Annotated in this window: 85 protein-coding genes, 1 tRNA gene and 1 other RNA gene (1 of these 87 running past the window's edge); 44 read left to right on the top strand and 43 right to left on the bottom strand. The window is 64.6% G+C overall.

Features of this window, described 5'->3' with window-relative positions; genetic code table 11:
- Positions 1–150 carry the 3' end of a hypothetical protein gene (locus H6718_33100; GenBank protein ID MCB9590296.1) on the top strand. The gene continues 633 nt to the left of window position 1, outside the view, so 150 of the gene's 783 nt are visible here — the last part of the coding sequence; its start codon lies off the left edge, out of view; the stop codon is at positions 148–150.
- On the opposite strand, the gene ysxC is transcribed toward H6718_33100, so the two are convergent.
- The 7 genes from ysxC to tsaB all read right to left on the bottom strand — a co-directional run bounded on the left by ysxC (position 116) and on the right by tsaB (position 6532).
- Positions 116–793 (bottom strand): ribosome biogenesis GTP-binding protein YsxC, encoded by a 678-nt coding sequence (gene ysxC, locus H6718_33095; protein MCB9590295.1) that lies wholly within the window; start codon positions 791–793, stop codon positions 116–118. The two genes, H6718_33100 and ysxC, sit on opposite strands and share 35 nt — an antisense overlap.
- A 120-nt stretch (positions 794–913) precedes the next feature.
- A complete protein-coding gene (gene murJ / locus H6718_33090) occupies positions 914–2626 on the bottom strand; it encodes a murein biosynthesis integral membrane protein MurJ (protein MCB9590294.1) in 1713 nt (570 codons plus the stop codon).
- A gap of 69 nt (positions 2627–2695) precedes the next feature.
- Positions 2696–3418 carry a DNA repair protein RecO gene (recO, locus tag H6718_33085; protein ID MCB9590293.1) on the bottom strand — a complete coding sequence of 241 codons (723 nt, stop codon included), beginning with the start codon at positions 3416–3418 and terminating at the stop codon, positions 2696–2698.
- A 263-nt stretch (positions 3419–3681) separates the two neighbouring features.
- On the bottom strand, positions 3682–4173 hold the full coding sequence (locus tag H6718_33080) for a helix-turn-helix domain-containing protein (protein ID MCB9590292.1): 492 nt from the start codon (positions 4171–4173) through the stop codon (positions 3682–3684).
- A gap of 16 nt (positions 4174–4189) precedes the next feature.
- Entirely contained in the window at positions 4190–5074 is an 885-nt protein-coding gene (locus tag H6718_33075) for a hypothetical protein (protein ID MCB9590291.1), read from the bottom strand.
- A gap of 57 nt (positions 5075–5131) precedes the next feature.
- Complete coding sequence (locus H6718_33070) at positions 5132–5827, bottom strand: Crp/Fnr family transcriptional regulator (protein ID MCB9590290.1); 696 nt, start codon at positions 5825–5827, stop codon at positions 5132–5134.
- A 63-nt stretch (positions 5828–5890) separates the two neighbouring features.
- Positions 5891–6532 carry a tRNA (adenosine(37)-N6)-threonylcarbamoyltransferase complex dimerization subunit type 1 TsaB gene (gene tsaB / locus H6718_33065; protein ID MCB9590289.1) on the bottom strand — a complete coding sequence of 214 codons (642 nt, stop codon included), beginning with the start codon at positions 6530–6532 and terminating at the stop codon, positions 5891–5893.
- A 48-nt stretch (positions 6533–6580) separates the two neighbouring features.
- Here tsaB and H6718_33060 point away from each other — a divergent pair, with 48 nt between their 5' ends.
- The 4 genes from H6718_33060 to H6718_33045 all read left to right on the top strand — a co-directional run bounded on the left by H6718_33060 (position 6581) and on the right by H6718_33045 (position 11314).
- A complete protein-coding gene (locus tag H6718_33060) occupies positions 6581–7909 on the top strand; it encodes a protein phosphatase 2C domain-containing protein (GenBank protein ID MCB9590288.1) in 1329 nt (442 codons plus the stop codon).
- Between the two features lie 160 nt (positions 7910–8069).
- Positions 8070–8144 (top strand) — tRNA-Pro (locus H6718_33055).
- A 129-nt stretch (positions 8145–8273) separates the two neighbouring features.
- Entirely contained in the window at positions 8274–9302 is a 1029-nt protein-coding gene (locus tag H6718_33050; protein MCB9590287.1) for a YkgJ family cysteine cluster protein, read from the top strand.
- Between the two features lie 287 nt (positions 9303–9589).
- Entirely contained in the window at positions 9590–11314 is a 1725-nt protein-coding gene (locus H6718_33045; GenBank protein ID MCB9590286.1) for a hypothetical protein, read from the top strand.
- A 100-nt stretch (positions 11315–11414) separates the two neighbouring features.
- On the opposite strand, the gene H6718_33040 is transcribed toward H6718_33045, so the two are convergent.
- Together H6718_33040 and H6718_33035 are read right to left on the bottom strand one after the other, a co-directional pair.
- Entirely contained in the window at positions 11415–12416 is a 1002-nt protein-coding gene (locus tag H6718_33040) for an endo alpha-1,4 polygalactosaminidase (GenBank protein MCB9590285.1), read from the bottom strand.
- A gap of 292 nt (positions 12417–12708) precedes the next feature.
- The gene (locus H6718_33035; protein MCB9590284.1) at positions 12709–17250 is read right to left on the bottom strand and encodes a hypothetical protein; all 4542 of its coding nucleotides are present in this window, start codon (positions 17248–17250) and stop codon (positions 12709–12711) included.
- A 1066-nt stretch (positions 17251–18316) separates the two neighbouring features.
- On the opposite strand from H6718_33035, the gene H6718_33030 reads away from it, so the two are divergent.
- Both H6718_33030 and H6718_33025 read left to right on the top strand, forming a co-directional pair.
- The gene (locus tag H6718_33030; protein ID MCB9590283.1) at positions 18317–21577 is read left to right on the top strand and encodes a hypothetical protein; all 3261 of its coding nucleotides are present in this window, start codon (positions 18317–18319) and stop codon (positions 21575–21577) included.
- Entirely contained in the window at positions 21574–22053 is a 480-nt protein-coding gene (locus H6718_33025; GenBank protein ID MCB9590282.1) for a hypothetical protein, read from the top strand. Before H6718_33030 ends, H6718_33025 begins: the two co-directional genes overlap by 4 nt.
- Here H6718_33025 and amrA read toward each other — a convergent pair.
- A complete protein-coding gene (gene amrA / locus H6718_33020; GenBank protein MCB9590281.1) occupies positions 22050–22556 on the bottom strand; it encodes an AmmeMemoRadiSam system protein A in 507 nt (168 codons plus the stop codon). The two genes, H6718_33025 and amrA, sit on opposite strands and share 4 nt — an antisense overlap.
- 268 nt (positions 22557–22824) lie before the next feature.
- On the opposite strand from amrA, the gene H6718_33015 reads away from it, so the two are divergent.
- Genes H6718_33015 through H6718_33000 form a run of 4 tightly spaced genes read left to right on the top strand, consistent with a single transcriptional unit; the run spans position 22825 to position 24895 of the window.
- Positions 22825–23175, top strand: a complete 351-nt coding sequence (locus tag H6718_33015) for a hypothetical protein (GenBank protein MCB9590280.1) — start codon at positions 22825–22827, stop codon at positions 23173–23175.
- Positions 23172–23516 carry a hypothetical protein gene (locus H6718_33010; protein ID MCB9590279.1) on the top strand — a complete coding sequence of 115 codons (345 nt, stop codon included), beginning with the start codon at positions 23172–23174 and terminating at the stop codon, positions 23514–23516. The genes H6718_33015 and H6718_33010 overlap by 4 nt, the downstream gene beginning before the upstream one ends.
- 40 nt (positions 23517–23556) lie before the next feature.
- The gene (locus H6718_33005) at positions 23557–24333 is read left to right on the top strand and encodes an enoyl-CoA hydratase/isomerase family protein (protein MCB9590278.1); all 777 of its coding nucleotides are present in this window, start codon (positions 23557–23559) and stop codon (positions 24331–24333) included.
- Positions 24334–24349: 16 nt separating this feature from the next.
- Entirely contained in the window at positions 24350–24895 is a 546-nt protein-coding gene (locus H6718_33000; GenBank protein ID MCB9590277.1) for a hypothetical protein, read from the top strand.
- A 3-nt stretch (positions 24896–24898) separates the two neighbouring features.
- Here H6718_33000 and ybaK read toward each other — a convergent pair whose 3' ends face one another.
- On the bottom strand, positions 24899–25402 hold the full coding sequence (ybaK, locus tag H6718_32995) for a Cys-tRNA(Pro) deacylase (protein MCB9590276.1): 504 nt from the start codon (positions 25400–25402) through the stop codon (positions 24899–24901).
- Between the two features lies 1 nt (position 25403).
- Positions 25404–26930 (bottom strand): histidine ammonia-lyase, encoded by a 1527-nt coding sequence (hutH, locus tag H6718_32990; GenBank protein MCB9590275.1) that lies wholly within the window; start codon positions 26928–26930, stop codon positions 25404–25406.
- A gap of 240 nt (positions 26931–27170) precedes the next feature.
- Between hutH and H6718_32985 the strand changes: the two genes are divergently transcribed.
- The 5 genes from H6718_32985 (at position 27171) to H6718_32965 (ending at position 36216) form a co-directional block, all read left to right on the top strand.
- Positions 27171–29024, top strand: a complete 1854-nt coding sequence (locus H6718_32985) for a hypothetical protein (protein ID MCB9590274.1) — start codon at positions 27171–27173, stop codon at positions 29022–29024.
- 20 nt (positions 29025–29044) lie between these two features.
- Positions 29045–32782, top strand: coding sequence for a hypothetical protein (locus H6718_32980; GenBank protein ID MCB9590273.1), 3738 nt, complete (start codon positions 29045–29047; stop codon positions 32780–32782).
- Between the two features lie 109 nt (positions 32783–32891).
- The gene (locus H6718_32975; protein MCB9590272.1) at positions 32892–33425 is read left to right on the top strand and encodes a biotin attachment protein; all 534 of its coding nucleotides are present in this window, start codon (positions 32892–32894) and stop codon (positions 33423–33425) included.
- An 83-nt stretch (positions 33426–33508) separates the two neighbouring features.
- Positions 33509–34585, top strand: coding sequence for a D-cysteine desulfhydrase family protein (locus H6718_32970; GenBank protein MCB9590271.1), 1077 nt, complete (start codon positions 33509–33511; stop codon positions 34583–34585).
- 80 nt (positions 34586–34665) lie between these two features.
- Positions 34666–36216 (top strand): hypothetical protein, encoded by a 1551-nt coding sequence (locus tag H6718_32965; protein ID MCB9590270.1) that lies wholly within the window; start codon positions 34666–34668, stop codon positions 36214–36216.
- A 31-nt stretch (positions 36217–36247) separates the two neighbouring features.
- Here the strand turns inward: H6718_32965 and H6718_32960 are convergent, their stop codons facing one another.
- Complete coding sequence (locus H6718_32960) at positions 36248–38446, bottom strand: sulfatase-like hydrolase/transferase (protein ID MCB9590269.1); 2199 nt, start codon at positions 38444–38446, stop codon at positions 36248–36250.
- A gap of 210 nt (positions 38447–38656) precedes the next feature.
- Here H6718_32960 and H6718_32955 point away from each other — a divergent pair, with 210 nt between their 5' ends.
- Complete coding sequence (locus H6718_32955; protein ID MCB9590268.1) at positions 38657–39091, top strand: DUF4190 domain-containing protein; 435 nt, start codon at positions 38657–38659, stop codon at positions 39089–39091.
- Between the two features lie 88 nt (positions 39092–39179).
- Here H6718_32955 and H6718_32950 read toward each other — a convergent pair whose 3' ends face one another.
- The 5 genes from H6718_32950 to H6718_32930 form a co-directional block, all read right to left on the bottom strand.
- Positions 39180–40130: a tyrosine recombinase XerC gene (locus tag H6718_32950; protein MCB9590267.1), complete on the bottom strand. Its 951-nt coding sequence runs from the start codon at positions 40128–40130 to the stop codon at positions 39180–39182.
- Complete coding sequence (locus tag H6718_32945; GenBank protein MCB9590266.1) at positions 40127–40753, bottom strand: hypothetical protein; 627 nt, start codon at positions 40751–40753, stop codon at positions 40127–40129. Before H6718_32945 ends, H6718_32950 begins: the two co-directional genes overlap by 4 nt.
- A gap of 94 nt (positions 40754–40847) precedes the next feature.
- The gene (locus H6718_32940) at positions 40848–41777 is read right to left on the bottom strand and encodes an ABC transporter permease subunit (GenBank protein ID MCB9590265.1); all 930 of its coding nucleotides are present in this window, start codon (positions 41775–41777) and stop codon (positions 40848–40850) included.
- Between the two features lie 96 nt (positions 41778–41873).
- Entirely contained in the window at positions 41874–42479 is a 606-nt protein-coding gene (locus H6718_32935) for a hypothetical protein (protein MCB9590264.1), read from the bottom strand.
- Positions 42476–44608 (bottom strand): putative metal-binding motif-containing protein, encoded by a 2133-nt coding sequence (locus tag H6718_32930; protein MCB9590263.1) that lies wholly within the window; start codon positions 44606–44608, stop codon positions 42476–42478. Before H6718_32930 ends, H6718_32935 begins: the two co-directional genes overlap by 4 nt.
- A 189-nt stretch (positions 44609–44797) precedes the next feature.
- On the opposite strand from H6718_32930, the gene H6718_32925 reads away from it, so the two are divergent.
- Positions 44798–46141 carry a sensor histidine kinase gene (locus H6718_32925; protein ID MCB9590262.1) on the top strand — a complete coding sequence of 448 codons (1344 nt, stop codon included), beginning with the start codon at positions 44798–44800 and terminating at the stop codon, positions 46139–46141.
- Between the two features lie 68 nt (positions 46142–46209).
- Positions 46210–46587 (top strand): response regulator, encoded by a 378-nt coding sequence (locus H6718_32920; GenBank protein ID MCB9590261.1) that lies wholly within the window; start codon positions 46210–46212, stop codon positions 46585–46587.
- 218 nt (positions 46588–46805) lie between these two features.
- Here H6718_32920 and H6718_32915 read toward each other — a convergent pair whose 3' ends face one another.
- From H6718_32915 to hisF, 4 genes are read right to left on the bottom strand one after another with little or no spacing between them, the layout of a single operon-like run.
- Positions 46806–47192: a TerB family tellurite resistance protein gene (locus H6718_32915; GenBank protein ID MCB9590260.1), complete on the bottom strand. Its 387-nt coding sequence runs from the start codon at positions 47190–47192 to the stop codon at positions 46806–46808.
- A 30-nt stretch (positions 47193–47222) separates the two neighbouring features.
- Positions 47223–47606, bottom strand: coding sequence for a hypothetical protein (locus tag H6718_32910; protein MCB9590259.1), 384 nt, complete (start codon positions 47604–47606; stop codon positions 47223–47225).
- 20 nt (positions 47607–47626) lie between these two features.
- A complete protein-coding gene (locus H6718_32905) occupies positions 47627–48760 on the bottom strand; it encodes a hypothetical protein (GenBank protein ID MCB9590258.1) in 1134 nt (377 codons plus the stop codon).
- Complete coding sequence (gene hisF / locus H6718_32900; protein ID MCB9590257.1) at positions 48757–49530, bottom strand: imidazole glycerol phosphate synthase subunit HisF; 774 nt, start codon at positions 49528–49530, stop codon at positions 48757–48759. Before hisF ends, H6718_32905 begins: the two co-directional genes overlap by 4 nt.
- Positions 49531–49700: 170 nt before the next feature.
- Between hisF and H6718_32895 the strand changes: the two genes are divergently transcribed.
- From H6718_32895 to H6718_32885, 3 genes are all read left to right on the top strand, one after another.
- Positions 49701–51980: a hypothetical protein gene (locus tag H6718_32895; protein MCB9590256.1), complete on the top strand. Its 2280-nt coding sequence runs from the start codon at positions 49701–49703 to the stop codon at positions 51978–51980.
- On the top strand, positions 51977–54175 hold the full coding sequence (locus H6718_32890) for a protein kinase (protein ID MCB9590255.1): 2199 nt from the start codon (positions 51977–51979) through the stop codon (positions 54173–54175). The genes H6718_32895 and H6718_32890 overlap by 4 nt, the downstream gene beginning before the upstream one ends.
- Before the next feature lie 131 nt (positions 54176–54306).
- Positions 54307–55347, top strand: coding sequence for a PQQ-binding-like beta-propeller repeat protein (locus H6718_32885; protein MCB9590254.1), 1041 nt, complete (start codon positions 54307–54309; stop codon positions 55345–55347).
- Between the two features lie 57 nt (positions 55348–55404).
- Here the strand turns inward: H6718_32885 and H6718_32880 are convergent, their stop codons facing one another.
- Genes H6718_32880 through H6718_32865 form a run of 4 tightly spaced genes read right to left on the bottom strand, consistent with a single transcriptional unit; the run spans position 55405 to position 61239 of the window.
- The gene (locus H6718_32880) at positions 55405–56178 is read right to left on the bottom strand and encodes a hypothetical protein (protein ID MCB9590253.1); all 774 of its coding nucleotides are present in this window, start codon (positions 56176–56178) and stop codon (positions 55405–55407) included.
- Positions 56175–58196, bottom strand: coding sequence for a hypothetical protein (locus H6718_32875; protein MCB9590252.1), 2022 nt, complete (start codon positions 58194–58196; stop codon positions 56175–56177). Before H6718_32875 ends, H6718_32880 begins: the two co-directional genes overlap by 4 nt.
- Positions 58193–59092: a hypothetical protein gene (locus tag H6718_32870; protein ID MCB9590251.1), complete on the bottom strand. Its 900-nt coding sequence runs from the start codon at positions 59090–59092 to the stop codon at positions 58193–58195. The genes H6718_32875 and H6718_32870 overlap by 4 nt, the downstream gene beginning before the upstream one ends.
- Positions 59089–61239 carry a hypothetical protein gene (locus H6718_32865; GenBank protein ID MCB9590250.1) on the bottom strand — a complete coding sequence of 717 codons (2151 nt, stop codon included), beginning with the start codon at positions 61237–61239 and terminating at the stop codon, positions 59089–59091. Before H6718_32865 ends, H6718_32870 begins: the two co-directional genes overlap by 4 nt.
- A gap of 284 nt (positions 61240–61523) precedes the next feature.
- Between H6718_32865 and H6718_32860 the strand changes: the two genes are divergently transcribed.
- Genes H6718_32860 through H6718_32850 form a run of 3 tightly spaced genes read left to right on the top strand, consistent with a single transcriptional unit; the run spans position 61524 to position 65310 of the window.
- Positions 61524–62690 carry a radical SAM protein gene (locus tag H6718_32860; GenBank protein ID MCB9590249.1) on the top strand — a complete coding sequence of 389 codons (1167 nt, stop codon included), beginning with the start codon at positions 61524–61526 and terminating at the stop codon, positions 62688–62690.
- Positions 62687–63118, top strand: a complete 432-nt coding sequence (locus H6718_32855; protein MCB9590248.1) for a hypothetical protein — start codon at positions 62687–62689, stop codon at positions 63116–63118. The genes H6718_32860 and H6718_32855 overlap by 4 nt, the downstream gene beginning before the upstream one ends.
- Complete coding sequence (locus tag H6718_32850) at positions 63118–65310, top strand: cobalamin B12-binding domain-containing protein (GenBank protein ID MCB9590247.1); 2193 nt, start codon at positions 63118–63120, stop codon at positions 65308–65310. The genes H6718_32855 and H6718_32850 overlap by 1 nt, the downstream gene beginning before the upstream one ends.
- On the opposite strand, the gene H6718_32845 is transcribed toward H6718_32850, so the two are convergent.
- Positions 65296–66141 (bottom strand): hypothetical protein, encoded by an 846-nt coding sequence (locus tag H6718_32845; protein ID MCB9590246.1) that lies wholly within the window; start codon positions 66139–66141, stop codon positions 65296–65298. The two genes, H6718_32850 and H6718_32845, sit on opposite strands and share 15 nt — an antisense overlap.
- Positions 66142–66267: 126 nt before the next feature.
- Between H6718_32845 and erpA the strand changes: the two genes are divergently transcribed.
- Positions 66268–66591, top strand: coding sequence for an iron-sulfur cluster insertion protein ErpA (gene erpA / locus H6718_32840; GenBank protein MCB9590245.1), 324 nt, complete (start codon positions 66268–66270; stop codon positions 66589–66591).
- A 56-nt stretch (positions 66592–66647) separates the two neighbouring features.
- On the opposite strand, the gene H6718_32835 is transcribed toward erpA, so the two are convergent.
- On the bottom strand, positions 66648–67589 hold the full coding sequence (locus tag H6718_32835) for a LysR family transcriptional regulator (protein MCB9590244.1): 942 nt from the start codon (positions 67587–67589) through the stop codon (positions 66648–66650).
- Between the two features lie 81 nt (positions 67590–67670).
- On the opposite strand from H6718_32835, the gene H6718_32830 reads away from it, so the two are divergent.
- From H6718_32830 to rnpB, 3 genes are all read left to right on the top strand, one after another.
- The gene (locus tag H6718_32830) at positions 67671–68315 is read left to right on the top strand and encodes a class I SAM-dependent methyltransferase (GenBank protein MCB9590243.1); all 645 of its coding nucleotides are present in this window, start codon (positions 67671–67673) and stop codon (positions 68313–68315) included.
- A gap of 473 nt (positions 68316–68788) precedes the next feature.
- A complete protein-coding gene (locus H6718_32825) occupies positions 68789–69673 on the top strand; it encodes an RNA polymerase factor sigma-32 (GenBank protein ID MCB9590242.1) in 885 nt (294 codons plus the stop codon).
- Positions 69674–69693: 20 nt separating this feature from the next.
- An RNA gene (gene rnpB, locus H6718_32820) (RNase P RNA component class A) lies at positions 69694–70072 on the top strand.
- Between the two features lie 97 nt (positions 70073–70169).
- Here rnpB and H6718_32815 read toward each other — a convergent pair.
- From H6718_32815 to H6718_32790, 6 genes are all read right to left on the bottom strand, one after another.
- Positions 70170–72086, bottom strand: coding sequence for a zinc-ribbon domain-containing protein (locus tag H6718_32815; protein MCB9590241.1), 1917 nt, complete (start codon positions 72084–72086; stop codon positions 70170–70172).
- Between the two features lie 208 nt (positions 72087–72294).
- Positions 72295–73782, bottom strand: a complete 1488-nt coding sequence (locus H6718_32810; GenBank protein ID MCB9590240.1) for a response regulator — start codon at positions 73780–73782, stop codon at positions 72295–72297.
- 196 nt (positions 73783–73978) lie between these two features.
- Entirely contained in the window at positions 73979–75100 is a 1122-nt protein-coding gene (tgt, locus tag H6718_32805; GenBank protein MCB9590239.1) for a tRNA guanosine(34) transglycosylase Tgt, read from the bottom strand.
- Positions 75100–76140, bottom strand: a complete 1041-nt coding sequence (gene queA / locus H6718_32800) for a tRNA preQ1(34) S-adenosylmethionine ribosyltransferase-isomerase QueA (GenBank protein ID MCB9590238.1) — start codon at positions 76138–76140, stop codon at positions 75100–75102. The genes tgt and queA overlap by 1 nt, the downstream gene beginning before the upstream one ends.
- 111 nt (positions 76141–76251) lie before the next feature.
- Entirely contained in the window at positions 76252–77604 is a 1353-nt protein-coding gene (locus tag H6718_32795) for a sigma-54-dependent Fis family transcriptional regulator (GenBank protein MCB9590237.1), read from the bottom strand.
- Positions 77605–77715: 111 nt separating this feature from the next.
- A complete protein-coding gene (locus tag H6718_32790) occupies positions 77716–78741 on the bottom strand; it encodes a hypothetical protein (protein MCB9590236.1) in 1026 nt (341 codons plus the stop codon).
- 45 nt (positions 78742–78786) lie between these two features.
- On the opposite strand from H6718_32790, the gene H6718_32785 reads away from it, so the two are divergent.
- Entirely contained in the window at positions 78787–80046 is a 1260-nt protein-coding gene (locus H6718_32785) for a hypothetical protein (protein ID MCB9590235.1), read from the top strand.
- Positions 80047–80085: 39 nt separating this feature from the next.
- Here H6718_32785 and H6718_32780 read toward each other — a convergent pair whose 3' ends face one another.
- Positions 80086–81651 (bottom strand): protein kinase, encoded by a 1566-nt coding sequence (locus H6718_32780; protein MCB9590234.1) that lies wholly within the window; start codon positions 81649–81651, stop codon positions 80086–80088.
- A 349-nt stretch (positions 81652–82000) separates the two neighbouring features.
- Positions 82001–82441: a hypothetical protein gene (locus tag H6718_32775; GenBank protein ID MCB9590233.1), complete on the bottom strand. Its 441-nt coding sequence runs from the start codon at positions 82439–82441 to the stop codon at positions 82001–82003.
- A 575-nt stretch (positions 82442–83016) separates the two neighbouring features.
- On the opposite strand from H6718_32775, the gene H6718_32770 reads away from it, so the two are divergent.
- Together H6718_32770 and H6718_32765 are read left to right on the top strand one after the other, a co-directional pair.
- Positions 83017–84891, top strand: coding sequence for a 2-oxoacid:acceptor oxidoreductase subunit alpha (locus tag H6718_32770; GenBank protein MCB9590232.1), 1875 nt, complete (start codon positions 83017–83019; stop codon positions 84889–84891).
- 3 nt (positions 84892–84894) lie between these two features.
- Positions 84895–85914 carry a 2-oxoacid:ferredoxin oxidoreductase subunit beta gene (locus H6718_32765; protein MCB9590231.1) on the top strand — a complete coding sequence of 340 codons (1020 nt, stop codon included), beginning with the start codon at positions 84895–84897 and terminating at the stop codon, positions 85912–85914.
- 18 nt (positions 85915–85932) lie between these two features.
- On the opposite strand, the gene H6718_32760 is transcribed toward H6718_32765, so the two are convergent.
- Positions 85933–87516: a DUF2083 domain-containing protein gene (locus H6718_32760; protein MCB9590230.1), complete on the bottom strand. Its 1584-nt coding sequence runs from the start codon at positions 87514–87516 to the stop codon at positions 85933–85935.
- A gap of 235 nt (positions 87517–87751) precedes the next feature.
- On the opposite strand from H6718_32760, the gene H6718_32755 reads away from it, so the two are divergent.
- From H6718_32755 to clpA, 3 genes are all read left to right on the top strand, one after another.
- Positions 87752–87892 carry a hypothetical protein gene (locus H6718_32755; GenBank protein MCB9590229.1) on the top strand — a complete coding sequence of 47 codons (141 nt, stop codon included), beginning with the start codon at positions 87752–87754 and terminating at the stop codon, positions 87890–87892.
- Positions 87893–88522: 630 nt separating this feature from the next.
- Positions 88523–88864 (top strand): ATP-dependent Clp protease adapter ClpS, encoded by a 342-nt coding sequence (gene clpS, locus H6718_32750; protein ID MCB9590228.1) that lies wholly within the window; start codon positions 88523–88525, stop codon positions 88862–88864.
- A complete protein-coding gene (gene clpA / locus H6718_32745) occupies positions 88861–91116 on the top strand; it encodes an ATP-dependent Clp protease ATP-binding subunit ClpA (protein ID MCB9590227.1) in 2256 nt (751 codons plus the stop codon). The genes clpS and clpA overlap by 4 nt, the downstream gene beginning before the upstream one ends.
- A 158-nt stretch (positions 91117–91274) precedes the next feature.
- On the opposite strand, the gene ccrA is transcribed toward clpA, so the two are convergent.
- Positions 91275–92525: a crotonyl-CoA carboxylase/reductase gene (gene ccrA / locus H6718_32740; GenBank protein MCB9590226.1), complete on the bottom strand. Its 1251-nt coding sequence runs from the start codon at positions 92523–92525 to the stop codon at positions 91275–91277.
- Positions 92526–92847: 322 nt separating this feature from the next.
- Between ccrA and H6718_32735 the strand changes: the two genes are divergently transcribed.
- The 3 genes from H6718_32735 (at position 92848) to H6718_32725 (ending at position 99108) form a co-directional block, all read left to right on the top strand.
- Entirely contained in the window at positions 92848–94524 is a 1677-nt protein-coding gene (locus H6718_32735) for an acyl-CoA/acyl-ACP dehydrogenase (protein MCB9590225.1), read from the top strand.
- Between the two features lie 158 nt (positions 94525–94682).
- Positions 94683–95417 carry a hypothetical protein gene (locus tag H6718_32730; GenBank protein MCB9590224.1) on the top strand — a complete coding sequence of 245 codons (735 nt, stop codon included), beginning with the start codon at positions 94683–94685 and terminating at the stop codon, positions 95415–95417.
- Between the two features lie 46 nt (positions 95418–95463).
- The gene (locus H6718_32725; protein ID MCB9590223.1) at positions 95464–99108 is read left to right on the top strand and encodes a hydantoinase B/oxoprolinase family protein; all 3645 of its coding nucleotides are present in this window, start codon (positions 95464–95466) and stop codon (positions 99106–99108) included.
- On the opposite strand, the gene H6718_32720 is transcribed toward H6718_32725, so the two are convergent.
- The 4 genes from H6718_32720 to H6718_32705 all read right to left on the bottom strand — a co-directional run bounded on the left by H6718_32720 (position 99012) and on the right by H6718_32705 (position 102319).
- Positions 99012–100103: a hypothetical protein gene (locus H6718_32720; protein ID MCB9590222.1), complete on the bottom strand. Its 1092-nt coding sequence runs from the start codon at positions 100101–100103 to the stop codon at positions 99012–99014. The genes H6718_32725 and H6718_32720 overlap by 97 nt on opposite strands.
- A gap of 257 nt (positions 100104–100360) precedes the next feature.
- Positions 100361–100882, bottom strand: a complete 522-nt coding sequence (locus tag H6718_32715; GenBank protein MCB9590221.1) for a biopolymer transporter ExbD — start codon at positions 100880–100882, stop codon at positions 100361–100363.
- Positions 100883–100954: 72 nt separating this feature from the next.
- The gene (locus H6718_32710) at positions 100955–101515 is read right to left on the bottom strand and encodes a biopolymer transporter ExbD (protein ID MCB9590220.1); all 561 of its coding nucleotides are present in this window, start codon (positions 101513–101515) and stop codon (positions 100955–100957) included.
- A 141-nt stretch (positions 101516–101656) separates the two neighbouring features.
- Positions 101657–102319, bottom strand: a complete 663-nt coding sequence (locus H6718_32705) for a MotA/TolQ/ExbB proton channel family protein (GenBank protein ID MCB9590219.1) — start codon at positions 102317–102319, stop codon at positions 101657–101659.
- A 1385-nt stretch (positions 102320–103704) separates the two neighbouring features.
- Here H6718_32705 and H6718_32700 point away from each other — a divergent pair.
- The 5 genes from H6718_32700 to H6718_32680 all read left to right on the top strand — a co-directional run bounded on the left by H6718_32700 (position 103705) and on the right by H6718_32680 (position 111713).
- Complete coding sequence (locus H6718_32700; GenBank protein ID MCB9590218.1) at positions 103705–104373, top strand: MotA/TolQ/ExbB proton channel family protein; 669 nt, start codon at positions 103705–103707, stop codon at positions 104371–104373.
- A 34-nt stretch (positions 104374–104407) separates the two neighbouring features.
- The gene (locus H6718_32695; protein ID MCB9590217.1) at positions 104408–104980 is read left to right on the top strand and encodes a biopolymer transporter ExbD; all 573 of its coding nucleotides are present in this window, start codon (positions 104408–104410) and stop codon (positions 104978–104980) included.
- The gene (locus H6718_32690) at positions 104977–105591 is read left to right on the top strand and encodes a biopolymer transporter ExbD (protein ID MCB9590216.1); all 615 of its coding nucleotides are present in this window, start codon (positions 104977–104979) and stop codon (positions 105589–105591) included. The genes H6718_32695 and H6718_32690 overlap by 4 nt, the downstream gene beginning before the upstream one ends.
- Before the next feature lie 592 nt (positions 105592–106183).
- Positions 106184–108325, top strand: a complete 2142-nt coding sequence (locus H6718_32685; GenBank protein MCB9590215.1) for a sodium/proton-translocating pyrophosphatase — start codon at positions 106184–106186, stop codon at positions 108323–108325.
- Positions 108326–108407: 82 nt separating this feature from the next.
- Positions 108408–111713: an SNF2 helicase associated domain-containing protein gene (locus H6718_32680; protein MCB9590214.1), complete on the top strand. Its 3306-nt coding sequence runs from the start codon at positions 108408–108410 to the stop codon at positions 111711–111713.
- Positions 111714–111954: 241 nt separating this feature from the next.
- Here the strand turns inward: H6718_32680 and H6718_32675 are convergent, their stop codons facing one another.
- Positions 111955–112455: a hypothetical protein gene (locus tag H6718_32675; protein MCB9590213.1), complete on the bottom strand. Its 501-nt coding sequence runs from the start codon at positions 112453–112455 to the stop codon at positions 111955–111957.
- A gap of 644 nt (positions 112456–113099) precedes the next feature.
- Here H6718_32675 and H6718_32670 point away from each other — a divergent pair.
- Positions 113100–115121 carry a hypothetical protein gene (locus H6718_32670; GenBank protein ID MCB9590212.1) on the top strand — a complete coding sequence of 674 codons (2022 nt, stop codon included), beginning with the start codon at positions 113100–113102 and terminating at the stop codon, positions 115119–115121.
- Positions 115122–115343 lie beyond the last annotated feature (222 nt).

Genomic DNA, 115343 nt, shown 5'->3' with positions numbered 1-115343 from the left:
AAGGATAAGTCAGCGCAGCTCGAGTACTACCGCGCAAAGGCCGGCCCTGCCTGGCGCTTCCGCATTCCAGGCACCCGCCACCGCTTCAGTCTGTATGGCGACTGCGAGCGCGAGATCAAGGGGTTGGATGAGGTAGGCTCGGTTCCGTAGGGATACCAAGGCCGGTGCGGCGCCTCAGCTCCGCCCACAGCCCGTCTGCCATCTCCTGATCTTTCACGGAGAACGGCAGCACCTTGCGCCCAGCGGCCTTGCCCACCTTGAGCATGGCGGGCTTGCGCTGCGCCTGCGCCACCTTGTCCAGCTTGGTGGCGACCACCAGCGTCTGGAGCTTCGGTCGAGCGACGCGCGGTTCTTCAGCGAGCATCTTCAGTAGATCCTCGTCGTCCGGCTCGAGGCCGCGACGGAAATCGATCAGCAGGCAGACCACCGCGAGCGTCGGGCGCGCAAGCAAGTAACCTTCGATCAGCTCCGCCCAAAGCTTGCGCTCGGTCTTGGAGCGCCGCGCGTAGCCGTACCCAGGCAAGTCCACCAGCGTCACCAGCGACTGATCGGTGAATCCCACCTCGAAGAACGAAAGCTGACGCGTGCAACCCGGGGTGGAGCTCGTGCGCACCAGGTTCCTGCGCCCCATCAGGTGATTCATCAGGCTGCTCTTGCCGACGTTCGAGCGCCCGGCGAACGCGATCTCGATGCCCGTCGGAGGCGGCAGTTGGCTCTCATGGGTCGCACCGGCGACGAACTTCGCGTCGGTGATGCGCGGCAACGCGCGCGCCTTGGCAGGAGACTGAGTCACCCCGCGGCTCTAGCTCACATCGCCGTGAAACGCATGATCCGGCGCGAGTTTTGTTGCGGAAAGGCGATGGTCTAACGCCTTACGCTTTGTTTTGCTTGGGGGGAGAGGTCAACCAGGTGCCTAGGCTCGGCGCCGACGCAAGCGCCGCAGCAACGGGCGCCCAATGGCTGTTAGCTCTTCACTGCCGAGCAAGCGCGCCGCCGAGAGGAACACCGCACAGAACACAGTGGTCCCGGCCAAGCCAGGCAAGAGCCGCGAGAACCAGTCGCTGCCAACTCCCGACTTCACCACGTTCGCGAGCCAGTAGGCGGCACCCGCGGCGAGCAACGCCGCAAGCGCCGAACGCGCGGCGCTCTTCAAGATGTCGAAATTTCCGAGGTGTCCAAGGCGCTTCCCTAGCCAATACCACAGCAAGATCATCTGCACCGCGGAGGAGCCGGCCACCGCCAAGCTCACCCCAACGTGACCCAGCGGCCCACGCAGGAGCAACGCCAGGATGATGAATGCCGCGAGGTCCACCGCTGCCACGACCACGGGCGTTCGCGTGTCGCCCATTGCGTAGAACACCGCCACGAGTTGCCGCACGGCAGCGACCATCCAGATGTGCAACCCGAGGGCCATCAGCGAACGCGCCGTCTCGTGGGCGCTCTGGGCATCGAACTCGCCGCGCTGGAAGATCAACACCACCAGCGGTTCGGCCAGCCCCACAACGCCAGCTGTCGCGGCGAAGCCCACGAACAACGCCAACCGCATGCCGTACGCGAAAGTCTTCGCGACCTCTTCCCGCTCGCCCCTGGCAAACAGCAACGCCAAGCTCGGCAGCGTCGCGGTTTGCAACGCCATCACGAAAATCCCCTGAGGAAAGTCGCAGAGCCGTAGCGCGTAGGCGAAATACGACTGGGATCCCAGGTCCAGTTCCGAAAGGAATCGCCGCGCGAGGATGACGTCGACGTAGTACACGCCAACGCCGATCAGCACCGGTCCCATGCGTTTCAAGGCCTGACGCACACCCGGGTGACGGAAATCGAAGCTCGGCCGCTCGAAGTAGCCTATCGCCCGCAGGCTGGGCCACTGGGCGATCACCTGGAGCACCCCACCGATGAGCGCACCAAACGCCATCGCGAGGATGCGCTCGTAGCCACTTGCCCCGAGCCAGCCCGGCAGCGCCAGCGCGAAGAAGATGAACGCAACGTTCAGCAGCGCCGGAGCGAAGCTCGTGGCGACGAAGCGTCGGTAGGTGTTGAGCGCTGCAACTCCAAGGGCCGCAGTGCCCATGAAGAAGATGTAGGGAAACACCCAGCGCGCGAGGGTGACGGTGCGCTCGAACTGACCAGGATATTGGTGGTAGCCCCCAGCGAAGAGCTCGACCAGGTACGGTGCGCCGAGGACTCCTGCGACGCTCACTACGACCAGGATCGTGAGGGACAGACCGCGCATCGCCCGGAAGAATCGTCTAGCCTCCGCCTCGCCTTGCTTCTCGCGAGTCTCTGCCAAGACAGGCAGCACAGCCGTCTGGACCGCGCCCTCCGCGAGCAACTGCCTCAGCACATTGGGCAACAAAAACGCGACGAAGAAGGCGTCCGTTTCCGCACGGGTGAAGATGCCAGCCAGCACCTGATCGCGCACCAACCCGAGGCCGCGACTCGCGAGGGTGCCCGCGGCGACCACGCCGGCACGCCCAGTGATCTGGCGACGCTCTTCATCACCTGACGTCTTTGCCTCTGCATCGTCCGCCGTCGCCGTCTCGGCAACGGCGGCCAAAACGTCCTTGTCGGCGGCCTCGGAGGGCGCGCCGCCCGCCTCGGGGCTCGGATCGGACGTGGGTGTTGGCACGCCTTGCCATAGCGCGCCCGTCCCCGGCTGGTCGACTTCTTGGATAAGTTCCGAGGCGCGGCGCGCCGCTCAATCCAAGCCGGCGTGCGCGCGTAAAATGTCCTCGACCAGGGCGATCACGGACTCAGCGTCTTCCGTCTCCAGGTGTTCCCCTCGCCCCAGGCCGATCAACCGCATACGCGTCGGCCCGCGCAGCACTCGCTGCGCCCCGCCACACTCACGACAGACCACGCCACCTCGAGCTGGGCTGATCCCCGCAGACTGGCCTTCTGGACAGGGTCGGCGGCAGACGACGCAAGCATCCAACTCGAGTGCCCAGCCCAGGCACTCGCAAAGGTCAAAACCAAACTCCGCCAGGACTCGGGGCGCGACGTCAGGCGGGCTGCTGTTCAGCGCATCGAGCAGTGTGCCACACGCCCGCCACGCCGCGGGCTCGGGTGTGCGAGGCGGCAGGGCGTGGCGCACCCAAGCCAGCCCGCGACCCGCTAGCTCCAAGTTCTCGAGGTGCTTCACGATCCCCACTCGCGGGAGCTGCACCGTCGCGTCCCGCAGCACACCCAGCTCCGCGTCGGGCCCTCGGTCGTCAAACTCGACGCTCAGCTGGTGAAACGGCTCCAGCGCCCCACCGAAGCGCTTTCTACTCTTGCGAGCGGAGCGACCGATCACACTGATACGACCATAGTCCCGCGTAAAAAACTGCAAGATCAGATCGGCCTCCCCCAGCACCCGAGAGTGCAAGAGCAGCGCGGCGGAGCGATGCGCAGTGCGCCCGCGGGCGCTCCGCATCGCCATCACGCGCCTCCCTCTGGCGATCGCGACCAACCAGCGTTTCCGCACGCAAACGAGCAATCAAAGCCACGCGAACCAGCCACTGCGTGATCTCTGGAGCTACGCAAGGCCGAACGAAAGCCCCCCGAGCCTCCCACCGTTGCTCGGCCGAGCTCAGTACTGACCGCATGGGCCCGCCGCGCACCGAATCCTTGCGGATCCAAGGAACAGAGGACCAGCGAGGGAAACTCCATCGGCCTGCTCACGACCGCGGCCGTCAGCCGCCCTCAGCCAGGAAACAGCGGCAGAATTGCCGAATTTTCGTCGGGGAGCGAGCGCAGCTGGCCCATGGGAGCCGCTGCAGCCGGGCAGCTGAGCCGTGAAAGCTCCTGCGGCACATCGTGCTCTCGCGGCTTCAACACGATGCTGAGCGCCAAGGTGAAGAGGATGAGGAGCAGCACGAACGCGATGGCTACACCGAAGCGTCGACTCCTCCCGGAACCGCCGGGGCTCGTCAACGGGAGTGGGGTCACCCACGCGACCTTGCGACTCGCAGTGTAACGAGCCAACACCTCGTCCGGTTCGAGATCGAGGGCGCGAGCGTAGGACTTCAGGAAGCCGCGAACGAAGACCTCTCCAGGCAGCTCATCGAACTGATCAGCCTCGATTCGCTCGACGCTGAGCACAGGAACGCGCGTGGCTCTCGAAATCTCTTCGAGGCTAATATTCCGCGCTTCGCGTGCCTTGCGCAGAAACTGACCGACGCTCTCCGACTCCATCTAGCGGTGGGCGAGCCTAATCCATGTTTCCGAGGAGCGCGCTGCAATCTTTCCCGGCTCGGGTGCGCTTCGAGAGCTTCATGCACCGCTCGAGATCCGTGCGCGCGTCCGACTCTCGCTTGAGCCGAATGCGTGATCGAGCACGGCCGAGCCACGCCTCTTGCAAGCCGCTGCACGCCTCATGTTCGGTCTCGAGCGCGGCGGTGTACTCACCGTTCGCCGCTGTGAAGTCGCGCTTCTTTTCGAACGCCAACCCCAGGCGGTAGTGGCCGACGCAAAAGTCGGGTTGCGCGGCGATGCTGCGTTGCAGAGCGTCGATCGCGGGATCCAGTTTTCCCCACTCCAAGTACGCCCAACCCAGGTTTCCCCAGGCTTTTTCGGGGCTCTGATACAGGATGTCTTCCGTCAGAGGCTTCAACACGGCTACCGCTTTGGCGTACTGCTTGCGATGCACCAGGACGACACCGAGTGTGTTCTTGGCGTCGCGGTAGTCCTTGTCGTGAGCAATGGCTAGGCGCGCGAACTTCTCCGCCTCTGCTAAACGACACTCATTGGGATCTGCTTCCCCACTTTCTGCGGCGGCGCAGAACTGCAGGTAGATCAGACTCACCAGGTGCGCCGCTTCCGAGTTCTCCGAGTCGAGCTCCACCGCACCGAGCGCATGCTCCAATGCTGCGCGTGGCTGCCCACGGCTGAGCCAGAGATCGCGAGCCACGTCGTACTCAGACTGAGAGCGTTTCGCGTCGTCCGCCGTCGCCGGTCCGTTGGACCCGGGGCAACCGGTCAGTGCGATGGCAGCAACCAGGCAGACCACGAGCGCTCTCAGCGAGCGAACGCCGCGCCTCACCCCCCGATCCAAAACCGGCGACGTCGACGGGAGCTGACGTGAAGGGGTGAACATGCGACGCCTTGGCGATTAGCGCACGCCCCGGAACCCGTCAACGCATGTCCAGTAGTTCTAGCGCCGGGGCTCGGGCGCCATGCCCCGGATCTGATCTTTCACGCCCAGCAGGTTGTACAGCTCCCTGAGCGCCTCGGCGTCCGGGATCTCGATGCTCTCGTCGACGATGCTCACATAGCCGGCCTCGCGCAGCTGCTGCACGGTGCGCTTCACCGTGTCCACGTCGAGACCAACCCGCACCGACAAATCCAGTGGGGAAACGCTGAGATTCACGCTGCCATCCGGGCTCCCGCGGCTGCCGAGGGCGTGCTGCGCTTGCTTGAGCAGCGCGACCACTACCTTGGACTGCGAGTCCCGCAGCATGAGGATTTCGATTTGATCCTCGGCGTCTCGCAGGCGGCGGATCAGCTGGTGCAACACGCGGGTGCCAACTGCAGGGTTCGAGCTGAGCACGTGTTGGAAGGTGTCATGGTCCAGAGCGAGCACCGCGCCATCGCTGAGCGCGACGGCCGTCGAGTTGCGCGGCGCACCTTGGAGCAGAGCCGACTCCCCGAACAGATCGCCTGGACGCACGACGCGCAGGCTGCGCTCGACCGCACCCACGCGCTTGATCAAGCGGACCCGGCCCTCTTGCAGCAAAAAGGCGTGGGTCGCCGCATCCCCTTCGCTGAAGATCACCTCGCCAGCGCCGAAGCGGCGGCCAAACCGCGAGAGCAGCCGTTCCTGATCCAAGACGTCGGGTGAGCCATCCATGGTTGGCGGGATGCTACGAGCAAACTCGCTTCAGAACCAAAGCATTACTGCTTCGAACGCCGCTCAACCGAGGGGACTGGGAGGCAAATCAGGCTTGATTGCGTCGGCTGCGCGCACGTAGAGCGGCTCGAAAGCTTGCGCCTCGCGCCCAACCGCCAGCGCGGCCACCCGGACGGCTTCGGGCAGCGCAGTGGACACGCCGAGCCCAAGCTCCGACGCGGGCTCACCTAGCCACTGCGGCGTTTCCGTGAGCTGCTTGAGCACCCAATCGGAGACCTCAGCGCGGGGCTTCGCGACGGGTTCGTGCAGCGGCTGACCACCTGGGTCAAACGCCTGAACGAACAGCTCGCCCCGGCGCGCGTCGATCAACGCCACCCGCAGCACCCCCGGCGCCTCAGCGGCGAGCGCCTCGAGGGACCCGATGCCGACGAGGGGCCGGCCGAGCCCCAGCGCGATCCCCTGCGCCAGTGCGATGCCTACACGCAGCCCAGTGAAAGATCCGGGGCCGATCCCAACCGCAATGCGATCGAGGCTCCCGCGGCTCCAGCCTGTTTCCGCCATGCACTGTTCCAGCAGCTTCGGCAGCTCTTCACCATGTGCGTTGAGGCGCTCGTGGCTCCCGCCCCAGGCCAAGCGGTCGCCTTCCCACAGGGCGCAAGACCCGCGCCGGGTGGACGTCTCGAAAGCCAGGACTCGCTGAGGCACGGCGGGCGTCTAGCACACTCGCGCTCACCAGGTGTATCGTGTGTGGTCGTGACGATCATCGTGCCCCACTTCGACTTCCGAATCGATTTCGGGGTGGCAGAAGATCAGGGGCGTCGTCGGGAGACGCTCGAGGACGCGCACCTCGTGCTGCCGGAAATCTCGCTGTTCGCGGTGGCGGACGGGATGGGAGGGCATGCGGGAGGCGAAGTCGCCGCGCAGCTCGCCCTCGAGGAAGTGGAGAGCGCGATCCGTGGTGGACGCGCTCAACGCATCATCCAAGCCTACGTGTCGAAGCCAGGCCTGGACGCACGGCGACGGGTGTTCGCGTGCTTGAAGCAAGCGGTCGAGCGCGCGAACCGTCGCGTGCGCGAAGAAGCCACCAAGCGCCCTGAACTCACTGGCATGGGCACCACGCTGGACATCGCATGGCTCGCGCGCGATCGCGCCTTCCTGGCGCACGCCGGAGACGGTCGCATGTACTTGGCGCGCGCCAACGCGATGCTGCAGATCACGCAAGATCACGCCCAGCTCGAGTCACTCAAGGCGAGCGGCGCGGTGCACGCGGGCGCCAAGCCCACGGCCCAGAATCGGCTGCTCAACGCGGTTGGACTGCAGGACACGGTGACCGTCGACACGTTGTTCGTTGAGCTCGACCGGGGGGATCGGCTGCTGCTGTGCAGCGATGGCGTGCACGGCCAGATCGAGAGCGAAGCGCGACTCGCGGAGCTCGTTCGGCGAGGCGCGCCGCGCAAGGCTGCGAAGGCGCTGGTGGAGACCGCCGGCGTGCTGGGTAAAGACAACTCCACGGCGGTGATTGTCGCTGTGGGTGAGCGCTTCGTGCGGCGTCCTGGCAGCGACCGCGGCCTCGCTGCGAGAGACCTCGAAGGCGCGCGCTCGAGTCCGCTGCTTTCAGGATTACCCCTGCCGCTGGTGCTGGCAACGCTCTCGGCTGGAGTGGAGATCGAACTCGAGCAGGGAGAGATCGTGCCGCGTGCCGTGACCAACGACTTGGTCGCGTACATCGTGCTCGAGGGCATCGTGCGCTTCGCCGAGGGCCGTGAAGTGGGCGCCGGCGCGTTGCTCTTCCCTGAGTCGCTGGTGGAAGTGAACAGTCGCGACCCGCTGCCCCAGGTGCGCTCCGATGCGCGGCTCTTGCGACTTCGTGCCGACGATTTCCAAGAAGTGTGCGCTGCGGACCCTGAGCTCTCGAGCCAACTCTACCGGCGCTTGGCGCGACATCTGGCCCGGCTTGGCCCTCAGCGTGCAGCTCCCAAGGCTACCAAGACACCGCTCCCCACGGCGCCGCCCGCGTCCGAGCGCATGGAGGTCAACATCCCTCCCCTCAGTCCTCCGGGGCTTGGCCCGCGCAAAGCGTGACCCAGTACCGCGGGCCGCGGTCAGAGGAAAACGTCACCTGGCGGGCGATCGCTCTTGCAAAGGCAGAACATTCGACTACCTTCCGCTCACCCTCGCTGGGACCTTCGAAATCGCAGCAAATCCTAGGTTTTTCTTGGGGTTGGTGCGATCCGAAGGAGTCCGGGGCGTAGCGCAGTCTGGTTAGCGCACTTGACTGGGGGTCAAGGGGTCGATGGTTCGAATCCATTCGCCCCGACCGGCTCCGCGGCTTCTGCCGCGGAGCCGCCAGCGAGGCCCTCCGCACCCCTGACCAGTCGCCAGCTGCAGTGGCGCAAGCTGGTTTGGCCCAGCGCCGCAGCGTGCGGTGCCCTCGCGAGCGAAAGCAGTGTCCCAGCGCACGATTCAGTACGCCTATCGCGATCCGCTGGAGGTCGTGTGGGTCGGTCTGCTGAATGAGCTCGGCTACCGCCTGGAACGCAGCGCCGAGGTATTCGCCGCATTCGACGGCCAGGGCACCCTGACGCTCTGCCACGGTGAGCACTTCGACCCAGACGACAGCTTGGCGCAGATGATCTTCCACGAGCTCTGTCACGCCTTGGTGGCGGGGAGCGCTGGCCTGCGCGCGAAAGACTGGGGCATGCAGAACGACGACGAGCGCGATCTGCTGCTCGAACAGGCGTGTCACCGACTGCAAGCGACCCTGGCTGCGGAGTACGGTCTGCGTGGGTTCTTCGGGGTCACCACCGATCATCGGCCCTACTGGGACTCCCTCGGCAGCGATCCGTTGCGCTCCACGCACCCAGAGGACGAACCAAGCATCGAACGAGCGAGGCTCGGCTACCAGCGTGCGACCCAGGGCCCCTGGAGCGAACCCCTGCGCCGAGCCTTGACTGCGACCAAGCAAATCGCCGATGCCGCGCGTGCGTTCGCAGACAACAATTCCCTATGGAAACAGACCAAGGCGCTCCATGCGTTGGGTGTAGCCGTGCATGGGGACCCGACGCTGACCTGCGGCGCGTGCACCTGGCTGTGGGAGGCTCAGTGCACCCGCAGCGCGGTGCGCGGCGATCAGCCGGTGCTCTCGCCACAAGCCGCTGATGCGGCCTGCGAACGGTTTGAGCCCCGCTTCGCCGACGAAGAGTGTGCGGCGTGTGGTGCGTGTTGTCGGGAAGGCTTTCATCGCGTGGAGCTCAGCGCTGCCGACAGCTTTGCCAAGCGGCACCTGGAGCTGGTGGAGCAGGAAGGCGATGTCTTGTTCGTACCTCGTCCTGGCGGTCGCTGCGTGGCGCTAGAAGTGACGGACGTCGGCTACCGTTGTCGCCACTACGCAGAGCGCCCCACCGCGTGCGCCGACTTCGAGTTGCGCGGCCCCGCATGCCTGGAAGCGCGCCGACGCGTCGGGTTGAGCGACTAGTCCGGTCGAACCGCAGCGCCAGTCGATCGCAGCGCGCATCCGCGCGGGTACGCGCAGCGCCGTGTGGATTTGTTGGGCGAATCTCGGAACTGCTCGTTAGACGCACCGCGAAATCTAGTGTGGCGTCGCTGAATGGTTTTTTTGGGGGGAGGTCCGCCGCTCGGTTGGCTCGCGGATCTTGCTTGACCAAACGTCCGCTTGCCCCCCACATGTACCCTATGCGGACCCTCTCCCCTCGCACCTCCCGCCGCCTAACCTCCCTTGGAATCCTGTCGCTCGCTGCAGCGATGTGGTGGCCAGTAGCCTGCAGTGCAGGCGAGTCGGGAGGCGTCGCTGAAGGGGGTGGCAGCCACATCGGCAACGGCGGCAACGGGGGAACGCAGGACGCCGGCGGCGACAGCAGCAGCGGCGGCAGCTCGCTGTTCGACAGCGACCTCGATCCGTACGCCAAGGAAGACAGCGACGGAGACGGCATCAACGACAGCATCGAGGGGCGCGCTGACAACCGGGACACCGACGGAGACGGAACGCCAGACTATCTGGACACCGACAGCGACAACGACGGGCTACTGGACAAGGACGAGGCGGGAGACCCCACCAAGCCGGTCGACACCGACGGCGATGACACGCCGGACTATCTCGACCCGGACAGCGACAACGACGGGCTCGGAGACAAGGAAGAGACCTTCTACGGCACCGACCCCAAGAAGTCCGACACCGACGGCGATGGCACGACGGACCTGGTCGAAGTCGAAGCCTGCGGGGGCGATCCGAGCTGCCAGGGCGACCCGACGGACCCGAACTCGAATCCCCAGAGCCACGGAAACTTCGTCTTCCTCGAACCCTATCAAGAGCTGCCCACGCCGCCCCGCGACACCCTCGACTTCGCCACGGCAATCCGCAAGGCAGACGTCTATCTGATGATGGACACGACCTACTCCATGAACGCGGCCATCACCAGCCTCAAGGCTGGCGTGTCGACGCCCACCTCGGGGCTCATCGATCGCGTGCGGGGTGTGATCAGCGACGTGTGGTTCGGCGCGGGAGACAACCGCGACTACCCCGCTGGAGGCTACGGAAACAAGAGTTGGGGTGACTACGCCTACCGCAACGTCGCCGACCTGACCGTCGACTCAGGCGCGGTCCAAAGCGCAGTCAACACCTTCAGCCTGGGTAACGGTGAAGACGTGCCGGAGAGCCACGTACCTGCGCTGTACTCCGCGGTCAGCGGCGCGGGGCTCCCGGGCGTCAGTCTACCCAGCGGCGGTTCGCTCCCGGCGCGCACCGATTGCCCGGCGGGGCACTGGGGCTACCCTTGCTTCCGCCCGGATTCGGTACCGATCTTGGTGATGATGACCGATGCTCAGTCCCACAATGGGCCAAGCGTGGCCCCGAACAACTACAACGACGGAGCGATCGGCGGCCACGCGCCGACGTACGCCGAGTTCATCAGCGCTGCCACCGACCGCAAGGCGAAGGTGATCGGAATCCACGTCAACGGAGGGAACGGCCTCAGCACCCTCCAGGCAATCGCTCGTGATACGGGCGCGGTGGACGGCGCGGGCAATCCGCTCGTAACGGGCTGGAACCCCGGCACCGCCATCAGCGACGCGGTGGTCAATCAAATCCAGATCCTCGCGGATCAGACTCCGATCGAGGTCACGGTGCGTTTCGTTGACGATCCTGCGGACGGCGTGGAGACCTTCTCGTCCTTCGTGGATCATCTCGAGGCGAACCCCAATGGCGATCCGGCGCGCGGCTGTGTGGCGCTGCCTGCGGTGGACACCAACAGCGATAGCTACCTCGACACGTTCTCAGCGGTGACACCGGGAACCCGCGTCTGCTTCGACATCGTCGTGAAGCAGAACGCGACGGTTCCTCCGACCGGAGAACCTCAGCTGTTCAAGGCAACGCTGGAGGTCGTCGGTGATGGCATCACCGTGCTCGACTCACGGGACGTGTACTTCCTGGTGCCCCCAGTGGTCGAAATCGATCCGAACCCACCGGCTTGAGCCACCTCAGGCGCCCGCGCCAACCGCCGCGGGCGCTGCAAGAATCGGAGCGAAGAAACGCGCGGCTGAAGGAGACGCGCGGCCAAAGAGCATGCGTGGCTCAGGGACAGGCGAGCCGCCAGGCGTCCAGATCCCACTGTTTGACCAGCGTGGAGAACCCGCTGGTCGTCGCGTCACCGCACACGCTGCCGAGCTTGGCGCTGCCCTCGCTCGGGTTGTCAACGTACTCGACGTGGAAGACGGCCTTGTTTGCGCTGATGAACGGCGCGAGCGCCGAGCACTCGTTGTAACTCAGGCACTCCTCGTTCAACGCCCAGTCGAAATTGCCGACCAGCTGCGGGACCAAGTCGAGGGCGTTCTTCAAGCCAACGCTCAAGCCGCGCGCGTGCGCCTCACTGGCGAGGAAGCGGTTGTAGTCCAGTTGATCAGCCTCGGTGAGCGGGAAGCCGCTCGAGTTCGAGTAGCCATCGACGTTGTCGGGCTCGACCCCGTCGCAGCCTTTGGTCACCGCCAAGTCGAGTCGCGCCTGCATGATCGAGCGCACGTTGCTCGAGCGCACGTCGAGCCACGTCTCCCCCGGCCAGTTGTCTAGAGGGTTCTTGTAGTCCGCAGCCTGGAACTGATTCGCGTCAGATCTCCAGTCCTCGCGGCTCCCCGCGGAGAAGTAGCAAATCACGACGCGTCCGGCCGCGTGGAGCGACTGCACCGCAGAGGCGTCGGTATCGAAGAGATCGACGTCATACATCGCGACGTCCACGCTGGTGTCCAAGGTGCCGGTCAACTGCCACTGCCAGCTGGTGCCGGGCGTCGGCGACCAGATCCCCCCGCCGCTTCCGGCAGTGCCAGCGCTGCCGGCAGTGCCTGCGCTTCCAGCAGTGCCTGCGCTTCCCGCGGCGCCTGCGCTGCCTCCCACGCCGCCGCTCGCGCCTACCCCACCGCTCCCCGCGGCGCCTGCGCTACCCCCAGCGGCGCCGCTGCCACCGCTGCCGCCACTTTCATTCCCCGCGGAACCTCCACTGGAGTCATCGTCAGGATTGTTGGATACCGAGGAGCATCCAACCGTTGTAAGCAACACAGCCAAGGCACTCGCGAGTCGACGCATGCTGCGAGGCTAGCAGGCGTCGACGCAGGCGGCATGGTGATTCCATGTGGGTAGCCCAGCGTGAGAAGAACCGTCCATGCTTTCCGGGCGTCTGTGCCTGCAGCGCATTTGATGTCGTATTTCCACAGCGATTTCGCGCGCACTTCTCACACCGTGGACGCGCGGACGCGCCAAGCGTGGGCAATTCAGCTGACGGTTCCAAACACCAAACAGCCGTGTGTCCGCCGACGTAAGAGGAGCGGGGCGCCCCAGAGGCCCGCTTCGGCCCCCTGGGGTCGCCCCGGTGCGCTTCTCACTCGAAGTCGTGCGGCACGCCGTCGAGCGGTCCGTATCCCACCAGGTTCGCGATCTGGACCGCCGCGTCCAACAACCCGATGTACCTCCGCAGCTCGAGCAGGGCGTTCTGGCTCTTCACGATGGGGAAGCCGTCTGCGTCCAGCACCAGCTTGGGCATACCGAACGTGGGCTCTTCCGAACCGTCACTCGCGCCCCCTTCGGGCTCTGTTTGGTAGGCGCGCCCCAGCAACGTGTTGGCGGTGCGCAGCATGCGAGAGGCAATCCCGCTGTCGATGTCGCGACCGACGACACGATCGGGCCCGAACAGCCGCGCCACGTAGGTGAGACCGCTCTCCGGATTGTAGAAGCGGATCTGCTGGGAATCGGGGATCTCTGCTTCGCCGAGTTGCCCCTTGATCCACACCCGCAGCTTGTTCGTGAGCGCTAGATCGGTCCCAAGCCGAGCGAAGGAGTACGCCCAGGTGAGCACGCCCAGTTGCTGCTTGTAGCCGAGGTTCGGTGCCACGACCTTCGCCGAGGTGGGCCGAACGGGCTCCTCTGCACTGAGATCAGTGGAGACCGGATCGACGACCCCCGTCTCACCATTCGGCACGTAGAGGCCAACGCTCTCCCAGTCACCTGCAAGCACACCACCGATCAGGCGATCCACCGCCAGCGGCATATCGCTACGGAAATTGACGTTGGTGTTTCGACCGTCGAGGTAGTTCTCACGGGCGATCGTGAACAGCACCGGGCGACTGTCGGTGAGTGCCTTGGCTGCGTCCGCCTTCTCCACGGTGAAGCCGGCGCGGTTCGGCCACTCCTGGTACTGCCAAGAACCGCCACCGTCGGGATCGCTGTTGTAGTCGGGATCGATGTAGCGACCGCTGCTCGCGTCGATATCAAACGCCTTGGGGAAGCTCGAGAAGTCGACCAGGTCGAACACCGCGCCCTGGGAGCCCGCTGGAATGCCGGCCGATCGGTACTCTCCTGGTTGGGGCATGAGCAGCGCCCGCGCGATTGCGTCAAACATCGCTCGCTCCGCCATGATGTACGGCCGCCACCAGTCGTCCGAGCTCGCGATCTGCTGGAAGGTCGCTTCACCAAAGCTCGCGTAGCGCGCGTTCGTGTTGGCGATGGACCAGTGCGTCGCACGCAAACGCTCGAAGAACGAGCTCGCAGTGCGAGATGGCAGGCGCTGATAGTACCAGTTACGATTTCCCGCGCGGAAATAGTTGAAGACATAGGACGACTCGAACTTCCGAATTGTTTCCAGCGTCGCCTCGTAGACGTCCGCTCCAGCGTCCGAAGGATTGGTGTGCACATATGAGTTGCTCGAGACACCCCAGCGGTAGGGCCAGCGCACGTTGCCCGCCGCTGCCCCCACGTTCGCGTCTACCCGCACCTTGGGAGACATATAGTCTCCCTCGACGGCCGGTCCGTCCTGGAAGTCTCGCCATGCCGCGTGGTCCCTCGGTGCAGGCATACAAACCTTACCGTGTACGATCCGCCACTCCGCGTGACGCTTCTCCTCATCTGTTGCCTCACGGCAACGTGAAGGGTCGAACAGCTTGATGCGCCGCGCTTGCTCCGTGTAGTGCATGCTCTGGACGAACAAGCCAAACTCGCTTTCGAAGTACACCAGGTTCTCGTCCGGCAGCTGACTCCAGTGCCGCGACGCGAACGACGCTTGTTCGTCTTGCTTCAACCCATCCGGGGCGTCCGCGTCGAACGTCTCGAGCACGCGCCCGTACAGCGCACCGACCATATGGCGGTCATATTGCCCCAGCCCAACACTCTCGAAGAAGCGCTCGTTCTGGTACTCCATGGTTGATGTATTGGCGAAGTAGTTGATCCCTGGTCGCGACTCCGCTCCTTGCCCAAGCTCATCGTCGGTCTCGGGATCGAGGTAGCGCGGCCCCATGCAGTCGTCGGCTGCTGCGCTGTAGACATCACCCGCGCGAGGCTGACCCGCACAGCTCTTCGCTGCCGCCCCCTCTTGGGTACGCAGCTGCCAGTACTGCGGGTTGTAGTTGACCGAGTCGTAGCTTGAGGCGAACTGGTGCAACATCCCGAGGGAGTGACCGATCTCGTGGAGCGCGATCCCCTTGTAAGTGTCCACCCACAAGTCGTTGTAGATTAGCTCCCCGCGACGCTTCGACAGCGCCTCTGGTGAAGCGTTCGGCCCGAGGTCTTCGAAGCCGTTCATCAGCGCTTCATCGGAGTACTTCTGCTTGAAGTAGCGAGCGACGCCTTGGGTGTCGAGGTTCCCGACGCCGCTGCCGATCGCATCCTCGAAGCATACCCCACGCGCCTGCATCCCCAGGTCGACGCGTTGGAGCAACTGCTCGACGGATCCATAGTCGCTACCGCGCAACGGTGACGCCATCTCCAGAGCCGCGTCGCTCACCTGAGCGTTGGGTGAAATCCCTACGGAATCTACCATCCAGCTTGGGTCGAGCAGTTGCGCCTCGATTTGGCTCCCGCGGAGATTCCCTAGGATCGCGTCCATCTCCAGCGCTGCGGTGGAGCTTGGAGCCAGCCCCGCCTTCGATTGCTTGATCATCTCGTGGCGCTCGCGCACTGATTTCGCCAAGTCTGCCGTGTCCAGCTTGGGCGCGATCTCGCTCGCCGCGTGGGCCGCATCAATGCTGTCGACACGCTCGGCAAGCTCCGCCTCCGAATAGGATGCTGGGAGCCGACCATCCCTGAGTCGCTTCTGAAACAACTCCGCCGGGACTCCGTCGGTGATGTCCGTCACATCAAGCTCTCCGTTTGCGACCATGATGATGTCACGAGCGCGCGCGGCAGCGAATGTAGCCGAACGACCCATTGTGGTCGCCGACGCACCGATGATCTGACCAGTGAGCGGGTCCGCGTTCCAGTTCGCGATGCCGCCCCACGGGGCCTTTGACTCGTAGGGCCAGTAGAAGAGGAAGTTCTTGCGAACGTCTCCGACTCGAGCTGTTTTCCCCACGGCACCGCAAGTCTCGGGATCATAGTTGCGCACCGGGTTGTGGCAGAGCACGAGTACGTCGGGCATCTCCTTGACCTTCGGCACACCCCAGCCCCCGTAGCCGATCATGTCGATCTCGCCTGCAGCGAAGTACTGATCGCCGCAGCTCTGGCGGTCCCCGGCGCCGGTGTTTCGGCACTCCACCTCGCGCGCGTGCGCCACGGCCTGCTCGAACATCTGGTTCCACGAGTAGATCAGGTCTTCGGTAGCGCCTTGTTTGCTGACCTTGCCGTCAGCCCCGACTTCGTCGAGCAAACCGGCTGGTGTCTCTGGGTTCACCCAGTAGGCGACCGGCGCCACTTCGCGGTCCCGATAAGGAATCGTGCAACGGTTACGCGAACTGCACTGGGAGCCACTCGAGCCCGAGTAGCCTGTCGCCGCGTTTTCACATTGGTCGTCGGTGCCATTGTGATCGTTGTCACCCCGCGCGTCGTATGTGCACGGCACGCTGCAGGCACCCGACGCGAGACACTCGCCTCCACCCTGGCAGTCAGCGTTGGACTCACAGCTGCCGCGCGTTTGGTGGCTCTGCTGCCAGATGTTGTGGATGTTCATGTAGCGGTGCATTCCGGCGTCTGTGTATCCGTATTGAGGATCCCACTCGATGCGCGGCGGCGTCACTGTACCGACGCTGAAACTGTCGCCGATGCCACCCGGATTGCTGACGATGTCGAGCGCGGCCTGGTTGTTCTCAAAGGGCTCGAAGTCCTGATCCGGGTCCACCTGGTCCACGCGCCAGTACGACGAGCGGATCACAGCTTCTTGGGGATCGCAGTTGTTGACCGCGTTACCCGTCGTGATGCCGAGAACCAGGCAGCTCGGAACCTTGCCCGAGAGATCCGAAAAGGGTGAGTCCGTCGTGGCGGGAGCCACCCAGAACTTGCTCGTGACGTCGAAGTAGCCCTCATCCGTGTCGAAATGTGGCGCGTCGGGGCTCTCCGGGTCGCTGACGTAGTAGGCGATGCTGGTCAACTCGAGGTCACCGAACACCTTGCCGACGAACATGTCGTTCCACTGTGGCGTCTCGACCTGGTTCATCGACCAATCCACCCGGAAAAACTGGCGCTCGTTCCAGGGCCTGTCGCTTGTGTTCTCCTCGAGTACGTTCAGCTCTTCTCCAGTGGAGGGGTTATAGGCACGCGTGATGTCGAAGTGTTTGTCGATGGGATAGATTGCAACGATGGTGCCGTTGGTGGCTTGCCCCTTGTCGTCCCCACCCTCGCTGATGCCGTAGGCCTTGCGAGCAATCAGCTGGGTCTCGGTGATCTCCCAACGGATGCGGTCGACGCCACTCCAGGACCCGATGCCAATGAGTTCCTGGGACTCCGACGCATCCACGACGAAGTTTCGCCAGTAGAACTCGGGGTCGTCCGCGGGCTTCGCAAGGTCCTCGCCGATGAAGAAGCTCTTCGCTAGCGCGTTTGGCTGCACCTGGTTGATGGGAGCGCGTTCCTCGGCGCAACCAGCGCTGAGCAACGCAAGAGAGGCCAGCAGCGCGGGCCAAAACCGAGCAATGGGCGTTCGTAGTAGACCAAGTTTCACGATTACCTCCGAGATGGTGGCTCGGGCGTGGCCCGCTCACCCTGGCGAGAACTATTGACGCGAGGTGTTTGGAGCGACCGCGGGAGCAATTTTCTTGAATGGAGTCCGTCTCGACCACGCTCCGTTTGACCAACGGTCAGACACGGAGCGGGACGGGATGTCGATGGTGCACGCTAGAGATCGCGTTTCTATGTGTAAATACGTAGTTTTTCTGCCGGGAAACTCTATCCACTCCGTAAGCCTGCGCACGCGTCCGCTTCGCTAACGCTCGCGACGTTAGGATGCGCACGCAGTGTGCCGGGACCCCCAAGGCGTCACAGAATGCACGCACACCCCCAAGGACAGACTCCAGTGTCAGCTTTCGCACACCCCGCTTTTGCCCAGGGAATTGCCCTATTTCTGCAATCGCACCCGCGAGGAAACACTGTGCGCCGATGCTCCTCCACCGCGCACCGGGCGCTGCCAGTTGGCACGCTTGGTGCGTTGGGAGGGCATGCGAGTTTTCTTGCCGCGCGGCTACTTGTGCGGGACAGATGCCCCCGCTAACATGGAGTCTACGTCGACGCTCCACGTCGACTTCCCGCCCGGCCTCGCGGCCTCGAACGCCGCCACGGCTAGTCGAGAAGACCTAGGCATCGTTCAACACAGCCGCACGTTCTCCAACGTGGACATGCGCGCGCGGCACCGCTTTCGGGAGAGCCCTGGCTCCGCATCCACAGCACATTCATTTTCCACCCGGCAATTTATGCGAAACGACCGATCGCAAAAGCTAGGCGAGGCGGAGGCATCCCCCGACTCGGACTCCACGCGACCCTCTCGGGAGTCATCGCCTGTTGCGAGCGCGCACCGAGCAGAATGGCTCGGTCCATTCGGTCGCATCGACGAGGCAGTCAACCGACATGACCTGGGGAACTCGGCGGCACCGCGCCCGGGAAGCGCCTCCGCGCACCTTGGGTCGGCTCAGCGCGACGAAGCTCAGGTCCTCAGGTTCTGGTGCGACAGCTTGCGCGCGCTGCATGCAGTGGACTCGCACATCCGCAGGCGAAGTGCGCTCGGGCGGACCCCCGTGTTGATCAGCTCACGCTTTCCGAGCGGTGGGGTTGCGCACGATCTCGCGGAGCGACTCGCTCTCCTCGGCGCGCACGACGAAGCACGGCCGAGCTTGAATCAGCTCAGCGAACGCCTGGGCACGTGGCTCGCGACGTTCCACGGCGTGTGTATCGTCTACGTCGGAGGTCAACCGGAGGACTCTCTGTTCTTGGAAACGCTCGAGCACGCCGAGCTCGCGTGTGTGGTCATTGCACTCGCGCGGCGACCGCTCGAAGGCTTTCAGCCCCTTCCCCATGAGCTGGCTGGGGACGACCTGAGGCGCTGGTGGGAGGCGCTTGCGGCTCACGCTAGCCAACGTCATCACGGCCTAGGCTGGGACGCATTGCTCGTCGGCGCCCCAAGTGCTCGGCCCAGTCACCGCGGGCTCCAGTTGCTCGGCGCGCTGCAGCTCGTGGGCCGTCCCTGGCCGCGGGCGGCCATCGAAGCACTGGATGCCGGAGACACTTCGCGGGACGCCGCGTCGGTTCTCCGCGCGGAGGCGGCACCCAGGAGACTAGAACCTGGAGCAGTCCCGGACAGCTCCGAGGCGAGTGCAGGCCACGCTACGGCTCGGTCTCACCCCCCGGAGAGCGGGTGCCACGCCGCCCTGGCCGAGTTGTTGGATGCGGAAGCTGTCGAAATCCGGGATGGTCTGGTGGAAGCGCTCGCCTTGGAGGACCACAGCTGCGCAGCGCAGCCAGCACGCGTCGCTGCCGCCCTGATCCGCTTCTATCCCCGGGACCAAACGGCGTTGGCGCGCGCCGCGGAGCTTCGACTGAACGCTGGGGATCAGGTGGGAGCAGCAAAAACCTGGCTTGCCGCCGTGGAAGCCTGCCCGACGCACCGTTGTCGATCCATGCTGTGGTCGCAGATCTGCGGAAGACTCTCACGGCTCGACCTCGACCTCGAAACGGAACTACGCCTCTCGACTGCTGAATCTTGCATGGATCGAGGCGACACCGCGCTCGCCCTGTCATGTAGTGATGGTACTGGGGACACGGCTCGGGCGCTTCTCGTGCGCGGTCGTGCCGCGCTAGGCCAAGGCGACCTGGCCGGAGCCAGCGCTGCGTTCGAACAAGCTGAGCATTTCGCCAAGGGTGTAGGCGACGAGCATCGTGCGGCGGTGGCGGGTAATCTGCTGGCTGAAGTCGAACTCAGTCGCGGACACTATCAGGCCGCGGAGGCACGGGTGAAATGCCTCCTGGCACATCCCAACCCGACAATCCGATTCTCGGCGCGAAACGTCACCGGCAAGGTGCTTCTCGCCCGCTCGGAATGGAACCTCGCGGAAAAACACTTCGCCGCTGACGCCGCTGACGCCGCACTCGCGGGCGAGCTAACTGAGGTGCTCAAGGCGCGGGTCAATCGCTCCGTGGCGCTGCTAGCGCTGGGGCAGCTGGCCTTGGCAGAGGGGGAGCTACGCCGAGTGCTGAGCGAATCGGGGCGCCAGCAGAACCCCCGCGCTGCTGGCTACGCTCTGAGCAATCTAGCGGTGCTGCACATCGACCGGCGTGAGTACGCACACGCGCTCGACTACTTGGAGCGCGCCCTCGAGACGCACCTCCAAGTCGGTCACCGCACCGCATTCGCGCATGATGTCACGAACCTGGTAGAGCTGCGTCTGCGCATGGGGCAAAGCGAAGAAGCCGAGCAGGCTTTGCGCTTCGCGCGCCGCGCGCTCGATGAACCCCCCGTGACCAAGCTCTGCGCACTGGGTCTGGCGGAGGCCCGAGTCGCATTCGACAACGCCGACCTACTCAGCGCCAAGCGCGCTCTGATGAACGCCAAACGCCACGCGGACGTGGCAGCCAACGGCGACAAGGCGGACGAATGCTGTCGCATGGCTGCGCGCATCGCCCTCGCCGAGGGGTACCTGGAGGAAGCGAGCGACGAACTCGACGAGGCTCGTGGTCGGGCCGCCTCGGAGTACGCACACGGCGAGATAGCGGTCTTGGACGTCGTGCTGCAGCAGTGCAAGGGGGAGGCAAACCTGGCCACCGCCGACCGAGCCGTAGGCCTCGCAAGGGGTTCTGGGGACGAAGAGCTGATGCGCGAAGCGCACCAGGTGGCTGCCCGAATCGCCTACACCTGCGACAATCGCGACAGGGCTATTTTCCACGCAGACAAAGCCCTGGAGTGTCAGCGTGCAGTCGCCAGCCGGCTTCCCGATGCGACACGCTTCCTCGCGCGTGGAGACCACCTAGTACTGAACGAACTGGCGGCGCTGCTCAAGGGAGGTGAGTTAGCAGCCACCCTCCGCTTCCCTCGCGGTGAGACCGAAGTCGTCGGCACCAGCGCTGCCGCCCAGGGCCTCCAGGCGTCACTCGCTCAGGCTCGTAGAGTCCCCAGCCTCGTGATTGGTGAGGCTGGCAGCGGAAGAAGCTACAGCGGCTGGCTGCTGCACCAGGCGCTGCATTCGCGGGCTGGGTTTCAGATCCGCGCGGCAAAGACCCTCAGTCTCGAAGACCTTGAGCTACTGTGGAGCGACGGCGCTGGGGGACGCAACACGCTGCTGATCACCGACCTCGAGCAGCTCTCCTTGAGCGTCACCCACCAGCTCACGAAGCGCCTGGGTTCGAACCAACCCGGCCCTTGGGTCCTGGCAACTGCGACACCCGACCTCGATGCGTGCGCCCCGGAGTTGCTCTCGCTCCTATCACGGCAGACCATCCGCGTGCCGTCGCTCCGCCAACGCTTGGCGGATCTCGACGTTCTCGCGCGGCATCTGCTGCAGCGCATCGCGGTGCAACGTCGCGAGGCGGTGGCGGAGCTCGACGAGCGCGCCCTGTGTCTGCTTCGAGGCTACGAATGGCCAGGCAACATCGAAGAACTCGAACTCGTGCTGCGCAAGGCCACGTTACGCAACCCTCGCCGCGTTGACACGCGCAGCCTGCTAGCTGCTTCGGCCGAGCTGAACCAGAACGGCGATCGCTTCGCAGCGCTTCAAGCAACAGACAGCCAACACGCCCACGAGGTCAACGCACCCCGCGCGGCGTTCCGTGAAATCGTTGAGTCGGGGTTCAGCCTGCCGGACGTCAAACGCAACGTAGAGCGTGAGTGCATCGTGCTCGCGCTCCGCCAAACCTCCGGAAACATCACACGGGCGGCTCAGCTCCTGGGCATGAAGCGCCCGCGGCTTAGCCAGCTCGTCAAACAGTACGGTCTCGTCGAACTCTGTTCTCACTTCGCGCCCAGCGCCAAGAAGGCGACATCAACCCAAGGACGCCAATCATCATGACACGCCATCGTCAGCCTCATGCTCCTACGCCGCGGATAGGTGGGCCCCGCCGACTCCTGTTTGTGTTGTTCTGCACCTTCGCTGCCCCTCAGCTTGGAGGCTGCGCGCTGCCGACTGGGCAGGCGGAAGACGATACCGCGCGGCAAGCGGGTGAGGCGCTCTCCAGCGACGAGCTCGGTGAAACCTCTGAGCGGGGTGGTGACGACTACGCCGCTGACGCCGTCGACGAGCAGCCCGATCCGCTACCTTGGCAACCCGAGAGCAATCACATGGGCAGCGAGCCCGACCCCTTACCCTGGCAACCGGATCCGCTACCTTGGGGCCCGGATCCACTACCCTGGCAGCCCACACCAGCTCCCGGCACCCAGTCGTCGCTCGGCGACGGCGAGGATGACCCCGCGGAAATGACCGGCCCCGGAGCTCAGCCCTCGAGCGCGGTAACGCGTCGGGTCGAGGCGGCGATCGACGATCTCTAGCTCAAGTACTTCTCGACGCCGAACCGTTGCACCTCGATCGGCTCATCGGGATCGACGCCCGCCTTCTGCCGAGCGATTTTGACCTGGGTCGCGACGTCCTCGACGCCAGGCACCTCGGGGAGCAGCACACCCCGACGGCCGCTCGCTCCGCGAACCACGACTCCGTAGCGGTGGGGATCGAGTTCCGCAGCGCTGAGGATTGCCTCGGGCGGCCCGAGGACGCTCACTTCGATCGAGAGCTGCAGGAACTCACTCCGGGTCAGTGGTGGGAAGCGCGGGTCGCGGCTCGCGGCCAGCACCGCGGAGCGCTGGGTCTCTGCGGTCACGTCCGGGGTCAAAGGAGAGAGCGAGCCGATACAGCCCCGCAGCTCCCCGCGCGCGTCCCGCAACGTGACGAAGACCGCCGCCTCGAACTGGAGCGGGGCGACCGGAGTCGGTTCGCGGCCATCGAGCCAGGCACCAATCGCCTGGCGCGCGATCTCCGTGAGTTGTGCTCCCCTCACCCCCAAACCCATGAATCTCGGTTTACCACGCTCGCTGCAGGCGCTCTAGCAGGACGCTGAAAAACTCCGTTTTCAGCGTCCTGCGTGCTTATCCGCGCGGATCTTCGAACCTCGCTCTCGCAAAACCCCAGAAAAGTGAGGGTTTTGCGAGAGCGAGATCAGGTCGAGTTGTGCGCGGGCACGGTTGTTGTTGATTGGCAGGGTGTTTTTCAACACCCTGCGAGACGTCCCGCGCCGACCCTGCCGGAGATCAGCTATGCTGCCGCGCGTGCGACCCAGCCTACAGCGTCCGCTGCTCCTGCTCGCCCTCGGCTTCGCGACTACCGGTTGCTTCCGGGTGAGCTACGTCGACCACGCCGCCGAGGCGAAGAAGTCTCCCGGCGTCGAGGCCACCGAGAAGGCCTTTTGGCAGCACAATGCCGTATTCGGCATCATCAAGCTCAGCGACGATCTAGACGCCCGCGACGTGTGTGGCGCTCCACCGGAGCGAGTGCAAACCGCGGGTGACCTACTCACGAGTGGCCTTTCCTTGATCACGGTCGGTGTGTACTCACCTCGCAAGATCTACGTGACCTGTCCGGAGCCGGGGCCCCAACGAGCGACGGCGGAGCAGCGATGAAGCCCGGAGCTAGGACCTGGCTGTGTGCGCTGAGCTGCGCGCTGTGTGTCAGCGGATGTTTTCGCAACACGGTCCACTCTGGATTACCGCCCGGAAAACCCTCACCCCGGGTCGATGAGCGCTGGCATCATTCGCTGTTCTGGGGGTTGGTGGACGTCAGTGGCAGCTACGATTTGGTGCAGGCCTGCCCCAAGGGCTGGGCCGAGGTCCACTCCGAGGTTGCGATCCCGAACGGCGCGCTGAGCCTAATCACGGCGGGGCTCTACTACTCCGAGACGGTCAGCGTGATCTGCGCCAAACCGGACGACAGCCTCCCGCAGATCGCCCGTCCCCGCGAGTGAACGGCGACAGCCGCCGCCCGGGGGTGCTACGACTCGCGCCATGAGTGTGCGCCTCGAGCTGGGTCAAGTCTCGACTTTGACCCTCACCCGTCCAGACAAGTACAACGCGATGAACCTCGAGATGGCCGACGCCATCTTCGACGCCATGCAGACGGTCAAGCGTGATCCCGCGACGCGAGTGCTGGTCGTACGCGGCGAGGGCAAGGCGTTCTCCGCTGGCGGCGACTTCGACATGCTGGGGCGCAACGCGGAGCGACCCCCAGAAGCAAACCGCACGGCAATGGAGACCTTCTACCGCCGCTTCCTCAGCGTGCTGGAGGTTCCGGTGCCCACGCTGGCAGTGCTCCACGGCGCCACCATTGGCGCTGGGCTTTGCCTGGCGATGGCTTGCGATATTCGGCTGGCGGCTCACGAGGCGAAGCTCGGCGCGAACTTCGTGCGGGTAGGGCTCCACCCCGGCATGGGCTGCAGCTTGATGTTGCCCCACCTCGTCGGACGCACCCGCGCCAGTGAGTTGTTGCTGAGTGGTCGCCTGCTCCAAGGCGAAGAAGCCGAGCGGATTGGGCTGGTCACGCGCTCCGCCCCACGAGCGGCCTTGGAGGAAGCGGTCGAGGCCCAAGTGAATGAGCTGCTTCAGGCTGCTCCGATCGCCGCTCGACAGTTGAAGGAGACGCTGCGGCTGCCCATCTTGAGAAATTTGGACCAGGCGTTGGCGCGAGAAGCCGCGTGCCAAGCGGTGGATTTCGCCACCCGAGACCTCAAGGAAGCCGTCCGCGCGTTCTCTGCAGGCGAAAAACCACACTTCACTGGCGAGTAGACGCTAGGATTCGGGCATGCAACCGCTTCGCTTCCGTGGGGTCACACTCCGTTCAATCCTCGCCGCTAGCGCAACGCTGAGCAGCTCTCTCTTGCTCGGCGCTTGTGGAGGCGAAGTCGCAGGGCCGACGCCGGAAGAAGTCGACGCGGATCTCTGCGCAAAGGCGAGCCAGCTCGGGTGTATCTCGCTCAGCGAGTGCGAGCAGTCTTTGTCCAGTCTGCGTGAGGACGCATCGAAGGAGGGCTGCGCGAGCCAAGCGGACGCCGCTCTCAGCTGCTTCGCTCGGGGCTTCACCAACTGCAGCCAAGACCTCTCCGATGTTTGCCCTGCGGAAGCAGATGCCTACGAAACCTGCGGCCACCCGACGGATGATCCTGGGGAGTTCTGCAGTGGCGGCGGCACCGGCTCGGAGTGCTTTTTGGAGTGCTCCAGCTACACTGCCGAGTGCTACACCCTCGCGAACTCCGAGATCGAGTGTCGCTGCACGTCCGGGCCAAACTTGGGGCTCTTCTTCGAGGCTGACTGTACGAACATGAGCTCGGTCGCCGAACTGTGCCGGTGAGCTTCAAACGCCACTGGTGAGCGGTCCCAAGGTGGCGTCGACGGCGCGCTGATAGTCCTGTGGCTTCAGCACTAGCTGAAGTCCGCGCATGCCGGCGCTTACCGCTATTTCTGCGTGCTCGAGCGCCGATTCATCCAGCAGCACGGGGAAGCGCTTCTTCGCGGCGAGGGCCGTGACGCCTCCGCGAATGTAGCCCGTCAGCGGCTGCACTTCCTTCAAAGGCACGAGCTGCGCACGCTTGGCCCCACAGAGCCTCGCGGCAGCCTTGAGGTCTAGCTCTGCATCCCCGGGGATCACCGCCATGATCTCCCCGCTCGCCTGCTTTCCCAAGGGCTCCACCCGAAGCACCAAGGTCTTGAACACCGTGCTCGGTTCCATGCCGACCTTGCGGGCGACGCTCGGCGCGGACAAGTCGCTCTCGTCGACTTCGTAGCTCACGCAGCGAAACGCGACCTTCAGCCGCTCGAGGGCGCGAGCGGCGTTCGTCTTTGGCGGCCCCTTGCTCATCTCACACGAGCTCGAAGTCTTGCACCGCGGCGTCGAGCGCACCGCTTCGAATCAGCTCACTCACGCGTTCGATGTCCGGGTAGAGGACGCGATCTTCGTCGAGCGGCGCCACTTCCGCACGGATCAATTCATGGACTCTCTGCACCCCGCGCCCCGGAGTGAGCGGAGCGCGCTGATCCAGGCCCGCTGCTGCAGTCAGGAGCTCGATCGCGATGCAACGGCGTACGTTCTCCACCACCATGCTGAGCTTGCGGGCCCCGATGCTGCCCATGCTGACGTGGTCCTCCTTTCCCGCGCTGGACGGAATCGAATCGACGCTGGAGGGGTGAGTGAGCACTTTGTTCTCACTCACCAGAGACGCGCTCGCCACTTGGGCGATCATGAAGCCGGAGTGGAGGCCGCTGTTCTTGGCGAGGAAGGGGGTGAGGCCACTCGAAAGGGCGGGATTCACCAGTTGCTCCACACGCCGCTCACTGATGTTTCCGAGCTCAGCCACGGACATCGCCGCAAGATCCAACGCGAAGGCCACGGGCTGGCCGTGGAAGTTGCCGCCGCTCAGGATTTCCGCCGAACCGTCCTCCGCAACGAACACGCTGGGATTATCCGTCGCGCTGTTCATCTCTCGCTCGATGACGCCCTTGGCCCAGTCGAGGGCGTCGCGGCTCGCGCCATGGACTTGAGGCATGCAACGCAGCGAATAGGGGTCCTGCACTTTGCCGCAGTGGGCGTGGCTCACCATGATCTGGCTATCCGCCAACAAGCGGCGCAGGTTGGACGCCACCAAGGCCTGCCCCGGGTGCGGGCGAAGCGCCATCAAGCGCTCCTCGAAAGGCCGCTCGCTGCCTTTCAGCGCCTCCAGGCTCAGGGCGCCGGCGATGTCAGCCGCGCGGGCCAAGCGTTGAGCGTCAACCAGGCTGAGCGCTCCCCACGCGGTCATGTACTGAGTGCCGTTGATCAGCGCGAGCCCCTCCTTCGCCTGCAGCTCGATGGGGCTCAAGCCGGCAGCTCTCAGCGCTGCGGCGCTCGAGATGCGTTCGCCGCGCCAATAGGCCTCTCCTTCGCCAATCAACACCAGCGCCAGGTGGGCCAACGGGGCGAGATCCCCAGAAGCGCCGACGGAGCCCTGGCTCGGCACCCGCGGCGTGACCTGCTTGCGCAGGAGCTCGAGTAGCGCCTCCAAGACCTCCACCCTCACGCCCGAGTGCCCCACCGCCAAGGTCTGCGCGCGGAGCAGGATCATCCCGCGGACCACCTCGAGGGGCAGATCGGCGCCGACCCCTGTTGAGTGGCTGCGAACCAAGTTGCGCTGCAGCTCACGCACCTGAGCGCTAGAAATCCGCGTCTCCGCCAAGAAGCCGAAGCCCGTATTGACCCCGTAGACATGGGGAGCCTCGTCACCGAGCTCGATGATGCGATCCACCGCGGCCCGCGAAGCGAGCATCCGCTCCCGCGCGCCGGGGTCCAACGCGAGCTGCAGGTTGCCGCGAGCGACTTCCGATAGCTGCAGAACATCGAGCGTCGTGCCCAAAGAAACCGCGTTCGGCGACGAAGTAGGCTGAATCTGGCTCACGGCGCGACGCTATACCAGACCGCCGCCGGACAGGCTGCCTGAGTGCGCGCATCGCAACCACAGGCGAGGATCTCCTTGCTCGCGAGTTCTCCACATCACTATCCTCGGCCGCCAGTGGGCTATGGAGTTTTTCAGGCTTCGCGCTCGTGGAGCGCGATTCGCCGAGCGTCGCAGTCGAAGTCACCGCGCTGGTGGCTCATGGGTGCGTTCCTCGGGGTAGTCACCTTCTCTGGTCAAGCGCTGGCTCAGCCGGCCGATCCACCGGCGGCGCCGGCTCCTGGCGAGCCTGACGCGGAGGAGAAACCGGCAGACACGCCCGCAGGCGAAGACGGCGAGTCCCCTCAGGTCGACAAGGACGACCCGCCGGCGGTCGGTCCGCCCGCGGCCGCCGATGACGAGGACACCGACTCGGAGCCAGACGCCGCGCTGGCGTCAAGCGAAGCGTCCAGCGGCAACCCGCCAAAGCCTCCCCCGCCTCCCCCGCCCTCCGATGCGGTCGCTGGCAAAGATTTCCGCAGTCGCTTCGTGCTCGAAAGCGCGCGAGCGCCCTTCCTGCGCCCAGACCCTGAGGTCGCCACGGGACAAATCCGCGGGGAATATCAGTTTCGGGTCACAGGGCTCAGCGATCTACCGCTCAAGGCTCGACCCGGTGGTCCAGACTCATTGGGCCAGACGCTGCGGGTGGAGCACTGGCTACGCCTCACTCCCCGCTTTCTGTTTCGTGACGACCTGGAGCTAGTCGGCCAGATCGATGTTCCGCGCGGATTCATCGCAGGACAAGAGACTCAGGAGGTTGGCAGCGCCGAAGAGCCCTACGACGAGCGCTTCCCCGTCAAGGTAGCGCCGCGCTGGCTCTACCTGACGTGGAACAGCCCGATTGGCGTGTTCCGTGTCGGCCAACAGCCGTCCCACTGGGGCCTGGGTCTGGTGGCCAACGACGGCAATCACCAAAGCCTCTTTGGCGACTATCGGGGCGGCTCGATCGTGGAACGCGTGCTGTTCGCGACCAAGCCTGGAGGGAAGGACTCCAAGGTCGTGGTGGCGGCAGCGGGCGATCTGGTCTTCAAGGACCGCACCGCCGACCTCACCGATGACGAGTATGCGTGGCAAGGCGTGCTCGCGCTCACCTACTCGACCGACAGCCGCCCGCCAGATCCCGAGAAACCGGCCAATCAAATCGGCCTCTATGCCGTGTACCGAAATCAATCGCGGGAGGCTCAGTCGGCCCCAGGGCTTGAGTTCGACGAGCACCTCGAAGTCGTCGCACTCGATACCTCTGGCAGCTTCAACGCCAAGCTCCCCGGAGAAATCGGCCATGTCTTCGGCGGCTTCGAGCTGGCGTACCTGCTCGGCTCCACCGATCAGCTACGCACGCGCCAGGAAGTGCGCGCCAACGAGCGCGAGCAGATCCGCGCCTTTGGTGGCGCGCTCCAGCTGGGCGCGGTGCTCACCGAAGGCACCGGGGAGGATCGCTACGGTCGCTGGGTGATGCAGATGGAGTACGGCTGGGCCAGCGGCGACGCCGATCCCAATGACGGCACGTCCCGCCGCTTCACGTTCGAGAGCAACCACAACGTCGGCTTGATTCTTTTCGACGAAGTTCTCGCGTGGAAAACCGCCAGGGCAGCAGTGATTGCCGAGGATCAAGGGCTGACCCAGCGCCCCGCCCCAGGCAGCGAGTTCTTGCCAAGCGATGGGGGGATCTTCGGCGCGACGTATCTCTACCCCACGATCGTGTTCCGCCCGCTACGGCAGCTCGATCTCAAGGCAGGCTTGGTACTTGCACAAACCACCGCGGACTTCGTAGATCCCGTCGCCGTCACCACCGAGGGTCGCTTCGTCAACTACGACGGCGGTGATGCCCGGAGTCGCGATCTGGGCCTCGAGCTAGACGCGGGCGTCGAGTATCGCTGGGCGCTAAACTACGGCATCAACCTTGAGCTCGGCGCGCAAGGCGGCGTGTTCTTTCCGGGCAAGGCGTTCGACGACGCACAGGGTAACTCGCTGGGTACGCAGTACATCGGCGTCGGACGCATGGGGTTGCAGTTCTGATGCCTGAGCTGGAGAGCACGATGAGGCACGATTCTACTCCCCCCCAACCCGGGCCCAGCCCACGGCGAGTCGCGGCGCTGTCGCCGATTGCCGCGGTGCTTCCGTTGCTGGTCGCGCTCGGCAGCATGGGTTGCACGGTGGACGAAATCCCCGAGGGTCTGAAGCGGACTCCGGACGGAAACGGTCCGACGGTCCGCTTCGACCTGTACCACAAGCCGTTGCCGGAAATTCCGATGCCCAACGACGTGGCGATGTGGCCGGACCCCACGAGCCGCACCGGGCTACGCATCAACGCGAGCATCGTCGCCCCCACGGAGATCGAAGAGACCGCGCGTGAGAAGTTCGACCAGCTCGAGGGCTGGGGTACCTTCGCTGGGGTAACCGTCGCTTTCGACAAGCGCGATCCGAACGACGCTCGTCCGGCAATCGATCTCGGGAACATCCAAAGTCGCCAAGTCGGCGACGACTTCGAGTTCGCAGATGACGCCATCTACCTGGTCAATCTGAAGACTGGCGTGCCCGTCGCCCTCGACATGGGTGAAGGTGACTTCCAGTACGTCATCAAAGAAAAGCAGAAGTACTGGCGCAACGACACGCGTCGCCAGGAAGGCTACTTGCTCTTCGAGTCGGCGGACGAGACGATCGATCCGCGCACTGGCTTGTTCGACCCGACCCGCACAGAAGATGGAACGCCGTTCGGCAAGCCCATCTACAACCCGGCATGGGACACCGATTTCGACGGCGTACTCGACCGGCCAAACGTGGTGGATCCCACCGCTTGCCCCAATCAGGCGCAGGTAGTCTTGGGCCAAGTCAGCGAGGTCGACCGCGATCGGTGCCTCGCGGATAATATCCTCACCTGGTACGAGCGTGAGACCGACACGCTGATCATGCGTCCGCTGATCCCATTGGAGGAGAAGACCGAGTACGCGGTGGTGGTAACGGATCGAGTGAGAGATCCCGACGGAAACGTCGTCAAGTCCCCCTTCGACTTCGTCTATCACCCCTCCCAGGAGGAGGCGACAGAGCGCCTTCAGCATCACCTCGAGGACCCGAGCCTGAACGGCTACTACGGCAGCATCGGGGGCACCGGCCTGGAGCACGTGGCGTTCACCTGGAGCTTCACCACCCAGCCAGTCGTGGAAGACCTTCGCCTGATCCGCGACGGCTTGTACGGCACCGGCCCGTTCGCGTACCTCAACAAGCAGTTCCCTGCGGATATCGATCTCATGCGAATTGCGGGTCCCGTGGACAGCACATTCGTGGCGGACGGAGTGACTGAACCGGAGAAGTGGTACGACGATCCGGAGTACCCGAAATGTCAGGGCCGCTTGAATGAGGCCTACATCCTCGACTTCGACAAGAACGCGGACCTGCTACGGCAGTTAGCGAGTCAGTTCGGCATCGGCGGCGCATCCGCAGATGAGCTAGTCGACAGCTGGAGCCACGTCAGCCATGCCGTGATCGGCAGCTTCAAGTCGCCGTTCTTCATCCACGGTGGCCCCAAGGGGACCGACGCGGCGGCCTCATTCAACCTCGACTATCGCTCCGGCGATGGCGAAGTGCAGAGCGACACCGTCCAGTTCTTCATCACCATTCCCAAGGCCACCGCTGAACACCATCAGCCGTTCCCAGTCGCCTACTACGGTCACGGCTACACCAGCTCGGACATCGAGCACCTGGGCTTCGCTGGCTCCCTCGCCAAGCAAGGCATCGCGAGCGTTGGTGTGAACGCGGTGTTCCATGGACTCGAGTTCGATCAGACCACGCAGAATCTCGCCCGAGGTCTGCTGCGCGGCTCCTGTGCGGGGCCGCTGGCTGACGCGCTGTTAGCTGGCCGCGCCCGCGATCTCGACGGTGATGGGGATCCGCTCAACAACTCGGGCGGCGACTACTGGACGAGCTACATCTTCCACACCCGCGACGTCGTGCGGCAAAGCGCGATCGACCTGCTACAGCTCTTCCGCATCTTCAAGTCGTTCGACGGCGAGCGAATGAGCACCGCCGACTACGACCAAGACGGCAACCCGAACCTCGCAGGCGACTTCGACGGCGATGGGACGCCCGACGTGGGCGGCGATGTGAAGTACCATGCTTGGGGGCAGAGCCTCGGCGGCTTCCTCGCTCCGTTCCTCGCCATCTTGGATCCGGACGTCGTGAGCGCCGCGCCCGTCGCAGGCGCCGCTGGGCTACTGGATGTCGGGGCGCGCACCTTTCAAGGCGGAGTTTTCGAAGGCGTTTACCTGCGCAACTTTGGCCCCATCATCGTGGGCGTCCCTCCAGAGGAAATCCCCACGGATAAAGACGGCAACCCCGTCACTGCGTGTGAGCCAGGCCAGATCTCCCTGCGCTTCGTCGTCGTCGACGTGAACGACGACCGCGAGCTCGAGTTCGGCTGCCTCGATGACGCCGGTCTGATTCAGGGCGGCACGGTCCGCGTGCAGAATATCAGCAACGGCGAGGTGCGCTGCGGTCGCATCGCCGGAGACGATGACCAGGGCCTCGGCAGCGGTCGCTTCCGTGTCGGCATCCCCACCAGCGTCGGAGACCGGCTCTATGTCTCGGTCTACGACGAGGCGGACGCGATCGACACCTACGCGACCGACGGCGGGTGCAACCTCAAACCCGACGCGCACCTGCTGCAGGGCTTCTACGAGTGGGGCAAGGGGTTGGTGCCGAAAGACGCCATGGATCCGACGGACTCCTACGTCGTGTGCACCACCGCCGAAGGCTGCACCAAGTTCCAGAACCGCTACTTCCCCGCTGGCTCGGATCTCCGGGCGCCAGTCGAAGGCTTCGGTTACATCCGCCAGACCCCGGAGATGCGCCGCTTCATGACCCTGGCGGCGGCCGCGGTCGATCCGGGCGACCCCGGAAACTACGTGCCCTATGCCGGCCTGAAGACGATGTTGGATCCGTGGGGAAACCCACAACAACCAACGGGGTTCCTCAACATGGTGACCATCGGCGACATGAACGTGCCGCTGAACGCAGGGATCTCCATGGGCCGCGTCCTGGGAGCCATCCCCTTCATGCGCCCGGACGCTGCGACACGCTATCCCGCTTACGCAGACTACGTGACGCCGGACAGCCTGTACTCGAGCCTCGGAGACCGGACTCCGAATCGCTTCCTCCTCGACAACCACGTGATCGAGGGCATCAATCGCCTGGAGCGCGCGACGCCTGAGAACAAGAACGCCTGCTTCGACAACGAAGTAGCCCCCGAGCACGACTACGCCGGGTGCTTGCCAACGTGCGCCGACGCGAGCGAGTGCGACTCGGGAGTGTGCACCAATGGTCGCTGTGCTGCCGCGCCCCAGAGCGCGGAGCGCTGCGCCCAGTATCTGTTCGATCCCGATGCCGTCGACGAAGGCCAAGCTCACTATGGCGAGCGTGAAGCGCAGGTGCCGTTGCGCCTCGGCCGCATCGCGACCCCCGCGACCCCTGACACGATCGACGCCGTGTGGGCACCGCGCCTGATGGGGCAACCCTTCGCCGCGGATAGCAGCGGCTGGACCGCTGACTCTCGCCTGCTCGCGATGTTGATGGGCTACGTGAATCCGCGCGGAGAACACGGCTTCAACCCAGCGGACCCTTGCCAGGAGTGGGTCGCAGGTCGCTACTTCATCAACCTCGTGGCGCGCTTCTTCGCCACCGAAGGCGCGGACCTCTACTACCTCTCGCACCCGACCACCCACAGTTGCCTCGCGAAGATCGGTAGCGGGAGCTGCAAGTTCATTCCCGAGCAGGCACCCTGAGAACGACCCCGAGCGCGGCGAGGTAGCGATACTCGCCGCGCCAACCGAAAAAAGCCGCTCCAGACCTCGCCTTGGCTGGGCTCAGGTGTTAGCGTCCGCGCCGCTCGCTATGCGCTACTTCGTGACGATTGAAGGCGAAGAACATGTGATGGACGTCGTGAAGCTGCCCACTGGCAGCTTTGAAGTTCGTCCCGTAAAGCTGTCGGCTGATGGGTCCGAACAGGTGCTCGACGCCGTCCCCGCGGAGCTTTCCACCACCGGTGGCCTCTCCACGGTTCACCTCGACGGCAAGGTCTTCGACCTGTCGCTGGATGGCGACGTCCCTGGAGAGGTACAAGCCTACGCCAATGGGCACCGCGCAAAGGCCCGCGTCGAAACCGAGCGCAGCCGCGCAGCCGCGAGCGTGCGCGGCGGAAAGTCCGGCAGCGCGGACGGCACCATCAAGAGCCCGATGCCGGGTAAGGTGGTGAAGGTGCTAGTCACCGAGGGGCAAGAAGTCGCAGCGGGGACACCGGTCATCGTGGTGGAAGCCATGAAGATGGAAAACGAACTGGTCGCCGAGGGCGCTGGTACCGTGAAGAAGGTGTTCGTGGCGCCCGGCGACGCCGTTGAAGGCGGCGCCAAGCTCGTGACCATCGCCTGAGCGCAGCTGAGCCCGAATCGACTTGTGCGGTCGGGGGCGCGAGGTGCTTGGTGCTGGCCCGCACGCCGTGTGAGCATGGGCGCATGTCTGGCGCGCCCGTCGACCTCCAGTTCAAGTCGACCGAACATTCGCCTCGCTCGAGCTGGCGCCCTCACCAAGGGCTGCCGCGACTTGCGCTGGCGCACTTGCCAACTCCGCTGTGGCAGAACTCGAGGCTGAGCCAGCTCTGCGGCGTCGAGCTCTGGGTGAAACGCGATGACATGACGGCAGGCGCCGAAGCGGGAAACAAGATCCGCAAGCTCGAGTATCTCCTCGCGGAAGCACTAGACCAAGGCGCGACCCATGTGATCACCTGCGGTGCCGTGCAGTCGAACCACGCTCGAGCGACAGCTCTCCTGGCCAGGAGCCTGGGCCTCTCCGCCACGCTACTCTTACGGGCCAAGGACCCGGAGAACCCGGGGCCGGAGACTGGCAACCTCGCCCTCGACCGCCTCGTCGGCGCCGACTGCCGCTTCATCACGTACGCACAGTACGGCACCCGCAAACAGCTGCTGGCACAGGTCGCAGAGGAACTCACGGCGCGGGGTGAGCGCCCCTACATCATCCCCGAGGGCGGCAGCAACGGGCTCGGAGCGGTCGGCTACTTCGAAGCCATGCGGGAGGTTCGAGAGCAACTCGAGTGCGGCCTTGGCCCGGGCCTTGGGGACACTCACGGCTTCGACCTGGTGGTCCACGCGTGTGGGTCGGGCGGTACCGCTGCTGGCATCAGCCTCGGCGCGGGAGTCTACGGCGTTGCCCAACACACGGCGGTGATGGCGGTGTGCGACGACGTCGAGTACTTCAGCGGGGTCGTGCGGCAAATCGAGGAAGAGGCCAAGGCCTACGTTCCCGCGCTCTCTCGTTCGAGCGACGTCCACGTGTTCGACCAGTTCAAGGGGCCCGCGTATGGGGTTCCAAGCGCGGAACAACGCGCGTTTATCCGCGAGGTAGCGACCACGTGTGGCCTGATCGTGGATCCGGTGTACTCTGGCAAGGCCCTGTGGGGGCTGAGGGAGCTGCTGCGCGACCCCTCGCGCTACGGCCTCTCGTTCACGCCAAAGAGAGTCCTTTTCATCCATACCGGCGGCCTGCCAGGTCTCCTAGCTTCACCAGCCGACTAGCGCGCTCGTCTTCATCCGAAGCGCCCAGGCAACTTGGCCGCTGGCGCTACAGCTGGCACTGCCGACGAGGAACGACCGATATGAGCCTCGCACTGCAAACCCCCAAGCTCGACCTGCCGAACGCAGAGATTCAGGCTCGCTTCGATCACCTACAGGCGAAGCTTGTTTCCCTGTGGCAATTGATCGAGAGTCTCGAAGACCACGGGGAGCAGACCATCGTCGTCGTGCCATCGCTCACCGTGGACTTCGACGCACTCCAAGGCTCCTTGTTGCAGGCCTATGAAGAGCGCTTTCTGTTCTTGCTGTTTCTCCTGCGCCAGCCGCGCGCGCGGCTGATCTACGTCACCTCACAGCCCATTCAGCCTGCGATCGTCGACTACTACTTGAGTCTGCTTCCCGGTGTCATCCCGAGCCACGCCCGCGAACGCCTGTTCCTGCTCGCGCCCCATGACGGCGCGCCACAGCCGCTAAGCGTGAAGCTCCTGCAGCGGCCGCGGCTCTTGAAGAAGCTGCGCGGGCTGATCGGTGATCCGAACCGAGCTCACCTGGTCCCATTCAACACGACTGATTTCGAGCGAGATCTCGCGCTGCGCCTCGGCATCCCCATGTATGGCGCCGACCCCAGGTTTTTAGATCTCGGGACCAAGAGTGGCTGCCGCGAGCTCTTCGAGAGCTGCGGGGTCAAGCACCCCGTAGGCATCGAAAACATCACGGATACCGAGTCGTTGATCGATGCGGTCATCGAGTTCAAGCAACGGCACCCCGAGGTGCTCGAGGCGATGGTCAAGCACAACGACGGTGTGAGCGGAGAAGGCAACGCGGTGCTGGACCTCCGCAACCTCAGTGACGATCGCGGCTCGGTGCGCGACCGCCTGAGCAAGCTCAAGCTCGAGGCGAAGCACTGGAGCGTCGAGCAATACCTAGAGAAGCTCGCCAAGTACGCTGGGGTGCTCGAGCAGCGGGTCGTGGGGACACCGCTAACCAGCCCGTCGGTACAGCTCCGAGTCACCCCGCTCGGCAAGGTCGAGCTGTTGTCGACCCACGATCAGCTGCTCGGTGGCGCGACGGGTCAGAAGTACGTCGGCTGCTCCTTCCCCGCGGATCCGGCCTACGCCCGCGAGATCTCCGAGGCGGCGCTCAAGGTCGGCGAGGCGCTCGCCCAGCGCGGCGTCCTCGGTCGCTTCGCCATCGATTTCGTGTGCGGTAAGACGGACGCCGGCTGGTCCAGCTACGCCATCGAGCTGAACCTACGCAAGGGCGGCACGACTCACCCCTTCCTCACGCTGCAGTTCCTGACCGACGGGACCTATGACGCCGCGAAGAGCGAGTTTCGCATCGGAGATCGCCCGAAGTGCTACGTGGCGACAGACAGCTTGGAGTCCCCGGGCTTCCGCCAGTTCACACCGAGCGATCTCTTCGACATCTGCGTGCGTCACGGCCTCCACTACGATCACACGCGTCAGAGCGGCGTGGTGCTCCACATGCTGAGCGCGATCGGCGATCACGGCCGCCTCGGCCTCACGGCAATCGGTGACAGCCACGAAGAGGCCCGGACGCTCTATGAGCGCACTGAGCGCGCACTGCTTGAAGAGGCAAAGCTCGCGGCGGAGTACGGTCCGCTGCCAGAGTAGTGGCCCTCACGGAGCTAGCCAATACGGCCCGCTACTGGGGTCGAACCGGGACGACCCGAAGCTTCTTTTTGAACGCCTTGAAGCGGCCGAGTTCCTTCTCCTTGAGCTCGGCGTCATCCAAGAGGTCTTTCTTCTCCGCCGGGTCGTCCTTCAGGTTGTAGAGCCCGAGGGGACGGCCACCGCTCACGATCAACTTCAGGTCACCTTCGATCAGCGCCTGGCGCTCGGCGTTGTTCGGCCCCGCCGGCATATCGACGAAGACGATGCGGCTTTGGGGTGAGTGCCCTGGCGGCTGAATCACGTCAGGCAGCAGACTCTGACCGGAGATGAAATCGTTCCCTTCGCCGCTCGGCGCAGGCAGTCCAAGGACCTGCATGATGGTCGGCACCACGTCGATGCCACCACGCGGCTGCTTGATCCGCACGGCATCGACCCCCGGCACGTGGACGATCAACGGAACCCGCACGAGCTCCTCCCAGATCTCGAAGCCGTGACGGATGAGGCCATGTTCGCCGAAGGCTTCTCCGTGGTCTGCAGTGATGATGATCACCGTGTTCTTGTCGAACTCCGAGCCCTTGATGAAGTCCAGCAGGCGCCCAACCTGCTGATCCACGAACGCCACCTCGCCGTCGTATAGGTCCCGGCTGGTCTTGCCAAAGTCGAAGTCGTCGTGCTTCACGTATTCGGCATGGGGATCCACGTAGTGGACCCACATGAAGAACTGCCCCTTGTTTGCCGGATCTTTGAGCTGGGCAATGGCGGCGTCGCTCAGCTTGTCGCTGTTGACGGTGCGGTCGCCCTCCATCTGCAGCACCTTGGGGGCCGCGCTGGTGTCCTCGACGTCGAAGCCGCGACCAACGCCTGTGTCGGCCTTGAAATACCAGTGCCCCTGCACGTTGATGGTGCGGATGCCGGCCTTGCTCGCGCGCTCGGCAACGAAGGTGTCCTCCTTCGTGAAGCGGTTGAAGTGAGACCAGCCGCGATGAGTCTCGCTCGGGTACTTGCCGATGAGCAGCGGCCCCACGCTCTTACCGGTGTAGCTCGCCATGCTGTAGGCGTTCTCGAAGACCGCCGAGCGCTGAGCGAGCTTGTCCAGGTTGGCGGAGAGCTTGCGAGGGTTGCCAGCGTAGCCGAGATCCCAGCGCAACGTGTCGATGGTGATCAGGAGCACGTTGGGCTTCTCGGGCAGCTTCGACGCAATGAAGGCCTTCGCGTCCTTGGGCGCCTCCACCTTTGGCTCATCGAGCACCACCTCGACGGCGTCCTTACCGGAGCAGTCTTCGTCGATGCCGTTACCGGGTACGTCGTCAGCCCCGGGGAAAATCGCGGGATCGTGGTCGTTGCAGTCGCCGCCGCCAAAACGCGCGCTGACGCCATCCTTGTCGGCGTCGCTCAGCTTGCGCAGGCGCCCGAGCATCAGCTTGCCGAGGGGCGCGTTGCGCTCAATCGACAGCTTCAACGGTCGCGGATCGAGGGCTGCCCCCGAGGCGCGCCAGGTCAGGCCCAAGGTCAACAGAGCGATGCCCAGAGCTGCTGCCGCGGGGATACGCCGCAAGACGTGGGGCAAGAGATACGCCAGCGCTCCGACCAGCAACAAGAGCCCAGGCCCCCGGAGGTCGAGCTCTTCCCGCTTGAACACGCCAAAGACTCCGAGCAGCCCACCCGTGCCGCCCGTGTTGCCGCTCGAGATGGCGTACGCGAAGCCTCCGATCGCCAAACCGAGACCAGCGGTCGCTGGCAGCCAGCCCTTACCCGCGGTGGCCTCGAGGCGCCCCAGGCGCTCGCCACCCGCGACGACGAGTACGCCAATCAACCAGGCGAGCGCCAAACAACCGAGGGCAACCGCCGCTCCGCTCGCCCGAGGTTCGAGTCCGGAGACAAGGCCCCGAAGTGCGATACGCGAGCTGATCACGGTCCACACGAACACGCCCAGGGCGCCGAGACCGATGGTCCATCCCAGGCGGCCCGAGTCGTCGCCGCTGAGGCGCTGCTTGACCCAGGCTACGGGGTTCGGCAGCTGCTCCGGATGCAGCCACGCGACGCCAACGGCGGTCGCTAGCCCCAGCGCCAAAGCCAAGGGCGCGATCAACCCCCAATGGACGAGCCACGCGCTGGAGAGCGGCGGGAGTTGTTCCCCAACCTGCGCGTAGCGAGCGTCCGCAAACGCCGCAAGCGCTCCCGCGACTGCCGCCGCGAGCAAGGTCAGGCTGACTCGCTTAAACCAGCTCATACGTGAACAGCCGCATACTTGCCTTGGGGCTTGGGGACAACTGAGTGACGGCCCCGCGACGTCGTTTGTGCCTGATGGCCACGGCATTCGCAGTCCAGGGCGCCATCCAACCCGCGTGCCGAGACGAGTTTGCTTGCAGCAAGTCAGCCACGCCGGGCATTCCCGGGTTAGGCTCAGGGTAGGCAGTCGACGCCACCACTTCGCCACTCCATGAGTCAATCTCCCGAGAATCCCGGCGGATTCAAGCCTCCCGGCGCGCCACCCCAGCAGGGCGCTCAGCCCGCACGCGACCCGAACGAGCCGGTTGGTGGCTTTGGCTTGAACCTCCCGCCCGGTGTGTCCACGGACGTCTACCAAGACCAGCAAGCACGCGTCGAAGGCACAGCGGGCAGCGGCAGCAGTCTGGCCGTGATGAGCCTGGTCTTTGGCATCCTGGCGATGGTCCTCAACTTCTGCTGTGGGCTCTTCGGTTTGGTGTTCGGGCTCGCCGCGATCGGCAGCGGTGTGGTGGTGCTCAACACGAAGGACGCCCGCTCCGGGGACCGCACGATGTCGATCATCGGCATCGTGCTCGGCGCGTTATCGATCCTGATCTGGGTCGTGCTGCTGATCTTGGGCTTCGGCATGAGCATGCTGAAACCCTAGGTCGCGCGGATCAACCATCCCTCGCTTGGTGCTTTTCTTTGGGGGGGAGGAGCGTCGTCCAAGCCGCGCGCGTCGGTGCGACGCCGCGTCAGCGCTTCTTGCTCAGTGGGTGAGCGCTGTCGTACACGCCAATCAATTTCTCCATGGAAACATGCGTGTAGCGTTGCGTCGTAGACAGGCTGCTGTGCCCCAAAAACTCCTGAATCGCGCGCAGGTCGGCGCCACCTTCGAGCATATGCGTCGCGCAAGTGTGGCGCAGCGCATGGGGATGCAAGTCGGCGCGCCCGGTGGCTAGCGCTCCATAGCGTTTCACGATGTTTTGCACGCTGCGCACGCTGAGCCGACCACCGAAGCGGTTCAAGAGCAGCGCACTCCGAACGGACTCACGGGGAGCCTTGCTCCCGCCCTCCGCAAGGAAGTCCCTCCGAAGCTCCAGGTAGCGATCCAAAGCCACGCGCGCCTTATTTCCGAGCGGAACGATACGCTGTTTGTTCCCCTTACCGGAAACCCGCAAGGTGTCGTCTCCGGGGCCGCGGCCGTCGAGCACCACATCCGCCACGTCGAGCCCGACCAGCTCAGAGACGCGCAACCCGGACCCGTACAGCAGCTCCAGAATCAGGGTATCCCGCGCGACGTCCTTTGGCTGCTTGTCGGTGCTCTCCGGAGTAGTCATCAGCTCTTGCGCTGGATCCACACCCAGGAACTTCGGAAGTCCCCGACGGAGCTTGGGCAGCGCGAGCAGGCGCGCTGGATTCTTCTTGCAGAGACCTCGACGCTCGAAGAAGTCAAAAGCCGTGCGCACAGCGCTCAGCTGGCGCGCCAGGGTGCTCGGCCCCACCTCTCTTGAGCGCGCCCCAAGCCACAGCCGGAGGGAGAGCTTGTCGACGTCGCAGAGCTCAACCTCTGAGCCGCGACGCTCCGTGAGGAACGTCGAGAGCTGACGTAGGTCACGACCATACGCGGCGAGCGTGTTGCGCGAGACGTGCCGCTCATGCTCGAGGTGCTCCAGGAATGCGGAGCTCGCGCGCTCTAAGGTCAGGCTAGCCACACTGCGATAGTCCAGCACACTGCGCCGACCAGGGCCAAGCCCGCGCCGATCCCGAGCTGTCCCCGAACGATGGCCCCTTGCGCGTCCACCCCACGCACTCCAATCCAGCCGAGCCCCAGTGTGCTCAACAAGAAGCCAAGTCCTAGCACCAGGATCCAGCGCGCCCGCGGCCCCTGGCTGCGCTCGAGCTCCGCCAGCACCTTCTGCTTCTGCTCTGGGTCCTCGCTCCCCCGTGTCGCGAGCCGAGCAAGCGCACGGTTGGCCCGCTCGAGCTCCGCGCCGTGGGGCTGCGTGAGGCCGCGGGTCTCGAGGGCCGCTGAGCGCACCGCTCGCCACGCCTCCTGGGCGATCTCCAAGTCGCCGCGCGATTCCGCGCCGATCGCGATCGCCTGAAGGCGAGCGTAGGCACGCGCAACGTGGGGAGCACCGGGCGCGTAGGATGTCGCGCTTCGCCGCGCGTGCACCAGCGCTGTCCTCAAATCACCCTGATTGAACGCGGCGTCGCTCGCTGTCATCGCCGCCTCCCCATCGCTGACGGCTCGCCACGTCAGGAGCCCAAGGCCGAGCACTGCCAACATCAAGAGGAGCGCAGCGGTGCGCAAGAACGCCTTCACGTACGCCCCACAAAGCAGTTCCCCTCGGAAACGTACCTGCTTGAGCTAGGTTGAGGCACAGCGCGCCTCCCCCCCAAAAAACTTCCCAGGACCATCACAAGAAGTCACGCCGACGGAAAATCAGACTTGCCGCGGCGAGCAGTCCCACGCTCCACAGCAGAGACTGCAGGCCCGCCGAGCCCAAGTAGCCGAGGATGGGCTCGCCGGACTCACCCGTGAGCAGCGGACGGGGCGGGACGTACACCATCAAGTTCGGAAACACCCAGGAGAGCACTTCGCCAATGCGCTTGATCGTCGGCCCGAACACGCGCTCCGGCATGCTCGCCAGGGTGTCGGCGCTACGGCCCACCACGAACACGCTGAAGGTGAACACCGCGGTCAAGAACGGCGACGAGAACGCCGCAAACAGCGTGGCGACCGCGGTGACGATCATCACCTCGAACAGGGTCAAGAGCGCGCCCCCCGCGATCACGTTGCGCTCATCAGGCGCGCCGCCGCTCAGCCAGAAGCCCCCGAGCAGGAGCAGCAGCGCCCCGAAGATCGGCACGTAGGTGCGATGGCGTGGAACTCGCCATGCGTACAAACCCAAACCGAGCACCAAGCCGGGACCGAGCACCGCCGCCTGCCACAGTGGACGACCGGACATATTGCCCACGGCGATCAGCAAGCCGCCGGCGTTCGCCGCAACGAACACGAATACCGTGAGCAAGGTACCGATGTACTTACCGAAGAGGTACTCGTAGCGATGGATGGGCCGCGTGAGAATCGGGAAGATGGTCTTCAGCTCGAGCTCTCGATAGAGGGAGCTCGCTCCCAGCACGACCGCGACCACGATGCCGTAGATCGAGATGGTCGCCGCTCCCAGGTCACTCACGACCCGCATTTTCGAGCGCGACGCAAACTCGCCCACGATGATGGAGTAGCCGCCGGTCGCGATCGCCAAGGCGAAGAGGCCGTGCAGTACCCGCGCACGCACCGCTTCGCGATACGTGTTGAGCATGATCACTCCGGGACGCCCGAGCATGTCCCTGAAGCAATAGCGCCGACTTGCTGCACAGGTAAAGCTCTCGTCATCCGGCCAGGCCTGGCTACCGCTCAGGCGCGCGGGTGAGCGGAGAAGCTAGGCATCCACGTAGTCCCGAATGCGCCGGGGCATGTCCAGCATGATGTCCACGATGCGCTCCTCGAATAGCCAGCGGATGATGCCTTCGCCGAGGTTCAGGGCCACGCCAACCGAGATCATGCTGCCGCCCTGAAAAGGCTGAGCTCGAAAGAAGCCCCAAACATCGTCTATCTCGTGTTCCTCGCGCGGATCGAGCCAGAAGCGCACCTCGGTCGCTTGGGGCTTTGGTCGCAGGGCAATCACGCTGTAGCGGGCGGAGTAGAGGCTCGTGCCTTGCACCAACTCGAAGCGGTGCTGATCGGCAGGCGCTGGCAGGCGACGGGCGGAGATCACTCGAGGTAGCACCGCGCGCACCGCAGCGACGTGTTGCAAGCGCTCCACGACGCGTCGTGGGGGACTCGCGATGCGCTGGTACGAGAGGCCCCCCACGTAGTCCCCCGACCGATTCTGGAAGTCCACCCGCCTCCGCACCTGAGCGCCAGCGGCTAGCTGAGCGCGTTCAGCCGTTGTCAGTTCGCGGGCAGCGTGAGCCGGACGCCACCAACTCGCCGTAGCAAGTGCGGTTGCGGCGCCGAGCCAGCGCCTGCGGGAGAGGCCGCTCATGGCTGGCTGACGAAGACGTCCAGGAACCACGTCCCAGACGCGCGATTGTAACCGTCGATCTGCACGAAGTACTCTCCGGCGTCGAGGGTCAGGTCGAGGTAGGAACGTCCCTCGGCGTAGCCCACGGAGCAGGCCTGCGGCAGCTCCGTGCCGGGGCACCCCGGTCCCTTGCGCACGTTGAGCAGCGTCGCGTAACCGCTGCCCTGCATGTCGAAGATCACGCGCTTCTTCGCAGAGAGCGTCAGCTTCAGCATTTGCTCTGGCGCACCTCCAGGCGGCTGCACGCCGTAGTCGCAGCCCGCGTCGTAGTCGGCGCTCGCGTTCGCGGTGTTTCCCTGGAAGAAACCACCTTCCGCGGGGATCTGAATCGCCTGGGCGCAGGTGTCCGCGAACGACACCAGCGTCGTCGGACTGGCGGGCCTGGCGAAGGCGGTGATCTCCGACGGCGCCGCGGTCGCGCTCTCGGCGACCACCTTGAAGCTGCCTGCTGGCACGCCGTGCTTGCGCAGCCTGAGCGGCGAGACGTCTGAGCGCTGACAGACTAGCTCAGCACCGCACATCCCCCCGTTCTCGTTAGTTAGCCCGACGGCTCCGGTGTCTCCGTCGGACAAGCGCTGAACCAGCAGCAAGTCACTCGCTTGAGCCAGGCTGAGCCCATACACCGCATCCACGGCGGCGTTCAGACAGCTGAGGCTGACATCGTCCACGTGATCGGTGAAGTCGAGCGCCTGGGGCACTCCCGGGGTCAAACTCAAGGGCGAGCTGCAGTCCTCATCGGCCGGGGCTGCGCTGGGAGGCGAATCTTCGATCACGAAGTCGACCTCTGTCGGCGCGGTCGCCGATACCGCAAGGAAATAATCTCCAGCGGGCAGTGCCCGCGCGAACAGGGACACCGCAGGTGATGTCTGGCAAGTCAGCTCGGCGCCGTAGCCCAAACAGCCCGCGTCACGCAGCGAGAGCGAGGGCTGCCCCACCCCGTCGACGCTGGTCGCGAAGACTCGGACGTCTCGGGTCTCACTGAGGGCGAAGTGATAAACCAGCTCGCCCACGGCGACGTTGCAGCGGGTCTCGAGGTCTTGCGCGACACCCACCACTTGAGCGACGACGTGGGCCCCAAGGGCAACATCCAGCGCACTGCCGCAGGTCTCGTTCGTTGGCGCGCTAGAGGCCGGGCGGAAATTGAGGCTCACCTCCTGGGAGGCGGCGCTCGGCGCGAAGATGTACAGGGGGTAGGCTCCGGGGGCCAACGAGCGCAGCCACAAACGGCTCACGCTCTCGCCCGTCTGCGTTGGCACGGACGCATCGCAGCCGAGCTCCGAGCTGGCGTCCCCGCACTGACCAGCAATCGCTAGCTCCAGCGGGCTCAGGCTCCTACCAATGACATCGACGTCGAGAGGCTCGGTACCGGGCACGACGATCGCACCTACCACGTCAACCGTTTCCACACGGGTACACGAGGCGGAGTGATCCCGCGCGGCGCCCGCGGTACTGAACGCGTAGGTCCCGGACATGAGCATGTCCTGGGCGTCCCCACAGTCGTCGTTCTCGACCCGCTCACACGCCGCCTCGTCCACGTCACCATTGCAGTTGTCATCGAGGCCGTTGCCGCAGATCTCCGGGAGGGTTCCCGCGACTCCGGGATCCGTGTCGTTGCAGTCCTTGCCTCCGCAGTTCTGATCCGGATCCCCGTCTGAGTCGGCGTCACGTGGGACGTGGGAACACGTCAGTGTGGCCTCGTCGCAGGCATCGATGGTGCAAGTGTCCTTGTCAGAGCAGCTGACGGGTTCCCCCTCCATGCACCCCAGCTGTCGGTCGCAGACCTCCAGTCCGTCGCAATACACCGCGTCCAGGCACTGAGAGTCGTCCGGGGTGTTGCGGCAGCGGCCAAGGGACGAGTCGCAACGATCCAGGGTGCACGGGACGGCGTCGTCGCACTGTCCATCGTCAATGCAGGGGCCCCCTAGGTCGGGGTCCTCCCCGGCGTCACCGTCTGCGTCCGCGTCCCCGCCGGAATCGGCGGCGTCGCTACCAGCATCCCGCGTGAAGGGACTCGCCACGGAGTCGTTGCCGCAACCGGCAATCGGCAGCAGCCCGAGCAACACCCACGAGATCCCCAGCCAACGCTCCACGTCACCGAACCTTATGCCGCGATCCGCGCTTTGGCTTCCAGGGCACGTCGAAAAGCACTTCGGGGATCCAGACACGAGCACCCAGCTTAGTGAAGCACTTAGCCACATGCATTCATCTCGACGCGGCCGCTCGGCTCGCTTTGGTTCCTCCCCCCGCATGCCTGAAAAGCGTGGCATCATCGCCAAGACGTGGGAAACGACCGACTGACACGGCAAGAGCTCAGCTGGCTATTGGCTCAAGAGGCCCGCGGCGCGGCAAAGGCACTACGCGAAGGCGTATCGGCCCTCAGCCAGCCGCCGCCCCCGATGAGCATCACCATCAAAGAAGGCGACAACGTCGAAACGACGTTGGACGCGCTGGATGACGCCATCACCCTGCTGAGCGACCTCCAGCAAGCTCCAAGTCGCCGTGGTCGCATCGACCTCGCCGCGTTGCTGTGTGAGGTCTCGCCTGAAGCGCGCATCGCCATGAGCCCAGGCGCCGGCACCGAAGTGTTCGGTGACGAGGCTGGCCTGCGGCGCATGCTTCAGGTGCTCGTCACTCAGGGGCACACCGCTAGCGCTGGTGGCACGCCCGACCTCTCCATCCGCCGAAGCGGCAGCTGGATCCACGTTGGCGTTGAGCTCGGCCCTGACACGGGGGCGACTGGAGGCACCGAATATCGCTGGCTGAGCCGCATGGCGCTACGCCATGGCGGCCGCCTCGAACTCGAAGGCGGCACCCAGTGGCTGATTCTACCTGCGGACGCCAGCGCAGAAGAAATGACGGAGCTTCGCAAGGAACTCGAGCAGGCGCAGCAGCTCGGTGAGGCGTATGCGCGAGAGCTGGCCGCCGTGTTCGCCGCGGGAGATTTGCCAAAGATCACCCCGACTCAAGCCCCGGGCAACGAACAGCTTGGCTTCCTGGTGGCTTTGTCCACGGCCTTGGTCCGACCCTTACGCGAAGTCCTGGGTGGTATCCGGGAGGGACTCCAGGAAAACGACGGGAAGCACCGGGACGGCGAACGCAACCTGGGCACCTACGTTTCCGCAGGGTATGAACTCATCGGGGAGTTGGGGCGCGTCAGCGAGCTGAGCCTTGAAGAACACCGCGAACCCGTCGAGCTGGTGAGCCTGGCAAAGGCAGCGGTTCAGGCGGCGGAAGCCCGCGCTTCACGCCATGACGTGAGGCTCGAACTGATCTGCCCAGAGGCCCTGAGTGTGAGCCAGCGTCCCTCGGGCGTGGAGCTTGTGGTGCGCTCGCTGTTGGACCACGCCATCGCCGCGACTCCGCGCTCGGGCAGCGTAAAGCTCACGCTCGAGCCCCGCGGAACTGGCGCCCGCGTCAGCGTCCAAGACGGCGGCCCAACGGTTCCCACCTCCGCCTTTGACCAGTTGATCGCGGGTCGCATCGATCCAACGTCAGTAGGTCGACCTGCGGGCTTGTGGTTGCTTGTAGCTGAATGTGTTTGCGGTGCGATCGGCACCGAGATCCGCATCGCCGAGGGTGCGAACTTCGTTGTGGAGTTCGACCTGCTACCGCCCCCGGCCTGACCCGCCAGGACCCCGCGTCGAAAAAAGGTTTGCCCGTTTGGTGAGCGAGCCGGCTATGCTTTCAAAGCATGCGAATTTTGGTGGTCGAGGACCAAGACTCGATCCGTAAGATGATCGAGGCGCTGGTGCGGGCTCGGGGGTACGAAGTCGTGGCGGTGCCAAACGGCGCCAAAGGCATCGACGTCGCCACCACGGAGCCTCCGGACATCGTGCTGTTGGACCTCATGTTGCCCGGTCAGTACGACGGCTTCGAGGTCTGTCGCCGCCTGCGCGCGAACCCCTCCACCAAGGACGTACCGGTGGTCATCATCAGCGCGCTCGACGACAAGGAATCGCGAGGCAAGGCCTCGGAGGCAGGGGCCACGGCGTACTACACGAAGCCGTTCAGCCCCATCGCGCTGTTGAAAGAGATCGACCGCTTGCGCGATCTCGTCAACGCCGGCTGAGCGCGCTGCACGGCGGCCGGGGCGCGAGCCATCGCGACTCAGGCGGTTTGCGGCCCGGACGCTTTCCTACGGAAACACTCGCACGGATCTTCGCCGGGTCTTTGCGAGAGCGTGGTTTCGAAGATCCGCGCGGATAAGCACGCAGGACTGACAAACGAAGTTTTGTCAGTCCTGCTATGGGGCCGGCGAGTTCTGCAGCGAACTACGGAGACAGCACACTAGTCGAGCAGGTTGAGCAGCTTCTTCGCACGCTCGGATGCCGCGGTCATGATGCCCGACGCCTCGGCGCTCGGGATATGCAACACTTCGCACAACGCCTCGAGCATCTTCAGCTCGCTGTCAGCTTGCTCGCCGTCGATGTACGTCAGCAGCACCGCGTGCTGGAGTAGTGCACGACGATCGTCGTAGCTCAGTTGGGTGACTGGCACGTCCTCGAGCTTCTTCTCGGTGGCAGCGTAGGCGCGAATTTCCGCGGCTTCGCTCTTGCTCGCGCCGAACGCCTCGAGCAGCGCCTCGATCACTTCCTTCTCTTCCTCTGCTACCCGGCCATCGGCCCAGGCGACCGCGCAAAGGCCTTTGAGAATCGCCATGTTCTGGTCGTGCATGGGCTGAGAATCGCACACCCTTCACAGACGTCAACGCAACTCGACCTGCACGACAGAACCGGCTCGGAGACGCGCGGCTGGAATCACGGTTTGCTGCTCAACCGGCGCTGGAGACTCCGATGTCCCCGTGGGCGGCGGACCCCGGGAGTAGCGTACTTCGAGCGCCTCCCCGCACGGAACCGCCATGGGTTTTTCCGCGGGCGCCGCGCGGGGCTCGTCGCGGCGGTCGACGCGCTGCACGGTGACTTCGCGCACGTCGGCAGCATACTTCAAGCTCAAACCACACACGCCGCCGCTCCGACCGCGAAAGAAGTTCGGTGCGAGCAGCCAAGTCGCAAGCAGCCCCATCCCGAGAAACAGTAGGCTGAGCTTCGCTAGGCCGCCTCCTGTTCCCGGAGCTTGGACGGGGCTCACAACGGACTCCCCTTCAGGCTTCAGCGGTACTCAGGCGCGATTGGCGTGAGGTCGAGGCCAACCATCGCCTTCAGTGCACGGCTCAGCTCTTCATCGCTGCGCGTCTCGGCAACCTGAAAACCGCTGAGCAGCTCGCTCACATCGCTCCGTCGATCGCGCACCCGACTCGAGCCCGCCGCCACGGGTGCGCAGGGCACCGGTTCGGGGACTTCCACTGGTTCGGGCGAAGCTACGGCCTCCGACTCGTCTTCGAAGCTGACGCTGAAAGGATCCGCGGTCACTGCAGGCACGCGCTCGGTGGCATCCCCCTCGGCGAACACCAGGCCCTCGCTCGTCGCCTCGAGCCACTCGGAGTCTTCGTCGATTTGACGCGCGATGCGGCGCGCGACGACGGGCTGCGGCGCCGTGACCTCTTCCGGCTCCTGGTCGAGGCCGGGGTACGTGAGCTCAGGGACCCTGGGAGGCGGCGGCAAGCTGACTTCGTCGCGCTCCCAGCGCGGGGGCGCGGGATCCGTGCGCGCGGCTTGGTAGTCGGCAGGCTGCGGTTCGCGCAAGGGACGCGCTTCGTCTACGTGAGAGCTCGGCTCTTGGCGGGTAGCGCTCTGGCGGCGATGATTTTCCGTGCGCAAATTATCAACCTGGCGCGGGGCGCGCTCGGGAGCAGCTTCACGTTCACGACGCCGAGCCTTTGGTGCGGTTTGCCGACGGGCGGTCGCTGCAGGCTTCCGCACCTCACGCGCGCCCACGGTTTGCTCAGCCAACACCACTTCGCGGTAAAGACGGGACAACGCGCGCTTCGCGGCGGCGCGATTCACGGGAATCAACGCGGCTTCAAGCTCGCGGATCAGATCGGCGACGTCCGAACTCTTGCGGGTTGCACGCAGCAGCGCTGGGGGCAACGGACGCGAGACGCCCAGCAGCTCTCCTAGGCTCTCCCGTAGCAAGTCTGCAGCGAGCTCGCTGTCGCACGCGATCCCTCGCTCCACGCTGACCGATCCGCGCTCGTCGAGCACCAAGTCTGTAGACTCGAACTCTCGTGGAGCCCGGAGCAGCTGGTCCGCCGCAAGCAGGATCAGATAGCCCGCGACCTCACCAGCGACCGAAGCCTTGCGGGCCTCTCCTGCGACGACGATCTGTTCGAGATTGACAGTCATTGATGGTCCTCTCTCACGCACACTCCGCGCGCTCTCAGGTACTGCTTCGCCTCGCGAATCGAGTGCATTCCGTCATGAAAAATCGACGCAGCGAGGGCCGCATCAGCGCCTCCCTCCACGAACCCAGCGCGCAAATGCTCGAGTTCTCCGACTCCACCGGATGCGATCACCGGGATCCCCACGGCATCGACGACGGCACGCGTCAGCTGTATGTCATAGCCAACTTGGGTGCCGTCGCGGTCCATGCTGGTCAGCAAAATTTCACCGGCGCCTCGACGCTGCATCTCGGCGGCCCACTCGAGGGCGTCCATCCCCGTCGGGTTGCGACCTCCGTGGGTGAATACTTCCCAGCCATCACCACCGTCGCTGCGGCGCCGAGCATCGATCGCAACGACGATCGCTTGCGCCCCGTACGCGCCGGACACCTCTTCGATGAACTCCGGACGCCGTACAGCGGCTGTGTTGATGCTCACTTTGTCCGCGCCGGCGTGGAGCAACGCCTTCACATCCGCCGCAGTGCTGACGCCTCCCCCAACCGTGAGTGGGGTGTAGACCACGTCCGCGGTGCGCCGAATCACGTCGAGCAGCGCACTACGTGCCTCGTGGCTCGCGGTAATATCCAGGAACGTGATCTCGTCGGCGCCGTCAGCATCGTAGCGGGCGGCGCACTCCACGGGGTCGCCGGCGTCGCGAATGTTGACGAAATTCACTCCTTTGACGACGCGTCCGTCGCGCACGTCCAGGCAGGGAATGATGCGTTTTGCCAACATAAGCGGTACCGATGCGGGTCTGGCCAACGCCTGCCATACCCTCCCTGGAACGCTTGGGCCAAGCTCTGCGCGAATCGAGGCAAGGCTGCCATTCGTCGCGCAGAAAGCGGGCAGTGCAGTGAAGGCGCAGAGATCCACCTCACGGTCGATTCAGGGCTATAGTGCGGGCGATGCGGGTCTGCCCCAGCTGCGGGAGCACGAACGAGCCTTACGCGGTTCAGTGCGTGGTGTGTGGGGGCTCCCTCGACGGGGCACCGGAGACGCGGCGTCCGGCGCAGGCTGATCTGGCGCAGACGCGCCTGGGTGTTCCGTCGGTTTCGGAGCAACAGGGAGCGCCCAGCCAAGTCTCTACGCAGGCAGCTGGAGATTCGGGGGTGAGGTCCCCTGAGCCTGAACCCCAGCCCGCCAAGATGAATCTTGGGGGCACGCAGCTCCTGCCTCCGCAAGTCGCGATCCAGGTCCCGCCGCAGCAGGTCCCGCCGCAGCAGGTCCCGCCGCAGCAGGTCGCACCGCCGCAGCAGGTCGCACCGCCGCAGCAGGCCGCACCGCCGCAGCAGGCCGCACCGCCAGAGCAGGCATCCCCGGTGAAGCCGAACTTGATGCGCACGCAGCTGCAGTACAACGCGCCGAGCGCCCAAGCGCCGATCAACCCAGGGGCGGAAGCCGCGCCAAACCCCAACCTCGCCAAGGCCACGATGCTCGGCATGCCGCCGGTATCACCAGTCGCCGCCGGTGCTGGCCCGACCGATCCCGATGCTGGCCTGACCGACCCCGACGCTTCTGCGTCTCCGCAGGGCAATGCTCTGGCAGCGAAGGGGACCATGCTCGGCATGCCGCCCGCGAGCAGCGCAGCGAACCAAGCCAGCGCGAACGCCGTCAAGGGCACCATGCTCGGCATCGCACCAGTGGACCCCGCCCAGCTCGCGGCGCTGCAACGAGCACAAGCCGAACAGGCAGCTACGGCGCCAAACGCAGCTGCAGCTCCGAGCGCAGCGCCACTACACGGCGGAGGCGCCCCGCCAGCCTCCCAGGCGCTACTGAGCGAGAAGCGCACCATGCTCGGCGTCGCCATGCCCGGCATCGCACCCACTGGCAACTCAGCGCCTCAGTCCGTCACTTCAGAAAAGCGCACCATGCTCGGTGTCGCCATGCCCGGCATCGCACCGGTGCACGCTGGCCAAGCCGCTGCCGCTGTGCAGTACCCAGACGTGCCGCCACCTCAGAGCCTGGCCGAGGCGCCACCGTCAATTCCGCAGGGCAAGCCGATTTGGCCTTGGCTACTGGTCGGGCTAGCGGTGCTGATTCTGTTCGGCGGTGTCGGGTTGTGGTTCGTCCTGCGCCCCAGCACACCGGTCAGCGCGCGGCTCGAAACTTCGGAGAGCGGGCAAGAAGAGCTCGTCCTGAGCTGCCTCGCGTGTCCTGACCAGACGAAGGTCAAGCTCACCGGGACCGGCAACGAAGGGACCTTCAGCTCCGGGCGCGCTAGCGTCCAGCTCGGTCAGCCGCTCAGCGTTGGTGACCATGAGCTCGCGCTGGAACTCACACGACCCGGCTCGAAGGCGGAGTCGGTGAAACTAAAAATCCCCGTGGATTACCGGGTAAAGGTCGATATCAGTGCGCTGGAAGAAGATCCCCCCAAGCTTGCTCTGGCCGTCGAAGCGCGCCCTGGCACCGAGGTGGAGGTCGAGGGCAAGCCGCTGGCGCTCGACACTGACGGGAAGGGTCGCTGGACCGAAGACGTCAGCCAGCAGCTTAGCGGTCCCGCGAAAGGCGTCGAACGGCTGGAGCGAGAGCTCAGCTATCGCGTGAGCCCTCCAGACTCCGCCGCTGAGTCTGGCAAGACGAAGGTCCAGATCGGCATCGCGCCGTTGGTGGTGGAAGCACCACTCGACGCCATTACCGTGGACAAGCCGCGTTTCCTACTAGCTGGGACGACCCAACCAGGGGTGGAAGTCACGGTTGCTGGTCGCGCCATCAAGCGCCAGGCAGATGGCAGCTTCTCCCAGGTGATGAACGTCTCCACGACGGGTGAGACGACGATTCAGGTGAAGGGCACGCTGGCCAAGCACGCACCACGGTTTGTCCCGATCCATGTCAAACGGGTGAGCAGTCTGGAAGACGCGGCCAAAGATTTCCGCAAAGGAAAGACAGCTTCCTACTCCAGCGTCTCGAGTCAGCTGGGGAAGAGCACTGGCGCAAAGGTCGCCTGGAGCGGAAAGATCACCGACGCCCGGCCGAGCGACCACCGCAACATCCTGTTGCTCGACGTCAGCTCGCAGTGCTCCTCCCCCCCATGCCTAGCGCGCGTCGTGTACGCCGGGGAGACAGCGTTGAAGAGCGGTGACAAGATCACCGTGTTCGGCGAAGTGAAGCGCGGTGTACCTGGACCGCGCAAGGGTCAGACGCTCCCCGAAGTCGAGGCTGATTTCGTGCTCGAGGGGGTGAAGTGAACTCGGCGACCACGCAGCGCCTGGTCTCCACTTGTCCGGAGTGTGGAGCTGAGAACTCGCCCGCGTCTCGCTTCTGCAATCAGTGTGGCAGTTCGCTCGAACACAGCGGGGCCCCCAAGCGTGAGGTGGTGTCGCCGGAGAAGATCGCGGACCCGCTGCTGGGAATGGTCATCGCGGAGCGCTATCGCATCGTCGCTCCCATCGGACGTGGGGGAATGGGCGTGGTCTATCGCGTCGAGCACGTTCGAATCGGGAAGCTGATGGCGCTGAAGTTGCTCACTGGCGAGCTCACGAGCGACAGCGAGCTGGTTGGGCGTTTCAAGCGCGAAGCGCTGATGGTCAGCAAGCTCTCCCATCCCAACACCGTTCAGGTCTTCGACTTTGGGACGAGTGATGGCCTGACTTACCTGGCCATGGAGTTCCTCGACGGACGCGACCTCGGGCGCCTAATCGAAGACTCCGGCTGCCTGGATCCCGTGCGAGTCGCACGCCTCACGATTCAGATCTGCAGCTCTCTCGCAGAAGCTCATGGCCAAGGCATGATCCACAGGGATCTGAAACCCGAGAACATCATCGTCCTGCAGACTCGGGAAGGTGAGCTCGTAAAAGTCTTGGACTTCGGACTCGCAAAGCTCCGCGAGTCATCCGAAATGCTCGAAGTGACCTCACGCGGAGCCATCGTAGGAACGCCCTACTATATGTCTCCAGAACAAGTACGCGGGGAGGAAGTAGACCAGCGTAGCGACATCTATTCCCTCGGAGCCTTGATGTACAAGGCACTGACGGGCAAGCCGGTATTCGACGCGGCGACGCCGGTAGGCGTGTTGACCAAGCACCTCACCGACGACGCCCAAGCCCCCAGCCAACGCTTCCCCGAACTGAGCATTCCACACGGGATGAATCGGATCGTGATGCGCCTGTTGGCGAAAGACCCGGCGCAGCGGTTTCAGTCAGTAACCGATCTTCAGGCCGCTCTCGTGGGAGAGCTGGAGAACCAAGGCGCCAACAGCGGGGTGGACTACCTGCTCGACTCCGGGCACATGCGCGAGCTCGAGCGCCCGGATGCTGCCGCCACGCGTGACGAGGTAGAGCGCTACGAGCGAAAACTGAAGCGGCGAGACCAGGCCGTTTGGTTCGGTATCCTAATCGTGCTCGGAGTCCTCAGCTACGGCGGGTTCGAACTGTACAAGAAGCTAACCTACGTTCCTGCGTTCACTGGCGTCGAAATCGAACCGAACGACACTCCCACCCAAGCGAATCCGCTTCCGTTCGGAAAAGAGGTCCGGGGTCATCTAGGTCAGCGAATGGAACCGGACGTCGCGGACCGCGACTTCTTTCAGGTCGACACCCAGGGCACAGAAGTGTCGCTCCGCGCCACGGCGCTCCCGAACCTCGCCTCGTGCCTCAGCATCTTCCGAGTCGGTGAGGAGCAGGCGCTCGGACGCTACTGCAGCGGGCGTCCTGGATTCGACCTTGACATCCCCAGACTGAAGCTCGAGCAGGGCGCCTACTGGGTGATGCTCACCCAAGATCGGGATCGCTACGGGGAGAGCGCTCCACCCCTGATCGAAAACGTTTCCGACAGCTATGTGCTGCTCGTCGGCGCCTCCGACGCGGAGTACGACGAAGCCGAGCCCAACGACACCCAGCAGTCCGCGGTCGACATCCCTGCAGGCAAGCGCGTCCAAGGACGCCTCGCCTGGATGCAGGACGTCGATGTGTTCTGTCACGAGAGCACGGAGCCCTTCTCCTTCGAGGTCGCAGAGCTTTCCGCTCGGCAACGCGGAGCAGTGCTGGAAGTAACGCCGCTCGGTGGCCCTTCGGATCGCATTCCGACACGTCTCTACCCGGAGTCCTCAGAGGTCAAGCTGGGCGAGACGGACCAGCGAAGCCCCCTGCGAACCCCAGGAGCGAGCGGAAAGCTCTGCGTGAAGCTCAGAGTGATCCCGGACCCCGGCGCGCCGTTGCCCCATCCTCGCATCGCGCCTGCTGGTTCCGAGCGCTACGCCGTGAGCGTGGTAGAGGCAGTGTCGCCCGCGGCGCCCGAACCGACCACGCCTCATCACGGCGGGAAAGCAGCCCCTAGGCCCCCAGCGAAGCCCGCAACCGAACCAAGCGCCGCAGCCCCACCCGCACCGAGCGCCGCGCCCGCACCACCCACTCCCGCAGCACCAGCGCCGAGCGCCGCTCAATGAAACCGATGTACGCCTCTCGCTTGCTCCCGTTCTGCATACTGGCGCTTTGCGCGTTAGCTCCAGCCGCCCACGCAACGAATCCAGCGTACGCCAAGCGAACTCGGGTCGGCACTTCACCCGGCACGACGAACATGGCTCGCGCAGACGTCAGTCGAAGCGGCCTCAGCGCGACGGCGCTGCCAGCAGCTCTTGTGGTCAAACGAGAGCTGCGTGTCACCGGCGGCATCACCAGCGGGATGCTCAGCGACGCAGACGGCCGACTCGTCGTCGCCACGCTGGACCCCGAGTTGGTCCAGCTCTCCGCCGAGGGGAAGCAACAGTGGTCCGTTTCCACTGGGAAATCTGCTGCTGTGGTGCAACCCGTGCTCCTGAGCGACGGAACTCGCGTACTCTTGAACGCCGACAATCAGCTCTTCGGCTTCGGCTCCAGCGGCACCCGGCGCTTCAACCTCCAGTTGGTGCCGGGACACGCACCCAGCACCGATCTGCTCCCTATGCCCGACGGAAGCGTGGTGGTCGCGCTCTCGACCCGCTTGGTTCGCGTGTCCGCCGAAGGACGCATACTCGACACCGCGCGAACTCACTCGAAGGTGGTCGCCCTCCTCGCCAAGGGTCGAGACGTCCTGGCGTTGACGAACGCCGGAGATCTCTTGCGCTGGCGCTCCCCTCACCCACCGCGGCGAATCGCGGGGCTTGGTGGTCCGCCAACTGGAGGTGTGATCCACGGGCGCCATCTCTTGACCGTGGTTGGCGGCAACAAGTTGCTCGACATCGACCTCCCCACTCTGACGGCTCACGTGCGCTGGACTCTCCAGGCCTCGACAGCCCTGGATAGCCCGATCGCGTTGCCGAGCGGAGACACCCTCAGCTGGACCGGGGATGGGCTCTTGCTCAGGCACAACCGACGCGGCACCGAGGAGATGCGCGTCTCGCTCGAGCCTGGTTCAGCAACACCGAGTCCGGTCGCAAACTCGCCGGTGCTGGCGGATGCGAGCGGTCGCTTCGCGTTCGCCCGCGCGGGCCTCGGGCTGGGCGTGGTGGATCCAGACGGCAGCCTGCACTTCGTTGAAGGTGCCAGCTGCGAAGCCCCGGTCAGCCTGATCCAAACGGGCAAGTCGAGCTTCGCCCTCGGCTGCCGTTCCGGGGTCTTGTGGCTGCTGCAGGCGAAGTGAACGACCTGTCCCTTCGCAGGATGCTGTTGATTGCCAGGGTGTTCTTCAACACCCCCGTTAGAAACGTCGTCGCTTGCGCGCTTCTTCAGCCGTAGCTCGGATCCGAGCGTACTGCTCGACGCCCACCTTCGGCGGGATCAAGCGTGCTTGGCCACTAGACGCGCTGAGCACCGCGTCGTCGACGAGCACGTCTTCGGCACTGCTGTTCTCGAGGTACAAGCACGGCTGCTCGCTGACCGCCGGTGTGCGCGCGCTGAGTTCGCACCATCCATCGCTACCCGGCGCGCTAGCTGAGGGCGTCGCCTGTGCGAACACGGGGGTGTCGTTGGAGATGCAGCCGATTGCGTAGACCGCGACCGCGTTGCAGTCACCGTCCTTGGGCTTCACCCACAGGCTAAGATCCATCGCCTGCCCATTGGCCGCGACCGCGTAGGCCAGCATGCGGCGATTCTTGGTCAGTCGACCGCAGGTGATGCCTGAACGACACAGGCCGCCGGTCTCTAGGAGTAGTCCAAAGCTCGAGTTCGAGAAGCTCAGCCATCCGTACTGTCCGTCATGATCACTGAACTCGAAATCACCGTCTACGAGCAGGTTGTCGACCGCCGCCACGTTTCCGTAAGGATTCCTCACCTGCAGGCTCCGTACCGCCTTGGGCGGCTCGGCATCGCTGCCACCATCCTTGGGGGGTGCGGCGTCCTGTTCCGGGGCATCCGTACCCGCGTCCGCTGCTGGGGCCTCATCAAGGGTCTGCTTGTAGGTCTCATCACTGCAGCCTGACGCGATCGCGACGCCCCAGAGCATGCAAGCAAAGACGCAGCTGCGCGTCGTCATTTCAGATTGCTCCTCACCCACTCGAGCGCCCGCTGATACGGCGCGTCGACACCTTGAAGTAGTCCGCTCTGGGTTTGCTCTACGATCTCATCTGGGGCGATACCGTGGCCAATCAGCAGCTCTCCATCCACGGTGACGGTGTCTCCGCTCGCCAGCTGCGAGCCGAACCCCGACCAGTAGTCGAACTGATAGAAAGACGAGAACGCGCCAGCCGTCTCGTGGGGCCCGAAGATGCGTACGTTCGGAGCGCCCTTCATTCCGTGCGGCAACCAATCGCTCGCGGAAGTGTCTCGATGAAGCAACAGCGCCACCGGCAGGGAGAGATCCGGATTCGCGGAGCCGACCTCATAGGCCAGCCCGGCACCGCCCAGCAACAGCAGCTTGTTGAACAGCGCCTGTCCCCCGGCCACGTCCGCGGGGTACTCGTCACCCGCCAGGTTCTTGAAGGTACCGATCGAGAGCAGCTTCTTCTCTCGCACCAGCCCCGTGATCACGGTCGGCGCTTCGAGTGTGCCGCCGTTTCCGGTGCGGTGGTCTAGAATGACACCCCGCGCGTTCTGGCGTAACTCCGCGATTGCCTGACGGAAAAACGTGGCGTCCTTGGGGAGCAAATCGTTCCAGGTGACACCGTACACCTTGTCCGCGGCAGGCGCGTCCGTCACCAAACCGCTCCACGGCGTATCGAAGTCGTGCAGGGCCGCGCCCTCCGGCGGGTCGGCCTGGTGAAGCAGCGGGCGGTTGTCACAGCTCGGCATGTCAGCGTCCGTAGGCGGGATGTCGCTGACCTTCAGCGTCTCGACCTGATCCGCGCACTTCAGCGTCTGCGGGTCGCAGCGCACCACGCTGAACGTCCGAGCGAAGTTCGGGATGCCGTCGTGAAGCAACTCGACGAACTCTCCGTAGACGTCAGGATCCGACGAGGTTCGGGCGCGCGAGTTGATGCTGAAAATCGAGCGAGCCCAGGCGATCGGGTGCTGCCCATCGATGGCGACCAAGCGGTCACCAGCGTGCAGCCCGAGGCTGTTGGTCTCCGCGACATGGCTTACCAAAATATCCGCGTAGCCTGGATCGCTGGCCCACACCGTCTGGCTCAGATCCGCCCTGCCCTCGATGAAACAAGCGCCAAGACGTCGCGGCGACTTCACGCCTCGCAACGTGCTGCGGAGCACCGTATGCGCGTCGTGCAGGTAGCGCACACCGCGCTCGTACGCCTGCCAATATGCGGCTGCCGTCGCCGCGGTCTTCATTTGCTCCATTTCTTGCAGCGCGCCCGGCATGTAGGTCTGCCGCGTAAGCCGTCCACCGAAGATCCAGCGCACCCGCGCCATCAGGTAGTCGGCGACCAGCGCGCGGTCCGCAGCCGGTGGAAGCGGCGGCACCAGCGGTTCGATGTCGCGACAGCGCTGGCCGACGCACAGCTGGTCCGCCCCGCACACGGCGTCGAACGCACCGGCGCAGCTGATTTCCTCACGGAACCCTCCAGTCAACCGGAGTTCGAAGCCATCGACCTGGACGTCCTCACCGCGCAAATCCAGCGTCAGGTCATCGATCTCGGCGCCGTCGATGTCGATCTCTCCGCTCTCGAGCTCGAGCCAGCCGTCGCTGGTCGTGCGCCCGGTTGGGTAGAGCGGCAACTCGTCTTTGACGAAGCCGAAGGTGCGCACCACCCGAGCGTTCAGCCGAGAGTGACGCACCCACACCGAAGCTCGAAAGCGCCCGCGCGTGGTGTTGTCGATCGCAGAGCCGAGCAGAGGCACCGAGAGGGTGCCCTCACCGGTGCTGAGCGCGAGGAACGCATCACCTTCCAGCGGCAGCTCTCCGTTTCCGGCTTGCACCGCAAGCACACAGCCCTCACACCCGAGGTCCTCGATGCTCGCAGCGTCTTCCCAGCCCAAGGTCAGCTTTGCTTGGGGATCGTACTGGAGGGCGCCCGTCGCATCGAGCGACGCTGCCCCTGCGGGCGCAGCAGCGCCGAGGACAGCCAGTCCCGCTAGCGCGGCCCAATTCCCTCGCTTCATAGCTTCACTCCGCCATTGCTCATTTGCGCCACCTTGCGCCGCGTAAGCCAAGCCTCGAGAGCCTGTCCCGCGGGTGTCGGCGGCTTCATCCCCGGACGGATCCACTCACGCATACCGGCTTGCCATTTGGGCGCCGCCGCTTTGAGCCGCGCGGAGATTCGAGTCTGACTCGGGATGATGCGCGCATTCGCTGGGGCAGCCTTCAGCACCGCATCGTCCACCAGCGTCACACTGTTGTCCGATTGGAGGGACGTCACGGATAGGCAAGTCGCACGTTGCCGCTCGGGGAACACGCCCCGGTACTCACACCAGCCCTTCTCGTCCGGGGCGGTGGCCGGCGTCAAAGCCTCTTCAGGATCGCCACCATCGAAGCAACCGATCAGCGCTGCCTCCACCTCAGCGCAGTTCCCACTCACCGGCTTTGCCCAGACTGAAGCCTCCACGGAGGCGCCGGTCGGCGAGACGCCCACACCAAGAATGGTCGCAGTGCGTCCAAGCGGAGCGCACTTCAGCCCGCTCTTGCACTGCGGCCCCACGCTGATGTTGTCGAGCGTCGTGGGCTGGAAGCGACCAAAGATCGAAGGCGTCACCCAGCCGTATTGCGAAGCAAACGCCGAGTGCCACTCGAAGTCGCCGTCCCACAGCAGGTTGTCGCTCTCGGCCATGTTTCCGTACGGACTACGGTACTCAACGCTGCGACGCACGGCCGGGGTGCCGCCGCTGCCGGCGTTACCGCCCTGGGCGCCGTTGCCGCCGGCGCCCGCCGCGCCCGCCCCAGCGTCTCCGCCGGCACCAGCGCTCTGGCTGTCGTTGATGCGTTCATCAGAACCGCACGCAGCGATTCCGCAGGCCAGCGCTCCGGCCCCGATCAGGGCCAACCATGTTCTGAGGCTCATTTTGCGATCTCCTGTCGCACCCAAGCGAGGGCCGTGTCGTAGACGGTGTCCTTGCCCGCCAAGAGGTCTGACTGCTTCTGCACTACGGTCACGTCGGGTTCCACACCGTGCCCGTTCAGCATCTGCCCGGAGAAGTGCAGCGTGTCACCGATCGCGATCGAGTAGCCGAGACCAAGCCAGTAGCCGAACGTGAACAACGTCGAGAAGCCGCCGGCAGTCTGATACGGCGCGAAGATCCGCGCCTTCGGCGCGCCCTTGATTCCGAGCGGTAACCAATCGCTAGCGGATCCATCGAGATGGGTCAGCAAGGCCACGGGTAGATCCGTGCGCGCGTTGGAACTCCCTGCATATTCCATGTTCCCAGTCGCGAGCAGCTGATTGAACAGCGTCACGCCCTCGCTTGGCTCGACCGCCGGCTGAGCGCTCTGATTGCGGAACAGGAACACGTCAAGTGGCGTCCGTTCGCGGACCAGGTTCCACAAGATGGCTGGCCCAAGGCTGGTGCCCCCGAAGCCCGTGCGATGATCGAGGATCACGCCCTTGGCGTTGGCCTTCCAGTCAGCGACCGCGTTGTTCAGCAGGTTGCCCACGCCGTCCGCTCCCTGCACATACAGAGAACTCCAGAGCAGCCCGTAGATCGCCTCCGTCGCATTGCTCTCCAGCACGATGCCTTGAGCAGTGGCGCCGCGGCTGTGACTCGTCGGTGCCCCGGGGATATGAATGATGGGGCGATTGTCGCAGCCGATGTCCTGATTCGCATCGATGTCGGCCGGCGGGAGCGAGTCGATGTCGATGGCCTCGATCGTCGGCTCGCAGGTGCCTTGACTCGAGCTGCAACGCACGACCTCGATCACATGCGCGAACTTGGCGATCAAATCGCGGAGTCGCGCTGTGTGCTCAGCGTGGGTGACGTGGTTCGACGCCGTCCAGTAGCCTGGGTCGACGTTGATCAGTGAGCGCGCCCATTCGATGGGGTGCCGACCATCGACGCGCACCAGCCGGTCTCCAGCCTGGAGCCCGAGCGTGTTGCCCTTGCCGACGTGAGAAACCAGCACATCGAGGTACTCGCTGTTGCTCGGAGCAACTTGATCGCTCACGTCCGCACGGCCCTCGATGAAGCAGATCGACAGAGGCTGCGGGTCGTCGAGGATGAATCCGTCAATGCCGGAGCTCGTGGTGTGCCAGTCGTGGAGGCGCCCGATTGCAGAGCGGTAGCGAGTCCAGAAGGTCAGCGCATCGGGAGCCGCGCGCATGGCCTCGATCTCGGTCAGCGCAGCAGGCAAATCGCGAGCCCGGTTCTCTTGGGGTCCGTAGAGGTGTTGGAAGCGCGCGCCGAGGTAGCTCACCAGCGCGTCGCGCTCCTCAGCGGCAGGCAGCGCGGGGACCCGTGCAGCAGCGTCGTGGCACACGCCATACTCGCAGATCTCGCTGGGAGAACAGCTCTGAGTGTCCTGGGCGCCGGCGCAGCGCGAGAGCGCGTGACCCAGCCCTTCATCGATGATCTCCAGCGCATCCACCTCGGCGCCCGTCGTCGTGAACACACCGAACGACAGCTGGCCGCTCGAGGCTGGGTCGATGTTCAAGGCGTTGCTCTTGAGTTCGTACCAGCCGTCGCTCGTGGTTCGTCCGGTGGGAAAGAACGCCGCAAAATCTAGGGTGCGCCCTTCCTTGTCGCTGAGTTCGAGAGTGGCGACCACTTCGCCCTCACGCGCCCAAACCGTTGCAGAATAACGTCGCGCCTCCGCAGGCAATGCCACAGGGAAATCGTACCCGTCGAAGACCGCCAGTTTCAGTACCCGCTTACCCTGCATCGCGTACTCGACAGCAGGTGTGTCGAGCGTCGGGCCAGGCGCTCCCCCTGTGCCTCCGGTGGCTGCACCGCCATTGCCAGCCGCGCCGCCATTGCCAGCCGCGCCGCCACCAGCAGTCGCACCCGCGCCGCCGCTCGATAGCCCACCTGCGCCAGCGGCCGACTGCCCGCCAGCACCGCCAACGCCCGGCTCAGCGAATGGCTCTTCCCCCTCCTCGAAGCTCAAACGGTAAACCGCCGCGTCATCGAAGGAGAACTCCCCTTGGGCATCGAACTGACCGGCCAACGCTGGCGCGCTGAACAGTAGGAGCGCCCAAGGCACCAAGGAAACTCGCATACTCACTGACCCAATCCCTTTGCTGGGGCGCTTCGGCTCCGCCGTTGGGCGAGACTTGAACACCTGCTTCCGATCGCTTTGACCGGAGGAAACAAGAGCAGGGGCGCACCCACGTGACCGCTCAGTAATGCGAAGCTGGGCATCCCACAACCGGCAAGACCGCTGAAACCCAGCTCCACCTTGCGTGCGTCGAACCCAGCAAGAATGCGGTGATTCAAAGCTGTAGTGGCGGTGTAGCCCGGGACGCTTTGAGACACCCGCACCCAGCTTGCTATGCTCGGCCAATGCACGAGGGCGCAGCGCAGAGACCGAAAGTCAGCAGCGTCGCCGTCGAGCTCACCGCTTACTGCAACCAGAAGTGTAGCTACTGCTACAACGAGTGGCGCGAAGACGGCGGCAAGTCTCTGTTCGATGGGAGCCAACCCGGGCCGCGCCAACTGGAGCGCGTGCGGCGGTTGCTCGATGCCTGGGATATCGATCACCTCACCCTGACCGGCGGCGAACCCTGCGCGAGCCGGGAGCTGTTCCCGTTGCTCGACCTCCTGAGGGAGCGTGGCGTAGGCGCCCAGATGATCAGCAACGGCGGCCTGATCGACGACGCTCTGGCCAAGCGGCTCGCAAGCTACGACTTGCGCTTCGTGCAGGTCACCCTGAATGGCCCAAGCCGCGAGCTTCACGAAGCCCACGTCGGCGAAGGGCACTTCGAGCTCACGCTGCGCGGCGTGCGGGAGCTCGTATCCGCACGCGTCCCAGTCGTCGGCTGCATCGTGGTCACACGCCAGAACGCCAACCACGTTGGGGAAATCCTCGAGCTGTGGGAAGAACTCGGGGTCAGACACATCGCTCTCAGCCGCTTCAGCCCGGCGGGCTACGCGGCGTCCCACGCGGCAACCCTCCTGCCGAGTCGAAGCGATTTGATCGCCGCGTTCGAGGCGAGCCAGGCGTTCATGGAGAGCACGCCAAAGCGATTCCCCGCGGCAACATTAACCAAACCTCGCAAGGCGACCCACCAGATCTCCTGCACGATGCCCGTGCCACCCTGCGCAGTGGAGGTGGAGCGCTTTGGGGACATCCGCTTCGGCACCTGCCCCATCGGCACCGGCGCCCAAGAGTTTGCGTTGGGCCCCGATGGCAAGCTGCGGAACTGCACGCTGCACCGCACGGCCATCGGCGGCGTCAGCGACGTCTTGAACCCGGAGATCGAGCTGGCTGGGCTGCTCCAGGCGCAAGAGGTCACGGAATACCGACGAGAGCAGCCCGAGTTCTGCGAAGGTTGCCTGCATGTCCAGACCTGCGCCGGTGGCTGCGGCGCCGCTGCCGAATGGGTGCTGGGCCACGCTAGGCGCTACCCAGATCCGTTCGTCTGGCAACACATCGACGACACCTTTGGAGCAGAGCTCAGCGCTCAGCGAACGAGCGCTGAAAAGAGACGCCTGGAGCTGATTCTATGAGCGACGACGAAGCGCGCCGGCGCATTCTCGAGCGGCGCGCCCAATTTATCCGCGCGGCAATCACCTCCGCAGGCATCGGCAGTGCGAGCGTCGCGCTGAACGCGTGCGACAACCCCCTCGCCCAGCCTTGCCTCGAGCCACCGCCTGTCAGCACCGGCGCCCCGCCGAGCGCCCAGCCTTGCCTGGAGCCCATGCCCCCGCCCGCCGACGCTGGCGGGCCGGACGCCGCACCCAACCCGAGCCCTGCGCCAAACCCAAGCACAGCCCCCAGCGCGAGCGCAAACACGGCGGGTGCCCCCGATGGGAGTTCCTCGGCGGCCGCGCCCCAGAAGGAGCCCTCGCCGCCCAAGGTTGCGCCCACCCAGACGGTCGTCAAACCGCCGCCCATGCCCTGCCTGAAACCCATCTCTCCGCCAAAGTCCCGCTAGTGACCCGCGTCGACCGCCCACGCGTGCTGCTGTTGTGGCCTGGTGGCTTGTTTTCCGGCGGCGGAAACTTTGGAGTTCCACAGCTCCTGAGCCTCGCCCAAGCGCTGAAGCGTGGCGCCGACGCCGACGTCGAGATCATGGATCTCGACTCGGAGCGCGTGCTGAATCCCCGCGGCATCGATTTCTCGGAGCTCGCTCACAAAGGCTACGACCTGGTCGGCGTCAGCTGCTACTCGTCCTACGACTACCTGAAGGTGATCGCCCTCGGTGAGCTGCTCCGCGAGCACCTGCCGCGCGCCTGGCTGGTGGTCGGTGGCTACCACCCAAGCGCGCGCCCCGGCGATTTTACGCGGGAGGGCTCGCCCTTCGACTTCGTGGTCGTCGGCGATGGCGAACGACCACTCCTGCGCCTCGTTGAGGCCCTAGGCAGCGGTAAGCGGCCGCTCAATCGCGTCCTGGGTCCCGACTCGGTTCCCCATCCGGGCGAGCTGATGCCCTACCCGTGGGAGCTCTTGGATCGCTATCGCCCCATCGCGCGGCGCTTGGCCTCCCAGGCGGAGATCTACCTCTCACGCGGCTGCCCCTTCGACTGCGCGTTCTGTATGGAGCGGGCGAAGCGCGACGTCTCCTGGCGCTCCCTGGAGCCGCTCCACGCCGTAGAAGAGCTGCACCGCCTGGACCAGTATCTCGACCTATCAGACTGGACGCTGTTCATCGCGGACGCGCTGTTCGGCATGAAGCAAGCATGGCGCCGCGAGTTCCTCGAGGCGCTCGCAGCGCGACCCATCCGCGCGCGCAAGATCTGGCTCTTGATCCGCGTGGATCTAATCGAAGAAGAAGACTTCAGGCTGATGGCGCGAGCAAACATCGGCCCAGGTTTTGGCTTGGAGAGCGGCGACCCCGAACAGCTTCGGCGCATTCGCAAGGCAGGCAAGCTCGAGCGCTACCTGGATAAGATGCTCACCGTCGCAGAGTGGGCGCGCACCTATCAGGTCCCGTTCGGAGCGAACATCATCGTGGGGCACCCTGGGGAAACGGAAAAGAGCCTGAGGACCAGCGCAGCCTACATGCAGAAGCTCTTCTTGGAGCACCCAAAGGGTAGCCACGGCTTCCTCTCGGTCGATCCATTTCGCTTGTACCCCGGCTCTCCCATCGACGAGGAGCGTGCGACCTGGGAGGCGCAGACCGGCATGCGCGTGCACCGCTACCCGTGGTGGGAAGACGGCGATCAAGACTTCCTCAGCGAGTGGGTCGATGCGTCGGGCGAACTCGACTACCGCGCCACTCAGCGCCTTGTCAGCGAGCTATTCGACCCCATCTTGCAGGCCCTACCCGAGCACTTCGCCTACACCGGGCCAGCGCGAGACTATTTCATGCGCGCCATCTCGGAACAGGTGGAGCACACAAGAGACCGCGCCCACCTGCGCAAGCTCGGGCTGTGGCATCTGTGGAGCGGTCTCCACTACGCAAGCACCAGCGAGGCGCGACACCACCGCATGATCGAAGACTCCGAACTCCAAGCGCGCGCCAAGCGTGAACGCATCGGGCTCGTCGAGCGAGTTCGGCGTCACGTGCCCCTCTCGCCGGAGCTGGAGCGCGCCATGCTGGAGGTTCCGCGAGAGCGCTTCGTTCCGGCAGAGCTCGTGCACCGCGCCGCGGAGGATGTGGCGCTGCGACTGGACGACAGCGGTCAGTCCACCATTAGCGCCCCCCACGCCTACGCTCTGAGCTTCAACGCCCTCGACATCGAACCCGGAGATCAAGTGGCGGATCTCGGAGGCGGTTCGGGCTACGGCGCTGCGCTGCTCGCCGAGCTCGTGGGTCCCCAGGGAAACGTCACCAGCATCGAGTACGATCCGAAGTTGGTCTGCTGGGCGCAGCAAAACCTAGCGCCGTGGCCCTGGGCGCAGGCACTGGCCGGCGACGCCCACGACGTCGCCCTGTGGCGCGGCGCCAACAAAGTCAGCATTGGCTTCGCCCTCGACGAGCTGCCGCCCGCCTTCATTGAGGCCCTGCCCGTTGGTGGTCGTTTGGTGGCGCCCGTTCATCCGGCGGAGCCACGCGACGATCGCTCCCAGGATCTCCTGCTCGTCACCCGCACCGCTCTGGGCTTCGAAACCCAGCGCCTTGAGCGCGTGCTCTACGTCCCCGATCGCGGCACCTCTCGCGAACCTAGTTCAGCCAGCAGCTAGCTCGCGTACCAAGCTCCAGAGCTCCGGCGGCACGTGCATGCCCTCGAGTTCCTCGATTCCTCGCGGTAACTCCCCGCCCAAGTGCTCGAACCACTCGAGGTGAGCCTCGCTGAAGCCTGCTCGCGACGCTCGCTCTGCCAAGAGCGCGATCGCTGACCGCTCCAGGTGAGCGTCATAGGCTGCTCCAGATCGCCAGCGCGAGGAAAGCTCCCATACGGTCGCCTCGTGACACGCCTGCCAAGCCACGTGCTCGAGCCCCGGCCCCTCGTCGGGCTGCGCGGCTCCCACCCAAACTTGCTTCCCCATCAAGCGCCCACGACGCCACAGCGGCCGCAGTTCGCAAACTTCCAGCCCCTGGAGGGCAGGCGCGACGGGGCACAATTCCGCAAGGTAACGTCTCAGTGCCCGTGAATTTCTTGGGGGTGAGAGGTGCTCCAGGTGCACGCGCTCGACCTCGCAAGCCATCCGCAGCACCTCCACCACTGAACGCTGCGGTATCAGCTGCCGCCACACCACCTCATCAAAGCACCTCACCCCCTGATCCGGAAACGCGTGCAGATCCACCAAAGCGAACCGCAGGGCGTCCTGGCTGTTCGCGAACAAGAGGGGCAGTCGCTGGATCTCCAGACGCACGTCGAGGGGCGCGAGTAGCTGAGAGAGCAGCGCCACGTCCTCACCCAGTTCGCGCCCAGCGCTCGGCCCCAGGCGCTGCGCACAAAAAGCAGCGTAGGCCGGTTCGTGCAGGCTGCCCGGTTCCGGCAGCGGAACGTGGGCCAACACGTGGAGCACCAACTCGGCGTAAGGGCGCCGGATCTCGAGGCTCCCGGTCATGCCGTCAGCTCGAAGACGGCAAATGTTACCAAAAGGAACTTTGCACCTGGCATGGCCTGGACGGCTTCCTTAGACTAACCGGGCTCGCGTCCCACAACGCGAGGCGTTAAGAACGGGAAATAGCCGATGATCAGCATCACAGAACTCGCAGCAGGCAAGGTACGGGAAATCGCGGACGCGGAGGGCCTCCAAGGCCAAGGCCTCCGATTGCGGGTGATTGGCGGCGGTTGCGCCGGCTTCCAGTACGATTTGTACTTCGAAGACACGCCTACGGACATGGACGAAACCTTCGAGTCGAACGGCGTCCAGCTCTACATCGACCCCCTCAGCTACCAGTACCTCGACGGCACCGAGATCGACTTCGTCGAAGGTGTGCACGGCTCCGGCTTCAAGTTCGGCAACCCGAACGTGTCCGGCACCTGCGGCTGCGGCTCCAGTTTCTCCGTCTAAGCTGCTCTCCGTCGGCTCAGCCGATCGACGCTACGACCCGGGTGCTGCTCTGGCAGTCAGCCCGGGTTGATTCGTTTGTGGTGCGGCTCGATGGCTACCGGGCTGCGATCAGCACGACTGTAGAAGTCGACAAGCAAGTCGTAGACGAGGCGAATCCTGCGACTGGTGTGCAGCTCCCGATGTGTGGCGAGATAAGTCGGAAAGGTCACCGGGTGCATGGCTGGCACCGCCGGCTCCACCTCAGGCGTCCTCCTGCCAACTTCGTCGGACATCATCGCCACTCCCAGGCCGTGGCGCACGAGCTCCCAGCCCACGATGCCACTCGCCGAGTTGAGCTTGAAGTTCGCGGGCGTGATCGGGATCCCCAGGGGAACGAACAGCTCGATCATGCGCGCGACGTCTCCGTAGCCGATGAAGTCGTGCGTCGCCAAATCGGCCAGTGACTGCGGCCTGCCACGACGCTCGAGGTAACTCGTCGCTGCGTACAGCCGTGCCGTGGCGGTGTGCACCAGCTGCCCAATCAGCCCTGGCTGATTGGGGCGCACATGCCGGATCGCTATGTCTGCCTCGCGGCGCAAGAGATCATGGATGTCGTTCGCCGCGATAATTTCCACCCGGATTAATGGCGCCAGCTCGCGCAACTCGCAGATCAGCGCTGGTAAGACGTAGGTCGACATCACATCGCTCGCGGTGATGCGCACCTCGCCTTCGACTGCTTGCGACTGCCCTGACGCCACGAGGGAGATCCGGCTCGCCGCGTCGCCCATGGCCCGCACGTGCTCGAGCAGCTCGAGCCCCGACGCGGTCAGCTCGAGGCTCCTCCCCACCCGCTCAAACAGCGTCACCCCGAGATCCGCTTCGAGCCCGGCGACCTGGCGGCCCAGAGTCGGCTGAGTCAGCCCCAGTGCCCGCGACGCTGCGGAGAACGAGCCTTCTTCCGCGGTCGCGAGAAACGCTCGCACCTGGTTCCAATCGAAGTTCACCGCCGCCCAGTTCATGCAAATTCGTATAACCCGACTGCGCATTTACGCAATTCACCATGCCCAGATGAATAGCTATCAATCACGCAGGAGGTACGCATGGAAGCAGCCCAATTCTGGAACCGAGTCGCCGCGAGTTACGCGCGCTCCCCCATCGCAGACACCGACGCCTACGAGGCGACCTTGGAGCGAGTGCGCACTCACCTCAAAACGACAGACCATGCTCTCGAACTGGGGTGCGGTACTGGAACCACCGCCCTGCGACTAGCAGATGCCGTGGACTGCTACACGGCTAGCGACTTTTCTAGCGCCATGCTGGAAATCGGCAGAGAAAAGGCCCGCGCAGCTCACATCACCAACGTCGACTTCAGGACCGTGGAACTCGGGGGTGCTCAGTTGGAGGAAGGCTACGACGTGGCGCTGGCGTTCAACGTGCTTCACTTGGTGCCCGACTTGCCAGCAGCGCTCGAGCAAATCCGGGGCGCGCTACGCCCAGGCGGCCGCTTCATCTCGAAGACCCCGTGTTGGCCGGACAGCGCCGTGCCGCTGAAATACCGCGCGCTCGGGACGGTACTGCCGATCATGCGCTTGCTGGGCAAAGCGCCGGACTTCGTGAAGCTGCGCCCCGTCGCGGAGCTCGAGCAGCTCTTTCGGGACGCGGGTTTCGACTTCATCGAGGTCGGCGACTATCCAAAGCACCCGCCGAGCCACCTCATCGTGGCGCAAAAGCCCTTGGCTCACTGAGCGTGGGTAACCGATGGGCTCGCCCAACGTGTCTCTTCTCGAGGTTGGGGGGTGAGGGTCCGCAGGGCCTGCCGGATTCAGACGCCTCCAGCAACCGGCGCGCATGCACTGCGCAACCTCGCCCATTCGGGCCTTCGCACCCATCTCACGGCAGATGGAACAACTCCCCGATCCCAACGGTTTCTCTGCAAAGCGGCGCTCCGTACGTTCCTGACACAAAAGAGATCTTCTTCAATTTCAATCGGTTGACGCACCTTTAGAGCCGACTCGATTTTTTTTGAAGAAACCTGGAACCAACAGGATTCGAGCCGCGTAATCTTTTCGAGCCGACCCCAAAACTTGGGGTCAGCACAAAGTCTGACTCTCGGTTAGTGACTGACTCCTGGTAAAAGGATTCACCGACGAGCCAGCGGCGGTTCGAAAGAGCCGCCCACGCACGCAGACCGCTGTTCCGTTACGTAAGGTAAGTTCAAATGGCTACTCAGAGCGACCCCGAAGTCTCCCGCTACATCACCATGACTCAGCACCTGCCGAAGCTGAGCCGTGAGGAAGAGGTTGAGCTGGCGCTTGCATGGCGCGATCAGGGCAAGCAGTCCGCCGCCGACAAACTTCTTGCTGCGCACCTGCGCTACGTCGTTGCCATCGCTGTGAAGTACCGCCGCTACGGCCTGCCCATCGGCGAGCTGATCGCTGAAGGCAACTTCGGATTGGTGCACGCGCTGAGCAAGTTCGAGCCGGAGCGAGGCAACCGCTTCGTCACCTACGCTGCCTACTGGATTCGCGCGTACATCCTCAACTACATCATTCGCTCCTGGTCGCTGGTTGGCGTCGGCTCGGGCGCACTCCGCTCGAAGATGTTCTTCAAGCTGCGTCGTGAGCGCGTGAAGATCACGAACCTGCTCGGTGAAGGTGAAGCCGCCGACACGGCGCTAGCAGAGAAGTTCGGCGTCAGCACCACGCAGCTGCGCTCGATGATGCGTCGCTTGGAGTCACGCGACGTATCTCTCGACACCAAGGTCTTCGACGACTCTGGCACCACGATGCTCGACACGTTGGTCTCTGAGGACACCGATCAAGAGTCGACCCTCGCTGGAGACGAGGTCGGCCAGATGCGCCGTGAGGCAATCGGCGAGGCGATGAAGGCCCTCGACCCCCGAGAGCGTTTCATCGTGGAAGAGCGGCTGATGGCCGACCCGGAGGACGAACTTTCCCTTGCGGAAATCGGTCGCCGTCTCGGAGTGAGCCGGGAGCGCGCACGCCAGCTCGAGGCGCGGGCGAAGCGGAAGCTCAAGACACAGATCGCAGAGCTCTCGCGCAACGCCGGCAAGGATCTGTTGGAACTCGACTCTGCCGCCTGAAGCGGCTACGTTCCGCCCGCTGCTGCGGCTCAGATGGTCGCTGGGCCGCAAGGCTCAGAGGAAAGTCCGGGCTCCACAGGGCGGAGCGCCAGGTAACGCCTGGTGGGGGAAACCCCGAGGAAAGTGCCACAGAGAATAGACCGCCTGCCGCCAGCAATGGCTTCGCAGGTAAGGGTGAAACGGTGGGGTAAGAGCCCACCGCGAGGCTGGTAACAGTCTCGGCACGGCAAACCCCGCTCGGAGCAAGGTCAAGTAGAGGAGCGTCTGAGGGCTGCCCGCCCAAGCTCCCGGGTAGGCTGCTGGAGGCTCGGTGTGAATCGAGTCCTAGAGGAATGATCATCAGCCACCTCGAGGAGACTCGGGGTGGACACAGAACCCGGCTTACGAGCTCAGCAACCACTGGCAGGCCATAGCGCCTGCCAGTGTTTTTTTGTTCGCGCTTTGGGCAACGCCACGAGCGCAGGAATGCTGCTGCGCACACGCCGCTGCGAACGCTTTACTGCGCGGCGAACACGAACGGGACATTGACCGTGGTCGGTCCCCCTGCCGCGGGGAACTGCCAGCCGCGCACACGACTCGCGATGCAGCCCGCCAGGCCTCGATAGCCCTTTGGGTCGCCGGAGGTGCTGACACTGCTGACGGAGCCGCTGGGGGCCACCTTGATGGTGACGCTCACGCGGGCGCTGCTCGGCGCGTCGGAATCGCGAGTGCTCAGCGCCGGCTGCCAGCAGCTGCGCTTCACGCTCCCGGTGTGACTGCTGACCACCCGCTGAACCTGGCTCGAGTCGAGCTGCGAGCTTGCGCCAGAGCTTCCGCTGCCAGCGCCCGTCGTGCCATTGGGTCCGGTGGGGCCCTTGGGTCCGTCACCGAAATCGAGCCCACCCTTGGACGCGGCGGTGGAAGTCGGAGGTGCGGTCTGTCCGCCCTTCGCCGTCGCGACCTTCCCGCTGCCCTCCTGAGCCTTGGGATCTCCGGGCACCTCGGTGTTGTCGAGCTTCTCGGGTTCTGCGGTGGGTGCGGGCTGAGTGGCCGTCGCGCTGTTGCCCACCGGAACCTCGACATACTTCACGATGGCCTGAGGCTTCTTTCCGCCCCACACCACCACGCCGATCGTGACTCCCAGCCCAAGCGCAGCCACCACGGCGAGCCATTGCCACGCGGGGTTCCCGTGCTTCTTAGGCAACCCCATCGGGATTTCCGATGGCCGCGTCTCGGTTACGATGCCCTCAGAGCCGGTGATGGGCGCTGGCGGAACCGGCGAAGGCTCTTGTTGTACGGGGCGCGACGGCGCTCCGGGTCCAATGCGTGGCTGACCGAAACCCAGGGCGCCAAACCCGAGATCGTCGTCGCCGTCGTTGAACGCCGCCGCCGGCGCAGGCGCCGGGCTCGGCGTGGGAGCGATCAAGGGCTTGGACGGCCGAAACTCTTCGACCACGGCGGCCAGTTCGGGGAACTGGGAGAGCGGGCGCCAATCGTCAAAGCCGTCCTTCCAGACCAACGTCTCGAGCTCCACGCTGCCTGCAGCGATGCGCTCCTTGAGCTGGGGCACGGTGAGCGGCCCCTCAGGTGCCCCGGCGACGCCGACGTACCACTCTGGGTCGGCCTCCGCGTTGGCCAGCACCGAGCTGGGCGCCGGATCTTCGTCCATCGCGCGGCTCAACGCCGCGGCGAGTCCGACGGATGCGACAACCGTCGCTTCATCTTCGTCCTCGGTGTACGAGCCATAGCCCGCTGACGCTGGAGCCGCACCAGACGCCGGCGCTGAACTCGGCGAGGAGCCGACGCCCGACGCGCGATCGTCACCGTGGATCGATTCCGCCTCCAAGGACTCAGGCGCTTCGGGTTCCGTTACCGCGCGGAGAGACGAGCGCGCCGGGGCGGGAGCCTGGGCAACTGCCGCGCCGAGTGATCCGCCGGCTGCCCCCAGTGCTCCACCCGCGGCACCGAGCGCACTGGCCGCTCCGGGTCGCGGAGAAGCTCCGAGGGAAGGACGCTGCGGAACCCCACCGGCCCGCGGCGGTGAAGGGGCGGCAAGCGGTGATGACCCGGCGAGCGGAGAAGAAGCGCGAGGCGCGGGCGCGGCGAGTGGGGAAGATCCGCGCCCCGCTGCCGCTCGCGGCACTGGCGCGCGAGGCGCGGGGCGATCAGCCTTACCGCGCGGAACACCCGCCGCACGCGGCGAGCTACCGGGCCGCGGCGAACTGCCAGCACCGGGCGAGCTCCCAGCGCCAGACGAAGGCGCGGGCTTACTCGATGCGGGAGCCTCGGGCGCCACGGATAGCGGCGCCGCGGCTGCCTGGTTCACATGAATCAAGTGGCCGCACTTACGGCACTTCATCTTGACGTTGCGACCCGCAACCTTCTCATCGGCGATTTGGTACTTCGCCTTGCAGCTCGGACAGAGAAACTTCATTGCGTTTAGCGCACCGCGTCGGGAGTAGCGGGAAGGTGGCGTGCGACCTCGTGATCAGGGCAAGCCATGGACTGATACGAACACCCGGCCCGCCTGCCAAGCTTCTTGAGGGCGGGTGTGAAGCAATGAAAGCGCAAAGCGTTGGCTAATCCTAGCTCATACGCGGGACCAAGGGTGCTCGGATGCTTGGCAAATGCGGGGAGGTACATCAGAGCAAGCTCACCAGGTGTTGCTTGATCGACTGACGGGTTTCTTCGTCGGGAGCCAGGTTCAGAGCGCGCTCCCAAGTCTCCGTCGCCTTGTTGCGAAAACCGGCCTTTTGGTAGAGCACCGCTAGGTTCTTGACGGCCGGAAAGTGCCGAGAGTTTATCTCGACTGCGGTTTCGAGTTCGCTGATAGCCTCGTACACTTGCCCCTTCTTGCCGTACAGCAGCCCCAGGTGAAAGTGCAGGCGATACGCGAGGGGGTCGATGTTGATCCCGCGCTTGAGGTGCTCCATCGCCTCGTCGATGCGCCCCGCCTTGTAGGCGGAGACGCCGGCGTTCAGCTCGCGCTCCGCTTCGGCTGAGATTTGCTGGGGATCCTTGGCCTCCTGGCGGCCGGCAAGCGCGCTCTCCACGGCATTGGTGACGTCTGCGATACGAAAAGGTTTCTCGATGTAGAACTCGACGCCGCAGGATTGCCTCAGGTCTTCAGCGTAACGCCAGCCACGGTACACCGCGCTGATCATGACAATCGGGATCTCTCCGTAGCGCTTGCTGCCCTTGATGCGGCGCGCGATCTCGAACCCGTGAACCTCTGGCAGCATCGCGTCCAGGATGATCAGGTCGGGGCGGTGCTCCTTGACCATACGTAAGGCCGAGAGTCCACGGTCGACTTCAAGCACCCGGTAGCCGCGGGTGGAGAGCAGCTTGACCAACATGCGGCGGATCTCGGCTTCGTCGTCCACCACGAGCACGGTCTTGGCGTTTGGCGAAGAAGCCGGATCGTTGTCGGGGATGTCCGTGACGACGCTGAGCTCTTTCGAAACATCACCGAAATCATCGTCCTCCACCTCGTCCACTTGAGAGGCGCGGCCAACCGCATCGTCCATCACCACGCCCGCTTGATCCCTGGGGGGCGGGATCGACTCGGGCTCCGTGAGGGACAGCGGGCCTTCAGGAAACTCTTCTTCGGCGTCGAGCGGCGTGCCGTCGGGCGCCAAACCGATGCGCTGGAGCACCTCCGGGGGACACTTGGGCCCGATGTAGAAGTCCTCCCCGCGGGCCTTGCGTGTGTAGGCATCCTCGATCACGCGAGACAGGCTCTGCTCAAGGGCTACATAGGGGTAAACCTTCTTGCCGGTGACGAACTCGAGCTCGTCGACGACCTTCTTTTCCCCCGGGTTCGCCATCGCGATGAACAGGCGATCGTTGCGCACCAGGACCGGCAAGATCAGATGCTTCTCGGCTATCTCGCGTGGCAACAGGTCGAGGTCATCGAGGCGCAAGCAGAGCTGCGTGAGGTCGATACCGGGAATGCCGTTCTGTTCGCTGAGCGCCTTGAGCGCGGCGGTGTCATCGATGGTGCCGCGCTCCGCCAAGCGAGACGCCAGACGGCCGCCACCTGCGCCGCGCTCGGCGAGGGCCTTCTCCAGCTCCTCTGGTGAGAGAGCCCGCTGCTGGAGGAGAATGCGGCCGATTTGCTTCTTGCTCATCGCCGGACGAGATTATTCCATGGTTGTCCGCATCGGGGTACTTCAAACATTTCAAGGCCATAAGCCGTACCGCCTGGACGCCCAAAGTTCCCCAATCCGCCCCCAGCGTGCCCCGGCGCGGCAGCATCGCCTCACCAACCGCTCGCTTGGAAAACCCACGGATTGAGCGCGCTTGCGGCGACATCTCCGCACGGAGCTAGGGTTGCGCGGAAGCCGAGCCGTTCCCCAGACGGGCGAGCGTCTCAGACGCAAATTGCGCGTACCGGCCCTCGAGCACCGCCTGCCGGGCGCGGCGTACCAGCTCCTGGTAAAAATAGACGTTGTGCAGCGACATCAGCCGGTGACCCAGGATTTCATGAGCCTGGTAAAGGTGCCGCAGGTACGCCCGGGAGAAGCCGCCAGCGCAAGCTGGGCAAGCGCAGTCACGGTCGATCGGGAACTGATCCGTGGCGTGGCGTGCGTGCTTGATCACCAGCTTGCCCTCCCAGGTGAAGAGCTGGCCATTGCGGGCGTTGCGCGTTGGAAGCACGCAGTCGAAGACATCCACACCGCAGCCGATGCCGATCACCAGATCCCTCGGAGTGCCAACGCCCATTAGGTAGCGGGGTCGCTGAGGGTCGACGTGGGGGACGATCTCCCGCAGGGCGACGTGCATCGCTTCCGGCGCCTCCCCTACGCTGAAACCGCCCAGTGCCAACCCATCCACATCGAGCGCCGCGAGCTCCTTCGCGTGGCGCAGTCTGAGTTCGGGGTCCAGGCCACCTTGGACGATGGCGAACAGAGCCTGGTCCTTGCGCTTTGCCGCGAGGCAACGTGCCGCCCAGCGAGTGGTGCGCTCCACGGCACTCAGGAGTTCTTCGCGGGGGCAGCCTGCAGGTGGACACACGTCGAGCTGCATGGCGATATCAGAGCCGAGCATGCCTTGCACGCGCATCGACTCTTCGGGAGAGAGCATGCGCCGCGAGCCATCCAGGTGTGACTGGAAGGCGAAGCCGTCTTCGCTGAGCTTGCAGCGCTCAGCCAGACTGAACGCTTGAAAGCCACCACTATCCGTAGCGATCGCGTGGGGCCAGCGCGAGAACTCGTGCAAACCACCGTGCTGCTCCACAATCTCGGGACCGGGTCGCAGCCACAGGTGATAGGTATTCGAGATTAACATGCGCGCGCCGGTTGCAGAGACCTCCTCTGGGCTCAGCGCCTTCACCGTCGCTTGGGTACCGACGGGCATGAACGCCGGCGTCGGCACGATACCGTGGGGAGTCTGGAGTTCCCCGGCGCGGGCGTTGCTGTCAGTTTTTTCCACAGAGAATTTAACCATCAGACCAGCCTCCGCGGGATCCACATCGCGTCACCGTATGAGAGAAAGCGGTAACCCCTCGCCAGCGCCTCACGGTACGCCGCGAGCAACTTCTCCCGGCCCACCAGCGCGCTGACCAAGGCGAGCAGCGTGCTCTTCGGCATGTGAAAGTTGGTGAGCAAGCCGTCCACCACCTGAAAGCCATAGCCCGGTTGTATCAGCAGGCGTGTTTCACCCTTGAACGCCCGCATTTCGCCGCTCTGCGCTGCGGACTCCAGCGCCCGCACGACGGTGGTACCCACGGCTATGACCGGACGCTTGTCGGCCCGCGCTTGATTCACGCGTGTGCAAAGGGCGTCGCCGACCTCGATGTGTTCCGAGTGCATTGGGTGCTCGTCCAAGTCAGCAGCGGAGACCGGCCGAAACGTACCGATGCCCACGTGCAGTGTGAGCGTCTGCACGTCGACTCCGCGCTCTTCCAGCCGCGTCAGAGCCGCCTTGGACAGATGCAGCCCTGCAGTGGGCGCCGCAACCGAGCCCAGCTCACGAGCGAACACGGTTTGATAGCGCTCCCCGTCGCTCGCGTCGTCTGGCCTACGCACGTAAGGGGGCAACGGCACGTGTCCCTGACGCTCCAGCCAGTCCTCCACCTCGAGGGCGCTCGCTGCGACGCACAGCTCCACCACTAGCGTGCCATCGTCGAGGCGCTCGTGCACCAGCGCGCGCGCATCACCGATCAAGAGTTCGGTCCCCGGACGCAGCGGCTTGTTAGCCCGACCAAGCGCGGACCAACGTTTCCGCTCGGCATCGAGTGGATAAAGCAAGAAGACCTCGACCTTGCCGCCGCCAGGCACGCGCTCCCCGAGCAGCCGCGCGCGGCGCACACGGGTGTCGTTCAGCACGACGAGCGCACCTTCTGGGACGAGCTCAGCGAAATCATGGGCTTGGCGATCGACTAGCTCCGCGCCCACTTCGAGCATGCGCGAGGCGCCGCGCTCTACCGAGGGGCGCTGCGCGATGGCTGATTCAGGCAGCTCGTAGTCGAAAAGCTCGGTTCGCACGGGAGCGGCGGTGTAGCTCCGCGCCTCGGATCTGGCCAGCGCTTATCCGTCGCTGACGCCGGGCAGAGCGCGCCCTCACCCCCAAAAGAAGCCGCGCGAACGCTGAACGGCTCAGCTACGACTGTCGAAGGAGATCCCGAGGCGGGTCATCTTGCGCCACAGCGTCGTGGGGCTGATCCCCAACATGTCGGCAGCGCGCTCGCGATTACCATCGCAGCTACGGAGGGCATTTTCCACCGCATCCCGCTCGGCAGCATCCACCAAATCCGCCAGCGTCTTGCCAGTGGTCGTGGAGGCCTTGCTAGGCGCCTGGGGCAAGATGTCGTCGACTCCGATCAAGCCGCCACCCGCGAGGGCGACCGCTTGCTCGACCATGTTCTCCAGCTCGCGCACGTTACCAGGGAACTCGTACTGCTGCAGGCGCTCCATCACGCCCTCTCCCAGCTTGGTGCGCGTCTTCATCTTGCGGTTGTACTTGTCGAGGAAGAACTGCACGAGGAGCGGTACGTCCTCCTGGCGCTCGCGCATGGGCGGCAGGTGAAAGCGCGCCACGTTCAAGCGATAGTACAAATCCTTACGGAAACTCTTCTCTTCGACGGCTTGCACCAGGTCGATGTTGGTCGCTGCGATGATGCGCACGTCGACCTTGATGCCTCGGTTCTCGCCGATGCGGCGCACCTCGCCGTCTTGGATCGCGCGCAGCAGCTTGGCCTGGAAGGTCACCGCCGTCTCGGCGATTTCATCGAAGAAGAAGGTGCCGCCGTCGGCCTCCTCGAAGAGGCCTCTCCGCGCGGTAACAGCGCCAGTGAAGGCTCCGCGCGCGTGACCGAACAGCTCGCTCTCGAGCAGCGTCTCGGTGATCGCCGCGCAATTCACGATCACGAAGGGCTTGTCCGCGCGGCGACTGTTCGCGTGAACGGCGCGGGCGACCAGCTCCTTGCCGGTGCCGCTCTCCCCGGTGATGAGCACCGTGGCGTCCGTCGGCGCGATTTTCACCACCCGGCCGAGCACGTCGCGCACCGCCTGGGAGCGGCCGATGATGTTCTCGAAGTGGTACTTCTCGCGGAACTCCTGCGCGAACATCTGGACCTGACCGTGCAAGCGGCGGCTCTCGAGCGCCTTCTGCACCTTCACGATCAGCTCTTGTTCGGTGAACGGCTTCTGAATGTAGTCGAAGGCGCCGAGGCGCATGGCTTCGACCGCGCTCTCGATGGTGCCGTAGGCGGTCATCACGATGACCTCGGTGATCGGCTGCTCCTGCTTGATGTGGCGCAGCACGTCGATGCCGTCCTTCTCGCCCATCCGCAGATCGGTGAGCACCACGTCGTAGGCGCCGCTCGCGCCCATGTCGCACGCCTTCTCTCCGTCTTCGGCCTCGTCCACGTCGTGGCCGCCACCTCGCAACATCATCGCGAGGGTGGTGCGCATGTTGCGCTGATCATCTACGACCAGGATTTTGCCCACGTTGTCCTACGGTTTCTCGCTCAGCTCGGCCGGCAGATCAGCCACTCGTCGCGTCCGCGGTCGGACGCTCCGCCAGGGGAACTGAATAGTCCCCGACCCTCGCAGTATCACCTACCATCGCCCACTGGCGCTGAGCAATGCACCTTGCGCGCTCCAGGTCACATCCACGGGAAGTCGACGTGTTCGCGCGGCGCGATCTCCCCCGCGACTACTGGCAGAACCGGCTTTGAGGTCCTGAATCAGGAAAAACGTCCCGACCCCGACGCCCACTAGACCCACGCCCCAGCTGATGTTGGTCATCAACTTGGCGGAGTTGAAGCGGTCGAGGTCATCCTGGTTGGGGTTCTCGTTGTAGGAGCTCTCGGCGGAGTTCACCTGCAGACCAAACACCACGCCACCGAGTACACCTAGAGCGCCAACGCCATAGGCAATGTAGGTGATGGGCCGAATGCCACCATCCGCCGCGGGTGCGGTGTCCATCGACAGGGAGTCATCCGCCTTGGGATCTTCGGGTTTGGGGGAGGTGCCTCGCTTGGGCAGCAAGGTGGACAAATCCACGCTGCGTTCGGTCCCGGCCGCGAGCTGGATGACTCGTACCTTCGCGCCGTCTACATCGACCAGCGTCACCCGGTGCTCTCCGGGAAAGAAGTAGATGCGGTCGCCGCCGCGAAACTCCTCGTCATCCACGCGCGCACGGATCGCCGAGTTGCCCACCAGCTCGATCACGCCGAGCTTCGAGGAAATCCGCGTCAAGCGATCCGTCGCGTCGATGCGATCCTGCTCCGTCGACTGTTTGAGCGTCAGCACTTGCTGATACGCGCGAGCCGCGAGCGCGTACTCACCCGCCTTGTCCCAAGCGTCGCCCGCGTTGATCAGCGGAGCGGGATGCGCCTTGATCTTGAATGCCTGCTCGAAGCTGTGCGCCGCGTCCACGTAGCGGCCCTCGTCGTAGGCCCGCTGGGCCGCCTGAAAAAAGCGCCCCGCGTCGTCCGCCGGCGCCGCGCCGTCGTCCGCCGCCTGAGCCATCGCCGCTACCGGGGAGAAGAGCAGCGCCCCGCAGGCGAACCCAGCGGCAGCCATCGCGCTGCGCGCTCCCCAACTCCCTCGCTTGCCCACCAAGTGCTTGCTTCGTGTCATTCGGAACCGCTCGGAATCTGGGCCAAATGCTACCATGCCTTCGCGATGCTTCGTGGCTTGAAGTTCCCCTCACGCAAACTACTGACCTCCTTCCTCGCACTAGCGGTCGCGGCGGCGTTGAGTACCGCCTGCTTCAAGACCTTGGACGAGTCATTGCTCGATGACACTTCGGGGGGAAACGCGGGAGGCGGTAGCGGCGGCGCGGGCGCGGGAGGCAATGCAGGGAGCGGAGGCAGCTCGGGAAGCGCTGGCACCGGCGCGGTTGGCGGGCAAGACGCCGGCTCCGATGCGAGCGACGCGGGCATGGACGCGGACGCGGCGATCCCCATCACCGTGGAGGCTTGGGATTCGTCGAAGTACCCGAGCACCGACCTCGCGGGTGGCGCGACGAACGCGCTGATCAGCGTCGACGGGAACTACGTGTACTGGGTGCAGGAGGACACCACCGCACAACTCGCGTCCAAGCACGACTTGGTGGGTGGCTCGACGACTTCGCTCTCTGGAGAAACCATCGATCGCGCCTCCTCCATCAGCTCGCCGGCGATTGGCTCTTGGGTCTTCGTTGGCGTTGGCGTGCAGGCAACCGACGAGGGTCGCCTCGTGCGCTTCGACAAAACGCCATCGGGGGCGAACCCAGCTGTCGAGTTGCCGTATGCGTCTTCGACGTTTGGCCACATCGTGGGCATGACGTTGACCAGCGAGAATCCTCCGCGCCTGATCGTCGTGGCCAAGACCTCGGCAAAGAACCAGCCCCATATCCTCGCGACCAGTATCGCTGGCGGCGGAAGCGCGCTGGACTTGGTGTATACGGATCCCGACGGAAACCAAACAGGCGGTTCCATCGCGTCCGACGATCACTGCATCTACTGGGTCAGCAATGGCCGGGCCTACGCGGTTCCGCTGGGCGGCGGCTCACGGGTGGATGCGTTGACCACTCAAGTAACCGACGCCTCGGGCATCGCGACGGATGGTACCAAGCTCTTCATCGCGCGCGCGAACGGGGAAATCTGGCAGCGTCCCGTGTTCGACTCGAGCTGCGACGGAAGCGGCCCAGCGGAAACGCGCATCTTGAGCGGATTCGCCGGGGCGAAAGAGCTGATTTCCTACGCCAACCGCATCGGCTTCATCGCGAACGACTCGGACCTTTCCGAGGGCGGTGTATTCAGCCACGAGGTTGGCACGACGACGGTCCAGCAGCTCGTGCCCGCAAGCAAGGGCGCGGTGAAGCTCCGGCAAGTCGGTACCACGATCGTGTTTCGCACGAACACCGGAGTGATCAGCAAGGCACCGGACGGAACGCTGTAGCCTGATTGCTCGGGCGGCGTGGCCGCCGCGCCCGGGCCGCTACTGGTAGGGGTTTGCGCGAGGCAAGTCGCCGGTTGGGCTAGGCGTGGCCGCGCCCGTGCTCTTCGGGGTCGCCGTCGCTTTGGGCGCCGCACGAGGGGACTGGGGAGTGTGACCCGTGGGCGCTTGCGGCTCCCCCGCCCCAGCATCCAGCTCGTCGAGTTCGAGGGTCTCCACGCCGTCGTTGCTGGGGGTCGGTGCGGGAGCCAAGTCAGGTTTCTGAGTTTCGACTGGCGGTGCTGTGGCGGCAGGTACGCTGACCACCGTCGTCGTGGTGTTCTCCCGCCGAGTGACCGCGAAAATTACGACGACGACCAGCGCCACCAACAGCCCGACGACGCCCACGATGTAGCCACCGAGGCCGGAGCGCTGCGGCGGTGGGGTTGAGACGGTCTGGGGGAAACCGGTGTGCGTCGGCGCGGAAGATTCCACAGGGAAACCGACACCGCTGCCGGTGATTGAACTCAGCGACGCGGGGCCGATGCCGCTGCCGGTTCCTTCCGAGATCACGTCGGCAGAGCTCTTGCCGGTCGGCGTGAAGCCAGCCTCACTACCGGGAAGCAGGCTTTGGCGACCCGACTCCGCGGCCTTGAGCACTGCGCGAATGCCCTTGCGGCGCTGCTCGATGCGAGCGCCCAACACGCGCTTGAGTAGCGAGCCGACGCCGCTGTGGGGCACCAGAATACGATTGCTCTGGAGGTAGCCTTCGAGATCTTCCTGGAACTCCCGCGCTGTTTGATAGCGCTTGTCGATATCGCGCTCGAGGGCACGTAGCACGATGCGCTGGAGGTCCTCAGGGTACTCGGGGTCGATGGAACGCGGCTCCGGGATCTTGCCGCTGACCACCAGATGCAACGTCTCGGCGTCGTGTTCCCCACGGAATAGCCTACGGGTCGTGGTCAACTCGAAGAGTACGATACCGAGGGCAAAAATGTCCGCACGGCGATCCACTGGTTTGCCACGCGCCTGCTCGGGCGACATGTAGCCGAACTTGCCCTTGAGCTGCCCGGCTTGCGTCGCCTCGCCAATGCGCCCCATGGCCTTGGCCACGCCAAAGTCGACCAGCTTGATCGCACCGTCGGTGCCGATCAGGATGTTGTGGGGAGACACATCGCGATGCACGACTCCCAGGAGCTTGCCGTTTTCATCCGTCAGCTCGTGAGCGGCGTGCAACCCCGCCGCAGCGTCGGCGATGATTCTCACAGCCATTTCCGCAGGGATTGGCCGTCGCTTGCCAGACTCCGCGATCACGGCGTGCAGCGAGTCGCCTTCAACCCACTCCATCGCCATGAACATCACGCCGTCCGCGTCGTCGACCTCGTAGACGTCGACCACGTTCGGGTGACGAATCGCGCGAATCAGCCTCCCTTCGTCGAGAAACATGTCGACGAATTCTTTGTCCGAGGCGAGGTCGTGGAGAATCGCCTTTACTGCGACCAGCCGCTCTTGCTCAGGCGTATCGGCGTGCTCGCGCGCCACCCAAACGGTGGCCATACCGCCGCGACCAATACGCTGGAGAAGCTCGTAGCGACCGAGTCGTTTGCCGCGCGTGAGTTCCTCCGTCACCACTCGTATTCCACCCCTCTACAGTCTGACCGGCTACGCGAAGTTGTCAGCAGAGAATGGTACGGCGCCGTCACACGGCGCAGCCAGACCCAGCTCGTGGTCGCGATCCAAAGCATCCTCACCCACGTGGGACGCAACGTGACCAGACGCTTCATGCAAAGACACCCGGGACGTGCGCCCACACATGCCGGGATTAGGCGTTTTTCGCGGCGCTTTCGTCAACCATCGCTGCGCTCCGAGCGGGTTTTGGGGCGAGCGGCACACACAATGTGTTTGACGCTACGCGGCGAATCCAGGTCGCTTGCGAACGCCAGCGGCGCCCCCCAGGGCGCCGCTGGCATCACTCCAACTAGCCCGCGTGACGCTCGAGCATCGCCGCGAGGCGCGGTGCAGCGTCCTCCACGTGCTTCGCTGCGGACGGGCGAAGCTTCTCGTACATCTTCTTCACCGCTCCGTTGTCGCTCGCTTGAGCGCGCTTGTCGGTAACGCCCAACAGAGCCTCCGCTACCCGGCTCTTGTTATCCTTCAAGTGCTGGCCCGGCGCCTTACCCTGCTCGAGAGCCTCTTGGTAGAGCGGGTCGAGCTGGTCCAAGAAGTCGTCCAAGAGTGCGTTCACGACCTTGCGGATGAAGCCGGGCTGAATGCCTTTGACCATCTTGTACGCGGTCTTGATCGCCATCCCGCTGATCCCGCCCTTGTCGGAGACCTCAGCATCGAGCACCTGCTGCGCGTCTTCGATCACCGCTTCGCGCTTCTCATCACTACCGACCAGGTCCTTCAGGCTTGCCATTCGTCAGGCTCCTCACTTCATGCAAAAAAGGCGCACGCTGCTGCTGCTGCGTGCTGAATCGAGCAATCCCCCCGCGCTGACGCGAGAGTGCGGGCGCGCTTATCATGCGAGACCGCTGCTGCAAACCTCACCTACGAAACGGCCGAAAGAGCCCCTGGGACGCCAATCTTGAGTTTTCCGACGTGTCATCTTGACAATGCCCCCCTCCGACGGCAGATGGCCGCATGCTACTCATTGCCGCCGCCCTACAAAGGGGCGAGCGTTTCTGAACGAAAAGCGGTAGGACCCGCATCGAGCGACGCTGCCGGGGGCAAAACCACTGACCCCGCCGTCCCCCTCCTCCAATGGCGCATTTCCCGCTCCGGCCTCAGCCTCAGCCTGCTTCCCAAAGTAGACGGCGCGGCTCTGCCTTCGGCTCCGAACCCGCTAGCGGCGTGGGTCGTCGGGCAGGAGTCTTCGCCGTGAGTAAGACGGCAGCGCCGACCACCACGCAAACCCGTGACCCCGTGGCAATTGACCCAAACGTAGGGCGCGCTCTTTGAGGGTCCCCTCCAGCAGAACAGAGCTAGATTTTCATGGCACAGCCGGTTCCTGTCACCACCAACGACTCCCAAACCCCCACGTCCCTGCCGGGCGCCATCGTTCGCTTTGCCGGCGACTCCGGGGACGGCATGCAGGTAACCGGCAGCCAGTTTACCGTGGCCGCCGCTCTGGCGCGCAACGATCTCGCCACCTTCCCTGATTTCCCCGCAGAAATTCGCGCTCCCGCAGGCACCACCTTCGGGGTGTCAGGCTTCCAGATCAACTTCGCGTCTCGCGACGTGTTCACGCCGGGTGACGCGCCGGACGTGTTGGTCGCGATGAACCCTGCAGCGCTGAAGGTCAACCTTCCGGATCTGAAGCCCGGCGGCTTGCTTGTGTTGAACTCTGGCGCCTTCAGCGCGGGCAACCTGAAGAAGGCTGGCTACACCGAGAGCCCGCTTGAGAACGACTCGCTCTCTGGCTACCAGGTGCTGAGCATCGACATCACGAAGCTCACCGTCGCTGCCGTGAAGGAAGCGGGCTTGAGCACCAAGGACGCAAACCGCTGTAAGAACTTCTGGACCCTGGGTCTGATGTTCTGGATCTACGGCCGTCCGCTAGAGCCCACAGTGCAGTGGCTCGAGCGCAAGTTCAGCAAGAAGCCTGAGCTCGTACAGGCCAACACGCTGGCTCTGAAAGCGGGCCACGCCTTCGGAGAGACCGCTGAGGTCTCCCACTTTCGCTACGAAGTCCCGGCCGCTCCAGTGGAACCCGGTGTGTACCGGAACATCTCCGGCAACCAGGCGACGGCGCTCGGCGTGGTTGCCGCAGGGCAATTAGCCGGGCTCGACATCGTGCTCGGGGCCTACCCCATCACGCCAGCAAGCGACGTCCTCCACGAGCTCTCCCGCTACAAGCATTTCGGCGTCACCACGATTCAAGCAGAAGACGAGATCGCCGCTTGCTGCGCTGCGATCGGGGCGTCCTACGCGGGATCCCTTGGCGTCACCTCGACCAGTGGCCCCGGCATGGCGCTGAAGATGGAGGCGATCGGCCTGGCCATCTCCGTCGAGTTGCCCCTGCTCATCCTGGACATTCAGCGCGCCGGCCCGAGCACGGGGATGCCCACGAAGACCGAGCAGAGCGACCTCCTGCAGGCGGTTTATGGACGCAACGGTGAGGCGCCCGTCGCGGTCCTCGCCGCGGCGACCCCCGGCGACTGCTTCTACACCGTGATCGAGGGCGCTCGCCTCGCGACCAAATACATGACCCCGGTCATCGTGCTCACCGATGGCTACCTCGGGAACGGCGCAGAGCCGTGGAAGGTTCCGAAAGTCGCAGATCTCACTCCCTTCCCGGTCACGTTCCGCAAGGATCCAGAAGGCTTCCATCCGTTCAAGCGCGACGAGCAAACCTTGGCGCGCAACTGGGCGATCCCCGGCACGCCTGGTCTCCTGCACCGCATCGGCGGCATCGAAAAGTCATTCGATTCGGGCAACATCTCGTACGATCCGGCGAACCACGCGAAGATGAGCAAGGTCCGCGCCGACAAGATCGCCGGCATCGCAAACGATATCCCTGAGGCAAAGGTCGACGTGGGAACCGACAGCGGCAAGCTGTTGGTCCTCGGCTGGGGCTCCACCTACGGCGCCATCCGAGAAGCCGTACAGAACTGCCGCAACGCGGGCCTCGACGTCTCGCACCTCCACCTGCGCTACATCAATCCATTTCCCAAGAACCTGGGCACGCTGCTCAACCAGTTCGACCACATCCTGGTCCCTGAGATGAACATGGGCCAACTGGTCAAGGTGCTGCGCAGCGAGTTCCTGATCCCCGCGGAGAGCTACGCCAAGATCCAGGGACAACCGTTCAAGATCGGCGAGCTCGAGGCTCGTATCAAGCAGACCCTGGCGAGCAAGGAGAGCTGAGCCATGAACGACACCATCGCGCCCGAAGCACTCACCCGCAAAGACTTCATGTCGGACCAAGAGGTCCGCTGGTGCCCCGGTTGTGGCGACTACTCAATCCTCGCCACCGTTCAGCGCATCATGCCTGAGCTGGGCATCGCCCGAGAGAACATGGTGTGGATCAGCGGCATCGGCTGCTCGAGCCGCTTTCCCTATTACATGAACACCTACGGCTTCCACACCATCCACGGCCGCGCCCCTGCGTTCGCCACGGGTGTGAAGGCAGCAAACCCAGACCTCAGCGTCTGGATGGTGACCGGAGACGGCGACGGACTGTCCATTGGTGGCAATCACCTGCTGCACCTGCTGCGCCGCAACCTGGACATCAACGTCCTGCTGTTCAACAACCGCATCTACGGCCTGACGAAGGGGCAGTACTCCCCGACGAGCGAGGTTGGCAAGGTCACCAAGAGCACCCCCGGGGGCTCCGCGGATTTCCCCGTGGATCCATCGGCCTTCGCCCTCGGATGTGGGGCGAGCTTCGTAGCGCGTGCAGTGGATGTCGACGCAGCAAGGCTGGGCGAGGTGCTGAAGCAAGCCAACGCTCACCGCGGCACCTCGTTCATCGAGATCTACCAGAACTGCCCCGTGTTCAATGACGGCGCGTTCGATGGCTTCGTTGACAAGGCTCACAAGGTGGATCGCCAGCTCCACGTCGAACACGGCAAGCCCCTGCTGTTCGGCAAGGACAACAAGCGCGGCCTGCGCATGAACCCGAGCGCCTTGCGCTTCGAGCTCGTGGATCTGGAGAACGGTGGCAGTGAGTCCGACGTCACGGTCTACGACGAGACCAACGTCGCGCTCGCTCAGGCGCTGCTCCGCCTGCCGTTCCCGGAGTTCCCGGTATCTCTCGGGGTACTGCACCGCACCGAGCGAGAGACTTACGATCACGCCCTGGTTGCTCAGCGGGAGAAGGCCAAGGCAGCGAACGGCCCTGCAGATCTCGAGAAGCTGCTCAACTCCGGCGGAACCTGGAAGGTCTGAGCCGCGACACAGCGGGCCTCAACCTTCGTCTACCAGCGGCAGTTTCCTCGAGGAAGCTGCCGCTTCTGCTTTTAGCTCCGAGTCACTATCGAGGACGGGTGAGAAGAAGTTGTCCTTCTTGACCAGCTCGTTCGGGTTGAAGGCGAACTTGTAGCTCGGAGCTGCGCGTTGGTTGCAGTCCGGCCGCTCGCAGAAGCGGCAGGTGATGCCGACGGGGATGCCGATCTTGTGAGCGCGCTCTCGCGCCCAGCGCGGGTGCTCGTCGGCGTAGGCCAGGTGATGCGCGTCCTCAGCGTGAGTGCCGAGACCGATCGAGTAGACGGTACCTCGGGCCAGAGAGCCCTGTACGGCTACCGCAGTCACCTTTGCGAAGCAGAAGTAGCTCGTCCCATCGGGCATTACGCTGAACTGCTTGCTGATCACGCTAGGGGTGAGGAAGGCCGTGTGCACCACCCACTTCGGGCAAGAGCCAAGGGCACCAGGGAAGCGCAACCCAGTGGCGGAATAGCGCTTCGAAATATTGCCTCCGATATCCACACGCAAAAAGTGCATCGGCACTCCGCGTCGCGCGGGATCGCCGAGGTTCGTGATGCGATGCGCGGCCGCCTCGTAGCTGACCTCGAAGCTCCTGGCGAGACGCTCCACGTCATAGCGTTGCGCCTGAGTCTCCGCGAAGAAGTCGCTGTAGGGCATGAGCAGCGCGCCTGCGAAGTAGTTCGCCAGGTGCACCTTCAAGAGCTTCAACGTCTCTTGGTGCTTCGCCGTGTAGTTCGACATCGCGGCGCGATACAGCCCCAGATCGTCGAGCAAGCGCAGTCCAAGTACGTGCCCCAGATCGAACTTCTTGCGACTCTCCGAGAGCTCGGCGCCAATCTCCAGACGCCCCAACCCGGGGTCGTAGCGGCGCACGACGGATCCAGCGTTCTGAGTCAGCTCTTGAACGACGATGTCGTAGCGCGATAGCGCGCGACCGAGTTGCTCGCTGTTCACCCGGCGAGGCAGCTCCGCCTCAGCGCGTACACGCGCCGCCGCCTCTTCGACCTCGGCGAAGAAGTTGTCGTTTGCTTCCAGGAAGTCGATCACCTCGTCGAGGGGCGAGTAGTCGAAGCGCAGCGAACCGCTTTCCGTTTCCGCATGGTTCACGCTGCGCGCCTTCTTGTCGGCTTCCTGTTGACTCAGCTGGTAGAGCAAGTTGTCGAGCTGTGAGCGCGTGTTCTTGTACAGGTTGAAGAGCGTGGTGATGGTGGTGACCGCGCGGGGCTCTGCAGAGAGCGAGGCCAACTCATCCGCGTCGAGGTTTAGGCTGCGTAACAGCGGTTCGTCGAGCAGCTGGGCCAGCCCATCCTCCACACGCTGCGCGCCCAGGCTGCCGATGAAGGGCTCGGGCTCGACGTGAAGCAGCCCCAGTGCCTTCCACAAGAGCGGCAGTTGAACCGTGCGCTTCCCCTTCTCGATCAGGTTCAAATACGCGGGGCTGATGCCCAGACGACGGGCAAACTCCGCCTGTGAGTGGCCTTGCTCGAGCCGCAGCTCGCGCAGTCGCCGGCCCACTGCTGAGTTCAGCACCGGGGCGCTCGCGTTCGTGGGACCGGAGGCGCTCATCGTTTACAAGCCGTCAAGGAGTTATCAGCTGTTGCAGTTCGCCGGAGCAAACACCGCTGAATTCGTGGCATGCGAGGTATAACATTTTTACTCTCGTAGGTCCGCAACTTGTAAACACCGAACCTCCCCCCCAAACCCTAGGGCCGCGCTGAGAGGCGGCGCTGAGAGGTCGATCGCGCTGGGGTACGTTTTGGGCGAGCCAGGAGCCGCGAGCTGCGCTACACCGCGCGCCGCTATGGGAACCCCGCAAGATGCGCGTGCCCGCAAGCGCCAGAAGGTGCGCCGGGCGAAGAAGAACCTCGAGTGGCAGCTGAAGCGCGCCAAGGAAAACGCCGAGGCTGACAAGCCGAAGGCGCCCGCTAAGACGGCCACCTGATCGCATTCGCGATCGCTTCACACCACGCGCGGTCTGCCGAACCCGGTTGGCCGCACACGCTTGGTCCCGCCCGCTTGTTGGCGTGACGACCGGATCCCCTAGGGATCAGCTCCCGGGTCAGCGGAGCGACCACTCCGGTGCTGCTTTCAGGCAGTGACCGCGCCACAGCGCCTTCCGCAACCGCGGCTGGCGCTTTTGGCGTTTTGGTCGACGCTGCTCTGCTTGACTTCGCGGCTTGGACTCCCCAGGTGAAGGGAGTCGACACAATTGGCATCAACCCTGCTTCCCGTTGCGGCCCGCCAGCTGACCACGCCTGGAAGCGACAGCTACGCGCTCGCTCGCGTCCTGAACCGTCGGGACCCGGTCGCGCCTCCTTACCTCGGGAGCGGCACGCTCGAAGTCGCCGCGTTTCGCCTCGCTTCCCAGGCCCCTCGACACATCTCAACCAGTGACCAAAGTACCCGTTCGCCAACAGACACCAGACCGCCCGGGGTATCCTAAGGGTCTAGCTCTGCGCACCCAGCGCACCCGGCTGTCCCCTCCCAGAGCGGAGACGATGGCTCACCCGCGCTCAACCACACCGCGCCGCGCCCACGAACCACGATCGGAACGGACGATTCGTCATAGAGCATGGCCACACGGAAGCAAAACCAAGAAGACGGCGGCCTCGAGCTCGTCGAGAAACCCAAGACCAAGCGCCCTCGGCGCTACCACGTGGTCTTTCACAACGACGACTACACCACGATGGAATTCGTGGTTCACGTCCTGATGAAGTTCTTTCACCAAAGCGAGACCGAAGCGACCCAAGTCATGCTGCAGATCCACCACAAGGGATACGGGATTGTTGGGGTGTTCACCCGCGACGTCGCTGAAACCAAAGTCAAACAGGTGATGGATTACGCCAGGGAAAATGGGCACCCGCTCCGGTGCACTGCCGAGCCGGAAGGCTTCGGGAAGGAAGACGACGCGTGAAAGTCAGCGCAGAAGTCGAAATTGCGTGTTCGTTGGCGCTACGCGAAGCACAGCGCAGGCGCCACGATCTGATGACCGTCGAGCACTTGCTGTACGCGCTGCTGCACGACGAGGCCACTGCTCGGGTGGTCAAGAAGAGCGGCGGCAACGTCGAGAAAATCAAGACCAGCCTGGAGCAAGTCTTCGACGAGGAGATGGCCAAGGTCCCCGGCGCCGGTGAAGTCTCCCCCGCCCCTTCTCGAGGCTTTCACCGCGTGCTCCAGCGCGCCGCTATCCACGTGGAATCAAGTGGCAAGGAAGAGCTCAAGGGGCACAACGTCCTGATCGCCATCTTCAGCGAACTCGATTCTCCTGCCACCCAGGTGCTCGAAGAGCACGGCGTGACCCGCTACGACGTGGTCAACTACATCTCCCACGGCGTCGCCCGCGACGGAGAGGATGACGAGGAACGCGAAGTCCCCACGGCGGACGACGAAGACGAAGACGGCGGCTCTCAGGGCAAGGCCCTAGACAAATTCGCCGTCAACCTCACGGAGAAGGCGAAAGAGGGCGAAATCGAGCCACTGATCGGGCGCGACAAGGAGATCCGCCGCGCGGTCCAGGTGCTCGCTCGACGGCGCAAGAACAACCCGCTGTTCGTGGGTGACGCAGGCGTCGGCAAGACCGCGATCGTGGAGGGCCTGGCTGCCATGTTGGCGGAGGGCGACGTCCCGAAGCCAATCCAGGGCGCGACCATCTGGGCGCTGGACATGGGCGCGCTGATCGCTGGCACTAAATTCCGCGGGGATTTTGAGAACCGCATCAAATCGGTACTCAAGGAGCTCGGTGCGATCAAGGACGCTATCCTATTCGTCGACGAGCTACACACGGTGATCGGCGCCGGCGCCACGAGCGGTGGCACCCTGGATGCCTCGAACTTGCTCAAGCCTGCGCTCTCGAGCGGCAAACTGCGCTGTATCGGTGCGACCACCTTCGAGGAGTACCGCTCTCACCTGGAGCGCGATCGCGCCCTCGCCCGGCGCTTTCAGAAGATCGAAGTGCTCGAACCGAGCCTCGAGGAAACCGTGCAGATCCTCAAGGGCCTGCAGCCACGCTACGAGGAGTTTCACAACGTCACCTACGAAGTGGAAGCCATCGAAGCTTGCGGCAAGCTCGCCCAGCGCCACCTGCACGACCGCAAGTTGCCCGACAAAGCCATCGACCTGATGGACGAGGCCGGCGCGGACGCGAAGCTCGAGGACGGCGATGGCGCAGTCGTGAACAGCGCGCGCATCGAACAGGTGGTGGCGCGCATGGCGCAGATCCCGCCGCGCCAGGTATCTTCTGACGATCGCAGCGCGCTGAAGGATCTCGAAGGTGAGCTGCGCAAGAACGTCTACGGACAGGACCGCGCCATCAAGGAGGTCGCAACAGCGATCAAGCTCGCGCGCGCAGGGCTCCGCCCTCCGGAGAAACCCATCGGCTCTTACCTCTTCACCGGGCCCACCGGCGTCGGCAAGACCGAGGTCGCAAAGACGCTTGCGCGGGTGATGGGTATCGAGCTCGTGCGCTTCGACATGAGCGAGTACATGGAGCGCCACACCGTGAGCCGCCTGATCGGCGCGCCCCCGGGCTATGTCGGCTACGATCGTGGTGGTCTCCTCACGGAAGCGATCGCGAAGACGCCCCACTGCGTGCTCTTGCTCGACGAAATCGAGAAGGCGCATCCAGACGTGTTCAACGTCCTCTTGCAGGTCATGGATCACGGCCGGCTCACCGACAACAACGGCAAGCAGTCCGACTTCAGCAACGTGATCCTGATCATGACGAGCAACGTCGGCGCGGCCGACCTCGCCAAGCGCAAGCTCGGCTTCGGTCAGGCGGACACCCGCGGCGACGGCGACATCGCGTTCAAAAACACGTTCAGCCCGGAGTTCCGCAACCGTCTCGACGCGAAAATTGGCTTCGACCCCCTGAGCCCCGAGGTGATGGGGCACATCGTCGACAAGTTCGTCGCAGAACTCGAAGGACAGCTTGGCGAGCGCAACGTCACCCTCGAGCTCACCAAGGCGGCCAAGGAGTACTTCGCCGACAAGGGCTATGATCGCGACTACGGTGCGCGCCCCCTGTCGCGCGTGCTGCAGGACGAGATCAAGAGCAAGCTGGGCGACGAGCTGCTCTTCGGCGAGCTCTCCGAGGGCGGCCACGTGATCGTGGACGTCAAGGACGGCGAGGTCACCTTCAAGTTCAAGAAGAACCCGCTCCACCACTGAGCGTTGCCGCGCGGTTTTCTTTTGGGGGAGAGGTCCTCGGTCGCCACGCCGCGCCAAACTTCAAGAGCCACTCAGCGCGTCAACGCGGCGCCGGACACGGACAAAACGAAAACGCCGACGGGAGACCGTCGGCGTTTTTGCTGGTCGAGGCTGAAGACTCAGCTCTCGGAGAGCGTCTTCAGGCCCTCCTTCTTCGCGTTGACGAGGATGCTCATGTTGCCGCTCGGGTGCTTGTTCTCGCGCATCATCTGATGGCAGTCACCCGTCTCAGCGAACTGGAACACCTTCGAGAGGCAGGGGTCGACCTTGCCCGCGATCACCAAATCGTTCAGGCCCTTTGCCTGCTCGTCGTTGGCGAAGTGTGAGCCCTGGAGCCGCTTCTGCCGCATCCAGTGGTAACGCAGGTCGAGGGTCGCGTTGTAGCCTGTGGTGCCGGCGCAGATCACGACCATGCCGCCGGTGTCGCATACGAAGATCGACGTCGGGATCGTCGACTCCCCGGGGTGCTCGAAGACGATTGCCGGGTTCTTGCGCTCGCCGAGCGCCTCCCAGAAGGCCTTGCCGAACTTCCGGGCGCCCTGGACCCAGTGGTTGTAGGCGGCGTCGTCGGTCCAGTGCGGGAGCATGCCCCAGTGATCGAAGTCTTTGCGGTTCAGCATGCCGACCGCGCCGAGTTCCTTGCAGTAGTCGAACTTGTCAGTAGAGCTGACGACACCCACCGCGCGGGCACCCGCCGCCTTGCAGATCTGGAGCGCCATGCAGCCGAGGCCACCCGCTGCACCCCACACCAAGACGGCGTCGCCCTCTTTCAGGTCGTTGCCCGCCCAGCCATGCAGCATGCGGTAGGCAGTGGCGCCGACCAACATGTAGGCAGCGGCGGCTTCCCACGTCAGGTGCGCGGGCTTCGGCAAGCACTGGTGGTCCTGAACCTTGGTGAACTGAGCGAAGCTTCCCCAGTTCGTCTCGTAGCCCCAGATACGCTCCGACGGCGCGAACATCGGGTCTTTGCCAGCGACCACGTGGGGATCCTTGGGATCCCAGATCCCGCAGTGGACCACGACTTCGTCGCCGACCTTGACGTTCTTCACTTCGGAGCCGACCGCCCACACGATGCCGCTCGCGTCGGAGCCGCCGATGTGGAAGTCCTCTTTCTCGCCCGCCTTCTGCCGCGCGCGCACGACATCCACGGGGATCCCGAGGGCAGCCCACACGTTGTTGTAGTTCACGCCCGCCGCCATCACGTAGACCAGCACCTCATTCGGCGCGATTTCCGGCGTGGAAATCTGTTCGATCTGGAAGGCGTCCTTCGGTTCGCCGTAGCGCTCCGGTCGGATCAGTTGGGCATACATGCGAGCGGGCACGTGGCCCAACTCAGGGATTTCACCGAGCTCGTAGATGTCCTTGGGCATGGGGTCGGGAGACTATGACACAGCGCGCTAAAATACGAGACCGACCGTATCTCGTTGGCGGCGTTGGGACAGTGCAGTGGACCTCCCCCCAAACTCCTCTGGGGACCCTAGGAACCCAAACGCCAGTGAGGCGTTGAGCGATGGGCCGTGTCCGACTGCGCGGCCAGCGGGAGGCGCCATTGCTTCGAAGACTCGCGTACTGACGGTTGGGTTTGGTTGACGCATCGCGTAGCTAGGCCTAATCCATAGCTGTTTGGCTCGCTCTTCCCCTACGGTGCGCGCCTGAGTCGCGCGGCTTCAGCTGCGCAGCGGAGTAACCACGATGAACACAGAAGCCCCCAAGACCGTGCGCGCTGGCGACCTCCATCCTGCCCTCACCGCCCTTGAAGCGGTGTATGAGCGCGCGCTCAAGCGCGTTCACGGCCTGGTGTCGAAGGATGGCCGCGTGTCCGCCGGACTGCTCAATCGACACCAGCTCGCAGCCCACGGACTGGCTTATTTGGCGACGGAACTCGAAGCGGCGCGCCAGGTCGTTGCCTGGGCGGAGCGCGTCAGCGCGAGCGACGACGACACAGAACTCGAAGTCTCGATCGCTGGTGCGTATGTGGGCGAACTCTGTCGCCAACTGGTCGGCGGCGTCGAGCTTGGCCCCTGCGAGTCGATTGGTCTGAGCGAGCTGGGACTCGAAGCGGAAGACATCGCGACCACCCTGCAGAGCCCCAAGGTGCAAGCCATTGCCGAGCGCTACGCCTCCGGCGAAGCGCTGTGTCGCCTCGCGCGTCTTGCCGTGGAGAAACGCAGCTTCGGCGCCTGGGCGCTGGGAGACGAGACGCTGGAGGCGGTGCAGACCGAATTCCGTCGCTTCGTGCAGAGCGAGGTCGAGCCCATCGCTCAGGACGTACACCGCAAGGACGTGCTGATCCCCATGGATTTGATCCAGAAGATGGCTGAGCTTGGCGTCTTCGGGCTGACGATCCCAGAGGAGTACGGCGGCCAGGGGCTCGACAAGGTCGCCATGTGCGTCGTCACCGAAGAGCTGAGCCGTGGCTACATTGGCGCCGGCTCCCTCGGTACACGCGCAGAGATCGCCGCCGAGCTGATCCTGGGAGGCGGCACCGAAGAGCAGAAGCAAGAGTGGCTACCGAAGCTCGCAAGCGGTGAGGTGCTCCCCACGGCGGTGTTCACCGAACCCAACAATGGCTCCGATCTCGCGCACCTGAAGTCTCGCGCTGAAAAGCAGGCGGACGGGAACTACTTGGTCAGCGGCGCGAAGACCTGGATCACCCACGCGACGCGCGCGGATCTGATGACACTCCTAGTGCGCACCAACCCCGACGACGACGGCTACGGTGGCCTCTCGATGATGCTCGCCACCAAGTCGCGTGGCAGCGAGACGAACCCAGAGACGGAAGGCTTCCCGGACGAAGGCATCACCGGAACCGAGATCAAGGTGCTCGGCTATCGCGGGATGAAGGAGTTCGAGATCGGCTTCGACAACTTCAAGGTCGCGGGCAGCGCGCTCCTCGGCGGCGTGGAAGGTCAAGGCTTCAAGCAACTGATGGCGACGTTCGAAAGCGCGCGTATCCAGACCGCAGCTCGCGGCGTAGGCGTCGCTCAGTCAGCGCTCGATCAGGGGCTCAAGTACGCGCAAGAGCGCATCCAGTTCGGCGCGCCGATCTTCGAGTTCCCCCGAGTGCAGCGCAAGATCGGTCGCATGGTCGCGCGCATCATGGCGTGCCGCCAGCTGACGTTCTTCGCGGCGCGCGCCAAGGACAGCGGCAAGCGCTGCGACTTAGAGGCGGGCATGGCGAAGCTCCTCGGCACGCGCGCCGCTTGGGAGAGCGCCGACGCTTGCGTACAAATCCACGGTGGCAATGGCTACGCGGAGGAGTACGTCGCTTCACGCATCCTGGTCGACGCGCGCGTGCTCTCTATCTTCGAAGGCGCGAACGAGATCCAGGCGCACGTCATCGCGCGTCGCTTGCTCGAGCAAGCCTGAGACAATCGAGTCTGACGCCCAACCACCTGTGCCTACAAGCGCTCCTCTGCAGAGGCTGAGGAGCGCTCGCCTTCGTCTGACTCAAGCAACGCCAAAGCGCAGGCAATTCGGCTAATTTTTCGCCGCGGGAACTGACGAGCCCACTAAACTCCGAGCCAATGGCTCAGTGGATGGTGCGCAGTGAGGGCTCCGCCCCAATCGGACCGGTGAGCACCGAGCTGTTGCTCCGCGGAATCGCCCAGGGTCGAGTGCCCGTGGAGAGCGAGGTGCAACAGCTCGGAACTCGAGAGTGGCAAGTCCTCGAGTTCGTGGATGCGTTTGCTGACGCCATTCAGTCGGACGAAGCGATGACTCGGCTCGCCGAATCGCCCCTCGACGACGCGGACATCATCGCTTACGCGGACGCGGAGGAGGCCTTCACGCAGCTCGCGGTCCCGGCAGGTCAGTCGCTGGGGGCGCGCCCTCCCCCACCCCCTCCAGCGGCCTCCTCACCTCGCGCAGCGTCCGGCCCTGCTTCCGCGCGGTTCCCAGCTCCGCCCAAGGCGGCCAACGCCAGCTACGATGAAGACGACGACGCCGCGACCCGCGTGGCATCGTCTCCGCTCTCCTCGTCCCCGCTCAGCGCTGGCGGCCCGCCGCCTATCCCTGCCGCCGCGGCGTTGTCTCGCCCATTCCCTCCGGAGCAAGCGCTCATGCAGGGGCCTCCGGCAGTGATCGTGCAAGACACGCCAGCGCCACCTGTCCCGCAACCCATGCAGCAAGCGCCCATCGTGATGGCGCCTCCCCCGCAGCAGAGCTCTGGGTCAGGCCTGGCGACAGGACTCCTGGCGCTGCTCGTGCTCGTGCTCGCAGGCTGTCTCGGCCTGCTGCTCTGGATGCTGTCGAAGCAATAAGCTAGAGCGGTTGACCCCGGTCTCCCTCGCCAGCACAACGCGAGGCATGCGTTGGCAGTTTTGGATCGATCGCGGCGGCACCTTCACCGACTGCCTCGGCCGGGCGCCTAGCGGCGAACTCAGCGTGGCCAAGGTGCTCAGCGACGATCGCGCGCCCCTCGTCGGGATCCGCCAGCTGCTGGGGCAATCCCCCGACACGCCGATCCCACCCTGCGACGTGCGCATGGGCACGACGGTGGCGACCAACGCGCTCCTCGAACGCCGAGGCGCCGCCATGGGGCTAGTCATCACGCGCGGCTTCGCGGATGCCTTGAAAATCGGCACACAAGCCCGACCTGACATCTTCGCGCTCAACATCCAGCGCCCCGACGTGCTCTACCGCGAAGTCTGCGAAGTTGATGCGCGACTGGATCCCCAGGGTAACATTCTCGCGGCGCCTTCAGCCCCTGAGCTGGCCGGCACCTTCAAGAGCTGGCGTGAACGCGGATTGCGCAGCATCGCCATCGTGGTGCTGCACTCCTACTTGAACCCAAGCCTCGAGCAACAGATCGCGGCGCTCGCGAAGAGCCATGGCTTCGACGACGTGTACCCATCCCACGAAGTCGCGAGGGAGCTTGGCCTGACAGCTCGCGGCGACACCACCACCGTCGACGCCTATCTCACGCCGCTCTTAAGCGACTACCTCAGGAGCCTCGAGCGGGAACTACCAGGAAGCAGCCTGCGTCTCATGCAGTCGAGCGGCGCGCTCACCGACGCCGCCGCCTTTAGAGGTCCCGACGCGATCCTCTCGGGGCCCGCGGGCGGCGTCGTCGCCTACGCGAAGATCGCCGAGCGCCACGGCGCATTGCCCGCGATTGGCTTCGACATGGGCGGGACGTCCACAGACGTCTCTCGCTTCATGCACGATCTACCCCTGGTGTTCTCTACGGAAACATCAGGGATCCGCTTGCGCGCGCCAACCCTCGACATCCACACGGTTGCCGCCGGCGGTGGCTCGATTTGCCAGTGGCGCGATGGTCGCCTGCAAGTCGGACCGGAGAGCGCCGGTTCGGACCCCGGTCCACTTTGCTACGGCAAGCCCCACGCCAGCGAGCTGACCGTGACTGACGTCAATCTCACACTCGGGCGCCTCGACGACAGCCGATTCCCATTCCCCCTAGACCGTCAGCGTGCCGAGGCTGCCCTCGTGACGCTGTCTGACGAACTTGAGATGTCGCCCCTCGAGGCCGCGACGGGTTTTTTCCGTGTGGCTACGCACAACATGGCGGAGGCGATCCGCAAGGTCTCAGTCTCCCGGGGCTATGATGTCCGGGAACACGCGTTGGTGGTCTTCGGCGGCGCGGGTGGTCAGCACGCTTGCGCGTTGGCTCGTGAGCTCGACATCCGGCGCATCTTGATCCATCCGCTGGGTGGCGTACTGAGCGCGTACGGTATGGGGCTCGCCGACGTGGGCTGTCACCGGTCACGCGAAGCCGGGCGCAGCGAACTCTCGGAGCTCACACTGCGCGCGTTGGAGCCGGTGTTCCAAGACCTGGAGCGCAGCGTGAGGAGCGAACTCGAGCGCACGCCGAATCCCGACGGGCTGCCCGTAGAACTGCGACGTTTCGTCGACGTGGGCTATCAGGGCTCAGAGACGTTCCTCACCCTAGAGGTCGCCAAGCTAGCGGACACGGACGACGGCAAGCCAGGCGACCGCATCGGTGCGCTGGTAGAACGCTTCGAGCAGGACCACCAGCGGCTCTTCGGTTACCTCCGGGAACAGCGCGCGGTGCTGGTTTCCCAGGCACGCGTTCAGGGTCGTATCGCGTCAGGCGAAGTCCCGGTGTGCTTCAGCGATGAGCAAGCGTCACCGACGGCACTCGGTTCGACCCGCGTGTGGTTCGGCGAGCCAGCCGGGAGCAGCGATGGCTGGGTGGAGGACGTACCGATGCTGTGGCGAGAGGATCTGCGTGGGAGTCTCGTTGGACCCGCGCTGATCCTCGACGCGACGGGTTCCATCGTCCTGGACCCAGGCTTCACACTCCAGGTGACTAGCGACGGCACCTTGGACATCCGCCGCGGCGACGACCAGCACGCCGCGCGCATCGTTAGCGATGCCGATGCACGGGATCCGGTGCGCCTGGAGATCTTCGGGAACCAGTTCATGTCCATCGCCGAGCAGATGGGACATGTGCTGGAGCGTACCGCGCTCTCGACGAACATCCGTGAGCGCCTCGACTTCTCGTGCGCCGTCTTCGATCCCCAGGGAAACCTCGTCGCGAACGCGCCGCACATCCCCGTACACCTTGGCGCCATGGGTGAGTCCGTGAGCGCGACACTCGCCGCGCACCCATCGATGAAGCCCGGCAGCGTCTATGTCACCAATGACCCCGCCGGTGGAGGCTCCCATTTGCCGGACGTGACGGTCGTCACCCCGGTGTTCATCGATGGCGGCTTGGAGTTCTTCGTCGCCAGTCGCGGACACCACGCGGACATCGGAGGCATAACCCCGGGCTCGATGCCTCCCTTTTCGCGTTGCCTCGCGGAAGAGGGCGTGGTCTTACGCTGTCTCCCACTGGTGCGCGAAGGCAAGCTCCTCGAGTCGGAGTTGCTCGAAGTCTTGAGCAGCGGCCCCCACCCAGCGAGGGCCCCGCGGGACAACATCGCCGACTTGCTGGCTCAAGTCGCGGCGAACAACCAGGGCGCGACGCTCCTCGCAGAGCTGTGTCAGCAGCAAGGCGTCCCGGTGGTCAAGGCCTACATGCGCCATATCCAAGACAACGCTGCCGAGCTAGTCCGGGCGCGTCTCGTGGCCCTTGGAGATGGCGAGTACCATTTCGCCGATCAGCTCGACGACGGCGCGCGCATCGAGGTGACCCTGCGGATCCGAGGTGGAGAGCTTGACATCGACTTCAGCGGGACGGCGCCGACGGTCGAGAGCAATCTCAATGCGCCGAGGGCAGTCACGGTCGCGGCGGTGATCTACGTGCTGCGTGCCTTGGTGGGTCACCCCATCCCGCTGAACGCGGGCTGCCTACGTGGAGTGCGGATCAGCATCCCAACGCACAGCCTCCTCGATCCTCCAGCAGACGCGGCGGTGGCGGGGGGCAACGTCGAGACGTCTCAACGCGTCGTCGATGTGCTGCTCGGTGCACTGGGCGTCGTGGCGGCCAGCCAGGGCACGATGAACAACCTGACGTTTGGCGACGCGAGCTTTGGTTACTACGAGACCATCGCGGGAGGAGCCGGCGCTGGACCGGACTTCCGTGGGGCAAGCGGCGTGCACACCCACATGACCAACACCCGCATCACCGATCCGGAGGTCCTCGAGCATCGCTTTCCGGTGCGGCTCCACACGTTTGCACTTCGAAGCGGCTCGGGTGGAGCCGGCGCGAACCCGGGCGGAGACGGCGTCGTACGAGAGTTCGAGTTCTTGAAGGATCTCGACGGCGCGATCCTGAGCGAGCGCCGCCAGGTGGCTCCGTTTGGCCTGAGCGGAGGCGAGCCTGGGGCACGAGGGCGGAACCTGCTCAACGGCAAGCCACTCCCGGCGAAAGCTCAGCTGATGCTGCGAGCGGGAGACCGCCTCCGAATCGAGACCCCCGGCGGCGGTGGCTATGGCGCTTTGCCTGGGCCGGCATCACCTGGCGCGCCGGCATCCGACGGCACGCCTGCGTCTCCGGCGTCAGGCACGCCCGGCGCAGGCGCTTGACCCGCGCTGAACTGGGCCTTCACTCCTAACGCCAAGGCACAGCTATTCGACTGGCGCTCTTGGGCGGCCTGGGTGCGCACGTCGGTCGCCTTGCCTCCGCCGACTGGTAGGAGCCGACCGGTCGCTTCCGCACGGTAAGTAAACACGCGCTGCTTGCTCTTCAGGTCCCAAATCCCGACCCGGGCGAAGTGCTGGGAACGTCGGATACGCTCTTCGTCGGTCTCATCCGGCTCGTCCGGGCCGGCGTCGTAGGCCGGCTTTGGTAGCCCGGCGGGCGGATCCTCGTCGAGCACCACCGTGAGGAAGCGCGCGCGCTCCAACACCTCGGCAGCGATGGGCACGTCTTCCTTCGTCGTACGGTCCAGGTCGCGATCGTAGATGCGCAGAGCAAGCTCCGAGCCCGCTTGGTTCACCTCATCGCTCCACTCGTTCGAAAGCACCCGGAGCGCGCGAAACGCAAGCCGCAAGTTGTAGGGCTGTACGGGACGCGTGCAGACATCCCACTCGTTGCATAGGTAGCCGCTCTCGCAGTCCGCTTGCACCTTGCACGCGAGGCCCTTGCGCGGGTCCACGCCGTCCTTCTGACGGAAGAAGCAGGTGGTGAAGCCATCGCGCAGGGAGTTCTGCGCGGCCTTGCGCAGGCTCTTGCCGTCTTTGGCATTTTCCATGCGCAAACGCAGGTACACCGCAGGTTCACTCTGGATCAGTGCCAGGTCGGCCCCGTCGGCGACCTCGTTGCCAAGCCAGGGCTGCTTCGCGAGCTCCAGAGTCCAGCCCTCCACGCTGTCACGAAACGGGATCAGCTTCGTCCCAAGGGTTTGGGACATCGCGCGTTGCCGCGCCAACGTACGGCTCTTGGCGCTCGAGAGCTTGCTCTCGCTCACCCACCAATAGATGCCCGCGAACGCCGCGAAGATAACCAGCGTCCAGAGCCAGAACTGGGGGGGACTGGCGGGCAGCCTCGCGCGCCCGGTCGCCATCTGGCGCTTACGCACGGCCCGCGCCTCATTCAGGGTCGGCAGTCCTCGTTCTCGGGGTTCCTTTGCCACGCTTCTCCTGGGGTCTCGCAGCTCTCGTGCCGTTGGTCAATCAGTGCGAAACAAAGCAGCTCGCCCGCGGGTCCGTTGCAGACTCCCCTGGGCCGCACAAGTTCCTTGCCGCGGCGAACTCAGTGCGTGGAGATCTGGTTTTCCAGTGCACAAAACGCCAACGCCCGCCGAGTGGGCGGGCGTTTTGCGATCGAAGTGGGGGGCTATTCCTTGCCGCCGCCACCACCACCCAAGCGACCAACCATGAAGCTGATGTTGGGGTAGCCGGCGTAGGCTGCCGTTTGGAACACGCTCTTCACGACCAGCGCGGGCACCTTGCGGTCAACCTGCAAGATGGCAACGCCGGGGAACTCCTGTCCGGGGTTCAGCTGCTTCCACAGGTCGCGCTTGGCCTTGAGGATTTGGAACAGCTCGTCGATGCGCTGGAGGCGGTTCGCCTCCTCGATGGCGCGGGTGTTACCGGCGGCGTTTCCGTCCACCAGAATCTGCGTACCCGTGATGGCCACCATGGGCGCATCCAGCATCTCCTGAACGTTCTCTGCCTTCGGTAGCTTGACGTTCTTGTCCAACGGCAGCTCACCCGTCGCCGAGAAGCTCGCCAGGAGGAACAAGACGATGCAGAGCAAGAAGTCGATGAACGGAATCAGCGGGATTTCGGTGTTTAGCGCGCGGCCACCACCACCCACCACCTTCTTGCGCACGAAGCCCAAGCCGATGTGATGCATGAGCCTGCGGCCAGGAACCGTGACCGGCTGATGAAACCTTGATAGGGGCTTATCTCCACCAGACATGTTGCCTCAGTTCACCGAGAAGGTGACGTTGAATGCCGGGACCTTTTCCGTCTTACCCCCGACGGTCCAATCGCGCTGCGGGGTGTAGATGGCGTCGATGACTGCGATCACATCCGCGAAGGGCGTGCTGTTGTCCGTCGCCAGCACAGCTTGGTCGCGCTTCGGGTCAGTCGCGTTGCGGTGGGTGCCGTTGGCCTCCCACTCCTTCTTGATCTTCTCGGCGAGGTCCGGGTAGCGGTACTCACCGTCTTCACCCACGTTGACCTTCTTGCGCTCGACGTCGATCGTGTTGACGACCGTGGAGCCTTCCTTCCAGATCAGCGTGAACTTGCGCTCTCCGCGCATTTCCACGTTCAAAATCTTCGGCTTCTCAGGCTTCTCGAGCGGCTCGTCCTTCGGGGGACCGGGCACGCGCGCATCGGCGTTGATGCGAGCCATCTGGCTCCACACCGCGGTGACGAGTAGGAACATCACCAAGCAGAGCAAGAAGTCGATAAACGGAATCAGGGGGATTTCCTGGTTTACGGGGCGTTTGCCACCGTGACCCCCTACGTCGATACCTGCCATCTGTCCTATTCCTCACTACCGAGAGCCTCTGCCCTGAGAGGCCCCACAACCTGGAGCGATTCGTGCCTCAACGCGATCCTGGGGACCGGGCGTGGGCACGCGGGTTGAGCACACTAGCGCTCAACCCGCATGGGTGACCGATCACTCTGCAGCGGTTTCGACGCCCTGCAGGTTGACCTTCTGGCGGTTGGCGACGACGAGGTTCAGCACGCTGACGGAAGCCTCGTTGATGTCGTCTTCCATGCCCTGAGTCTTGCCGTTCAAGAAGGCGAAGCCCATGAGCGCGATGATTGCGGAGATCAGACCGAATGCGGTGCAGTTCATCGCTTCGGAGATACCTTCCGCGAGGATACGCGCCTTCTGGCTCGGGTCGATGCTCTCGCCACCGACGGCGCCGAACGCCTTGATCAGACCGACGATGGTGCCGAACAGACCGCACAGCATCGCGAGGTTCGCGAAGAGGGCGAGGAAGCCCGTGCGCTTGTTGATCTTGGGCATCTCCTTCAGAGCTGCCTCATCCATCGCCGCCTGGACTTCTTCGTCGGGGCGATTGACCTTGACCAAACCGGCCTGAACGATGCGCGCGAGGGGCGCGTTCGCGGCAGAGCACATCTTCACGGCCTTGGCGACATCGCCAGCCAGGATGCACTTCTGCATGGTTGCCAGGAACACGTCCTTGTTGATGGACGCACCGACTAGGTAGACCGTGCGCTCTGCGATGATTGCGATGGAGCAGATCAACCAGAACAGGATGAGATACATCGCCCATCCGCCCGCCTGATAGTGATGCCAGACTGAAGACATTGCCCTTACCTTCTCCTGATGCTTCCCAGGCCGATCCCGACGCTTGGGATTCCGCGCCCTGAAGCGCGGATGGTTCCAAAAATTTTCCGACCCGGTAGTACTCCGCCACGACTAGCGCGTCGGAGTTGTTGCTTGATCCCGCGAAGCGAGACCGTTCTAGCCAGCACCTCCCAAGTCAGCCGTGCTGGGCGAAAGACGCCAGCCCAACGACTCGGTTCGTGCCCACGCTCCCAGTTCCCGCCACATCCATTCGTTGTTCTCGGCCTCGTGCGCCGCTGCGTAGCGAGTTGGTGTTTGCACCAACCGCTGCGTTTCGGAGTTTTGAGTCACCCCGGAAACAAGCGTCTTCCGACACTGGATTCCAAGGATTGCCGAGCCTGAATTGATGGGTCGATCTCCGGGTGCTTCGTGTTGACTCGCCCGACATTGAGCGAACCGATACCGCGCCATCATGCTGAAGCTGACCCGGGACAGTCAAGGTCCATTGGGTGTCCAAAGTGTCTTAGAGTCCCGACAGAAAGTTCCGATATCCGTATAGAATTCGCTCATTCGGCGCGGCGTCTCGCCGTCGCCCGCGGTGCTTGCCCGCCACTGCGTATCAGCTCGAATTCAGCCGCGCTTGGCTGCGAGCTGGCACTCGTCGTTCACGCGCGGAAAGAGAATCGAGGCGCCAATGCGAAAATGGTCACCTCACCGGACCAACTGACTTCATTCCAGTGTCAATGCGATTTGGAGTGGCTTCCGCTTCCAGTGCGCACGGCAATTTACATGTCTGTTTCAATGCTGAGAGAGTCGCGCCGGACGCTCGCCCGTGAAGCGTCGTGGTAGGTGTTCGGGCCCTGGGGCTTGGGGGAGAGGAGCGTCGGTCCAGGCGCCTGGGACTTATACAAGTGCGCCGCCGGGAAACGGGGGCCAGCGTGTTGCCTCGGGGCCTAATGATTCGGGAGCGCTGACCGTCTGTGCCCCGACACACCGTCGCGCCTGCTGCAGGGGTGTTCGGCCTTGCGTTCTCGTTACCGCGAACGCTCGCGTTCAGAGGCTCATGGGAGCGGAAACAACTAGCCCAACCTTAAAGCACCCGTCTCCCTTCGCGCCCGGGAGGCGCGAACAGACAGACAGCGCGCCCGGGAGGCGCGAACAAACAGACAGCGCGCGCCCGGGAGGCGCGAACAAACAACGATTCGGGCGCCTCCAGCTAACTGAACGTTCCCGCGGATCTACGACGTGAGCATCGTGAGTCCGCAGTGTGCTTGCACCTCGAATCGCGCGGCGGCTATAGTCGCCCGCACTCCACTATTCAGGTGGTAGAGGCGCCTTTCGGAGGGCAGCGCCGGTGCGTAGCCGCTCCTCAGGATTACAGCCGCAACCAGAGAGGGATAAGCGGAATGCAGCTCCTGCTTCTTGCAGACGGATCCAGCCAGCTCGTCGAGGCCTTCAAGCACAACCCGACCTTCATGGTCCTGAACCTGTTCTGTTCAGCGGTTGTGATCACCATCGTTATCGAGCGCTTCGCGTTCCAGCTCAGCCGATATCGCGTGAACTCCAAGGAGTTCTTCGCGCAGATCAAGAAGCTGGTCACCGCGGGCAACATCGACCGCGCTATCAAGCTGTGCGAGGCGAGCGACTATCCGATCCTGCAGCTCGTCAAGGCGGGCCTGACTCACTCCAACAAGGATGAGGCCGAGATCGACGCAGCGCTCAGCGAGAAGCTGAGCGAGCTCAAGCCGCAGGCAGAGAAGCGAGTCGGCGCGCTGTGGTCGCTCGCTAACATCGCGACCCTGATTGGTCTGCTTGGAACGGTGTCCGGTCTGATTGCAACCTTCAACGCAATCGCCGCACCGGGCCTCACTCAGGCCGACAAGCAGCGCCTGCTGTCGAATGGTATCGCTGAAGCCATGTACAACACCGCGCTCGGTCTGGGCATCGCGGTGTTCTGCATGATCACGCACATCATCCTGCACACCCGTGCGAAGGCCATCCAGCACGACCTCGAGTCGGTGATGGAGCGCACCTTCAACCTCCTCACGATCCAGACCAAACGGGGCCAGTACTGATCCTGGCGCTCAGCGCTAAACCGCTGGCATCAAGATGGCTGCACCCGGTCAAACAGACGCTCCGCTGACAGCGGCTCAACGCGGCAAGATCCGCCGTTTGAGTCAGCCGGCGGAGCTCAGCCCGGATGAGGAAGGTGGCGAACTCAACATCGTTCCCTTCCTCGATATCGTCGTCAACATCCTCATCTTCGTGTTGGCGACGGTCGCGGTGACGTTCACCGCGACCATCGATACTGCGCCCCCCGCAAGCGGTGGGACTGGCACGCGCAGTCAGGTGACCGAGAAGTCGCTCAACCTGACCGTGTTCATCGTCAACGATGGCTTCAGCATCAAGGCGTCGGGCGGAAGCGTTGCACCAGGTTGCAGCGGGCTCGGCTCCGGCATCACGATTCCGCTGCGCGGTGGTCGCTACGACTACGACGCACTCACGGCGTGCGCCAAGAAGCTGAAGGACTCCTCCCCTGACTTCAAGGAGGAGAACAACGTCTACCTCGCCCCCAACCCGGGCACGGACTACCAGACCATCGTCAGCGTAATGGATTCCCTGCGGAATACTGCTGCAGGCGATCCTCTGTTCACCGACGTCAACTTCAAGGTGTCCAAATGAGCGACGCAGGGCCTCAGCAATCTCCGCCGACACCCAAGGCTTCGGTGGTCAAGTACAAGGCTGCCCTGCGCACGGCCATGCGTCGCAACGCGATGGAGCCGGAGATCAACTTCCTCAACATCACCGCGATGCTCGACATCATGACGATCATCCTGGTCTTTTTGTTGAAGACGCTCGGGGAATCGAGCGCGTCCATCCCCCAGTCGGACGACCTCAAGCTTCCGAACAGCATCATCCGCACCCAACCCTCCCAAGAGGGCGTCGTCGTCACCGTCTCGAAATCTCAGATCTTGGTCGACGACGACAGCGTGGTGAAACTCCCGAGCCGAGAGAGCCAGATTCAGTCTGGGGTGGGTGCGCGCAACAAGCGCAAGGGGCCGAACGACCTCTACATCACTCCATTGGGAACGCGCCTTCAGGAGGCTCGCAAGACCGACAAGGCCGTGCGAGCAGCAAAGCAGCTCGACCCGAATCAGCCGTCGGAGGCGATCATCATCGCCGACGGTACGATCCCGTTCAGAACGCTGAGCGAGGTGCTCTTCACTTTGGGTCAGAGCGAGTTCGGCAAGTATCACCTGATGGTGATGCAGGCGAAGACTCGCGAGGAGTAGATCCACCGCTACTGGATCCACGAGGGCGAGTCACCTGACTCGCCCTCGCTGCATTTTGTGCCCTTGGAAGGGCGAGCAAGCACCAGGACTCAGGCGCGCGCCACTAGCAAATCCGAGCGAAGAGCCAGTTCCTGGCCACTCGTTGGCCGCGCAGGAATCGGGAGGCTCCAATGTGCGCATCCTCGCTTGCTCCGCCCGCGAGGCCCGTGCTAGGACCCGCTCAAACGGCTCGTCGCTTCTTTGTGGAGACGACCGGCCCCTGCCGAGGAGACGGACCTGGCGAGGACGCGAGAAACCACTCGCAACGCCAAACCGGGTCAGGATCTGCCCACCAAGCCTGTTGGTGGGCTGAGCAAGTAGCGCCGAAGGCGTGCTGGCCGTCGCAGGACCGCCGACATCTCCCAGAATTGCGGCTTGCCTTTGGCCCGTTCCAGGGTCTCAGCTCGCCTGGGTTTGCTGCGCAAACCGTGTGTTCGCTCCGTTGGGCTCGAATGCACCACGAAATCGCGAATTTCCTCGCGAACGACGGGCGAAACCTGGACCTGAGGACGCGGGCTCCAAAGCCGCGAGGTTCGCCTCGTTTGGTGCCGTCGTGATCGAGTTCGCACTGGTCCTAGGGGTCAATGGGTTTGGCCTAATCTTCGCCATCGTCTTGGCGCGCTGGCTCGTGGCCCGAGATGCCGGAGGCGCTGAGCTGCGTCGGCTCGGAAACGCGCTGGAGCGCGCCGTCCAGGGGTTCATTTGGGGCGGGCTCAAGCGGGTGCTGTTGGCGTTGCTGCTCGTTTCCGCGCTGTGCTTCACGCTCTATGGCTTCCTCCCGGGCAAGGGTGTCGGCCGCGTCGACGCCGGTTTGTGGGCGCTCATGGGAGCCCTGCTCGGAGGGCTGGCGGCGTCGGTCACGGCGTATGCCGCGGCGCACGTTGCCCACAAGGGCAGTGTCCGCTGTGTGGCTGCCTCACGACTCAGCCTGGATCGATCGCTCAGCATCGCCATGCGCGCTGGCGGGGTCGCCGGGTTACTCACGGAAACGGTGGCCGCAATTTCGGTTGGCGCGTTCGCCGCCCTCATCGCGGGACTGCGAGGGGCCTTCAAGTTGACGGGCGACACCAGCTGGGTGGCGTCGGTCTCTGCGTTGCTACCGACCATCGCGCTTGGCGCGGGAACCGCGGGCTTGCTGCTCCAGCGCGGCGGCTCGATTTTTCACGCCGCAGGTGACGCGGGTGGCGACCTGACTAGCAATCGCGTCGCAGGTCTAGATGACGACGACACACGTAACCCCGCCATGGTGGCAGATCTGGTCGGCGACCACGTTGGCCTCGTCGTTGGGCGCACGCTGACGACCTTCGTCGCCGCCTGCGCCAGCCATGTTGCGATGCTGGTCGTTGGCTTGTGGGTGTACGAGAAGAACCTAACCAGCGTGCCTGGAGCACTTGGGCTGGCGCTGCTTCCGCTCTTGGTGCGTGCTTTCGGCGTCTTCGCAAGTAGCATCGGGCTTCTGGTGGTACGCACCAATGAAGGGGCGGTTCCGCGCGGAGCGCTCATGCGGGGGCAGCTGGTCTCGTGGCTGATCGCCCTATCCGGAATCGTGGGTGCCTCGTACTGGTTGGCCCAGGGCGAGTGGTGGCGATTTGCTAGCGCCGGAGCGCTAGGTCTCTGCGCCTCGACCGGTGTGGCGCAGCTCGTTGGATTCCTCCAAGAACGAGCACGCGGCAACCCACGGGACAACAACGAGGCACTGCGCGACGGCGCCAGCGCACTGATCATCCACGGTGTTTCTCGAGGCAGCGGGGCCGCGCTGGTGCCTCTGGCAGTGCTTGGGGTGGGAGTTACGGCCGCTCATTACATCGGCTCGAAGAGCACGATCACCGAAGCGGGCTCCCTGAGCCTGCTGGTGTGCGTGGCCGCGATCCTGGTGCCCTCCCCCTACCTACTCGCGCTGGCGACGTTCGCCCCCATCGCCGACAACGCGCGCGGCGTAGCAAGCCTCAGCCGGAGTGGGAGCACCGATGTTGAACGCCGCACGGAAGCGCTAGACCAAGCAGGCTTCGTTTCTCTGCGCGCGGCCTCGACCCACATGCTGCTCGCAGGCGGAAGCGGCGTGTTGCTCGGAGTCCTCGCGGCGCCGTGCCTGGCGGGACTCGGCTCGACGCTAACCTTGGCACACCCAGCGGTGATTTGGGCGGGCATGTTGGGCGCGGCGCTCGTGCTCTTCTATTCGAGCGGAACAATGGGACGCGCGGAGCGAGCCGCACGGGCCCTGGGCAAGGAAGTCGAAAGGCAGCTGCGCTCAGTTCCGCGAGGTAACTCGAACAGCATCGCTAGAGATTTCACCCCGGCGTACAAGGCGTGCATCGACCTCGCGGGGAAAAACGCTCTGGAGCGCCTCGCGCGTCCGGCGCTCCTTGGCCTGGCTGTACCGCTGCTGCTCGGGCTCGCCTTGCGTCGCCTCTACGGCACCGCAGACGGGAGCATCGCAATGCAGGCGCTGATCGCCTTCTTGGTGCTCGCGACGGGCACAGGGCTCGTGCTCGCCTTGGCCGCTGACGCAACCAAGTACACGCTCGGAGGCCTGCGCCGCGCGACTCGCAACAAGAGCACCGGGGAAACACGCAGCGCCAGCGTTGGTGGAGATGCCTTCGCAGACGTGCTCGCGAACGTTGGTGGCTCCGCCGCCTTTCTTTTCACTCTTTCGGCTGCCGCGGTCGTGCTCGTCGCGGCGCCCTTCCTGAACTGATGCAGACGTCGACAAGGCAGAGCTTCCGACTCGCACGCGCGTCCGCGCGCCCCGACGCCCGCGGCCCGAATAGGAACCAGACATGACCACTCCCCTTCAGTCCCGGCTAGCGGACTCTCTCTCCACCCTCTCCGACCGCGGCCTTCGTCGGCTGCTCGGCGCCCGCACCTTCCTGCGTGGCCTCGACTACGAGAAGCGGCGAGTCGTAGAGGATGTCGCGATCAACGACATCAACGCCACCGGTCGAGTCAAAGGGTCTGACCCAGACCCCTATGAGGTCGAGATATCGCTGACCGACGAGGGCATCAAGGCGACCTGCACCTGTCCCGCCTTCAAGAAGACGAATCAACACTGCAAGCACGTAGCGGCGCTGCTGATCAACGTGCGCAACCAAGCACGTGCGAAGTTACCGCGAAGAGAACCGACGCCTCCCACGCCGCCCCAGCCCCAGAATCAACAGAACAACGGCGAGAGCAAGGCCAGCAGGCGCCGAGATCGCCGACGCAGAGCCCAGCTGCAGCAGCTGCCGGTTCCGCCCGGAGTCGATCTCCCCCCCAACCTCGATGCGACGGCCCGTCCCACCGGCATTGGTGCCTGGCTCGCACCTCGAGGCGCCACGAAGACGCTCAGCCTCGAGTTCCGCATCCACGTGCGCCAGGGAGGGCTGACCGTCACGGTGCTGGACACCGACGCCCGCGTTCCGTTGCTGCCAAGCGTGGCGTTGAACTGGCAAGCGATGTCTCCGACCTCAGACCGCGACGCCCTACGCGTGCTCACCCGCTTCGAGAGCGGCAACCCTCGCCACCCCGCCGTCGATATCCGCGGGGAAGACGCTGCAGAGCTCTTGCCGCTGCTCAAGGGGAGGCGCGTACTTCTCGAGCCGGCGCTCATGCAGCTGCGCTTTGCGGACGAAGAGCTGCGTCCCCGTTTCGACTTGGAGATGGTCGGCAACGACACCATCGTGGCGAAGGCCACCTTTGAGCGCGCGGGCGAACCCCGACGCTTCTCGCTGTCCACGGGCGGATGGTTCGAGGGCTCTCCTGGGTGGCACATCGAAACCGGTGAAGGCGTCGCGCGTCCGCTAGACCGCAAGGTTTCTCCGGCGGCCCTCAGGCGTCTGCTCAAGAGCCCGACCATCGCTGAGCCTGCGAGCGAGCTGATCGGGCTGATCACCAACGGCCTGCCACGGGTCGCTCTCGAGGTCGGTGCTGAGCTACCTGATCTGTCTCAGGTCGCCGATGTCATCGACCTCGAGCCGACGTTCCGCTTGCGCGCGGGAGGGAGCTTGACTGAGGCCCACGTCAGCTTGAAGGCGGAATACGCCGACATCGAGGTCGAGGTCCGCGCAGACGGCATCTCGCCACCGATCTTGATCCTTCCCCCTGAAGAGGGTCAGAAGCGCGCCAAGTGCATCCGGTGCGACATCGCTGGTCAACAAGCCGCGGTGCAACAACTACTAGATTTGGGGCTCAACCCCGACGAATCGGGCGAGTCCTTCGAAGCCAAGGGCGGCGACGCCATCGACTTCTGGTCGAAGGGTGTCGAGGCGCTGCCTGAAGAGTGGGACTTGTTCGTACCAGACGAGCTCGCGGGCACTCGCGTGCGATCGAAACCGATCCAAATGAACGCTCGAGTCTCGAGCGGCGTGGACTGGCTAAACGTCAAGATCACATACGAGAGCGAAGGAGTTGGCGTCGATGTCGACGAGCTGCGTCGTTGCCTCGCGGAAGGGCTGAAGTACGTCCGCCTCTCGGACAACAGCTATGCGCCGTTCGACGCGAACCGCGTCCAACAGCTGATCGACCGCGAAGTCGAGCTGATGGCTGCTGCAGGTAAGAACGGGAAGATCCCGCTATCTCACGCGGGGCGCATTCAGGAACTCCTCGAGCACACGGACAGCTCCACCGTAGCCGCCGCAACGAAGGCGCTCTTCAAGAAGCTCGCCTCCATCGATTCCATCAAGGCGATGAAGAAGCCGCGAGGCTTGAAGGCAACGCTACGCCCCTACCAGGAGCAGGGCCTGTCGTGGCTCAGGTTCGTTCATGACTTGGGCTCCGGCGGCGTCCTCGCTGACGACATGGGTCTCGGAAAGACGATTCAGACCATCGCGCTGATGCTCTCATTGAAGAACGAGCAGAAGTCACTACGTGCGTTGATCGTCGCCCCGACCAGCGTCGTGTCCAACTGGGTGCGCGAGATCGAGCGCTTCGGACCCACGCTGACGACCGCTCTGTGGCACGGCGCTGGGCGTCGGGAGCAGCAGAGCGAGCTCGGCAACGCGAACGTGATCATCACAAGCTATGCCCTGTTGCGACGCGACATCGACCTCTTGAAGAAGCTCGAGCTCGACTACGCGATCCTGGATGAAGCGCAGAACATCAAGAACCCCCTGAGCGCGACGGCCCAGGCGGCGAAGGAGCTCAACGCCAGCCACCGCTTGGCGCTCACGGGTACCCCGATTGAAAACCGCTTGAGCGAGATCTGGAGCATCTTCGAGTTCGTCAGCCCTGGCCTCCTCGGACCGCTCAACAAGTTCGAAGAGCGCTTCGCTCGCCCCATCGATCAGGGCGACTCCAAGAAGGCCGCGCGGCTTAGAGCGGTGATTCACCCCTTCATCTTGCGTCGCACCAAGATGGAGGTCGTGAAGGATCTGCCGCCGAAGATCGAGAGCGACCAGATCATCGATCTCGCGCCGGATCAGCGCGCCATCTACACCCAGGTGCTGCGTGAGGTGCGAGCGCAAGTGATGGGCGAGGTGGAACGCGTCGGCGTCGCCAAGAGCCAGCTACACATCTTGGCCGGTCTAACCAAGCTGCGTCAGGCGGCGTGCGATCCGCGGCTCTTGGGGCTCCCACGGGAGTTCACCCACGAAGACAGCGGCAAGCTGATGGCGCTGCGCGAACTCGTTGAAGAGTGTGAGTCCGGTGGTCACAAGGTGCTCATCTTCTCGCAGTTCGTTTCGATGCTGAAATTGATGAAGAAGGCGTTCGACGAGGACAAGATCACCTACGAGTACCTCGACGGAAGTACCACCGATCGCCCCGAACGTATCGACCGCTTCCAGAGCGATCCGACGGTGACCTGCTTCTTGATCAGCCTGAAAGCGGGTGGCTCCGGCCTCAACCTGACAGCGGCGGACACGGTGATCCATTTCGATCCTTGGTGGAACCCCGCGGTGGAAGACCAAGCTTCGGACCGCGCGCACCGCATCGGGCAGAAGAAGGTCGTGAGCGTCTACCGCTTGGTGGCCGCTGGTACCATCGAGGAGAAGATCCTGCAGCTCAAGCAGAAGAAGAAGGACTTGGTCGCGAGCGTGCTGACGGAGGACTCCGGCGGCGCAAAGAAGCTGACCAAGGAAGACCTAGAGGATCTTTTCCGCGTAGAATAGCTTGCGGACCCTTCCCAGCGAGAGGCCCGGACGCTACCAGCGTTCGGGCCTCTTTCGTGTGCGCGGCGCACGGGGGGACAACCCGCTGCGCGAAGGGCGACCCAAAAGGGCGCACACCCCCCAGCGCCGCTCCACTGCGCCCCTAAGTGCGGCGGGTGCGCCGTACAAATGCGAGAAGGCCCGCCGAGTGGCGGGCCTTCTTGGCTTGAGCACGACAGCCGCGCCGCAAACCTCGGAGCGATCAGACGTCGCCGGTCGACTGCTGGCAGCCCATGCCGGTGTCGTACCCGCACGGACCGTTGTTCGTAACGCAGCAGGCAGTGCCGAAACCGCTGTTGGGACAGAATGCGGGGTTGCACGTGCCCATGCTTCCACCGTTTCCAGTGCCGCCGCTGCCGCCCGCCGCGCTACCGCCGTTGCCACCGTTTGCGCCGCCAGTGCCAGCATTGCCGCTGCCGCCACTGCCACCCGCACCCGAGCCGCCGTTACCCGTGTTCCCGGAGCCAGCGTTGCCAGTCCCACCGCTACCACCGTTCAGGGTCCCGCCCTGACCGCCGGAGCTTCCACCGGTGCCAGCGGTGCCCGCTGAGCTACCACCCGTTGCGCCGTTTCCCTCGAAGACGCCGTCCTCACTGCCTGCGCATGCGCTGACGAGGAGCGCGGACGAGGCAACCAGGGTCGCGACAAAAGCCCAACGGGAGCGAGAAACGCGGTGACGGGAAGCGGGGATCTGGGTTCGCACGGTGAACCTCCTAAGGGCGGAAACTGCGCTTGGTCGAAACAGCGCGATGCAAGACGTGACCAAGAACCTCTCGGTCGCAGCTAGTTTAGTCCGAGAGACCGACCGAGGGAAAAGGGAAACCTCATGAATCTCGATTCCAATTTCCCCACATCGAAATCTTTGTCGCCAGCACGTCCTGGAAGGCAGCGCTTGACTGTGCGCGCCGCCCGCCGCGCCGCTGGTTCATCGGCTGCGCTCCCTGGATTGTTTTAGACTCAAAGTTTCTCGAAAGGCCGCTTTTTCTGGAGTGATCAGCAACAAGCGACGGTGTGGGTGGCGCGCGCCGTTCAGCGCGCAGCGGTCGTCTTGACTCCATACGGCAAACACTCGCGCATCCCGATGGCAACGTCGCGTCGCGTCGTCGTGGCGGAGGCCGGCGGCCAGAACGCGAGCCTCGACGTAGGCGTCGACGACCGACGCTGGTGTCGCGCTCCAGGTCCCGCGCGCAGCGACCCCGAATGCAGCTCCGGCGCACCGATCGGTTGGCGCATGTCAACGACTAGAGTGAGCCGGACTCAAGAAAGCCGCGCGCACCCGCGCAAACGCGCGACAACTCAACAATTCTAGGGACGCGGAGGACAGCTTTTGCATAGCGTGAGTCCGCCATGGACGAGCGTGAGTCCCCCTCGGCAGAGCCGACAGCGGTAGAGCCGCCCGCGGAGGAGCCGGCAGCCAACCCTGCAACGGCCCCGCGGGACGCGCCGCACACGACCGACTCGAAGGTCCCGCACGCTTCGGCGCGCCCGACGACAACCGAGCACAACGACCAACGGGAGAAGCGACTGGCAAGGGCCCTCCTCTCGCTGCTTGTGCTGCTCTTCATGGGCTTCGCGTCGTTGTATGTGCGTCGCTTGAGCAACTTCATGTTGGGCGACATGGAGTTCACCGGCTGGGTTGGCCCCATCGCCGAGCGCTTCGGCACCGCGGAGAAGCCGTACGTCGACTTCGTGCTGCCAATTCCCCCGGGAAGTTTCCTCGTGCTGCGCGCCATCCAGCTCGTGAGCGGCAAGGCCGTCTTGCTCCAGGAGCTCTGGGTCGCGGCGCTGTCACACTTGCTGATGGGGCTCCTGGGTTACGCGATGGCGCGCCCCCTGGTGGGACGCCTGAACGCCCTACTGGTGGGCATCGCGACCTTGGTGATCGTCCTACAAATCCACAAGGAATGTGCCTACGACCACACCGCCCAGCTGATGGCCTGGAGCTCGCTGGTGCTGGGGCTGCACGGGCTAACTTCAGCGGAGCGACCGAAACGGCAGCTCGGGTTGTGGCTAGGCAGCGGCCTCTGCGCCGGACTCACCTTGCTTTTCAAGCAGAGCACCGGTGTGGGTGTGGTGGCAGGCTGGTTCACAGCGCACGCGTACTTCGCAGTCATGCGCTGGCTGCGGGGTGTGCCCATCACCAGTCGCCGTGTCTTCATCAGCTGGGCCGGGGGGCTCTTGCTCGGCTGGGCGCTTACCGCGCTCGTGATTGTCGTCATCGGCAGCAGCCTCGGCGCCTTCTGGCAGGCAGTGTTCACCGACGGCGCGGACTTGAAGGGTGGGCGCTACAAGCTCGTCTTCAACCTCTTTAGCTACGTCTTTCGTCACGACGCCTACCCGGCTTCTTTCTTCTTCAGCATGCTGTTGGTCGGTGTGGTGCTCCGGTGGCTAAAGCTGCGTGGAAATTTCGACCTGCACGAAGCGCCTACTGAGCGCCTGGATGGGCGCGCGGCTCGCATGATCGGAGGCGCGCTGTTTTTGGTCTTTGGGCTGGCGATCGTCCTGCTCTTGGCTCAGGTGCGTCAGACCTGGGGGCCAGGTGTGTTCTGGCTCAAACAGACGCAGAACATTCCGGCGTTTGGCCTATTTTTTGGCTGTGTGCTGTTCGTTGGGCAGCTGCGCAGCGCGCGCTCGGAAACCCCCATCTTGGGCCACCAGCTGAACGGCTTCACGCTCGCGGTGCTGGCGACTTCGTTGCTACACAATGCGTCCTTCCCAGGGCTCCGGCCTTTTTACGACAACAACCCGATCATCCCCCTCGCCTTCGTCTTCATCTGCATCGCCCTGGAGCGAGCGAAGCTCCGCTGGGTGAAGTGGACGAGCTTCGGCCTGGTCTTGCTCGGACTGCTCGGACCGAAATTCCATCGCGCGCTGAGCGACGGCATCTATGTCGGTCGCACGGGTCACTGGGCAGGGCTCTACGTCAACGAACGCGGCGCCGAAGTGGTTCGCGCGGCGCTCCGAGTGCGCGCGCTGGCTGGCGACGACGAGACCGTGCTGGTGCTACCCGAGGACGTCGAGTTCCGACGCCTCGTCGGCCGCCCGCGACCCCAGGTGAAGGGCGCGATTCTATTCGTGGACCAGTACCCCAAGCGCCTGGTGGCGGACGACATCCGCGAGATCGACCAGCACCTGCCCAAGGTGATCGTGATTCACCCGCGGGAGGATCGGCTGTGGCAAGTGTTGTTCGAGCTCTGGTCGACAGATAGCGGTACGGCACAGCTCATGCGCCATGTGCGAAACAACCTGCTCCCCAAGTACTACAAACGCGACAGTTCTTTCCGCACGGTTTTCTTCCGAGAACGGGGCACGCTCGATGTCTACGTGCTCAAAGACGGCGTCAGCTCGGCGCAGCCGACTGGACGCTGAGTTCCGTAGCGCGCAGAGCAAGCCAGCGAGTGCGCCCAGGGTTCTCGATTTTTGGGGGAGGTGCGCCTCTCCCCCCCCAAAACCAGCCGCACGAGGCGCTCGAGCTCGCTCGATCCGTAGCCGCGCCGCCCGGCTAATGCCTGTCGGTGATCAACGACGCATGGACACGTTCATCAAGAGTCCGAACGCGATGCACATGGTCACGATGCTGGAGCCACCATA

It is taken from the genome of Polyangiaceae bacterium (assembly GCA_020633205.1).
In the GTDB taxonomy this organism is placed as follows: Bacteria; Myxococcota_A; Polyangia; order Polyangiales; family Polyangiaceae; genus JAHBVY01.
This window is presented reverse-complemented; position numbering and strand designations above follow the sequence as displayed.

Coding starts and splice junctions, on each gene's coding strand:
- recO (MCB9590293.1), bottom strand. CDS start 3,418: ATGGCGATGCGGAGCGCCCGCGGGCGCACTGCGCATCGCTCCGCCGCG.
- H6718_33080 (MCB9590292.1), bottom strand. CDS start 4,173: ATGGAGTCGGAGAGCGTCGGTCAGTTTCTGCGCAAGGCACGCGAAGCG.
- H6718_33075 (MCB9590291.1), bottom strand. CDS start 5,074: ATGTTCACCCCTTCACGTCAGCTCCCGTCGACGTCGCCGGTTTTGGAT.
- H6718_33070 (MCB9590290.1), bottom strand. CDS start 5,827: ATGGATGGCTCACCCGACGTCTTGGATCAGGAACGGCTGCTCTCGCGG.
- H6718_33045 (MCB9590286.1), top strand. CDS start 9,590: ATGTGGTGGCCAGTAGCCTGCAGTGCAGGCGAGTCGGGAGGCGTCGCT.
- H6718_33040 (MCB9590285.1), bottom strand. CDS start 12,416: ATGCGTCGACTCGCGAGTGCCTTGGCTGTGTTGCTTACAACGGTTGGA.
- H6718_33025 (MCB9590282.1), top strand. CDS start 21,574: ATGACACGCCATCGTCAGCCTCATGCTCCTACGCCGCGGATAGGTGGG.
- H6718_33010 (MCB9590279.1), top strand. CDS start 23,172: ATGAAGCCCGGAGCTAGGACCTGGCTGTGTGCGCTGAGCTGCGCGCTG.
- H6718_33005 (MCB9590278.1), top strand. CDS start 23,557: ATGAGTGTGCGCCTCGAGCTGGGTCAAGTCTCGACTTTGACCCTCACC.
- H6718_33000 (MCB9590277.1), top strand. CDS start 24,350: ATGCAACCGCTTCGCTTCCGTGGGGTCACACTCCGTTCAATCCTCGCC.
- ybaK (MCB9590276.1), bottom strand. CDS start 25,402: ATGAGCAAGGGGCCGCCAAAGACGAACGCCGCTCGCGCCCTCGAGCGG.
- H6718_32985 (MCB9590274.1), top strand. CDS start 27,171: ATGGGTGCGTTCCTCGGGGTAGTCACCTTCTCTGGTCAAGCGCTGGCT.
- H6718_32980 (MCB9590273.1), top strand. CDS start 29,045: ATGAGGCACGATTCTACTCCCCCCCAACCCGGGCCCAGCCCACGGCGA.
- H6718_32975 (MCB9590272.1), top strand. CDS start 32,892: ATGCGCTACTTCGTGACGATTGAAGGCGAAGAACATGTGATGGACGTC.
- H6718_32970 (MCB9590271.1), top strand. CDS start 33,509: ATGTCTGGCGCGCCCGTCGACCTCCAGTTCAAGTCGACCGAACATTCG.
- H6718_32965 (MCB9590270.1), top strand. CDS start 34,666: ATGAGCCTCGCACTGCAAACCCCCAAGCTCGACCTGCCGAACGCAGAG.
- H6718_32960 (MCB9590269.1), bottom strand. CDS start 38,446: ATGAGCTGGTTTAAGCGAGTCAGCCTGACCTTGCTCGCGGCGGCAGTC.
- H6718_32955 (MCB9590268.1), top strand. CDS start 38,657: ATGAGTCAATCTCCCGAGAATCCCGGCGGATTCAAGCCTCCCGGCGCG.
- H6718_32940 (MCB9590265.1), bottom strand. CDS start 41,777: ATGCTCGGGCGTCCCGGAGTGATCATGCTCAACACGTATCGCGAAGCG.
- H6718_32935 (MCB9590264.1), bottom strand. CDS start 42,479: ATGAGCGGCCTCTCCCGCAGGCGCTGGCTCGGCGCCGCAACCGCACTT.
- H6718_32920 (MCB9590261.1), top strand. CDS start 46,210: ATGCGAATTTTGGTGGTCGAGGACCAAGACTCGATCCGTAAGATGATC.
- H6718_32915 (MCB9590260.1), bottom strand. CDS start 47,192: ATGCACGACCAGAACATGGCGATTCTCAAAGGCCTTTGCGCGGTCGCC.
- H6718_32905 (MCB9590258.1), bottom strand. CDS start 48,760: ATGACTGTCAATCTCGAACAGATCGTCGTCGCAGGAGAGGCCCGCAAG.
- hisF (MCB9590257.1), bottom strand. CDS start 49,530: ATGTTGGCAAAACGCATCATTCCCTGCCTGGACGTGCGCGACGGACGC.
- H6718_32895 (MCB9590256.1), top strand. CDS start 49,701: ATGCGGGTCTGCCCCAGCTGCGGGAGCACGAACGAGCCTTACGCGGTT.
- H6718_32885 (MCB9590254.1), top strand. CDS start 54,307: ATGGCTCGCGCAGACGTCAGTCGAAGCGGCCTCAGCGCGACGGCGCTG.
- H6718_32880 (MCB9590253.1), bottom strand. CDS start 56,178: ATGACGACGCGCAGCTGCGTCTTTGCTTGCATGCTCTGGGGCGTCGCG.
- H6718_32875 (MCB9590252.1), bottom strand. CDS start 58,196: ATGAAGCGAGGGAATTGGGCCGCGCTAGCGGGACTGGCTGTCCTCGGC.
- H6718_32870 (MCB9590251.1), bottom strand. CDS start 59,092: ATGAGCCTCAGAACATGGTTGGCCCTGATCGGGGCCGGAGCGCTGGCC.
- H6718_32865 (MCB9590250.1), bottom strand. CDS start 61,239: ATGCGAGTTTCCTTGGTGCCTTGGGCGCTCCTACTGTTCAGCGCGCCA.
- H6718_32860 (MCB9590249.1), top strand. CDS start 61,524: ATGCACGAGGGCGCAGCGCAGAGACCGAAAGTCAGCAGCGTCGCCGTC.
- H6718_32855 (MCB9590248.1), top strand. CDS start 62,687: ATGAGCGACGACGAAGCGCGCCGGCGCATTCTCGAGCGGCGCGCCCAA.
- H6718_32845 (MCB9590246.1), bottom strand. CDS start 66,141: ATGACCGGGAGCCTCGAGATCCGGCGCCCTTACGCCGAGTTGGTGCTC.
- erpA (MCB9590245.1), top strand. CDS start 66,268: ATGATCAGCATCACAGAACTCGCAGCAGGCAAGGTACGGGAAATCGCG.
- H6718_32835 (MCB9590244.1), bottom strand. CDS start 67,589: ATGAACTGGGCGGCGGTGAACTTCGATTGGAACCAGGTGCGAGCGTTT.
- H6718_32830 (MCB9590243.1), top strand. CDS start 67,671: ATGGAAGCAGCCCAATTCTGGAACCGAGTCGCCGCGAGTTACGCGCGC.
- H6718_32825 (MCB9590242.1), top strand. CDS start 68,789: ATGGCTACTCAGAGCGACCCCGAAGTCTCCCGCTACATCACCATGACT.
- H6718_32815 (MCB9590241.1), bottom strand. CDS start 72,086: ATGAAGTTTCTCTGTCCGAGCTGCAAGGCGAAGTACCAAATCGCCGAT.
- H6718_32810 (MCB9590240.1), bottom strand. CDS start 73,782: ATGAGCAAGAAGCAAATCGGCCGCATTCTCCTCCAGCAGCGGGCTCTC.
- tgt (MCB9590239.1), bottom strand. CDS start 75,100: ATGGTTAAATTCTCTGTGGAAAAAACTGACAGCAACGCCCGCGCCGGG.
- H6718_32790 (MCB9590236.1), bottom strand. CDS start 78,741: ATGACACGAAGCAAGCACTTGGTGGGCAAGCGAGGGAGTTGGGGAGCG.
- H6718_32785 (MCB9590235.1), top strand. CDS start 78,787: ATGCTTCGTGGCTTGAAGTTCCCCTCACGCAAACTACTGACCTCCTTC.
- H6718_32775 (MCB9590233.1), bottom strand. CDS start 82,441: ATGGCAAGCCTGAAGGACCTGGTCGGTAGTGATGAGAAGCGCGAAGCG.
- H6718_32770 (MCB9590232.1), top strand. CDS start 83,017: ATGGCACAGCCGGTTCCTGTCACCACCAACGACTCCCAAACCCCCACG.
- H6718_32765 (MCB9590231.1), top strand. CDS start 84,895: ATGAACGACACCATCGCGCCCGAAGCACTCACCCGCAAAGACTTCATG.
- H6718_32760 (MCB9590230.1), bottom strand. CDS start 87,516: ATGAGCGCCTCCGGTCCCACGAACGCGAGCGCCCCGGTGCTGAACTCA.
- H6718_32755 (MCB9590229.1), top strand. CDS start 87,752: ATGGGAACCCCGCAAGATGCGCGTGCCCGCAAGCGCCAGAAGGTGCGC.
- clpS (MCB9590228.1), top strand. CDS start 88,523: ATGGCCACACGGAAGCAAAACCAAGAAGACGGCGGCCTCGAGCTCGTC.
- ccrA (MCB9590226.1), bottom strand. CDS start 92,525: ATGCCCAAGGACATCTACGAGCTCGGTGAAATCCCTGAGTTGGGCCAC.
- H6718_32735 (MCB9590225.1), top strand. CDS start 92,848: ATGAACACAGAAGCCCCCAAGACCGTGCGCGCTGGCGACCTCCATCCT.
- H6718_32730 (MCB9590224.1), top strand. CDS start 94,683: ATGGCTCAGTGGATGGTGCGCAGTGAGGGCTCCGCCCCAATCGGACCG.
- H6718_32725 (MCB9590223.1), top strand. CDS start 95,464: ATGCGTTGGCAGTTTTGGATCGATCGCGGCGGCACCTTCACCGACTGC.
- H6718_32715 (MCB9590221.1), bottom strand. CDS start 100,882: ATGCATCACATCGGCTTGGGCTTCGTGCGCAAGAAGGTGGTGGGTGGT.
- H6718_32710 (MCB9590220.1), bottom strand. CDS start 101,515: ATGGCAGGTATCGACGTAGGGGGTCACGGTGGCAAACGCCCCGTAAAC.
- H6718_32705 (MCB9590219.1), bottom strand. CDS start 102,319: ATGTCTTCAGTCTGGCATCACTATCAGGCGGGCGGATGGGCGATGTAT.
- H6718_32700 (MCB9590218.1), top strand. CDS start 103,705: ATGCAGCTCCTGCTTCTTGCAGACGGATCCAGCCAGCTCGTCGAGGCC.
- H6718_32695 (MCB9590217.1), top strand. CDS start 104,408: ATGGCTGCACCCGGTCAAACAGACGCTCCGCTGACAGCGGCTCAACGC.
- H6718_32690 (MCB9590216.1), top strand. CDS start 104,977: ATGAGCGACGCAGGGCCTCAGCAATCTCCGCCGACACCCAAGGCTTCG.
- H6718_32680 (MCB9590214.1), top strand. CDS start 108,408: ATGACCACTCCCCTTCAGTCCCGGCTAGCGGACTCTCTCTCCACCCTC.
- H6718_32670 (MCB9590212.1), top strand. CDS start 113,100: ATGGACGAGCGTGAGTCCCCCTCGGCAGAGCCGACAGCGGTAGAGCCG.